At 38.0% G+C, this 81,848-nt stretch carries 70 protein-coding genes; 32 read left to right on the top strand and 38 right to left on the bottom strand.

From position 1 onward, the window contains the following. The first annotated feature begins 122 nt into the window (after nucleotides 1-122). From A7A78_RS04320 to A7A78_RS04310, 3 genes are all read left to right on the top strand, one after another. Nucleotides 123-2,330 (top strand): carboxy terminal-processing peptidase, encoded by a 2,208-nt coding sequence (locus A7A78_RS04320; RefSeq protein ID WP_068761224.1) that lies wholly within the window; start codon nucleotides 123-125, stop codon nucleotides 2,328-2,330. A 62-nt stretch (nucleotides 2,331-2,392) separates the two neighbouring features. Further along, nucleotides 2,393-3,499: an ABC transporter permease gene (locus tag A7A78_RS04315; RefSeq protein WP_068761223.1), complete on the top strand. Its 1,107-nt coding sequence runs from the start codon at nucleotides 2,393-2,395 to the stop codon at nucleotides 3,497-3,499. A gap of 10 nt (nucleotides 3,500-3,509) precedes the next feature. After that, nucleotides 3,510-4,325, top strand: a complete 816-nt coding sequence (locus A7A78_RS04310) for a DNA/RNA non-specific endonuclease (protein ID WP_068761222.1) — start codon at nucleotides 3,510-3,512, stop codon at nucleotides 4,323-4,325. Between the two features lie 82 nt (nucleotides 4,326-4,407). On the opposite strand, the gene rodA is transcribed toward A7A78_RS04310, so the two are convergent. The 6 genes from rodA to purH all read right to left on the bottom strand — a co-directional run bounded on the left by rodA (nucleotide 4,408) and on the right by purH (nucleotide 11,577). Further along, on the bottom strand, nucleotides 4,408-5,664 hold the full coding sequence (gene rodA, locus A7A78_RS04305) for a rod shape-determining protein RodA (protein ID WP_068761221.1): 1,257 nt from the start codon (nucleotides 5,662-5,664) through the stop codon (nucleotides 4,408-4,410). Next, nucleotides 5,664-7,529 (bottom strand): peptidoglycan D,D-transpeptidase FtsI family protein, encoded by a 1,866-nt coding sequence (locus tag A7A78_RS04300; protein ID WP_068761220.1) that lies wholly within the window; start codon nucleotides 7,527-7,529, stop codon nucleotides 5,664-5,666. Before A7A78_RS04300 ends, rodA begins: the two co-directional genes overlap by 1 nt. Next, the gene (locus A7A78_RS04295; RefSeq protein ID WP_341271714.1) at nucleotides 7,526-8,038 is read right to left on the bottom strand and encodes a rod shape-determining protein MreD; all 513 of its coding nucleotides are present in this window, start codon (nucleotides 8,036-8,038) and stop codon (nucleotides 7,526-7,528) included. The genes A7A78_RS04300 and A7A78_RS04295 overlap by 4 nt, the downstream gene beginning before the upstream one ends. Further along, on the bottom strand, nucleotides 8,022-8,852 hold the full coding sequence (mreC, locus tag A7A78_RS04290; protein ID WP_068761219.1) for a rod shape-determining protein MreC: 831 nt from the start codon (nucleotides 8,850-8,852) through the stop codon (nucleotides 8,022-8,024). The genes A7A78_RS04295 and mreC overlap by 17 nt, the downstream gene beginning before the upstream one ends. Nucleotides 8,853-8,951: 99 nt before the next feature. Further along, complete coding sequence (locus tag A7A78_RS04285; RefSeq protein WP_068761218.1) at nucleotides 8,952-9,980, bottom strand: rod shape-determining protein; 1,029 nt, start codon at nucleotides 9,978-9,980, stop codon at nucleotides 8,952-8,954. A gap of 64 nt (nucleotides 9,981-10,044) precedes the next feature. Beyond that, nucleotides 10,045-11,577, bottom strand: coding sequence for a bifunctional phosphoribosylaminoimidazolecarboxamide formyltransferase/IMP cyclohydrolase (gene purH, locus A7A78_RS04280; protein WP_068761217.1), 1,533 nt, complete (start codon nucleotides 11,575-11,577; stop codon nucleotides 10,045-10,047). Nucleotides 11,578-11,729: 152 nt separating this feature from the next. On the opposite strand from purH, the gene A7A78_RS04275 reads away from it, so the two are divergent. Continuing rightward, nucleotides 11,730-12,986, top strand: a complete 1,257-nt coding sequence (locus tag A7A78_RS04275; protein WP_068761216.1) for an ABC transporter permease — start codon at nucleotides 11,730-11,732, stop codon at nucleotides 12,984-12,986. A gap of 121 nt (nucleotides 12,987-13,107) precedes the next feature. On the opposite strand, the gene A7A78_RS04270 is transcribed toward A7A78_RS04275, so the two are convergent. After that, nucleotides 13,108-13,563 carry a GAF domain-containing protein gene (locus A7A78_RS04270; protein WP_068761215.1) on the bottom strand — a complete coding sequence of 152 codons (456 nt, stop codon included), beginning with the start codon at nucleotides 13,561-13,563 and terminating at the stop codon, nucleotides 13,108-13,110. Between the two features lie 97 nt (nucleotides 13,564-13,660). Between A7A78_RS04270 and xrtF the strand changes: the two genes are divergently transcribed. From xrtF to A7A78_RS04205, 13 genes are all read left to right on the top strand, one after another. After that, complete coding sequence (gene xrtF, locus A7A78_RS04265) at nucleotides 13,661-14,206, top strand: exosortase family protein XrtF (RefSeq protein WP_068761214.1); 546 nt, start codon at nucleotides 13,661-13,663, stop codon at nucleotides 14,204-14,206. Next, nucleotides 14,203-14,637 (top strand): exosortase F system-associated membrane protein, encoded by a 435-nt coding sequence (locus tag A7A78_RS04260; RefSeq protein ID WP_068761213.1) that lies wholly within the window; start codon nucleotides 14,203-14,205, stop codon nucleotides 14,635-14,637. The genes xrtF and A7A78_RS04260 overlap by 4 nt, the downstream gene beginning before the upstream one ends. Nucleotides 14,638-14,675: 38 nt before the next feature. Further along, a complete protein-coding gene (locus A7A78_RS04255) occupies nucleotides 14,676-15,218 on the top strand; it encodes a DUF3347 domain-containing protein (RefSeq protein WP_068761212.1) in 543 nt (180 codons plus the stop codon). A gap of 56 nt (nucleotides 15,219-15,274) precedes the next feature. Then, nucleotides 15,275-15,694, top strand: coding sequence for an HYC_CC_PP family protein (locus tag A7A78_RS04250; RefSeq protein WP_131811105.1), 420 nt, complete (start codon nucleotides 15,275-15,277; stop codon nucleotides 15,692-15,694). Between the two features lie 84 nt (nucleotides 15,695-15,778). Then, a complete protein-coding gene (locus tag A7A78_RS04245) occupies nucleotides 15,779-18,085 on the top strand; it encodes a multicopper oxidase domain-containing protein (protein ID WP_094746032.1) in 2,307 nt (768 codons plus the stop codon). Nucleotides 18,086-18,106: 21 nt separating this feature from the next. After that, nucleotides 18,107-18,583, top strand: a complete 477-nt coding sequence (locus A7A78_RS04240) for a DUF305 domain-containing protein (protein WP_068761209.1) — start codon at nucleotides 18,107-18,109, stop codon at nucleotides 18,581-18,583. Beyond that, nucleotides 18,580-21,087: a heavy metal translocating P-type ATPase gene (locus A7A78_RS04235; RefSeq protein WP_068761208.1), complete on the top strand. Its 2,508-nt coding sequence runs from the start codon at nucleotides 18,580-18,582 to the stop codon at nucleotides 21,085-21,087. The genes A7A78_RS04240 and A7A78_RS04235 overlap by 4 nt, the downstream gene beginning before the upstream one ends. Nucleotides 21,088-21,090: 3 nt before the next feature. After that, nucleotides 21,091-23,325 carry a TonB-dependent receptor gene (locus tag A7A78_RS04230; RefSeq protein ID WP_068761207.1) on the top strand — a complete coding sequence of 745 codons (2,235 nt, stop codon included), beginning with the start codon at nucleotides 21,091-21,093 and terminating at the stop codon, nucleotides 23,323-23,325. Nucleotides 23,326-23,354: 29 nt separating this feature from the next. Then, complete coding sequence (locus A7A78_RS04225) at nucleotides 23,355-23,714, top strand: heavy-metal-associated domain-containing protein (protein WP_068761206.1); 360 nt, start codon at nucleotides 23,355-23,357, stop codon at nucleotides 23,712-23,714. A gap of 348 nt (nucleotides 23,715-24,062) precedes the next feature. Next, entirely contained in the window at nucleotides 24,063-24,596 is a 534-nt protein-coding gene (locus A7A78_RS04220; protein ID WP_068761205.1) for a hypothetical protein, read from the top strand. 397 nt (nucleotides 24,597-24,993) lie between these two features. Then, entirely contained in the window at nucleotides 24,994-28,224 is a 3,231-nt protein-coding gene (locus tag A7A78_RS04215; protein ID WP_068761204.1) for a SusC/RagA family TonB-linked outer membrane protein, read from the top strand. 11 nt (nucleotides 28,225-28,235) lie between these two features. Next, a complete protein-coding gene (locus tag A7A78_RS04210; RefSeq protein WP_068761203.1) occupies nucleotides 28,236-29,699 on the top strand; it encodes a SusD/RagB family nutrient-binding outer membrane lipoprotein in 1,464 nt (487 codons plus the stop codon). A 145-nt stretch (nucleotides 29,700-29,844) separates the two neighbouring features. Continuing rightward, on the top strand, nucleotides 29,845-30,681 hold the full coding sequence (locus tag A7A78_RS04205; RefSeq protein ID WP_094746031.1) for a zinc-dependent peptidase: 837 nt from the start codon (nucleotides 29,845-29,847) through the stop codon (nucleotides 30,679-30,681). Here A7A78_RS04205 and A7A78_RS04200 read toward each other — a convergent pair. From A7A78_RS04200 to A7A78_RS04155, 10 genes are all read right to left on the bottom strand, one after another. Continuing rightward, entirely contained in the window at nucleotides 30,662-31,663 is a 1,002-nt protein-coding gene (locus A7A78_RS04200; protein ID WP_068761202.1) for a YpdA family putative bacillithiol disulfide reductase, read from the bottom strand. The genes A7A78_RS04205 and A7A78_RS04200 overlap by 20 nt on opposite strands. A gap of 1 nt (nucleotide 31,664) precedes the next feature. Further along, nucleotides 31,665-32,333 carry a ribulose-phosphate 3-epimerase gene (rpe, locus tag A7A78_RS04195; protein ID WP_068761201.1) on the bottom strand — a complete coding sequence of 223 codons (669 nt, stop codon included), beginning with the start codon at nucleotides 32,331-32,333 and terminating at the stop codon, nucleotides 31,665-31,667. Nucleotides 32,334-32,498: 165 nt separating this feature from the next. Next, nucleotides 32,499-33,362 carry a sigma-70 family RNA polymerase sigma factor gene (locus A7A78_RS04190; RefSeq protein ID WP_068761200.1) on the bottom strand — a complete coding sequence of 288 codons (864 nt, stop codon included), beginning with the start codon at nucleotides 33,360-33,362 and terminating at the stop codon, nucleotides 32,499-32,501. A 128-nt stretch (nucleotides 33,363-33,490) separates the two neighbouring features. Next, the gene (locus A7A78_RS04185; RefSeq protein ID WP_068761199.1) at nucleotides 33,491-34,138 is read right to left on the bottom strand and encodes a hypothetical protein; all 648 of its coding nucleotides are present in this window, start codon (nucleotides 34,136-34,138) and stop codon (nucleotides 33,491-33,493) included. A 1-nt stretch (nucleotide 34,139) separates the two neighbouring features. Further along, nucleotides 34,140-34,685, bottom strand: a complete 546-nt coding sequence (locus A7A78_RS04180; protein WP_068761198.1) for an RNA polymerase sigma factor — start codon at nucleotides 34,683-34,685, stop codon at nucleotides 34,140-34,142. 18 nt (nucleotides 34,686-34,703) lie between these two features. Further along, nucleotides 34,704-35,348 carry an Lcl C-terminal domain-containing protein gene (locus tag A7A78_RS04175; protein WP_068761197.1) on the bottom strand — a complete coding sequence of 215 codons (645 nt, stop codon included), beginning with the start codon at nucleotides 35,346-35,348 and terminating at the stop codon, nucleotides 34,704-34,706. A 3-nt stretch (nucleotides 35,349-35,351) separates the two neighbouring features. Beyond that, nucleotides 35,352-36,947, bottom strand: coding sequence for a T9SS type A sorting domain-containing protein (locus A7A78_RS04170; protein WP_068761196.1), 1,596 nt, complete (start codon nucleotides 36,945-36,947; stop codon nucleotides 35,352-35,354). Nucleotides 36,948-36,967: 20 nt separating this feature from the next. Further along, entirely contained in the window at nucleotides 36,968-38,002 is a 1,035-nt protein-coding gene (locus A7A78_RS04165) for a hypothetical protein (protein ID WP_068761195.1), read from the bottom strand. Between the two features lie 9 nt (nucleotides 38,003-38,011). After that, nucleotides 38,012-38,587 carry an Lcl C-terminal domain-containing protein gene (locus A7A78_RS04160; protein ID WP_068761194.1) on the bottom strand — a complete coding sequence of 192 codons (576 nt, stop codon included), beginning with the start codon at nucleotides 38,585-38,587 and terminating at the stop codon, nucleotides 38,012-38,014. A gap of 10 nt (nucleotides 38,588-38,597) precedes the next feature. Continuing rightward, nucleotides 38,598-39,203: an Lcl C-terminal domain-containing protein gene (locus A7A78_RS04155; RefSeq protein ID WP_068761193.1), complete on the bottom strand. Its 606-nt coding sequence runs from the start codon at nucleotides 39,201-39,203 to the stop codon at nucleotides 38,598-38,600. 257 nt (nucleotides 39,204-39,460) lie between these two features. On the opposite strand from A7A78_RS04155, the gene A7A78_RS04150 reads away from it, so the two are divergent. After that, nucleotides 39,461-39,892 carry a CBS domain-containing protein gene (locus tag A7A78_RS04150; RefSeq protein WP_131811104.1) on the top strand — a complete coding sequence of 144 codons (432 nt, stop codon included), beginning with the start codon at nucleotides 39,461-39,463 and terminating at the stop codon, nucleotides 39,890-39,892. 45 nt (nucleotides 39,893-39,937) lie between these two features. Here A7A78_RS04150 and A7A78_RS04145 read toward each other — a convergent pair whose 3' ends face one another. Beyond that, nucleotides 39,938-42,181, bottom strand: a complete 2,244-nt coding sequence (locus A7A78_RS04145; RefSeq protein ID WP_068761191.1) for a polyribonucleotide nucleotidyltransferase — start codon at nucleotides 42,179-42,181, stop codon at nucleotides 39,938-39,940. 208 nt (nucleotides 42,182-42,389) lie between these two features. Further along, nucleotides 42,390-42,659 carry a 30S ribosomal protein S15 gene (gene rpsO / locus A7A78_RS04140; protein WP_068761190.1) on the bottom strand — a complete coding sequence of 90 codons (270 nt, stop codon included), beginning with the start codon at nucleotides 42,657-42,659 and terminating at the stop codon, nucleotides 42,390-42,392. A 174-nt stretch (nucleotides 42,660-42,833) separates the two neighbouring features. On the opposite strand from rpsO, the gene A7A78_RS04135 reads away from it, so the two are divergent. Next, a complete protein-coding gene (locus A7A78_RS04135) occupies nucleotides 42,834-43,667 on the top strand; it encodes a hypothetical protein (protein ID WP_131811103.1) in 834 nt (277 codons plus the stop codon). A 49-nt stretch (nucleotides 43,668-43,716) separates the two neighbouring features. On the opposite strand, the gene accD is transcribed toward A7A78_RS04135, so the two are convergent. The 3 genes from accD to tamL are packed head-to-tail and all read right to left on the bottom strand — an operon-like array spanning nucleotide 43,717 to nucleotide 48,295. Beyond that, nucleotides 43,717-44,583: an acetyl-CoA carboxylase, carboxyltransferase subunit beta gene (gene accD / locus A7A78_RS04130; RefSeq protein ID WP_068761188.1), complete on the bottom strand. Its 867-nt coding sequence runs from the start codon at nucleotides 44,581-44,583 to the stop codon at nucleotides 43,717-43,719. Between the two features lie 42 nt (nucleotides 44,584-44,625). Beyond that, complete coding sequence (gene fbaA / locus A7A78_RS04125) at nucleotides 44,626-45,693, bottom strand: class II fructose-bisphosphate aldolase (protein WP_068761187.1); 1,068 nt, start codon at nucleotides 45,691-45,693, stop codon at nucleotides 44,626-44,628. Between the two features lie 43 nt (nucleotides 45,694-45,736). Continuing rightward, nucleotides 45,737-48,295 carry a translocation and assembly module lipoprotein TamL gene (gene tamL, locus A7A78_RS04120; protein ID WP_068761226.1) on the bottom strand — a complete coding sequence of 853 codons (2,559 nt, stop codon included), beginning with the start codon at nucleotides 48,293-48,295 and terminating at the stop codon, nucleotides 45,737-45,739. Between the two features lie 36 nt (nucleotides 48,296-48,331). Here tamL and A7A78_RS04115 point away from each other — a divergent pair, with 36 nt between their 5' ends. Then, on the top strand, nucleotides 48,332-49,060 hold the full coding sequence (locus A7A78_RS04115) for an RNA methyltransferase (protein WP_207489325.1): 729 nt from the start codon (nucleotides 48,332-48,334) through the stop codon (nucleotides 49,058-49,060). Here the strand turns inward: A7A78_RS04115 and porT are convergent. After that, nucleotides 49,047-49,757 (bottom strand): type IX secretion/gliding motility protein PorT/SprT, encoded by a 711-nt coding sequence (gene porT, locus A7A78_RS04110; RefSeq protein WP_068761186.1) that lies wholly within the window; start codon nucleotides 49,755-49,757, stop codon nucleotides 49,047-49,049. The genes A7A78_RS04115 and porT overlap by 14 nt on opposite strands. Nucleotides 49,758-49,760: 3 nt before the next feature. Further along, nucleotides 49,761-50,492, bottom strand: a complete 732-nt coding sequence (gene ubiE / locus A7A78_RS04105) for a bifunctional demethylmenaquinone methyltransferase/2-methoxy-6-polyprenyl-1,4-benzoquinol methylase UbiE (protein WP_068761185.1) — start codon at nucleotides 50,490-50,492, stop codon at nucleotides 49,761-49,763. Nucleotides 50,493-50,671: 179 nt separating this feature from the next. Here ubiE and trkA point away from each other — a divergent pair, with 179 nt between their 5' ends. Beyond that, on the top strand, nucleotides 50,672-52,021 hold the full coding sequence (trkA, locus tag A7A78_RS04100; RefSeq protein ID WP_068761184.1) for a Trk system potassium transporter TrkA: 1,350 nt from the start codon (nucleotides 50,672-50,674) through the stop codon (nucleotides 52,019-52,021). An 83-nt stretch (nucleotides 52,022-52,104) separates the two neighbouring features. Further along, the gene (locus tag A7A78_RS04095; RefSeq protein ID WP_068761183.1) at nucleotides 52,105-53,610 is read left to right on the top strand and encodes a TrkH family potassium uptake protein; all 1,506 of its coding nucleotides are present in this window, start codon (nucleotides 52,105-52,107) and stop codon (nucleotides 53,608-53,610) included. 21 nt (nucleotides 53,611-53,631) lie between these two features. Here A7A78_RS04095 and purT read toward each other — a convergent pair whose 3' ends face one another. The 4 genes from purT to A7A78_RS04075 form a co-directional block, all read right to left on the bottom strand. Beyond that, nucleotides 53,632-54,798 carry a formate-dependent phosphoribosylglycinamide formyltransferase gene (gene purT, locus A7A78_RS04090; protein ID WP_068761182.1) on the bottom strand — a complete coding sequence of 389 codons (1,167 nt, stop codon included), beginning with the start codon at nucleotides 54,796-54,798 and terminating at the stop codon, nucleotides 53,632-53,634. Between the two features lie 96 nt (nucleotides 54,799-54,894). Then, nucleotides 54,895-57,807, bottom strand: coding sequence for a GEVED domain-containing protein (locus A7A78_RS04085; protein ID WP_068761181.1), 2,913 nt, complete (start codon nucleotides 57,805-57,807; stop codon nucleotides 54,895-54,897). Nucleotides 57,808-57,926: 119 nt separating this feature from the next. Further along, complete coding sequence (locus A7A78_RS04080) at nucleotides 57,927-59,114, bottom strand: pyridoxal phosphate-dependent aminotransferase (protein ID WP_068761180.1); 1,188 nt, start codon at nucleotides 59,112-59,114, stop codon at nucleotides 57,927-57,929. A 5-nt stretch (nucleotides 59,115-59,119) separates the two neighbouring features. Then, nucleotides 59,120-60,220, bottom strand: coding sequence for a fatty acid desaturase family protein (locus A7A78_RS04075; RefSeq protein ID WP_094746030.1), 1,101 nt, complete (start codon nucleotides 60,218-60,220; stop codon nucleotides 59,120-59,122). A 126-nt stretch (nucleotides 60,221-60,346) separates the two neighbouring features. On the opposite strand from A7A78_RS04075, the gene rsmG reads away from it, so the two are divergent. Then, complete coding sequence (gene rsmG / locus A7A78_RS04070; protein ID WP_068761178.1) at nucleotides 60,347-60,979, top strand: 16S rRNA (guanine(527)-N(7))-methyltransferase RsmG; 633 nt, start codon at nucleotides 60,347-60,349, stop codon at nucleotides 60,977-60,979. A 4-nt stretch (nucleotides 60,980-60,983) separates the two neighbouring features. Here rsmG and A7A78_RS04065 read toward each other — a convergent pair whose 3' ends face one another. Together A7A78_RS04065 and A7A78_RS04060 are read right to left on the bottom strand one after the other, a co-directional pair. Further along, nucleotides 60,984-61,550 carry an NUDIX domain-containing protein gene (locus A7A78_RS04065; RefSeq protein ID WP_068761177.1) on the bottom strand — a complete coding sequence of 189 codons (567 nt, stop codon included), beginning with the start codon at nucleotides 61,548-61,550 and terminating at the stop codon, nucleotides 60,984-60,986. A gap of 82 nt (nucleotides 61,551-61,632) precedes the next feature. Continuing rightward, the gene (locus tag A7A78_RS04060; RefSeq protein WP_068761176.1) at nucleotides 61,633-63,315 is read right to left on the bottom strand and encodes a T9SS type A sorting domain-containing protein; all 1,683 of its coding nucleotides are present in this window, start codon (nucleotides 63,313-63,315) and stop codon (nucleotides 61,633-61,635) included. 380 nt (nucleotides 63,316-63,695) lie between these two features. On the opposite strand from A7A78_RS04060, the gene A7A78_RS04055 reads away from it, so the two are divergent. Then, entirely contained in the window at nucleotides 63,696-64,424 is a 729-nt protein-coding gene (locus A7A78_RS04055) for a T9SS type A sorting domain-containing protein (RefSeq protein WP_068761175.1), read from the top strand. Nucleotides 64,425-64,497: 73 nt separating this feature from the next. Here the strand turns inward: A7A78_RS04055 and A7A78_RS04050 are convergent, their stop codons facing one another. Next, on the bottom strand, nucleotides 64,498-66,159 hold the full coding sequence (locus A7A78_RS04050; RefSeq protein WP_068761174.1) for a DUF6029 family protein: 1,662 nt from the start codon (nucleotides 66,157-66,159) through the stop codon (nucleotides 64,498-64,500). 26 nt (nucleotides 66,160-66,185) lie between these two features. Next, the gene (locus A7A78_RS04045) at nucleotides 66,186-66,671 is read right to left on the bottom strand and encodes a TlpA family protein disulfide reductase (protein WP_068761173.1); all 486 of its coding nucleotides are present in this window, start codon (nucleotides 66,669-66,671) and stop codon (nucleotides 66,186-66,188) included. Nucleotides 66,672-66,830: 159 nt separating this feature from the next. Between A7A78_RS04045 and A7A78_RS04040 the strand changes: the two genes are divergently transcribed. After that, complete coding sequence (locus tag A7A78_RS04040; protein WP_068761172.1) at nucleotides 66,831-68,132, top strand: Omp28-related outer membrane protein; 1,302 nt, start codon at nucleotides 66,831-66,833, stop codon at nucleotides 68,130-68,132. Nucleotides 68,133-68,208: 76 nt separating this feature from the next. On the opposite strand, the gene pruA is transcribed toward A7A78_RS04040, so the two are convergent. Further along, nucleotides 68,209-69,834 (bottom strand): L-glutamate gamma-semialdehyde dehydrogenase, encoded by a 1,626-nt coding sequence (pruA, locus tag A7A78_RS04035; RefSeq protein ID WP_068761171.1) that lies wholly within the window; start codon nucleotides 69,832-69,834, stop codon nucleotides 68,209-68,211. Nucleotides 69,835-70,006: 172 nt separating this feature from the next. On the opposite strand from pruA, the gene A7A78_RS04030 reads away from it, so the two are divergent. After that, nucleotides 70,007-70,720, top strand: a complete 714-nt coding sequence (locus A7A78_RS04030) for an NRDE family protein (RefSeq protein ID WP_068761170.1) — start codon at nucleotides 70,007-70,009, stop codon at nucleotides 70,718-70,720. A gap of 35 nt (nucleotides 70,721-70,755) precedes the next feature. Here the strand turns inward: A7A78_RS04030 and apaG are convergent, their stop codons facing one another. The 5 genes from apaG to A7A78_RS04005 form a co-directional block, all read right to left on the bottom strand. Further along, nucleotides 70,756-71,142 (bottom strand): Co2+/Mg2+ efflux protein ApaG, encoded by a 387-nt coding sequence (gene apaG / locus A7A78_RS04025; protein ID WP_068761169.1) that lies wholly within the window; start codon nucleotides 71,140-71,142, stop codon nucleotides 70,756-70,758. Nucleotides 71,143-71,144: 2 nt separating this feature from the next. Beyond that, on the bottom strand, nucleotides 71,145-72,245 hold the full coding sequence (locus A7A78_RS04020) for a DUF3667 domain-containing protein (RefSeq protein ID WP_068761168.1): 1,101 nt from the start codon (nucleotides 72,243-72,245) through the stop codon (nucleotides 71,145-71,147). 47 nt (nucleotides 72,246-72,292) lie between these two features. Continuing rightward, entirely contained in the window at nucleotides 72,293-73,546 is a 1,254-nt protein-coding gene (locus tag A7A78_RS04015) for a type IX secretion system plug protein (protein WP_068761167.1), read from the bottom strand. Between the two features lie 249 nt (nucleotides 73,547-73,795). Further along, nucleotides 73,796-74,452, bottom strand: coding sequence for a tetratricopeptide repeat protein (locus A7A78_RS04010; protein WP_068761166.1), 657 nt, complete (start codon nucleotides 74,450-74,452; stop codon nucleotides 73,796-73,798). A gap of 20 nt (nucleotides 74,453-74,472) precedes the next feature. Further along, nucleotides 74,473-75,120: a DUF2459 domain-containing protein gene (locus A7A78_RS04005; RefSeq protein WP_068761165.1), complete on the bottom strand. Its 648-nt coding sequence runs from the start codon at nucleotides 75,118-75,120 to the stop codon at nucleotides 74,473-74,475. A gap of 368 nt (nucleotides 75,121-75,488) precedes the next feature. Between A7A78_RS04005 and A7A78_RS04000 the strand changes: the two genes are divergently transcribed. The 6 genes from A7A78_RS04000 to nqrF all read left to right on the top strand — a co-directional run bounded on the left by A7A78_RS04000 (nucleotide 75,489) and on the right by nqrF (nucleotide 81,636). Next, nucleotides 75,489-76,841: a Na(+)-translocating NADH-quinone reductase subunit A gene (locus A7A78_RS04000; RefSeq protein WP_068761164.1), complete on the top strand. Its 1,353-nt coding sequence runs from the start codon at nucleotides 75,489-75,491 to the stop codon at nucleotides 76,839-76,841. Nucleotides 76,842-76,876: 35 nt separating this feature from the next. Then, nucleotides 76,877-78,085: an NADH:ubiquinone reductase (Na(+)-transporting) subunit B gene (locus A7A78_RS03995; RefSeq protein WP_068761163.1), complete on the top strand. Its 1,209-nt coding sequence runs from the start codon at nucleotides 76,877-76,879 to the stop codon at nucleotides 78,083-78,085. A 2-nt stretch (nucleotides 78,086-78,087) separates the two neighbouring features. Further along, nucleotides 78,088-78,846, top strand: a complete 759-nt coding sequence (locus tag A7A78_RS03990; RefSeq protein ID WP_068761162.1) for a Na(+)-translocating NADH-quinone reductase subunit C — start codon at nucleotides 78,088-78,090, stop codon at nucleotides 78,844-78,846. Nucleotide 78,847: 1 nt separating this feature from the next. Next, on the top strand, nucleotides 78,848-79,492 hold the full coding sequence (locus A7A78_RS03985) for an NADH:ubiquinone reductase (Na(+)-transporting) subunit D (RefSeq protein WP_068761161.1): 645 nt from the start codon (nucleotides 78,848-78,850) through the stop codon (nucleotides 79,490-79,492). A 79-nt stretch (nucleotides 79,493-79,571) separates the two neighbouring features. Next, nucleotides 79,572-80,324, top strand: coding sequence for an NADH:ubiquinone reductase (Na(+)-transporting) subunit E (nqrE, locus tag A7A78_RS03980; protein WP_068761160.1), 753 nt, complete (start codon nucleotides 79,572-79,574; stop codon nucleotides 80,322-80,324). A gap of 1 nt (nucleotide 80,325) precedes the next feature. Next, complete coding sequence (nqrF, locus tag A7A78_RS03975) at nucleotides 80,326-81,636, top strand: NADH:ubiquinone reductase (Na(+)-transporting) subunit F (RefSeq protein ID WP_068761159.1); 1,311 nt, start codon at nucleotides 80,326-80,328, stop codon at nucleotides 81,634-81,636. Nucleotides 81,637-81,848 lie beyond the last annotated feature (212 nt).

Genomic DNA, 81,848 nt, shown 5'->3' with positions numbered 1-81,848 from the left:
AATTCAGAATTCTGAATTAAAAGAAAACTGTTTAACAAAAAATTAGTACCGCTTTGCTTTCATGGCACAGTTTTTTATATAATTTAGAGCACTCATATAATAAAATATCAATTATGCGGATAATGAAGAAGAATTTTAAAGTTTTGTTCCTTGCAGTTTTTGTAGCTGTAGCTTCTTGCAGTTTTACTACCAAGGAATTTAACGACCCAGATAAAGACAAGTTACTTTTAGACCTTATTTCCTATGTTCTCCAAAAAGGACATTACGACCCGAAGGATATTAACGATGAATTTTCTGCTGAAGTTTATGAAGATTTCATTAAAGGCTTAGACCCTTTAAAAAGATATTTCTTGGCTTCAGATATTGCTGAGTTCAGCAAATACAAAACAGAAATTGACGACCAAATAAAGAACAAGGATCTTTCCTTTTTCGATTTGGTTTACGATCGTTTCAACGAACGCATGGAGGATGTGAAAAAAATATACCCCGAAGTCTTAAGTGAACCGTTCGATTTTACAAAACAGGAAACCATTAACGTAGATTACGACAATCTTACTTACGCAACTTCCCAAAAAGAATTGAAGGCGCGCTGGAAACAGCAATTAAAATTCACTACGCTTTCAGGTTATTATGATTTGGTGGAAGATCAAAAAAATAGGGAAAAAGGAATTACTTCTTCTGCTAAAAATGATGATGAGGATAGTACAGATTTTTCCGAAGCTGAAAAACCTACAACATCTTCCAATGACGAACCTTTTGAGCCAAAATCTTTAGCCGAACTTGAAAAGAAAGCTCGCGAAACTGCCAAAAGCTCTCTTGACGAATATTTCGATTTCACCAAGGATTTACAGCGAAAAGATTATTTCGCAATCTATTTAAATACCATAGTTGAAGAATTTGATCCGCACACAAACTATTTCGCTCCACCGGACAAAGAAAGATTCGATCTTCGCATGTCTGGAAAATTGGAAGGAATTGGTGCAAGGCTTCAAAAGAAAAATGATTACATCACTATAATTGAAATAATAAGCGGCGGGCCAGCATGGCGAAGTGAAAAAGTGGAAGTGGGCGATGTTATTATGAAAGTGAAACAGGAAGACGAAAAAGATGCCGTAAGTATTGTGGGTATGCGTATTGACGATGCGGTGAAATTGATAAAAGGACCAAAAGGAACCAAAGTTACATTGACAATTAAAAATGTTGACGGAACCATTTCCGATAAAGTGATTACCCGCGATGTGGTGGAATTAGAAGAAACTTATGCCAAATCATCCTTTATTGAAAAAGACGACCGCAAATTCGGATTGATAAATCTACCGCAGTTTTATTTTGATATGGAAAACTACAAGGAAAGAAATGCGGCAACCGATGTTAAAAAAGAAATTCTCCGTTTAAAAGAACAGGGAATGGAAGGTCTTGTTTTGGATCTTCGCGACAATGGAGGAGGGTCTTTGCGCACCGCTGTAGATATTGCCGGACTTTTTATTAAAAAGGGACCAGTTGTGCAAGTGGCTTCAAATGGTAATACAGAAGTACTTGAGGATAAAGACAGCGAAGTAGTTTGGGATGGCCCATTGGTTATTTTAGTGAATGAGCTTTCCGCTTCGGCATCTGAGATTTTGGCAGCAGCAATGCAGGATTATAAACGTGCCATTATTATTGGTAGTAAACAAACCTATGGAAAAGGAACCGTTCAAAATGTGATTGACCTTAACCAATGGCTTCGTAAAAACGATCTTGGCGATATGGGTGCATTGAAGATGACTTCCCAAAAGTTTTATCGTGTAAACGGTGGCTCAACACAACTTGAAGGCGTGAAGAGCGATGTTGTGATGCCGGACCGCTACAGCTATATTGAAATTGGTGAAAGGGATTACGACAATCCATTGCCGTATGATAAAATTGACGCTGCTAAATATGATGTTTGGGACGGATATATTGATTATGACGAAACAATTCAAAAAAGCAAAGCGCGTATGGCGCAAAATGAGCAATTGAAATTGATTGATGAAGATGCCAAGTGGATAAAAGCAAGAAGAGATGAAAAAGAGGTCAACCTTAATTTTGACGCCTACAGTGCAGAAATCGAGCAGCGCAAACAAGAAACAAAGCGTTTTGATGCAATTGACGAATATGACAACCATCTAACTTTTGAGTCATTACCTTATGAAACCGCTTTAATGAAGCAAGATACTACCTTGTCTGAAAAACGTAAAAGATGGCACAAAAATTTAAGCAAGGATATGTATGTGGAAGAAGCAGTTCACGTGCTGGAAGATTTAAAGCTTAACAATATCAAAGCTGGAAAAGTAGCGGATATTAAAAACTAATTTTAGGTAAACCCAATGCTCGTTTCTAAAGGAAGCAAGTTAATTTTTACTAAATTTGAAGTGTGAAAAATTCCACTTCATTAACTAGAATTGCGCTCCAAAAGTTCAAAAAAAACTTTTGGGGCTTTTTTAGTTTGGGTTTTTTAGCGCTTTGTGTTTTGGTTGCTGTTTTTGCTTATGCTTTAGCTCCAGACAATTCGCAGAACGCAAACCAAATGCATATTTCAATACATTCCAAAAACCCAGGGTTTTCTGTAAAAATGCTTACGATCCCTGCAGTTGTTGAAACGCAAAATCCTTTGTCGGTTTTCTTCTTTGGAAAAAAGAATGCAGATACTGAAATTCCTGTTTCGAAATTTTCATTTAATGAAAACGCTATCGAAATCACGGAATACACAGCTGATGGAACGGACGGATTGCAAAAAGAATACGCGCTTTCGCTTTTTCCAAAAGCTACTTCCGTAAAAGAAATTCCAGAAAAATACATTTCAGAAAAAAAATTCCTGCTCGGGACAGATAAATACGGTCGTGATCTGTTGAGCCGAATGTTGATCGGTATTCGTATTTCACTAGCAATTGGGTTCGTCGCAGTTTTTATTTCTTTGGTAATTGGAGTTACAATGGGAGCCATTGCAGGATATTTTGGTGGAAAAGTGGATGCTGCAATTATGTGGCTCATAAATGTTACTTGGTCTATTCCAACTTTGCTTTTGGTGATAGCAATTACATTAGCCTTGGGAAAAGGTTTCTGGCAAGTTTTTATCGCTGTTGGTTTAACAATGTGGGTTGAAGTTGCCCGTGTGGTGCGCGGGCAGGTTATGGGCGTAAAACAGATGCAATACGTAACCGCGGCGCAAGCTTTGGGCTTTAATGATTTCAGAATAATAGTAAAACATATTTTGCCAAATAGCATGGCGCCTGTTATCATAATTTCCGCGGCAAATTTTGCGGGCGCGATACTTATTGAAAGTGGGCTCTCTTTTTTAGGAATTGGCGCACAGCCACCAATGCCAAGTTGGGGCGGGATTATTAAAGATCATTATGCTTATATCATTTTAGGAAAACCTTATCTTGCCCTCATTCCCGGACTTGCAATTATGAGTTTGGTTACAGCTTTTATGTTAATAGGCAATGCCCTGCGCGACGCCATGGACGTGCGGAATGCTTAATTTAAATTGAATGAACCGAAAATACATTTACCCTTTAGTAATCATAATTGTAACAGTTGTACTTTATTATGCTGACAATTTATTCGAAAAAGACAATGATTCTGTCGCTGAAACTTCAATTGTAAAGCAAGGAAATTCAAAAGAATTTGACGATTCTTACCTTCCCGCTTCCACCACGGGAGAAATTGTAAAACACAATTTTTTTACACTTTCCTATTCCGAAGAAAATGAACAGGCAGAATGGGTGGCTTATGAACTGGCTAAAAGCGATCTTTTAAAAAATGAATTTGAACGGCCCTATTTTATTGAGGATAAAAAAGTGAAAACCAAATCGGCTGATTGGCGGAATTATAAAAACTCTGGCTATGACCGCGGTCATCTCTGCCCAGCGGGCGATAGGAGGATTTCTTTTGAAGCGTATAACGAAACTTTTTTAACGAGTAACATCAGTCCGCAGAATCACGATTTTAACGCCGGAATATGGAACCGATTGGAGCAAAAAGCTCGGTATTGGGCTGAAAAATATGATGGGGTTTACATTATTACAGGCGGTGTTTTGAAAGGAAATATGAGAACCATTGGCGATGAAAATGTTTCTGTTCCGAACGAGTTTTACAAAATAGTCGTGGATGTTTCCGGTGGAAATTATAAAGCCATTGCGTTTTTAATTCCGAATAAGGCTTCGAGTGACTCTTTTTATGAATACGCTGTTTCAATAGATGAAATTGAAGCTGCAACAGGAATTGATTTTTTTCCGAAGTTGCCAGATTCCATAGAGAATAATTTGGAGTCGATGATAGACTTGCAAGCTTGGGGGAGGAGATAGTTTTTTAGTCGCAGTCGCAGTCTCAGTAGCAGTTTGCAGTAGTGATATAGATTCGATTTCTACTTTCGATTTCGATTTGGATTTAAGAGTAGTGATAATTCGCCCCGTCCAATTTCACGAAAATAAATAGCAAAATAGTAAAGCCCCAAAGCGCGGAACCTCCATAACTAAAGAAAGGAAGCGGTATTCCCACAGTTGGGAAAATACCCGTAACCATGCCAATATTCACAAAAAAGTGGAGAAATAATATTGCCGCGACGCTATAGCCATATACTCTTCCGAATTGGTTTTTTTGCTTTTCGGCTTTAAAAATGATTCGTAATATAAGTCCAACGAAAAGAAGCACAACAAGCATACTTCCCAAGAAACCCCATTCTTCGCCCACGGTACTGAAAATATAATCTGTATGTTGCTCGGGTACAAAATTACCTTTGGTTTGGGTTCCCTGTGTCCAGCCCTTTCCCAACCATCCACCGTTAGCTATTGCAATTTCGCTTTGGTGGGTGTTGTAGCCAATGCCTCTGGCATCAACTTCCTTTCCCAAAACAATATTGAAACGGTCGCGATGGCGCTGTTCAAAAACGTTATTGAAAATATAACTTACCGAGAGCGCAAAAACAATGCTCGTGGCGGCAATAAGAATATATTTTATAATATTTGGACGTTTTTTTCTATTTCGGTAAAAAATAATTCCGCCAATAATCAAGACCCCAATCGCTACCCAAAGCGCACCAAATGCAAGTGTGGAAACAAAAAGGATTGTTGCAAAAAGGCCAAATAACAAATAAACTCCGTGAAGCCCTTCGCGATAAAGAGGAAAAACGAAGGCGGCATAAATTAGGGCACTCCCGGGATCAGGTTGCGGAATAATAAAAAGTGCTGGCAATGCAAGAATTATAAAAGCACCAATTTGGTTTTTTAAATCCTTCATATCCGTTTGAATATCGCTTACATATTTTGCAAGTGCCAAAGCGGTAGCAGCTTTGGCAAATTCACTGGGCTGAAGACTAAAGCTTCCAAATGCATACCAAGAAGTTGCTCCAGAAATATTCTTTCCGAATACAAAAAGGCCTAAAAGGGATAGAAGCGAGATTATATAAAATACACTTGCAAATTTCTCGTAAAATTTTGACTCAATGGCAAGTAAAAAAATAATTAGGATTACACTAAAACAGATAAACATAAACTGCCTTGCATAAATTTGATCAAAATCCCAAAAGCCTTTTGCGGCATCATTCAGTGATGCTGAATAAATATTTATCCAACCCATCGCAACCAAGGCGATGTATATAAAAATAATCAACCAATCAAAACGTACGTAACTTTTCCCTGTTGCCATTAGTGATTTATTGAAAAAGGTTGACCACTGTATGGTTTGGCGTATTCTGCTTCCAAACTTCCCTCCAGCACATATTTTTCCATGTCTGTACGGGTTATTTCGCCTTTTAGGTATTTTTCAATCATAAGCCCCGCAATTCGTCCCGCCCAACGCGAACCCCAATAGCCGTTTTCAACAAATACGGCAATGGCTATTTTAGGGTTGTCCTTTGGTGCAAATGCCACAAAAATGGAGTGGTCTGTAAGTTGAACACGCTTGCCGTCAATTTTGGTAAAATTTTCTGCCGTACCGGTTTTTCCACAAATCTCTATCCCTGGAATTTGGATGGATGAAGCCGTTCCGCGTTGATAAACTTGATACATACCTTCCACAACTGGTTTGAAATTTTCAGGTTCAACGGTAGTGTAATGCTTTTCTTTAAATTTCTGGGGAATGGTATCAGGCCCAACTATGTTTTTAATGATGTGAGGCGTATAATAATACCCCCGGTTTGCAATAGCTGCAGTAAAATTGGCCATTTGCATGGGCGTAAGTAATACTTCTCCCTGACCAATAGCGTTTGAAATGGTTGCCAAAGAAGACCAATTATGTGCAGGAAAATCGTGTATTTTGTTATAATATTTTGAAGTAGGAATATTGCCTCTTTTCCCACTAGGTAAATCGTAACCCAAAAAATCTCCCAAACCAAAACTCATTAAGTCATTTCTCCAAGCATCGATGCCTTCCTGTGGGGTTGGATATTTATCAATGATTCTTTTATATACGTTACAAAAATAGGCATTACAGCTATTTGCAATTCCGCCCACCATTGCCAGCGGCGATGGATGATTATGGCAGCCTAACGTTCTATTTCCGTAGCGAAAACCGTGATAACAATAAAATTTATCGAGCGTATCTACTGCTTTTTCGTGAAGCCCAATTAAAGCAGTTAATGTTTTAAATGGTGAGCCGGGAGGATATTCCCCCATTAATACCCTATCATAAAGTGGTTTCCCAATAGTGTCATACCACAATTTTGTGAAATTTTTAGAGCGGTCACGACCCACCAAAAGCGAAGGGTCATAACTTGGTGCAGTAATAAGTGCCAATATTTCGCCAGTTGAAGGCTCTATTGCTACAATACCTCCTCTTTTGTGGATCATCAATTCCTCACCATACTTTTGAAGTACGGCATCAATGGTTAACTGAACATCATTTCCGCGTTCTGGAAGTGTATCAAAAATACCTTCTTTATATGGCCCAATGTCTCGGTTAAAGCGGTCTTTCTGAATATATTTCACACCTTTCACACCGCGTAAAACATCTTCATATTCCTTCTCAACACCAGCGGTACCAATGAGTTCCCCCATTTGATAATACGGATTTTTTTCAATAATGGCGTTGTTCACTTCTGCAATGTAGCCCATTACGTTTGCTGAATGATCTACTTGATATTCGCGAAGGGAGCGACGCTGAATATAAAACCCTTCATATTTATACATTTTCTCCGAAAGGGAAGCGTAGTCGGCTTTATTAAGCTGCGGAATTACTACTGAAGGTAATCTGGGAGAATAGGTTTTTGCCTTTTCAAGAATTTCTATAAACTCTTCTTTTGTTATTTTCAGCAAACTACAAAATTCCAAAGTGTCAAGCGGTTTTACATCGCGGGGAACCACCATTACATCATACGAAGGCTGATTTGAAACCAAAAGTTTCATATTCCGGTCAAACATATAACCTCTTTGCGGATAATCATACATTACCTTTATTGCGCTGTTTTGCGAAAGCGAGTCTGGAGATGCATCATAAACCTGCAAGTAGAAGAGCCGGGCCGTAAAAAGCAAGCCCGTGAACAAAACCAATGCTATAAGTACAATCTTTCTCATGTAGATTTTCTGTTGAAAAGAATCATTGTGCACACAATGACAATTATGGTAAACACTCCTGAAAACAACGTAGATTTCAACAATAAGAATATATGTTTAAAGCTGAAAATTTCCAAGGCGAACATCACAAAATGATGCATAAAAACCAATGAAGCTATATAAGTAAGCCTTTCCATTGGATCGGCTTTTTTTATTTTCACACTATTGTATTCGTAACTCACCCCAAAGGAATATTTTAAAACCACAGGCCGAATGTATGCGATAAACGCACAAGCCGCGGCGTGTACTCCGCCCGAATCCTCAAAAATATCTATGGAAAGGCCCAAAAGAAAACTAAGAAAAATCAAAAGACCTTTGTTTCCGTCCAACGGATACATCAAAATGAAAAAGATATACAAATAAGGATTTATGTAACCCAAAAGGTTAATATTGTTGAGCATCAGTACTTGAAGAAAAACAAGCACTATAAACCGGACTATATTTATAATGATATCACTGTTCTTCATCATCCACTCTTTTCTCAAGCTCTAAAATTTCAGTAGCTTCCTTGTTCTCAATCAAATAAACGTTTTCCAAAGCTGTCATATCATTGAAAAGTTGCACGTTCACGTAATAATAATTGTCATCCTTATCCAAGTGAAAATCGTTCACGGTACCAATCAAAAGTCCTTCGGGGAAAATAGTTGATCTACCTCCAGTTACAATGGTGTCGCCTTTTTCCAGCTCGGCCAGTCGGGGAATATCAACCAATTGCGCCACGTTTGGATCTTTCGTGTCCCATTTCAGCGAACCAAAATGTCCAGAATTTTTATGCTTTGCGTTAATTCTGCTCTTTGTGTTTAAAATAGATTGAACCGTGGAGTAGTTTTCAGAAACATCGCTCACAATCCCAACAATTCCTTTGGAAGAAATTACGCCTAAGTCAATTTTTATACTGTCTTTTTCGCCTTTGTCCAGCGTTAGTTGGTTTTTTGTTTTTGAGTAATTATTATTGATTACCCGCGCAGTGAAATATTTGTATTTATTCGGAAGAAAAGTGCTGTCCAATTTTTCAAAAACAACCGCTTCTTTAAACTGATCCAGTTTTTTTCGAAGTAATAAATTTTCTTCGAGCAATTGTTGGTTTTCCTTCCCAAGATTAAAATAATCGGTAATATTATTTCTGAAAGTATAAACGCCACCAGTAACGAAATTGGCCGAACTGATAAATTTATCGTTGTGGTAATTGTGGGTTTGGACGGTAAGCGCTACAGAAATTGTAAAAAGCACGGCAAACAACAGGAAATTTTTATTCCGAATGAAAAAAAATATAATCTGCTGCATTGCTTTGTGGGGTTAAAATATTCTGCTTTCTAATGGAGCAACGCCATAAATGGGCAACTATTCTCTTTAAGATTTTCAGTAAAATTTATTTCTGAAAAATTATTTAATCAACACGCTTTTGTATTTCGCGAGATTTTTCAAACAAATTCCTGTTCCACGAACTACTGCACGTAAAGGGTCTTCAGCAATATAAACCGGAAGATCGGTTTTTTGCGAAAGTCTTTTGTCCAATCCGCGAAGCATAGAGCCACCACCTGCAAGATAAATTCCGGTGTTGTAAATATCGGCGGCAAGCTCGGGAGGGGTTTGTGAAAGTGTTTCCATAACCGCATCCTCAATTCGAAGGATGGATTTATCCAACGCCTTTGCAATTTCTCTGTAGGAAGTTTGTACCTGTTTAGGCTTTCCAGTAAGCAAATCCCTACCCTGCACGTCCATTTCGTCCGGCGGAAGTTCAAGATCTTCTGTTGCAGCACCTATTTGGATTTTTATTTTTTCAGCAGTGCGCTCACCAACGTACAAGTTGTGTTGAGTGCGCATATAATAAACAATATCATTTGTGAAAACGTCACCTGCAATTTTTATGGATTTGTCGCAAACAATTCCGCCAAGTGCTATTACGGCAATTTCAGTAGTTCCACCTCCTATGTCAACAACCATATTTCCTTTTGGCTGCATAATGTCAACGCCAATACCAATTGCAGCTGCCATTGGCTCGTGGATCAAATAAACTTCTTTTCCGTTAACGCGTTCGGCACTTTCTTTTACGGCGCGCATTTCCACCTCGGTAATTCCACTTGGGATGCAGACAACCATACGCAATGATGGTTTCAGCCATTTCTTTTTCAACGCTGGAATATCGCTGATAAACATGTTTATCATCTTTTCGCTGGCATCAAAATCTGCGATTACACCATCTTTCAATGGACGGATTGTTTTAATGTTTTCGTGGGTTTTCCCTTGCATCATCGCAGCTTCGCGGCCTACGGCGATTATTTTGCCGGTAGTTCGGTCGCGCGCTACAATTGACGGGGCGTCCACAACAACTTTATCGTTGTGGATAATTAGGGTATTTGCGGTACCAAGGTCAATTGCTATTTCTTCAGTTAGGAAGTCAAAAAATCCCATAGTTTAAGTTGGTGGTATTGAAAGTTAACGTGTTAAGTTTGGTTTTAAACAAATGTAATAAAATTTAATGCTTAAAATGACGCGTTCCGGTAAATACCATCGCCATTTTATGTTTGTTGCAATAATCGATGCTCAATTGGTCTTTTATAGAGCCTCCGGGCTGGATTACAGCAGTTACTCCTGCGTTGTCCGCAATTTCCACACAATCGGGAAACGGGAAAAAAGCATCACTCGCCATCACGGCACCTTCAAGGTTAAAATTAAAGGCTTTTGCTTTTTCAATTGCTTGCCGTAACGCATCAACGCGACTGGTTTGGCCGGTTCCGCTGGCGCAAAGTTGTTTGCCCTTTGCCAAAACAATTGTGTTCGATTTTGTGTGCTTGCAAATTTTTGAAGCGAACAACAAGTCTTCTAACTCTTCGGAATTGGGTTTATTGTTTGTTGCGTGCGTTAAAATTTCAGCACTGTCGGTAATATTGTCTTTATCCTGTACCAAAACGCCGTTCAAACAAGTGCGCACTGTTGTTGAAGGTAATTCAGTTTCTTTTTGAATTAATAGAATTCGGTTCTTTTTTCCTTCTAAAATTTCCTGTGCTTTTGCTGAAAAGGATGGCGCAATTACCACTTCGCAAAAAAGGTCGTGGATTTCGTTAGCAGTTGCTTCGTCAATTTCAACATTGCTTATTAAAATTCCACCAAAAGCCGAAACGGGATCGCCGGCCAATGCAGCCATATATGCTTGCTGCACGGTCTCGCGTTGTGCAATTCCGCAGGCGTTGTTGTGTTTTAAAATTGCAAAAGTAGGCGCTTCGCCCTTAAATTCGTTCATCAAATTTATTGCTGCATCAACGTCCAAAAGGTTGTTGTAACTCAATTCCTTTCCGTGAAGTTTGGTGAACATTTCATCAAAATTTCCAAAGAAATATCCTTTTTGGTGCGGATTTTCGCCGTAGCGAAGTTCCTGTCCGTTAGTTTCGCTTATTTTGAAAGCTGGCAATTTTTCTTCATTGTTGAAATAATTAAAAATTGCAGTATCGTAGTTTGAAGAAATGTTGAAGGATTTTGCGGCAAAACGCTTGCGGTCTTTCAATGAAATTTCGCCATTTTTTTCTGAAATCAATTCCAAAAATTCAGGGTAATCTTCAACAGAGGAAACGCAAATGGTATCCTTAAAATTCTTTGCAGCAGCGCGAATCAATGAAATTCCTCCAATGTCTATTTTTTCAATAATATCTGCTTCCGAAGCGCCCGAAGCAACGGTTTTTTCAAAAGGATACAAATCCACAATCACGGCATCAATCTGTGGAATGTTATATTGTTCCATTTCGGCAACATCGCCTTCGTGGTCTTGTCTATTCAAAATTCCGCCAAAAACTTTTGGGTGAAGAGTCTTTACTCGACCGCCCAAAATAGAAGGGTAGTCTGTTATGTCTTCCACTGCAATTACCTCGATTCCAAGATCGTTAATGAATTTTTCGGTGCCTCCGGTAGAGTAGATTTTTACGTTTTGTTCGTGTAGTTTTTTAACAATCGGGGCAAGCCCATCTTTGCTAAAAACGGAAATTAAAGCAGATGTAATTTTTTTGGAATTGTTCATTATCGAAAATTAAGGTGCAAAAGTACATAATTGCATAGTAAATTTGTAACATAAGCAAAGAGAAAACGTCTTACTTTTTATAATTTTATCAACGTTTTTTAAAGTTTAAACTTAAAATTTCAAAATCATCAATCGTTAATCGAAAATCATAAATGCTAATATATCTTCGGGTTTTAAAAGAAAGTTTCAATTTCGCACTAAATGCGCTACGAAATAATAAATTGCGAACTTTTCTCTCTTTGGTGGGCGTAACGATTGGTATTTTTTCAATCATAGCAGTTTTGGCTGCGGTTGATTCTTTAAAGCGTGAAATTGAGGGCAGCATCAGTGGGCTGGACAACAGCACAATAATAGTGATGCGATTCAATTTTGGGCCAACGGATATTCCACGCTGGAAATGGCAGCAATTTCCAGATGTTACTTATGACGAATACCAGTATATTGAACGCAACACCCCAAATATTGAAGCGGCAACTTTTACGTTGAATGTCCCCAATGAAAGCATAAAATATGAAGACAGACAGGTTGATAACGTGCCTATTGGTGCGGTAACAGACAGTTATTACAACATTGAAGCCTTAAAACTTTCCGAAGGAAGGTTTTTTAATGGATCAGAATCGAACAGCGGTTCCATGGTTGTGGTTTTGGGTGATGAAATTGCCAAACAGTTGTTTGGTGATGCTGCAACGGCCATTGGAAAAGAAGTGCGTATTTACGGACGAAGGTTTAACGTGATAGGTGTTTTGGAAAAAGAAGGCGCTGGTATATTTGGAAATTCTAAAGACACTTCAGTTTGGATGTCTGTGAATGTTGTGCGGAGAATTTATGGCGATAATAATAAAAATACTTTCCCGCAGATTGTGGTGAAACCCGAAAAAGGAGTGGATGAAGCCGAATTTAAAGCAGTGCTAACGCAAAAACTTAGAACCAAGCGTGGATTGAAACCAGATGAAATAAGTAACTTCTTCGTAAACCAAATGCAGGGTTTTGCAGATTTTATTGATAACATTACCGGAACTATGAATAAAATTGGAGGAGCAATAAGTTTTTTCTCCCTACTTGTTGGCGGCTTCGGAATTGCGAATATTATGTTTGTAAGTGTGAAGGAGCGCACTAATTTAATTGGGATTCAAAAATCCTTGGGCGCAAAGAACAAATTCATACTGTTTCAATTTTTGTTTGAAGCCGTGATTCTAGCCGTAATAGGTGGATTGATTGGGTTGTTTTTGGTGTTTATTGTTTCCATAATTGCATCACAGTTTACGGGTGATTTCGAATTTGTATTATCGTTATGGAATATACTTTTTGGAACGGCTATCTCTGCTGCAATTGGGTTGATTTCAGGAATTCTTCCGGCAATTTCAGCTTCAAAACTTGATCCGGTGGAAGCGATCCGGACGGGAATGTAAAGCTGCGCAAATCCCAAAATTTTAAATTCCAAATCCCAAATGGATTTATTGTTTACTTTGGAATTTGGAGCTTGTAATTTGGAATTTAAAATGAAGATGCGCCTAAATTGTTGCCAAAAAATTATAGTATCATCGCAACTTCTTCGTTTACCCATTCCAAAAATCGTTCGTCCTCCAAAGAGAATGGATCTTCAACGTGCGAGTCAATGTCTATTTGGCCAATATTTTTCCCATCCTTAAAAAGAGGAATTACAATTTCTGATTTTACGGTAATACTGCACGCAATGTAGTTGTCTTGCGCTTTTACGTCTGGCACTACAAAATTTTTGTTGCTAACGGCAACCTGCCCGCAAATACCTTTTCCGAAGGGAATAACGGTATGGTCCGTCGGTTCGCCTGCGAATGCTTTCAAATGCAAGGTTTTCTCAGCTTCATTTGCAAAATAAAACCCCACCCAGTCATAATAGCCCACAGCAGTTTGCAATAGTTCACAAATCTCCGTTAGTCTATTGTTCGTGCTTTCTGAGCTGTTTGCTAAAATGGTTTTAACTTTAGGTTTTAAATGTGAAAAGGGCATAGATTTTTGAATGTTCGTTACTTCGGTAAAAGTATTTTAAAAGCTTTACATACACCAAAAACAAATCCTGTATTTTTGTTAAAAACATATTGGCCCTTTGAAAGAACTTTTTCAAAAATATAAAACTGTTATTCGCTTCGTTGCTTTGTTTTTAGGCACTTATTTAGTACTCAGTTTTTTTTATGCAGCTTATCTGAAGTATTTTTCAAGTGAAGCATTTTTCCCGGATTTTATTACAAATCTTGTTGCGAAACAAAGTGCTTCATTATTGGAAAGCTTTGGCGTGAATACCTTTTTAACGCCTGACAATTTAGGGCAGGGAATGCTATTGACAATTGAAAATAAATACTCGGTTAGTATTGTGGAAGGTTGCAACGCCGTGAGCGTTATTATTTTGTTTGTTTCTTTTATCATCGCTTTCGCGGAAAACTTTAAAAAAACTTTTCTGTTTCTTTTTGCGGGAGCGGTGTTGATTTATATTGTAAATATTTTGCGCATTGCAATTTTGACTGTGGCTTTTTACAAGTATCCAAACTATGAAAATATGCTTCACGGTGTAGTTTTCCCAGGAATTATTTACACTATGGTTTTTGTTTTATGGATGGTTTGGGTATGGATGCTTAAACCACAAAAAGCAGCATGAAAAGGATATTAAATATAGTGGGGGTTTTAATTTTAGTTTTGCTTTTAGTGCTTATAAGAGCATTTGAAGATGAGCTTTTTTATGACCCGCTGTTGGATTTTTTTAAAAATGATTACAGTAGTTTGCCACTCCCTGAGATGGATATTTTCGCTTTACAAGTTAGCGTTGCTCTTCGTTTTTTCATAAATACTATTATTTCTTTGTCCATACTTTGGTTGGTTTTTCGCGACAGGGAAATAATTAAACTTTCTGTTATTCTTTATGCAATTTTGTTTGCCGGTTTTTTTATAGCCTTTAATTTTATAGTCTTCACTTCAGAGGGAACCAATAGCCATTTGGCTTTGTTTTATGTGCGCAGATTTCTTATTCAGCCTTTGTTTCTGCTTATTCTGTTACCCGCTTTTTATTTTCAGAAATACAAATCACGATGATTTTTTGGTACCTTTGCATCACTAAATAGACTTTTAAAATGAAAAAAATATCTTTTATCTTCTTTGCGTTTGCAGCATTTGCAATTACTTCTTGTAAAGAAACCCCAAAACAAGCCGAACCAGAAGTTGTAACGGTTGACAATGCAGAGCCAAAAACTTATGAAATTGCTAAAGTTGAAGCAGAATTCAATGATCCAAAAGTTGAGGCAATTTTCAATCAATATTTACAGGTTGAAGCAGCTTTGGTAAACACAGATGCCACTAAAACAGCGGCCGAAGCATCAAAACTTGAATTGCTTCTTAAAGAAAAGAATGCTGATGAAACTATTCAAAATGCAATAGCAGCAATGGCAGGTTCTGAAGACATCAAAATTCAACGTGAAAATTTTGAACCATTGAGTATGGGTATTGAAAAAATGCTTCAAGGAGCTTTAGTGTCTGGGACCCTCTACAAGCAATACTGCCCAATGGCTTTTAACAACAAAGGCGCTTACTGGATAAGCAGCAGCAAAGACATCTTAAACCCTTATTTTGGCGATAAAATGCTGAAATGCGGCAGGGTTGATTCTGAAGTAAAATAATTTTAACAAAGCCTTTCAATTTTTTGGGAGGCTTTTTTTTGTATTTTTGCGAAAGCATGAAAAAAACCATTTCCATATTCCTATCTATACTGATGCTTGCCAGCAGTTCTGGAATTGCCTATGCACAGCACTTTTGCAGCGGGATGGAAATGATGGCTGAGATTACTTTGGGTGAAAAACACCTTTCCTGTGGAATGGACATGCACGCTCCAGAAACGGATTGCGGTGATGAAGCCCCAACTCCCAAAGCCCACGATTGCTGTAAAAATCACATTACCAAAATACACACAGACGATAATTTTGCAAAGGCCTCGTTTGATTTAAAACTAAACAAAACCTTTGTAGCTACTTTCGTTTCTGTGTTTGTGCTGGAGGAAGTAGAAATAACTTCCGCTGAAAAAACCTTCTTCGCGGATTACAATCCGCCACCACTCGAACAGGATTTGAATATACTGTACGAGACCTTCCTGATTTGATTACTGCCTGCGGTAGCAGGTACCTTATGATTAAAACTCCAAAATTCTACGGAGTAAATACTCATATTCAATCAAATCAAAAAAATGAAATACAAACTTATAATAACCATATTTCTGAATTTGGTTTTTCTGAATTATTCCTATTCACAGGAAGAGGAAAGACCCATTCGTGAATATACATTAACAATTGAAAAACAGGCTGTAAACTTCACAGGAAAAGAAGTGATGGGAATGACCGTAAACGGTAGTATTCCCGGACCAACCCTTGAATTTACGGAAGGAGAACAAGCCGTAATCCACGTAATCAATAAAATGGAAGTAGAAACTTCCGTCCATTGGCACGGAATATTATTGCCAAATTTCCAGGATGGAGTACCTTATTTGACCACGCCACCTATAAAACCTGGAACTACTTTTACGTATGAATTTCCAATAAAACAAAGCGGAACCTATTGGTACCATTCGCATACAATGCTTCAGGAGCAAAGTGGCGTTTTTGGGTCTATCGTAATTCAGCCAAAGGAAAAAATCTTGGATTATGATAAAGAGTTGGTCTTGATGCTTTCAGATTGGACCAATGAAAAACCAAAGGATGTGATGCGCACTTTAAAGCGTGGCAGCGAATGGTATGGAATTAAGAAAGGAACATCAACGCCGTTGAATCAAGTTATTAGTCGCGGCGCATTGGGGGCCCAAATTGATTTTTGGAGACAACGAATGGAAGGTGCCGACATTGCGGATATTTATTATTCAGCTTTTTTGGTAAATGGAAAGCAGCTTGCGGAATATCCAGATTTTAAACCCGGTGAAAAAGTTCGATTGCGCATAATTGACGGTTCGTCTTCAACCCAATTCTGGATGACATTTGGCGGTGAAACACCGTTGTTAGTTTCAGCAGACGGACTTGATGTAGAACCAGTAAAAAGAAACAAAACCTTTATTGCCATTGCTGAGACATACGATTTTATCGTAACCATTCCCCAAAGTGGAAAGTTGGAATTTAGAGCAATGGCGCAGGATGGTTCAGGTACTGCTTTGGCGTATTTGGGTTCAGGAGAAATTCTGCCAGCGCCACTTGTTGAAAAACCTGATAAGATAGCGATGATGCAGGAAATGGCTAAAATGAAGATGAAAATGGGTGCCCACGCCATAAAATTTCAGCCTAAAAAAGACGAGCGTTATGAAATGAAAGAGGAATACGGAATGAAAATGGACGGCATGGAAATGGACCACTCAAAGATGGAAATGCCAAAAGATTCGATGAAAATGGACCATTCAAAGATGGACCATTCTAAGATGAATATGCCTGAAGATTCTCCGAAAATGGATCATTCCAAAATGGATATGAATAGCGAGCCGAGGCAAATGGAAGGTATGGGGATGAATTCAGAATATACCTATGATTATCTGAAATCACCCGAAAAAACCAGTTATCCAAAAGATATTCCCGTGACCGAAATTCTATTGAATCTCACGGGAAATATGAACCGTTACATTTGGAGTTTGAACGGCGTGCCGCTTTCGGAAACGGATAACATCAAAATTAAAGGAAACGAGGTAACAAGAATTACGTTGAACAACCTCACGATGATGCACCACCCAATGCACCTTCACGGGCACTTTTTCAGGGTAATCAACAAAAACGGCGAATATTCTCCATTAAAACACACGGTAAACGTTCCGCCAATGGAAGAGGTGACCATTGAGTTTTACGGCGATGCTTATGGCGATTGGTTTTTCCATTGCCACGTGCTTTACCATATGATGGGAGGAATGGCGCGAGTGTTTAGTTATGAAACGCCGAGAGACCCAAGAATGGAGGAATATCCTGTTTCAAAAATCATGAATGAGGCCAATCATTTTTATACATGGGGAACTGCAGATGTGGCTTCGCATATGGCAGAATTGAATCTCACTTCTTCCAACTTGCGAAACCAATTCAATGTGATGGCAGAGTATGGTTGGAACCAAAACCTGGAGGTTGAGGTAACCTATGAGCGCTATTTGCACGATTACCTACGCATTTTCGGAGGCGTAAATGTAGAAAACGAAACCGAAGATAGTTTGGATGAAATTGAAACCACGGCTATTGCCGGAATTCGGTATTTAACGCCTTATTTGTTTAATTTGGATGTACGGATAGACAGTAAACTGCGGCCCCAGATTGGGCTGGAGCGGGAAATCATGATTTTTCCCCGAACCCTTGTCTTTGGAATGATTGAATACCAAGCCGATTTTGGTTTGGTGGACGATCTGCCCACAGGAATTGATTACGGCGATGAATTGACTTGGAACGCTGGTCTTGAATATTTTCTTTCAAAGAACTTTTCTTTAATGGCCAGTTATGATAACCGTTTTGGTGCTGGAGGTGGTATGTCTATTCGTTTTTAATAACCTTAAAAATTAAAAATTATGGAAAATAATAAAAACACTCACGGAAATCCTTACACAAAATTCGTTTTAATGCTGGCGGCATCTTTTGTGGCAATGTACATAACGATGTATTTAAACACTTATGAAATGGACCATGTCTATTTCAGCCTCACTCGTTTTTATATGACTTGTTTGGGCATATCGGCTATGGCTCTAATCATGTTTTTCTTTATGAGGAAAATGTACAACAACCGAAATAAAAATGTTGCTATTATGTTGGGAAGCATTCTGCTTTTTAGCGGAGCATTATTCCTAGTACGCGCTCAGAAACCTATTGGTGATGTGTTGTGGATGAAAGCGATGATTCCGCATCATTCAATTGCTATATTAACTAGTGAGCGAGCTGACATTAAGGATGCTGAAGTCAAGGAATTGGCCGAAGGAATAATCAAGACTCAAAAGAAAGAGATTAGCCAAATGCAAGAAATGATTAAACGACTAGAGAATCAACAATGATACATACATATAAAATACACGGAATGACCTGCAACGGCTGCCGAGGCCACGTGGAAAAGACTTTAAGTGAAATTGAAGGCGTTTCCAAAGCATCGGTAAACCTCGAAAAAGCCGAAGCTGTCATTGAAATGGAAAAACACATTCCGCTAAAAGTCTTTGAAAAAGCTTTAGCGGATGACGGCGGAAGCTACAGTATTTCCCTTCCCGATGATGTTGAAGCCGCTGAAAAACATCAAAAGAAAAAGGATGAGAAAAGAGCAAATCAAAGTAGCTCTGGCACTTTCTATTGCCCAATGCACTGCGAAGGTGAAAAAACCTATGACAAGCCCGGCGATTGCCCCGTATGCGGAATGGATCTGGTAGAAGAAGCAAAAACTTCAAATAGCTCGGCAACGGAATACACTTGCCCAATGCATCCTGAAATAGTTCGAGATGAACCAGGTTCGTGCCCAATCTGCGGAATGGATTTGGTGCCAAAGGAAGTAAATGAATCTGCCGAAAACAAAACCTATAAAACATTACTTAAAAAGTTTTGGATTGCAGTGGTTTTTACCGTTCCAATCTTTTTAATAGCAATGTCAGAGATGATTCCAAACAATCCATTATACGATTGGATGCCGATGAAATATTGGAATTGGGTACAATTCGGACTCTCATTGCCAGTGGTTTTTTACGCTACCTGGATGTTTTTTGAACGCGCTTATCGTTCCATTAAAACTTGGAATTTAAATATGTTTACCCTCATCGGGATTGGTGCTGGAGTAGCTTGGATTTTCAGTGTTTTCGGGATGCTTTTTCCAGATTTTTTCCCCGCGCAATTCAAAACCGAAATGGGAACCGTACACGTTTATTTTGAAGCAGCAACGGTAATACTAACCTTAGTTTTAATGGGGCAAGTTTTGGAAGCTCGTGCCCATAACCGCACCAACTCCGCAGTAAAGGAATTGTTGAAATTGGCGCCGAACAAAGCAGTTCGGATTGTTGACGGAAAGGAAGAAACCATTGCGATTGATAAAATTGAAGTTGGCGACAAGCTTCGCGTAAAACCGGGCGAGAAAATTCCTGTGGACGGAAGCATAATAGAAGGTGAAAGTTCTATTGACGAATCGATGATTACCGGTGAACCTGTTCCTGTTTCCAAAACGGAGGGAGATAAAGTAAGCTCCGGAACGATAAACGGGAAACAGACTTTTGTGATGAAAGCCGAAAAAGTGGGAAGTGACACTCTGCTTTCACAAATCATTGAAATGGTAAACAAAGCCAGTCGAAGCAGAGCTCCAATTCAAAAATTGGCCGATAAAATTTCGGGATATTTTGTACCGATAGTTGTTCTTATTTCAATAATCACATTTATTGTTTGGGCGGTTTTCGGTCCTGAGCCAAAATATGTATTTGCATTGGTTAATGCAATTGCAGTGTTGATAATTGCCTGTCCGTGCGCTTTGGGCCTTGCTACGCCAATGTCTGTAATGGTTGGAGTAGGGAAGGGCGCTCAAAACGGCGTGCTTATCAAAAATGCAGAAGCGCTCGAAACCTTGAATAAAATTGATGTTTTGATTATTGACAAAACCGGAACTATTACCGAAGGAAAACCTTCCGTTGAAAAAATGGGTTTTTCAGAAAGTTTTTCGGAAGAAGATGTGCTTCAATATATAGTTTCACTTAACCAAAACAGTGAACATCCATTGGCTGATGCTACCGTAAAATACGGAAAGGAGAAAAATTCCGAAGCAATTAATGCTACCGATTTCAATTCGGTTACGGGTAAAGGTGTAACAGGAATTATCAACGGAAAAAAAGTAGCGCTCGGGAACGAAAAGATGATGGAGGAAGCTGGCGCAAATATTTCCGAAAAACTTCAAAAAGAAATTTCCGAAGAACAGCAAAAAGGCAAAACCGTACCTATGCTTTCCGTAGATGGGAAAGTGGTGGGTTATGTTGTGATTGCTGATAAAATAAAACAAACCAGCAAAAAAGCAATTGCCGAACTTCAGGAAAAAGGAATTCAGGTTATAATGCTAACGGGCGATAATCACGATACAGCAAAAGCTGTTGCTTCGGAATTAAACCTTACAGATTTTAAAGCCGAAATGCTTCCGCAGAATAAACTGAAAGAAGTTGAAAAACTGCAAACTGAAGGCAAAAAAGTTGCAATGGCCGGCGACGGAATTAACGATGCGCCCGCTTTGGCACAAAGCGATGTGGGCATAGCAATGGGCACGGGAACTGACGTAGCTATTGAAAGCGCCGGAATAACACTGGTAAAAGGCGATTTGCACGGAATTGTGAAAGCATTTCACCTAAGCGAAAAAGTAATGGGAAACATTAAACAAAACCTGTTTTTCGCTTTGATTTACAACACACTCGGCGTGCCGATTGCCGCTGGAGTGCTCTATCCCTTTTTCGGAATATTATTATCACCAATGATTGCTGCGCTGGCTATGAGTTTCAGTTCGGTTTCAGTTATTACTAATGCGTTGCGATTGCGCGGCACAAAAATTTAAAAAATGAAAAATCTATTATTTGTACTTTTTATACTTCCATTTTGCGTTTTTTCACAGGAAAAAATAACGGGAACGATTACTGAAAATATCAATAACAAAGAAGTTCCGCTGAGTGGTGCAAACGTTTATTGGCTGAACACCCAAGTGGGTACCGTTACCAATTTTGATGGTAATTTTGAACTAAATTATAAGCCGGAATACAAAAAAATGGTCATCAGTTTTGTGGGTTATAAAACCGATACTATTTCGGTGGATTCGCCTAAAAAAATTAGGCACAGTTTGAAGTCTACAGCCAACCTGGATGAAATTACAATTACTGCGCGACAGAAAGCTAGTTCGCGGTCTTTTATCCAATCACAAAATGTAATAAACGTGAGTAGTGCCGAATTGCTAAAAGCAGCTTGTTGTAACCTTGCGGAAAGCTTTGAAACCAATCCTTCCATCGATGTGAATTTTGCCGATGCTATTTCGGGAACGCGGCAAATAAAAATGTTAGGATTGACAAGTCCGTATATTTTGATAACCACTGAAAACGTACCGAGCATCCGTGGCGCTTCGCAGGCTTATGGGTTGAGTTTTATTCCCGGAACTTGGGTTGAAAGTATTCAAATTACCAAAGGTGCGGGAAGTGTGGTTAATGGTTATGAAAGTATTGCAGGGCAAATAAACGCCGAGCTACAAAAACCAATGATGGACGATAAGCTTTTCGTGAACGCATATGGTTCTGGAAATGGACGTTTCGAGTTAAATACCCATTTAAACACGAAACTAAGTGAGCGTTGGAGCACGGGTTTATATATTCATGGAAATATGCGCGAAACGGAGTTCGATAAAAACGATGATTCCTTTTTGGATGCACCTTTAATGCAGCAAATAAACGTGATGAACCGCTGGCAATATACAGATACTGAAAACGGTTATGTTGGGTTTTTCAATGTTCGATATTTGAATGATGAAAAACAAACAGGGCAAACCATTTTCAATCCTAAAGAAGATCGCGGAACCACAAATGCTTGGGGCAGTGAAATAAAAACCCAAAGGGTTGATGTGTCTGGAAATTTTGGTTACGTAAATCCAGATGTGCCTTGGCAAACGGCTGGAGTTCAAATGGCTTTCAGTCACCATGATCAAGAATCTTATTTTGGGCTTAACAATTACAACATTCAGCACAACAGTTTGTATGTGAAATTGCTTTATAATTCAATTATCAGTGATTCTCGCCACAAAATTAAAACTGGTGTGAGCGGAACGTATGACGGTTATAATGAATTGGTTTACACTGAAAATTTTAACCGGGTTGAAAATTCCGTTGGAGCATTTTTTGAATATAATTTTGACAATTTAAATGATTTGAGTTACAGTTTTGGAATTCGCGGGGACGTACACAATACCTTGGGTGCTTTCGTAACACCGCGTTTTCATTTGCGTTACACACCTTGGAACAAATCGGCTATTCGTGTGTCAGCGGGAAGGGGAAAACGCAGCGCGAATATTTTTGCTGAAAACCAAAGTCTTTTTGCCACTTCGCGTAGCTTTAATATTTTAAACAACGGCGGAAATATTTATGGACTAGATCCTGAAATTGCTTGGAATTATGGTATTTCTTATATGCAAGGTTTCAATATCTTCAGTAGAAAGGCAGATATTACGCTCGATTTTTACAGAACAGATTTCGTAAATCAAATTGTTGTGGATTGGGAAAATCCGCAGCAAATAAATTTCTATAATTTGGAGGGCGAAAGTTTTTCGAATAATTTTCAGGCAGAATTCAATTATAATCCTTTTGAGCATTTTGATATGCGATTGGCTTACAAATACTACGATGTAGAAACCACTTATTTAAGCGGAAAAAAGCAAACGCCGTTAACTCCGAACCACCGGTTTTTTGCAAATGCTTCATATGAAACACATCAAACAGCGAAAGGAGGAAACTGGAAATTTGACGCTACTTATAATTATGTGGGCGAGCAGCGCTTTGCTTCTAACGAAAGTTATTTGAATACGATTGGTCTTTCAGAATTTTCGCCTAGCATTTCAACGCTGAATGCGCAGGTTACTAAAGTTTTTTCACCTAATTTTGAAATCTATGTTGGTGGTGAAAATATTACGAATGTAAAACAGCAAAACCCAATAGTGGGAAGTGATAACCCTTTTGGAACAACTTTTGACACAACCTATGTTTACGGGCCTATTTTTGGAAGTTCGTATTACGCAGGCTTACGATACAGAATTAATTAATTTAAACAATAAACTTTAAACTGAAATTTATGAAAAGTATAATTGCAATTTTAGGAATATTTTTGATTAGCGCTACTGGCTTTGCCCAGAATAAAAACGCAAAAGCTTCAATTGAAGTTGATGGCGTATGCGGTATGTGTAAAGAGCGCATTGAAAAAGCCTCCATTCAAGCTAAAGGTGTAAAAATGGCAACTTGGGATGTGAATACACATCAATTGAATTTAATTTACAATGAAGGTAAAACCGATTTAACAAAAATCCAACAAAGTATTGCCGACAGTGGTCACGATACACAAGATATTAAAGCTAAAGATGAGGTATATGAAAGTATAGATCCTTGCTGTAAATATCGCGACCAGCAAGTTGTCGATGATCATAAAGACGATTAATTTTTTTGAGCAAAGGCTATTGTTAAACTTTAGCCAACGAGAGAATAATTTAACAATAGCACTTTCTACCTTTATATTGTTAAATCAAAAAAAATAATTGTTATGCCACAACAACAGCAAAACAAAAAGCCGCAACCTGCAAAAGGCCCACAAGCCAAAAAGCAGGATAACAAAAAGGCTTCGCCAACTGCTCCTAAGAAGAAGTAGTTTTTGGCCGGCTTGTTAAGATAAGCCCAGAGAACCATCCAACTTTAAAATTTGGATGGTTTTTTATTTCAGAAATACCAGAGCTGTGTTTACAATGGATAAATCATTTTATTTATTTTTACTACTTAAATTAACTCTACAATGAAACAAATTTTAGGAATAGGCTCTCGGATTGACCATCCAAAACACGGAAAAGGAGTGGTAACAAATGTTACCGCAAAAATGTATTGGGTAACCTTTATTGAAAATGGACTGGAAACAATAGCCACGGATGATGCTTTTGAAATTATTGAAGCGGCCGAAGATGAGGTTGACACGGTAAGTTTTTATGAAGTTGAAAAAAGCCTTCGCGATATTCTCAAAAAATGGAACGGTTTCAGTGAGATTGTTCCTATAGCTGATAAGTGGAAAGGTGGTGTTATGGTTTTGAATCCTGCAGATAAAAATTTGGCTTCAAAAGAAATTTCTATTGATACTTTTTTCCACAAAATAGTAATGCTTCGCGATAGGCTTCGGGTGATGGAGCAAAAAATAAACGCGAGTAAGGAATTGGCTGAACAGGATAAAATAGACCTTCAACAATATATAACACGTTGCTACGGCAGCCTGACTACTTTTAATGTTCTCTTCAAAAACAATTCACAGCAATTTAAAGGAGAAAGCGCCACTAAATAGTTGTAATAAGACTTTAAATTGAAAAACGTTGATTTTTATCTATTAAATCTATTTTTCCTTAATCATTTAACACTTTAACAACTAGATTGTTCAGTCTGTTAAATTTCGTTAAAAACCATAAAAATTCGATTATTTGGCCTGTTTCTACAATTGTTCATAAAGTGTTTGAAAATAAATAATTTTTTTTTTCAACATTAAACCGATGATATGTTTTTTAGGAGTCTTCCGAAACTATAAGAAAATCAAGGGTTTGTATAAAATTAACATAAAAAAACCCCATATAGCCCGTTTTTTAATTTAACATTTGGTTAAAATTTTAATAATCTACTTTCATTAAAAGTTGGAATTGTAAGATTTTATTGGCACTTTTGATGTGCTAATTCAAACAAACAAAAAAATGAAAACAAAGTTTAGTGGAATTTTAACACTTTTATTAGTGTTGGTTGTGCAGCTCACTTTTGCACAGGAAAAAATGATTTCCGGAGCGGTAACCGATGACACGGGTTTGCCACTTCCAGGAGTTAACATAATTATACAAGGTACAAGCACTGGAACACAGTCTGATTTTGATGGTAACTATACCATTGAGGCTGCTCAAGGGCAAACACTTGTTTATAGTTATGTAGGTTTTGAAACTCAAGAGATTGCTGTTGGGGCTTCAAATAAAATTGATGTTACCTTAAAAGCTGGTTCAGTTTTGGACGAGGTGGTGGTAACTGCACTTGGTGTTTCCCGTGAAAAACAATCATTGGGTTACTCTACGCAACAAGTAGGAGGAGAGGATATCTCTACCGTTAAAGGGAACAACTTTACAAATGCCCTTTCTGGTAAGGTTTCTGGTCTTAACATTAAAAGAAACAACAACTTTGGTGGTTCTACCAACGTAGTTATTAGAGGTAATACCTCTTTAACTGGAGACAACCAAGCCTTGTTCGTTATTGATGGTGTGCCAATTAGTAACAGAAACACAAACGCTGCTGCTCAAGGCCAGGCGTCTGGTAACTATTATGACTATGGTAACGCTGCTGCTGACGTTAACCCAGATGACATTGAATCTATAAACGTATTGAAAGGTGCTGCTGCATCTGCACTTTATGGTTCACGTGCTGCAAACGGGGTTATTATCATTACAACTAAAAAAGGTAAAAAAGCAAAAGGACTTGGAGTTACTATTAACTCAAATGCCACAGTTGGTTTTATAGATAAGAGCACTTTTGCAACTTATCAAAATCAATATGGAGCAGGTTATGGCGCATATTACGGTGGTCCTGATGGATTTTGGTATGAAGAAGATATTAATGGTGATGGTAATACAGATCTTGTTGTTCCTTATACTGAAGATGCTTCTTATGGTGCTCCTTTTGATGGCCGCTTGGTTTACCAATGGGATTCATTCGATCCAGATTCTCCAAACTACAGAACAGCAACTCCTTGGGTTAATGCTAAAAATGGACCAATCACTTTCTTTGAAACTCCAATAAGCTTAACAAACTCCATATCTATTTCAAACGGTTTGGAAAAAGGTTCTTACCGTCTGTCATATACTAAACTTGATCAATCGGGATTAATGCCGAACAGTCAATTGGATAGACATAATTTTATTCTTAGTGGTACTTACGATGTTTCAGATAAATTAACTGCAAGTGGTTTTGCTAATTATATTAAAACTGACGCATTAGGTCGTAACTCTACAGGTTATAATGACAACGTTGTTGGTAATATGAAACAATGGTGGCAAACAAACGTAGATGTTCAACAACAAAGAGACATCTATTTTGCTACAAGAAGAAACGTATCTTGGAACCCAGCAACTTCAGAAGCTGGATCTCCTCCAATTTTCTGGGATAACCCATATTGGACACGTTATGAAAACTATCAAAATGACGGAAGAAGCCGTTTCATCGGTAATTTTGAATTGAATTATGAACTTGCTGGCTGGTTAAACGTAACCGGTAGAGTTTCTACTGATACTTATAATGAGCAACAAGAAGAGCGAAGAGCTGTAGGTTCTGTTGCAACTACATTTGGAGTTTCTAGAGGAAATGTTGATTCTGGTTACCTTAGAAGAGATATTACTGCTACTGAAACAAACTATGATTTGATGTTTAACTTTGATACAGATTTTTCTGAAAGCATCAGCTTTGCAGGTATTTTAGGAACAAACATCAGAAGAAATGAATTTAATTCATTAACATCTTCTACTTCAGGTGGTCTTGTTGTTGCTGGATTGTATTCACTACAAAACAGTGCGTCTCCACTTCCAAACCCAGTTGAACAAGCTGAGAAAATTGGTGTTGATGGTGTTTATGCAAGTGCATCTTTCGGATTTGGAAATGTAGTTTATTTAGATGGTACAATAAGAAGAGATCATTTCTCTACTTTACCTGAAGACAATAGCTCTTTCTACTACCCATCTGTATCTACCAGTTTTGTGTTCAGCAAATTGCTTAATGTAAATGCTATTACTTTTGGTAAATTAAGATTAAACTATGCAGAAGTTGGTAACGGTGCGCCATTCGATAGATTGGTTGATACTTATGTAATCAACGGTGATATAGGTACATCAGTTCCAAGTGTAAGAAATAACCCAGAATTGAAACCTGAGACAACAAAGAGTTATGAAGCAGGTCTTGAAATGAAATTTGCTAATAATAGACTTGGTTTTGATGTAGCTTACTACAAATCAAACTCTATTGACCAAATTGTACAAGTGCCTATTTCAGCTGCTACAGGTTATACAGGTAAGTTGTTAAACGCTGGTGAAATCGAAAACAAAGGTATCGAGGTATCTTTAAACGCTATGCCAGTTAAAAATGACAACTTTACTTGGGGATTGAACATCAACTGGTCTCAAAACAAGAGTGAAGTATTGGAACTTCCAGAAGGAATCGAAACTTTACAATTGGGTAGCTTCCAAGGTGGTGTTACTATCAACGCAGTATTGGGACAGCCTTACGGTGTGATTTACGGTACAGACTATACGTATCTTAATGGTCAAAGAGTTGTTGATCCTGCAAACGGTCAATACATTGCAACTGCTACTTCAAACAATGTAATTGGTGACACTAACCCAGATTGGTTAGCTGGTATTTCAAACACATTGACATATAAGGCACTATCCTTTAGTTTCCTTATTGATATTCAAGAAGGTGGAAGTATTTTCTCACTGGATCAATATTATGGACTTGCAACGGGTCTATATGACAACACAGCATTTACCAATGATCTTGGAAATCCTGTTAGAAATACAATTGCTGATGGTGGTGGTTTCATCAATGAAGGTGTAAACCCTGATGGTTCTGTTAACACTACACGTATCCGTGCAGATCGTTATGGAGCTTTTGGTTATGCAAGAGGTTTACCAAACTCAGCTTTTGTATATGATGCTAGTTATATTAAATTGCGTCAAGTATCCCTTACTTATACAATGCCATCGAAAATGTTAGATAACACTTTTATGACTGGACTTCAGTTTAGTGTTTCAGGTTCTAATCTTTGGATTATTGACAAGAACTTACCATATGCTGATCCTGAATCAGGTTTGAGCTCTGGTAACTTGCAAGGTTACAGTACTGGTGCATTGCCAACTACCCAAGATTATGGGTTTAACATTAAAGCACAATTTTAATACATAGAAAAATGAAGAAACTGATTTTAATTTTAACTGCGGCAGTTATGGCCGTGTCGTGTTCAGACAATCTTGAGGACCTGAACCAAAATATAAAAGACCCAACATCGGTGAGTGGTGAAAGTTTATTTTCATCAGCTCAAAAACAACTTGCCGATCAGGTAGTCACTCCTAACGTTAACCTTAATAACTTAAGGTTATGGACTCAACAGTTACAGGAAACTACCTATGCTGACGAAAGTAACTATGATCAAACTACACGTCCTATTCCGGATAACCACTGGAGAGAAATGTATCGTGATGTTTTAAGAGACTTAAACGAAGCGGCAACTATTATTTCTGCAACAAATAACCCAATCACAAATGATTTAAAGCAAAACAAACTTGCAATCATTGAGGTTCTTTCTGTATATGCATTTAGCAATTTAGTTGAAACTTATGGTGACGTTCCTTATTCTGAAGCATTGGATATTGAAAATCTTTTGCCAAAGTATGATGATGGACTTACTGTATATAAGGACTTAATTTCTCGTTTGACAGCTGCTGTTAACAGTATGAATACTGGAAATGGAAGTTTTGATTCAAACGGAACAGTTGACCTTATGTATAACGGAAACGTTGCAGGATGGAAAAAGTTTGCAAATACCTTGAAACTTAGAATGGGTATTATGCTTGCTGATGTTGATGCTGGTCTTTCACAATCAACTGTTGAATCTGCTGTATCTTCAGGAGTATTTAGTAGCAATGCTGATAATGGTAGCTACCAATACTCTGCTAATGCACCAAACAATAACCCAATGAACAACAACCTGGTGTTAAGCGGACGTAATGATTATGTTGCTGGTGCAACAATTGTTGATATCATGAACGGTTTGGAAGATCCTCGTAGAGCTTCTTACTTTACAACTATTGATGGTGAGTACTTAGGGGGAGAAATAGGAACACCTTCAACTTACTTTAACTTTTCACACGTTGCTGACCGTGTTGTAGATCCAACTGAACCTGGAGTAATTCTTTCATATGTTGAAGCTGAATTTTTGATGGCTGAAGCTGCTGCAAGAGGATATAATGTTGGTGGAAGTGCAGAAAGCCATTATGTGGCTGGTATTACTGCTTCTTTTGCTTATTGGAATGCAGGTGATCCTTCTGCTTACCTAGCTAGCTCTGGTGTTGATTACACTAGCGCATTGGCAAGCAGTACTTCTACTCCAGCTTGGAAACAAGTAATAGGAACACAAGCATATTTAGGTCTTTATAACAGAACATTTGCTTCATACCTAAGTGTTCGTCGTTTGGATTATCCAATTTTGGTTCAACCAACAGATGCTCAATCTGGTTTCCCAGTAAGATATAATTATCCAGTAGGAGAGCAAACACTAAACGGTGCAAACTATGAAGCTGCCGCTAGCGCTATCGGCGGAGACGCTCCAGAAACACAATTGTTCTGGGATAAGTTTTACACTTTTGATTTCTAAAAAAAAGAATTCAATAATACTTTAAATTACAAAAATCCTCGGCAGAAATGCCGGGGATTTTTTTTGCAACCTTTTTTTAATAAAGAAATAAAGCATTAGCTAAAACGTTATACTTAAGCCTTTATAAAACACTTTTACTTTCAATATGTATATTTATTTCCTATCTGAAGCCTATGCTCCTTGGCTTGCTCCTTATGCATACGGGATTGTTTTACTGGGCTTTACTTTTTTTCTATTTAGGATATTCGAAGGTTGGTTCGCTAAAAGTTTCAATAGACCACTTTTTAGGCATTACTTTGTTTATAAGAAATTAATACCCTCCCAAATCAAAATTCTTGAAAACGATTTTGAATTTTATAACAATCTTTCAGAAAAACATAAAAGACAGTTTCAGCATAGAATTGTAGAATTTCTATCAAAAAAGAAATTTATCGGCAGGGGAGAGTTGATCGTTACTGAACAAATCAAAGTTTTAATTGCGGCAATAGCATGTATGCTCAGTTTTGGGCGAAAAAACTATACTTACTCATTAATTGATTTTATTCTTATTTACCCGGCTGAATTTTACAGTACCGTAAATAATAATTTTCATAAGGGCGAATTCAACCCTAAAGAGAGAGCGCTGGTGCTTTCCTGGAAAGATTTTTTGGAAGGTTTTCAAATAAACAATGACAATCTGAATGTGGGAATACACGAGTTTATGCACGCTATGCAATTGGAGGCAAAAAACAGTAGCGATATTGATTCTGCACGTTTCACGAAACAATTTCAGAATATTTTAAAACAATTGACCAAACAGGAAGTAAAAGATCAATTGGACAAAACAAAATATTTTCGTGAATATGCCTTCACCAACCAATATGAATTTATGGCCGTTTTGGCTGAATATTTTTTTGAATCACCACAGGATTTTAAAACAATTTTTCCAAAACTGTATGATTATACAAAGAAGTTGCTAAACTTTAATTTCGCGGGATATTAATTTTTTTTGAAATATTCTCAGCAATAATTTTGGAATGGATTCGGGAGTTTTCAATAAACCATTTGTGTGTTTCCATCCCCCCACATATAACACCCGCCAAATAAACACCTTCAACATTTGTCTCCATAGTTTCTGGATCGTAGCTCGGAAATAATTTTCCATCAGCTGAAAATTTAATCCCCATTTTTTTAAGAAAATCAAAATCTGGCTGATACCCAGTAAGCGCAATCACAAAATTATTTTGTAAAATTTCTGTGCCTTTTGGAGTATTTATAAAAACTTCGTTTTCGGTAACTTTTTCTATTTCAGAATTAAAATATGCTTTAATACTTCCTTCTTCAATTCTATTTTCAATATCGGGTTTTACCCAATATTTTACACGTTCACCAATTTCCGGTCCGCGAACAACCATAGTTACTTCACCGCCTTTTCGCCATATTTCTAACGCAGCATCTACTGCTGAATTACTAGCGCCAACAACAACAACTTTTTGCAATATAAATGGATGGGCCTCTTTGTAGTAATGTGTCACCTTCTGTAATTCTTCCCCTGGAACGTCCAGTGTTTTTGGGATGTCATAAAAACCAGTACTTACAATTATATTTTTGGCTTGGTAATTATTTTTTTCTGAAACAATTTTAAAATATGTTCCATTTTTTTCAACGGAAAGAATTCTTTCGAATAAATTAATTTGAAGTTCATTTGAAGTTGCAACACGCCGATAATATTCCAAAGCCTCATTTCTGGTAGGTTTGGGATTATTACTAATAAAAGGAATTTCATCAATCTCCAATTTTTCCGAAGTGGAAAAAAAATTCATATTTAGCGGATAGTTATAGAGCGAATTGGTGAGTGTCCCTTTTTCAACTACAACGTAATTAAGCCTTTTCTTTTTGCATTCCAATGCACAAGCTATGCCTATTGGGCCAGCACCAACTATTAAAACATCAAATAAATTTTCAGAAGAGGAAACAGTGGGCATTTTACAGTACTATAGTACTATTTTTTTTTAAATCTTTAATTGTTTGTGTTGGATTGCTCGCCCCAAAAACATAACTGCCTGCCACCAAAACATCGGCGCCGGCATCAACCAATTGTTTAGCGTTTTTATTGGTCACACCGCCGTCTATTTCAATTTTAGTTTTTGCACCATTTGCTTCAATTATTTTTCGGAGCTGCTTTACCTTTTTATAAGTATTCTCAATAAAACTTTGTCCGCCAAAACCTGGATTTACACTCATCATGCAAACCAAATCAATATCATTGATGATATCTTCCAAAAGAGAAACGTTGGTGTGCGGATTTATAGCAACACCTGCCTGCATTCCTTCTGCCTTTATTCCTTGGAGCGTACGGTGAAGATGTGTGCAAGCCTCAAAATGAACTGAAAGTACATTTGCTCCCAAATCTGCAAACGCTTTAATATATCGGTCGGGATCAATGATCATCAAATGTACGTCTAATGGTTTTTTGGCGTGAGCAGCAATGCTTTTTATTACCGGCATGCCGAAAGATATGTTTGGAACAAAAACACCGTCCATTACATCAAGATGAAACCAATCGGCCTCACTGTTATTTACCATTTCAATATCGCGTTGTAGGTTAGCAAAATCTGCTGCAAGAATGGATGGGGCTATAATTGTGTGGCTCATTTTAAAAATGTTTTTGCAAAAATATGAATTATTGAACTGGTATTAATTTTTTATGGAATGAAAAATCCCCGGTAATCAGCCGAGGATTCATTCATCAATCAAAAAACGAACAGTATTTTTTCAGACTGGCTGAAAAACTGATACTGTAAGTTATCTTTATGGGCATTATCCCAAATAGGTCATTAATATTTTACTTCTTGAAGTGTGTTTCAATCTTCTAATTGCCTTCTCTTTAATCTGACGAACACGTTCGCGGGTAAGATCAAAGGTTTCGCCAATTTCTTCCAAAGTCATTGGATGCTGGTCACCCAAGCCGAAGTACAAACGAATAACGTCAGCTTCACGTGGCGTTAATGTTTCCAAAGCACGCTCAATTTCTGTTCTAAGCGATTCGTGCAACAAAGCGCGATCTGGGTTTGGGCTTTCGCCGCTTCGCAAAACGTCATAAAGATTACTGTCTTCGCCTTCAACAAGCGGAGCATCCATCGATACGTGACGGCCAGAGTTTTTCATGGACTCTTTTACGTCGTTGATGGTCATATCCAGCTCTTTTGCAATTTCTTCAGCGGAAGGCGGGCGCTCATTGGCTTGTTCCAAATAAGCGTACATTTTGTTGATTTTGTTGATGCTTCCAATTTTATTTAAAGGAAGTCGTACAATACGCGATTGCTCAGCCAAAGCTTGAAGAATAGACTGACGGATCCACCAAACAGCATACGAAATAAATTTAAAACCACGCGTTTCATCAAAACGTTGTGCAGCTTTAATAAGGCCAAGGTTTCCTTCATTAATAAGATCGGGAAGGGTAAGCCCTTGGTTTTGATATTGCTTTGCCACCGAAACGACGAAACGAAGGTTAGCTTTGGTCAATTTTTCCAAAGCGCGCTGGTCACCCGCTTTTATGCGTTGTGCCAATTCTACTTCTTCGTCTGCGGTGATTAAGTCAACTTTTCCAATTTCTTGAAGGTACTTGTCTAATGAAGCAGTTTCCCTGTTGGTTACCTGCTTGGTAATTTTAAGTTGTCTCATTTAAGGTTTGTCCTGTAGATTAAGGTTTAAAACTTGTGTACTTTATTATACGTAAGAAACGCAGAAAAGGTTACAAAAGTTTTAATTTTTTTAAGATTTTGCTAATTCAAGCTACAGAAAGCAGAACCTTAATCTAGAGGACCTTCATCTTTTTTAGAAACAGTTGAATCTAAAGATTTGTAGTGTTCTAAAATTAAACTATCAATTTCGTCTTTGTTTTTTGTTACAATCTGCTTTCCATCCTTGCTATTATAGTAATAGTAATTTTTGGTAACAGTAAAATTTTCATCCGTGCTTTTATGCTTAGATTTATTTTTTATTGATTTGTTTTCAGCAGCTACAGATTGCGCTGAAGCATTTTTATCTAAAGGATTTCCTGCCTCACTTGATTCTCTATTCTCTTCGGGAAGAATTATTCTCGTAAGTTTTTCTTCACCTGTATTTTTAATAGTTTGCGAATTTTCTGTTGAAATTTCTACAGTATTTTCGCCGTTTTCATTTTCAGAGATTGTGTTGGACTGTTCGTTTAAAGGAACAGTATTTTGATGTTTGGACAAACTGGAACTAAAAAACATTTCATTGCCAAACAATAGAAGCAGCCCCAGTAAAACAGAAATTCCACCGCTCACAAGCCAATATAAAAAAAGTCTTTTTTTTCTGCGTTTTTCTTCATCCAAAGAAGCGTTTATTTTCTCCCAAAGACTTGTGTTGGGAATCTTTTTTGCGTGGTTCAGCTTGTTTTCAAAAAGCTGCCCTATGTCTTTCTTTTGTCCCATTTTAGTTTGTTTTTAGGTGTTGGGGTTTTTTAAATGCTTCAATTTTATCGCGCAATATCAATTTTGCGCGGTGGTAATTAGATTTTGAGGTGCCTTCTGAAATAGTTAAAAGCACGGCAATTTCTTTGTGTGAAAATCCATCAAGTTGATACAGGTTAAAAACCAGCCTGTATTGGTCTGGCAGCTCTTGGATGAGTTTTAAAAGTTGGTCTAGCGAAAGATTTTGTTCTTCCTCAATCGTAACGTTTTCCTCCAGAATATCATTTTTTAATTCAATACTTAACGGTTTGTTGGCTTTGTATTTATCAATTGCTTTATAAATGGTTATTCGCTTCATCCATCCCTCAAAAGAGCCTTTGTTTCTATATGTTTTTATTTTTTGAAAAATGGTTATAAATGCATCGTGCAGATTATCTTCGGCATCGGCTTCGTTTCTGCAGTATTTTAAAGAGGTAAAATAAAGCGTGTCTTTGTATTGCCGGAACAGCTCGTTCTGTGCTGTCCGGTCATTTTTTATGCATTGTTTTATTAATTCTTCTATTTTCAAATAAATTCTCCTAAAATTTTAAAAGGATCTGATAGGTCTTACTTTCATTGCGTTGTCTTTTCCAGTAAAAAGTCTTCTTTCATCTGGAAAGATAGTAGTCACGGAAAATTCATACACTTGATAATTTAAATATAAAAAACCTCCGTCACCATCATTTGTTCCCCATCCTTCTGAAGAACTGGAGTAAATAATATATTCTTCATTAGGGTCATTGTTCAAATCGGGAAAGCCTCCAATTAAATCTCTATTTTCATAAATCAATTTCAATTCATCAATGGAGGGAAGATACCAATCATCATATCCATTAGCATCTAAATCATAGGCTAGTCGCGCCGCACTATCTGGTTCGTCACAAAAGTTAACAATTGCAAGCGTATTTTGTTCGCCAAATCCGATTCCGTCATTTTGGGCAATTGGAGCGGTTGGAGGTATTGGGCTTGGCTGATGGAAACATCCCCAAGGAGCATCTGCAAGGTCAGATTGGTATGCAATTAATCCGTGTTCTTCAGTATTATCCAAATAGAAAATGATCCCTCCTTGGTATTCCATGCCTATTTCCAATATTAAATTTTCTTCAGGAGTGTCATCATTTTTGTTGCAGGAATTAAACAATAATGCTACAATAAATAATAACCCCAAAAATTTTAGTTGATGCTTTTTCATGGTTTATTTTTTTACAAATTTTTTAATGGTTTTATCATTGCCACTTTTTAAAGTGATGTAATAAATTCCCGTTGCCAATCCTGAAATATCCACGGCTGCTGAATTATTATTCACCGTAAACTCATCTATAATTTTTCCTAAAGGAGAATATATGATTAGGCTATCAATAATTCTCTCTGAGTTTTTTATGTAAAGAACACTATTTGCTGGGTTTGGATATAGAGTGATTGTGTTAATAGTTGGATTTTCCTCAACCCCTAGAATAGTTGAAAAATTTACTATCCAATAATCTGAGGCACCTTTGGAGTTTTCTGTTTTATCACCTGAAATGTTTGAATATGAGTTCCCTCCAATTGTATAGCTACCATCATTATTTTGAATAATATCAAAAACCCAATCCGAACTATTTCCACCAATGGTTTTTTGCCATTCAATTTCTCCTAAATCATTTAATTTAAGAATCCAAATGTCCTGCTCACCTTTTGAATTTTCTGTTTTATCACCTGATATATTTGACCACGAGCTACCCGCAACAATATAACCTCCTTCTTCTGTTGGGAATGCTGTAGGTCGAGAATCTAAATCGCTACCGCCAATTGTATTTTCCCATTCAATTTCTCCTAAATTATTGAGTTTTATTATCCAAAAATCATTTTCGCCATTTGAATTTTCAGATTTGTCTCCCGAAATATTGGATAGAGAATCACCCGACAGAATATAACCCCCATCATTGGTTTGAAAAATTTGACTGAAATATTCAACGTCATCACCGCCAATGGTGTTTTCCCATTCTATGTTTCCCGAACTGTCAATTTTAACAATCCAATAGTCCCAAGCACCAATTGGAGCCTCCGATTTATCTCCAGAAATACCAGAAATAGACCAACCTCCCAAAATGTACCCTCCATCTGCAGTTGGTTTTAATTCTTCCAATTGATCTGCAGCATTTCCTCCAATGGTTTTTTGCCATTCAATGTTTCCGGAGCTATTAAGTTTAAGCACCCAATAATCTTCACTTCCTTTGGAGTTTTCGTTTTTATCCCCTGAAATATTGGAGTTTGAGCTGCCACCTAAAATATATCCCCCATCACTTGTATTGAAAATGCTTCCAAAAATTTCTACGTTGCTGCCGCCAATAGTATTTTGCCATTCAATTTCTCCGGAAGAATTTAATTTGATTATCCAGAAGTCAAAATCACCGTTTGAATTTTCGGTTTTATCTCCTGAAATATTGGAATTTGAGTTGCATCCTATAATATAGCCTCCGTCAGAGGTCTGTTGTATAGCGGTTCCGTGGGATTGAATTATTTCCATTGCACTGCCACCAATGGTATTTTCCCATTCTAAAGCTCCAACAGAATTTAATTTTACAATCCATAAATCATCTTCACCTTGAGAATTCTCTGTCTTATCACCAGATGCGTTGGATTCCGAAACACCTGCAATTATAATTCCGCCATCACTTGTTTGCTGAATTGTACGAGATCCTTCCCTTGCATTTCCTCCAATAGTATTTTGCCAATTAATAGTTGCTACTTGTGCATTTGTAATAACACTTGCAATTATAAATAGTGCGGAAAAAAATGTTTTTGCTTTCATATTGATACATTTAAGTAGTATTAACAAGATATTGCTTTTAAAATTATTGGCACATAAACCAGCGGATTCCCCGTATTAATATCATCAAATCTAATATAAATTATTTGTGGGTTTATGCTGTTTTCATACATTAAATTGACAATAGGGTTTGTGCCAGCAAGCATATCTTCAAATGTTTCATAATAGCTCCAGGTTACCATTGAAGGATCTGGAATGCCAGTGAAGGGGAAGAAACAATCAAAATAACTTTCCAAATCAAAAATTGCTCTTTGGGAACCCGGTTCTATTTCACATTCCTCATATAGAAATTTTCGGCAAGGTTCGTAACAATCCTTTACTAATTGATAGGTATCGGTTCCGTTGGTTATTTCCATTTGCGCTTCGTTAAAACTTACCACTTTCCAATCAAAATTCCAGTCATCGCTTATTTCTTGATTTCCTGTTAAGAAAATATTTAGATGCAATTCATCTTCTATGAAATAAGTAACCCAAGTTCCGCCAAAGGCCTCCTCTTGAAAGTAAAGTCCTGCATTGCCATAATAGCTCACTTCAAAATAGGAGCTACCATATTCCGTATTTGGCCCGTTAATATGCCTTATTTTCCAAATGCAGGTGGGCTGTGTAAGTATGTTGTTGCAGGTTGTGATTGTATCTTCCTCCAAACATTTATCAATTGCTTCTTTTAGCTCATCATTATTGTTAATCACGTAAGGCTGGCCATTATCTAAAATACTGGTTATTGGATAACTGAGACTGATGGATTTTCCTTCTTCCAAGGTTCCCAAAAATTCACTGAATTCACTATCGCTATTTATAACTTGATAGCCGAAAATATCCATATTCTCGTCATAAATAACAAGTGTAAAAGCATAATTGAAATCAATACAGGTCAATTCGTTTTCAAAATCGTTTCCTGCCGCTTTTTCAATGAGATTATAAAGCTCAGAATTTACTTGAATTACCTTTGATGGATCTGCTTTTCCCAAAGGTTCGTCTTCACAGGAATTGAAAATTGCAAGTAGAAGAATAATTGAAATATACCGAAGATTTTTCATAATAGATTTTTAAAATTTTCTAATAGCTCTTACTTTAAAAGTATTGTCCTTTTGTGAAACAACTTTTCTTGTATACGGAATTAATTGGGGGCTTCCAAAATCATACGCCCAACTTCTGTAATAAGCGGGTGCTGGCCTTGCTTCTGTAGAACTTATATATGCAGAAGTTTCTGTATTGTCAAACCCGCCGACAGCATTTCTGTTTAGATATAACATTTCCAATTCATTAATTGAGGGGAGAAACCAATCAGAATAGCCATTTAGTGATAAATCGGAACATAGTCTAGCGGCAATTCCTTCTTCTTCGCAATAATTAACGATTCCTTGGGTATTACTATCGCCTGAACCTATTTCTGAATTATCTGCTATGGGGCTGGTATTTCCTAAACAGCCATAAATTGCAAATCCGGGTTCGTCAGAAGGTGCGGCAATCAAGCCGTGTTCTCCGGTTTGGTCAATGTAGAATATAATGCCCCCTTGATATTCGTCACCAATCTTAAAGCAATCGTTCTGGGCAAATGACGAATTGGTGAAAAAAGTTAAACTTAAAAGTAAAATTGAAGTTTTTATAAAATTATTCTTCATAATGTGTTTATTAAAATTTACGGATTGCGCGAACAGCTAGGGGGGTTGTTTTATCTATAGGTTGTTGCCTATCTGCATGAACAGGATTTAAACCAAAATCAATTGAAATAACATCTTTATAAATGCCATCATTATTTTTCCCTTCGGAGGAACTCGAATAATTTGTACTTGAAAAACCTCCGACCAAATTTCTATTGTGATATAATAATTCTAGCTCATGCACGGTGGGTAAAAACCAATCATCATACCCATTCAAAATTAATTCCGAACAAATCTTAGCGGAGGTATTTACTTCAGCGCAATTATTTACAATTGCATTTGTGTTGGCATTTCCAAAGCCTATATCTCGTTGGTTTGCTATAGGGTCAGTTGTTTCCGGACATCCCCATATTGCACCACTACTTTGATCTTCCGTAGCCGCTATCAAACCGTGCTCATTGGTTGCGTCTATATAAAAAACGATTCCACCCTGAAACTCATCGCCTATTTTAAAACAATCATTTGTGTCAGCTTCCTCAATTTCTACAATATTTTCAGGGTCTTTACTGCAACTATAGCTTATTATTAATAAGCCAAAGAGGATTGATTTAATAATTGGTTTTGGAATAGATATCATTGTTTTTAAGATTTAAAAAGGATTATTGATTGTTCTTTTCCTTATAGTCTGAAAATTTTTAAAAGGTTGCGTTGTTGTGGTTTTTTTTCATCTTTGGTTATATCTATAATTTATATTTAATGTTGAAAAGGCTACTTTATTTATTTATACTTTTTAGTTTTTTTAAAGGATACTCTCAAGAAAATGAGTCAGGCACGAAGCTAGCATATCATTCATTTAGCTTTTCTCCTTCAGCAGTATACACTGACGGAAATTCGTTGGGACCATCATTTAGTGGGGACTTACGCTTTTCATACCAGAATAATATTTTTGCCGTGGGAGCTGAGGGAGGTGCAGAATACTTTGCCTTTTTCCCGGGTTCTGATGACGCCTACTATGAACTAAATCTTTATTATGGTAGGGAATTTAGAATATACAAACGGCTGTATACGGATGTTTTTGGAGGTTTGGGTTATGTGGATATTCGTACCTATGAAGAAATATATAATGGCGCAAATGGATCTTATAAAAATACGGATGTTTTTTATTCCACTATAGGAGTGCCGCTAACTATTGTGGTTAGAGGTATGTTGAAACGAGGCTTTTCAATTGGTCTGAAGTTTCACGTAAATCTAAATCCAGACAGAGTGATTTTCAGTACAGGACTTCATCTTCAATTCACTCGCAAAAGCAGAAGTCCGTATAAATAAAAAAAGCCCTCATTTCTGAAGGCTTTTTTATTTATTTAAAAAGAATTAATCTCTCTTTCTATCTCTATCGCGACTGTTGCGATCGTCACGACCACGATTGTCGCGTCCACGATTATCACGTCCACCACTACGGTTATCATCGCGGGGTGGGCGCTCTTTGTAACCTTCCGGTTTTGGCAACAATGCTTTTCTTGAAACTTTATCCTTTTTCGTTCTAGGATCGAAACCGATAAATTTCACATCAAACACATCACCCATATTTACAACATCGGTTACATTTTCCGTACGTTCCCAAGCAAGTTCGCTAACGTGAAGCAAGGTTTCGTTTCCGGGAGCGTCCAAATATTCAACTACCGCACCAAAATCAAGCATTTTTATAACCTTAACCTTATATGTGCCACCCACTTCTGGTTTGAAGGTAAGCGAATCAATTTTCGCCAATACCGCATCAATTCCTTCTTGGTTTGTTCCAAGAATTTCCACGATACCTTCTTCGGTAACAGGATCTTCGTTGATAACAATCGTGGTTTTGGTAGCTTTTTGAAGCTCTTGGATTACTTTTCCTCCTGGTCCAATCAATGCACCGATGTATTCGTTCGGAATAGTAACGGTGATCATTTTTGGAGCGTGAGGTTTCACATCTGCATTTGGTTTTGCGATGGTATCCGTCAATTTTTCAAGAATATGGAGTCTTCCGGCAGCAGCTTGTTTCAGCGCATTTACCAAAATTTCATAGGAAAGACCTTTCACTTTAATATCCATCTGGCAAGCAGTGATTCCGTCAGCCGTTCCGGTTACTTTAAAGTCCATATCGCCCAAGTGATCTTCATCACCTAAAATATCGGAAAGTACTGCATATTTTCCAGTTTCGCCATCAGAAATCAATCCCATTGCAATCCCAGAAACTGGTTTCTTCAATTGAACCCCAGCATCCATCAACGCCATTGTTCCAGAACAAACCGTTGCCATAGAAGAGGAACCGTTAGATTCCAATACTTCTGAAACTACACGAACTGTGTAAGGGCAATCTGCAGGAATCATTCCTTTCAAAGCTCTTTGCGCCAAGTTTCCGTGACCAACTTCTCTACGGGAAGTACCGCGAATTGGGCGCGCTTCACCAGTTGAGAAAGGAGGGAAGTTGTAGTGAAGGTAGAAAGTCTCTTCGCCTTCAAAAGATGGCATGTCAATTTGGTTTGCTTCGCGGGAAGTTCCCAAAGTTACGGTTGCCAAAGCTTGTGTTTCCCCACGTGTGAAAATTGCAGAACCGTGTGTGGAAGGTAAATAATCAACCTCGCACCAGATTGGGCGAATCTCGTCAGTCTTTCTTCCATCCAAACGTAAACCTTCATTTAAGGTAAGGTCACGAACGGCAGCTTTTTCTGCTTTGTAATAATATTTTGAAACTAAATCTCCAAAATCTGCCAATTCTTCTTCAGAAAATGTGGCTTTGATTTCTTCTTTAATTTCATCAAAAGAAGCACTGCGTTCATGTTTTGCAGAAGCGGATTTTGCAACGGCATACACTTTATCATAAGCCATTGTGTGAATCTTTTTCTTCAAATCTTCATCTTCGCGTTCTGCTTCGTATTCACGAACTTCTTTTTTGCCAAATGCTTCAGCCAATCTAAGTTGCGCTTCGCACTGTTTTTTAATGTGTTCGTGAGCGAATTTAATGGCTTCAACCATTTCTTCTTCGCTAATTTCCTTCATTTCGCCTTCAACCATCATCACAGAATCTGCAGAAGCACCAATCACCATATCAATGTCTGATTCTTCCAATTGCGCTCTTGAAGGGTTTATTACGAATTGACCGTTGATTCTTCCCACACGTGCTTCAGAAATAGCACATTCAAAAGGAAAATCTGAAAGCTGGATAGCCGCAGAAGCTGCCAAACCTGCCATTGCATCTGGCATAACATCATCATCGTGGCTCATCAATTGAATCATCACTTGTGTTTCAGCGTGATAATCTTTTGGGAAAAGTGGGCGCAATACACGATCCACAAGACGCATTGTTAATACTTCACCGTCGCTCGGTCTAGCTTCTCTTTTGAAGAAACCACCTGGATAACGACCCGAAGCGGCAAATTTTTCGCGATAATCTACTGTTAAGGGTAGAAAATCAACATCGCTCTGTTTGTAGTTTGAAACTACGGTACATAGCAACATACATTTTCCGGATTGTACAACAACAGAACCGTGGGCCTGTTTTGCCAATTTTCCGGTTTCGATGGAAATTTCACGTCCATCACCAAGGTCTATGACCTCTCTAAATACTTTAGGTATCATTTGTTTTTCATTTTGTCCGTAAAACGGACGGTTAAAAATGGTCAACGACTGTATATCAGTCGAGTGTTGTTGTGTTGTTGTGGTTGACCAATGAAAAACCTTTGGGTAGCTTTTCTGTGTGTTCTGAAAAAAAATATTTCAGAAAAAAATTAAAAGATTCCTGCCTGCGCAGAAATTTAAAAAGGGCTCGTAAGAGCCCTTTAAAATATTACTTACGTAATCCTAATTCTTTAACGATAGCACGGTAACGAAGAATATCTTTTTTCATAAGATAATCCAACAATGACCGTCTTTTACCTACCAACATTACCAAAGAACGCTCAGTGTTGTAGTCCTTGTGGTTTGCTTTAAGGTGTTTTGTTAAATGCTCAATGCGGTATGTGAATAACGCAATCTGTCCTTCGGCTGAACCAGTGTCAGTCTTAGACTTTCCGTGTTTTGCGAAGATTTTTTCTTTCTCTTCTTGTGATAAATACATGCAAATATTATTAAAATGATTATTATGTACTGACTACCGTTTTGATAATCAAGGGCGCAAAAATACAAAATCGGATTCGAAATAGTTGTGTTTCAAATAAAAATTTACTTTAAAATATATTGAATTTATCATTTTTGACGTTATAAATGTCTAAACCCCTAAACATCAAATTTTATGAAAATCATCCCTTTTAGATTAATTGTTGCATTTTTTACGATGGGAATCTTCCTTTTTACAAGCTGTGATAAGGAAGAAAATAATTCGTCTGAAGAAGTTAATTTTAATTCTGAAAACTCTACAAGAGCAGCAAAAATGGACAATATTGCTGAAGGAACCTTTAATATTATGGAGCAGGCCTTTGTAGAAAATGAAACTGGTGGCAGAGGTGTTACGCAATTTTCGTTATTCCCGGCCTGTACTGAAATTACTGTTGGATTTCAAGGAAATGTGTTTACCATTTTATTGGATTTTGGCGCTTCCTGTACATTGAACAACGGAAATGTGGTTTCCGGCAGCATTCTTTTGGAATATGGACCATTAGTGAATGGCACTTATACGGTAAACTATACATTCCAGGATTTTGTTTTCAATGGGAATATGGTTAGCGGCGGAGGAACAATTCTTTATGAAATTGCAAACCAAAATGGAAATCCACAATCTACCATCAATGAAAGTATTACCGTAAGTTTTCCAAATAATTCAGTTACAGGAACCCGAAACGGAACCCGTATCTCTGAATGGGTTGAAGGCGTAGGCTCCGGAACTTGGCTGGATAATGTTTATCACGTAACTGGAAACTGGCAAACTGAGTTTACAAATGGTTTTGAAAGAAGTGGTGAAGTGACTGAGACGCTTGTCTATAAAACTTCATGCCGTTGGGTAGTTGCTGGAAGGCTTGAAGTTTCACAGGATGGCTTAACCGCAGCGATTGATTTTGGTGATGGTGAATGTGATAATCAAGCCATATTTATATATAATGGCGAAGAATATCCTTTTACAATGAATTAATTGATTTGATAAAAAAAGAAAAAGCTGCCCTTTTTTTGGGCAGCTTTTTTTATGCTGTTTTCTCACGAAGTGGTCTGTTCAAAACCAAATCCAGATAAAGATTGATTTTTCTTTTTAGGTCTCTACGGTGCGTTATAAAATCAAGGAAACCGTGTTCCAAAACGAATTCGGCAGTTTGAAAACCTTCCGGAAGTTCTTTTCCTGTAGTATCGCGAACTACGCGCGGACCAGCAAAACCAATCAATGCGCCGGGCTCGCTAATGTTTATATCGCCAAGCATAGCAAAAGAAGCGGTTGTTCCTCCTGTGGTTGGATCTGTACACAAAGAAATATAGGGTATTCCAGCATCGCTCAACTGCGCAAGCTTTACACTTGTTTTTGCCAATTGCATCAATGATAGCGCAGCTTCCATCATTCTGGCACCACCACTTTTTGATATTATCAATAACGGAATTTTCTTTTTAAGTGAATAGTCTGCCGCACGGGCAATCTTTTCACCTACAACGCTTCCCATGGAACCACCAATAAAACTGAAATCCATACAGGCAATTACCAAATCAGCACCCATAGACTTTCCAACAGCACAACGAACGGCATCTTTCAGCCCAGTTTTGTCCTGAGCTTCTTTCAGTCTGTCAGTATATTTCTTTTTGTCCTCAAACTTTAAGGTATCTTGAGAAGTAAGGTTTTTGTCGAGTTCTTTGAATTTATTGTCATCAAAAAGTATTTCAAAATATTCTTTGCTTCCTATTCTAACATGGTAGCCATCTTCGGGACTTACGTAAAAATTCTTTTCAAGCTCTTCGCTGTCAACAATTTTTCCTGTGGGAGATTTGTACCAAAGTCCTTTTGGAACGTCTTTTTTCTCTTCGGTTGGGGTTTGTATCCCTTTTTTTGTTCTTTTAAACCAAGGCATAAACTATTGTTTATTAAATATTATTATTTCTTATTGAAAAGGTTACAATGTGTTTACATTGTTCAAATCTTTAAAAGCCTGTTCAAGTCTTTTTTTGAAAGTGATTTCGCCATCGCGAAGCCATTTTCTTGGGTCGTAATATTTTTTGTTTGGTAATTCTTCTCCTTCAGGGTTTCCAATTTGTGTCTTTAAATATTCCAAATTGTTAATCATATAATCTCGCACACCTTCGGTGAAAGCAAATTGCATATCGGTATCAATATTCATCTTTATAACTCCGTAACCGATCGCTTCACGGATTTCTTCCAAAGTAGAACCGCTTCCGCCGTGAAAAACAAAATCAATTGGATTTGGACCGGTGTTGAATTTTTTCTGAACATATTCCTGTGAATTTTTCAAAATAACGGGAGTCAATTTTACATTTCCAGGCTTGTAAACACCGTGAACATTACCAAAAGCAGCGGCAATGGTAAATTGGTCGCTAATTTTTGAAAGTTCTTCATAAGCATACGCTACTTCTTCGGGCTGGGTGTATAATTTTGAGGAATCTACATCTGTATTATCCACACCATCTTCTTCGCCACCAGTGATGCCCAGCTCAATTTCAAGAGTCATCCCAATTTTGCTCATGCGTTCCAAATAGCGTTTGCATATTTCAATATTTTCCTCAATAGGTTCTTCGGAAAGGTCTATCATATGTGAACTATAAAGCGGTTTTCCGGTTTCTTTATAGAATTTTTCGCCTGCATCTAGCAAACCGTCAATCCATGGAAGCAATTTTTTTGCGCAGTGGTCTGTATGAAGAATAACCGTTGCGCCATAAACTTTTGCAAGTTCGTGTACGTGTTTTGCACCAGCAACGCCCCCAGCTATTGCTGCTTTTTCGTTTTCGTTTGAAAGTCCTTTCCCGGCATTAAAATGTGCTCCTCCATTTGAAAATTGGATAATTACGGGGGAGTTTAAAGCTGCCGCAGTTTCCATAACGGCATTCACGCTATCAGAGCCCACAACATTCACGGCGGGCATTGCAAAACCTTTCTCTTTTGCGTATTGATGGATTCTTTGAATTTCTTTTCCCGAAGCTACTCCGGACTTAATTCCATGGTTCATATTCAAATGTGTTTAGCAAGCAAAAATAACAAATTTATATGGTTTAGAAGGGATAGTTGATGCCGATGTTGTAAACAGCATTGGGGAAATTATAGTCTTTAAACCAACGTTCACCCACGGGTCTTCCTGGGTTGTGGGTTTTAAAACCAACATCGAAACGCAATACAAAAAAACCGAAATCATACCGCACCCCAAATCCTGATGCAACAGCAATTTCTTTTAAATCAGCAATCCCATTAAATACGGAGGCTTCATCTTCAATATTGTCCAGCACGTTCCAGATATTGCCCGCATCAACAAACAGACCGCCTTTTAAATCTCCCAAAATTGTAAAACGATATTCCGCGTTGAAAGCGAGTTTGAAATTCGCATCGTTAAAATCAAGAATGCTTCCGCTGCTTCCGGGACCAAGATCATAGGCTCTCCAACCACGGTTATCATTGGCGCCACCTGCAAAATAACTACGAGTGAAAGGAATGCTATTACTGTTTCCATAAGGAATGGCAATACCTCCAAAAGCGCGAACGGCCACTATATTATTGCTGGTTATGTCCCAATGTTTTATATACTCCGCTTCGATTTTTGCATATTGCGAAAAAACTACTCCCAGCGTCTTGTAATTTCCCGCGTCATTTTTTTGAAAACCCGCAAGACTGGATATACCGGAGAGCAGATTACCGGCCGATTCAAGCTTTAAACGAATGCGAGAAAAATTGTTGTCATTCAGGTTTTCCCGAGTATCTCGCGTTAATGTTACATTTGATGCAAAAATCAGGTTGTTCTCACTAAGACGTTGTTGGCGTTCATAAATACTTAAGACTTCTTGATAGGTTTCATCGTCAGAATTTATTATTCTATTTCGTACATCATCAATAAACATAGCCGTTTCATCCGGAATTTCCAAACTGGGGTTTGGATCTGGATTGTTAAAATCATAATTTAATTCCTGGGCGATTTCATTCAGCCTATTATAGGAGCTTTTGTAAACGTTGAAATAGTTATCTGTGTTTAGATTTCGAACGTATTGAAGGTTCATTAAGTCTACTTGATAGGTGAGTATTTTTGAAGGCTTCCACCTGTAATTATATATAGCATTAATGGATTGCCTGTCCAAACCAATATTGTTTTGTAAACTAGCACCAAAGCTGACACTGGTTGATGGCGACATGTATTTCGGAATGATTTTTTCAGTATTTAATGGAAAAATAATCCTTGGGAAGGTTAGTTTCACATCCCCCCCAAATTCGGAAATATTGAAAAAACTACTGTCGCTTTCTGCGGCATCTTTGGAAGAACCTAAGCTTCCGCGCCCTGAAATTTCAAGAATTTCCGCGCCTCGGAAAATATTCCTAAAAATCATATTTCCGCTAAAACTGATTCCAAACTGCTGAATGGTCGAGGTGTAAGCATCAAAATCTACCCCCAATGTAAAACGATCGCGCGGACTTAACAGAATGGTAGAATTCAACAACCTTCCGGTGGAATCCTTTGCTACTTCAGCATAACTTATATTCGGGTATTTAAAAATACGCAGATCGCTAATTTGATTGTAGGTCAAGGTTCTGTCAATATCCTTGTAAATTTTTCCAGGAGTAATGGAAATAGCGTCTGTAATGGCCTTTGGACGAAATCGCATTTTGCCATAACTGTAGAGTTTATAGCCTTTATAGCTTATGGAATCCTGAAATTGTTTGTCTTTGTTTTCGTATGAAAAATCCGTAACAATCCGAACTTCATCAATACTGTGTACCTTAAAAGGAACTGTATAGGTACTGTCTCCTTGCGTAATTTTCCTGTCGGGGATAATATAAGTAATATTGGCTTTGTGGTCTGTGTTTACAGTATCTGCCTCAAAACCTACATATTCCTGCTCAAAATGGTAAAGCCCGGAATTTCTAAACTGAATAGTGAGCCGGTCGCGTTCATTTACAAAATCTGTCGCGGCATATTGTTTTCCCGGAACAATAAAAGAACTTCCTTTGGTGTCTTGAAAGAGTGAGTCAACCACGGGCGAACTAATTGTTTCAAGTATGGAATCGCCCACAAAATAGGGCTGATGCCTTTTTACGGAATAAGTGATTTGCGCTCTTTTGTTCTTTGTTTCGCTGGGCTCAATTTTATAATCTACTTCGTCATTAAAATATCCATAGCTTGCATACCATCGCTTTAACCTTTCCAAAGATTTTTCAATTTTTTTCTGATCGATAATTACAGGCGCATCCCCAGATTTTTGCAACCATTCGTTAAACCCAACATAACTACTGTCTATTTGATCCACCTGTTTTTTTGAAAGAAGACGAATAAGCCGCTCCTCGCGCTTCGGGTTTTTGTGGAGCCATTTATAATAGGTAGAATCGGGCTGTGGATCCGCAAGATTATAAATATGCAACCCAAAAGGAATGCCCACAAGCGGGATGGAAGTATTTGGTTTTTGGGCTAATTGGCTATAAACGCCAGCATCCTTGGTTTTTACACTGTCAACCAGAATCGTGTTTTCTGTGAGTAAATATTTTCCATCCGGTACACGTTTTACAGCATTACAGGAAAAAAACAAACTGATTAATACTATAAATAGTGATATTTTTGTGAGGTCGCGCTTCAAGTGTACATTTTTATTCAAATTCAAAAATACTATATTTTGGTCAGCAAAAGTCAAACAAAATTAATAACGAGTCTTCAACAAAAAAAGTACCGCGACCAAACAGGTCTTTTTGTGGGCGAAGGACCAAAAGTTATTGCCGAATTATTGCAGGAAGGTTTGAAGCTTCAATCATTATTTACAACGGATGCTTCAAAAATTTCTGCTGAAAACCATTTCCATAGTACCGAAGCCGAGCTTAAAAAAATAAGTTTTCTAAAAACCGCAAATACTTCTTTGGCAGTTTTTGAAATCCCCAAACCGAAACCGTTGCAGGATTCGGGGTTGATGGTTGCTTTGGATGCAGTTCGCGATCCCGGAAATTTAGGCACCATTATTCGTTTGTGCGATTGGTTTGGAGTGCAACAATTGCTTTGTTCAAAAGACACTACGGATTGTTTCAATCCAAAAGTGGTGCAGGCAACTATGGGTTCGTTGGCGCGGGTGCAAATTCATTATTTGTCGCTTTCGGAATATTTCGAAAAAACAGAATTGCCCATTTACGGGGGATTTATGGAAGGAAAAAATGTGTATTCCGAAAAACTCCCGAAGGATGGAATTGTTGTTATGGGCAACGAAGCCAATGGTATTTCAGAAGAAATTATTCAAAAAATCACACATAAAATAAACATTCCACGCTTCGGAAAAACCCAAAAAACCGAAAGCCTCAATGTGGCAACGGCAACGGCTATTCTTTTAAGCGAATTCAGAAGGTTTACTGAAATGTAAAATTTATGAAAACACCTCGGGAAGATAATTTTTCTATGTTCCCGGTCCATGGACTATTTGGGTCATCATCGCGAACCAATTCGTCATTAAGTGCAAAAACCCCACGAATGGAAGGCGTGAATTTGAAATAATAGAGGTAAAAATCTATCCCAAAACCAAGTTCGTAATAATTGGTGCTTTTGGTCATCCGGAATTTTCCCTGTTCGTTGTCTTCAGGATTTTTTTCGTTGCTGGAAAGATTGAGCGAAGTGGAAACCCCGCCAATTATAAATGGTTTAATATTGTTCAAACGCTTGGTTGAAACCTTTAGCAACAATGGTACGTGGATGTATGTTGATTTCACCTCCCGCAGATAATCTCTCTGTTCGGTAAAGCCCGGAAAGGTTAGATTCCGCTGTGTAAAATAAAGCCCTGGCTCCAAACGCAGGTTGAAATATTGATTTATGCGCATATCGCCAATAAGCCCAACGTTAAAACCTGTAGAACGTTCCACTTGTATGTCTGTGTTATTGTCTGCATATTGTTCGTTGTAATCAATTTTGAAATCGTAGTTGTTGAAACCCAAAAAGTAACCCCAGGAAAAGCGCTTTTTGTCAAAATTTTCCAAATTTGCAATCCGCTCCTTGTTGAAAAACCACTGCGCCTGCGCGCTGTTTGCAATGAATAAAACGGCCAATACAAAAAATAGCTTCTTCATAGATTACTTTGTAGCATTATAAATGGTTGCGACACCAAAAGTTTGCGGTTTATTTTTCACTTCATTAAACCCAATTTTGCGCAAAATATTGTTGAGTTTTTCACCGTAAGGGAAAACAGATGCACTTTCGCATAAATATTTATAGGCAACTTTATCTTTTGAAAACACTTTGCCCACAAGCGGCAAAATGGCTTTTGTATAAAAATAATACCCTTGTTTAAATGGAAATTTGGTGGGTACTGAAGTTTCCAAAATAACAAAAATGCCATCTTTTTTTAGCACGCGAAGAATTTCTGAAAGGCCTTTTTCAAGATTTTCAAAATTGCGGATGCCGAAGGAAACCGTGATAGCGTCAAAAGTATTGTCATCAAAAGGCAGGGCTTCGGAATCAGCCTGTACAAATTCAATTTTTTCTGAAATCTTTTTCCCCGAAACCTTTTTGCGGGCAACGGAAAGCATTCCTTCAGAAATATCCAACCCCACAATTCTTTCAGCGGAAGTTTTTTCGGCAAACTGAATGGCGAGATCGCCGGTTCCCGTAGCAATATCAAGGATGCTTTTCGGGTTTTTTTCGGCAACCATTTTAATCACTTTTTTTCGCCATTTAATATCCGTTCCCAACGAAATTACCCGATTCAGGCCGTCATAATTTTCAGAAATAGTGTCGAACATCTGCTCAACCTGTTTCTTTTTTCCTTCCGAGGAATTTTTGTAAGGTGTTATTTTCTTTTCCATAAAATTGCGCCTGCAAAACTACATATTTTTTAAGATTTGCAATGGTTTTCAGCTACAAATACATTGATTGCTGTTCTGTTAGGGATGCGTTAAAATTCTATATCTTTGTCAAGATTCATTTTTAAAATATCTTTTGGCTCAATCTTGAAAATTTATTTTAGGAATTTAAAAATAGTTCAATGAAAATTATTGTTGCCGGCGCCGGAGAAGTAGGTTTTCACCTTGCAAAACTGCTTTCTTTCGAATCGCAGGATATTACTCTTATCGATACAAACCGGGAATCTTTGGCAAATGCTGACACGCATTTGGATATACGGGTTGTTCGCGGCGACGCTACCTCCATTTCAGTTTTACAGGATTCCCGCGTTAGTGAAACGGATCTTGTTATAGCCGTTACTTCCAGCGAAACTACAAATATTACTGTTTGTGTGCTCGCCAAACAATTGGGCGCCAAACGTACCATTGCGCGAATTTCAAACACCGAATTTATTGACAGAAAAGATGAGGTAGGTTTCACAAAATTTGGGATTGATGAATTGATTTCGCCAGAATCCTTGGCCTCAAACGAAATTGAACTTTTGCTCAACCAAAGCGCCTTTAACGATACCTACGAATTTGAAAACGGAGCCTTGACCATGATTGGGCTTAACCTTTCCCGCACTTCGGCCTTTGTGGGTAAATCTGTAAAAGAAGTTGCAAGAATTTATCCCGATTTAAAGTACGTTCCCATTGCGTTGCAACGCTACGGAACCCAATATACTTTGATTCCGCGAGGCGACACACAATTTAAGGAAGGAGATCAGGTTTATTTTGTAACCTGTAAAAATGGGGTGGAACAAATTTTTAAACTTACGGGAAAAGTTAGACAGGAAATAAAAAATGTAATGATTCTTGGTGGAAGTAAAATTGGGTACAAAACGGCCAAAGATCTTTGCAAAAGCAGTTTTAGGGTAAAACTTATTGAAAGCAGCAAAGACAAAGCCTTTGAAATTGCCGATGATATTCCAGGCTGTTTGGTAATTAACGGCGATGGTAGAAATGTGGATCTTTTATCGGAAGAATCCATAGAGGATATGGACGCATTCATTTCAGTCACCGGAAATAGCGAAACCAATATTATGTCTTGTTTGGTTGCAAAGTCGAAAGGGGTAAAAAAAGCCATCGCATTGGTTGAAAATATGGACTATTTTCAGCTTTCGCATTCCATTGGGATTGATACACTTATCAACAAAAAACTTTTAGCGGCAAACAATATTTTCCGTTATGTTCGTAAAGGCGAGGTTGTGGCGATGACGAAGCTGAACAATATGAACGCAGAACTGCTTGAGTTTGAGGTTTCCTCGCACTCCAAAGTGTGCAATAAAAAAATAAAAGATCTCGATTTTCCGGTTTCTGCCATTATTGGCGGGGTTGTTAGAAATGGGGAAGGCATTATTGCCTTGGGTGATTTCGAAATAAAAAATGGCGATAGAGTAGTGGTTTGCTGTCTTCCGCAATCCATCGGGAAAGTGGAAAAACTTTTTATATAAAATAAATATTTCATAAAGCGGAAGATGGAATGCCTCTATTTTTCGGCTTCCTTTTAAAAAAAATGTAAAAGGCATTTCATATAATGAATTCATTATCCAAACTTAATTATAAAATCATTTCGCATTTAATGGGCCTTTTGCTGATGGTGAACGGCGGCTTTATGCTGCTTTCTTCCATTGTGAGTTGGTATTACGAGGATGGTGTGTTGAAGGAAATGCTGATGGCTGGCACCGTTGCTCTCGGTGTTGGTGGAATCATAATGTTTTTAACCAAAAACCACCGAAAGGAAATCCAAAAAAGGGAAGGATACATTATTGTTACTTTTGGATGGATTTTTATGGCGCTAATAGGGACGTTGCCCTATATTTTTACAAACGCGATTCCAAGCTTTACCGATGCTTTTTTTGAAACCATGAGCGGGTATACCACTACGGGAGCTTCTATTTTAACAGATATTGAAGCCGTGCCGCGCGGTGTTTTGTTTTGGCGAAGCATTACCCACTGGATTGGAGGGATGGGAATTATTGTTTTGGCGATAGCTATTCTACCATTGTTGGGAATTGGCGGGATGCAACTTTTTGCAGCCGAAGCGCCAGGTCCCGGCGGAGACAAACTGCATCCGCGGATAACGGATACCGCAAAAAGACTTTGGCTAATTTATGTGGGCTATACTTTGGCTGAAACTGTTTTGCTGAAAATTGCGGGAATGAATTTTTTTGATGCCATAAATCATTCACTGGCAACATTGAGTACAGGCGGATTCTCCACAAAAAATGCCAGCGTCGCATTTTGGAATGATAAACCAATGGTACAATACATCATCATTGTATTTATGTTTTTGGCGGGAAGCAATTTTGTGCTTAGTTATTTCGCTTTTAAGCGGAAATTTCAAAAAATATTCCAGGATGAGGAATTTAAACTATACACAGCTTTTGTTGTTGGGTTGAGTATTGTGGCTGCACTTCTTATTTATTTTGAAGCAGATATTACAATTTCAAGTATTGCACACCCAATGGTTTGGGGGCCTTTTGAAAGTGCCGTTCGGCATGCGCTTTTCCAAGTATTAACTATAATTACAACCACGGGTTTTGTGAGTGCCGATTATACATTGTGGACTCCCTTTTTGACGATTTTCTTTTTTGGGATGATGTTTTTGGGAGGTTGTGCAGGCTCAACCGCTGGGGGGATTAAAGTGATGCGTCATTTGATAATGATTAAAAATGGCGTACTCGAATTTAAAAGAACGCTTCATCCGCATGCTATTTTGCCAGTTCGTTATAACCGAAAAGCAGTGCCACAGCCTATTGTTTTCAACATACTTGGCTTTTTCATTCTTTATATGCTCTCTTTTATTGTGGGTACTTTGGTATTCTCTTGGCTCGGTTTAGACTTTAAAACGGCCCTTGGGGGTGCAGCATCTTCCTTGGGAAATATAGGTCCAGCGTTGGGAGATCTTGGTCCTGTAAATAATTATTCCTATTTGCCCGATGCCGCAAAATGGTGGTCCAGCTTTTTAATGCTTATTGGTAGATTGGAATTGTTTACAGTACTTATTTTATTGACCCCTTTTTTCTGGAGGAATAGATAGTTTCAGGTTTTAGGTTTTGGTTTAGTTTGAAATTACTTTTACTTCTTTGACCAACATTTTTGCCCTTTCGGTTACTTCTGAAATATTTCCGTTAAGATTGTCGTGCGTTAAAACAACGCCCATTCTTCTATACGGACGGGAAGTGGGTTTTCCAAAAATCCTGAAATCTGTTTTTGCGGCAGAAGCTATTTTTTCCAAACCTTCAAAAGTTGGATTTTCTGAATTTTCCGAAGCTAAAATTACGGCACTGGCACCCATGCGTTCCTGGGTTATTTCTGGAATGGGAAGTCCGAGGACAGCACGAAGATGCAATTCAAATTCGTTGAAATTTTGTGTTTTTGCCAATGTCACCATTCCGGTATCGTGCGGTCTTGGGGACAATTCTGAAAAGTAAACCCCATCATCAGCTATAAAAAATTCTACGCCCCAAATTCCGCAACCAGTTAGGGCAGTGGTTACTTTTTCAGCCATTTGTTGCGCTTCTTTTAAAACATCGGTTTTCATTGGTGCTGGTTGCCAGCTTTCCATATAATCGCCACGTTCCTGTCTGTGTCCAATGGGCGGACAGAAAAGTGTTTTTCCGTTGCGTTGGGTAACTGTTAGCAAGGTTATTTCATAATTAAAATTAACAAAGGCCTCCACGATCACTTCGGCTACATCACCGCGTGAACCCTCCTGCGAATATTTCCAGGCTTTTTCAATATCTGCTTCGGTTTTTATGGTGCTTTGGCCTTTTCCGCTGGAAGACATTAGCGGTTTTACTACGCAGGGCATTCCTATTTCAGAAACAGCTTTTTTCAAACTTTCAGCTGAGGTAGCGTAACGATAAGCTGCCGTTTTTAAACCTAATTCTTTAGAGGCAAGATCGCGAATGGCTTTACGGTTCATAGTAAAATTTGCCGCTTTCGCAGAAGGAATTACTGTGTAGCCCTGTTTTTCATATTCGTAAAAGCGTTCGGTGCGAATGGCTTCAATTTCGGGAACAATATAGTCTGGCTTGTATTTTTCAACGAGGGCATCCAAAGTATTTCCATCGAGCATATTTATTACTTCCGAAAAATCTGCGAGTTGAGCGGCGGGCGCATTTTTATAACTATCAACGGCAATAACCGTTTGTCCGATTCGCTTTGCAGCTATTGTGAATTCTTTTCCAAGTTCACCACTTCCCAATAATAAAATTTTTGCCATTCTTTGATTTTTTGTAAAAATACGGGAATAGATTGTATGAAAAAACCCAAAGCACAATTTGTACTTTGGGTTTTTCTGAATTAAAGAAGTGTGGGTTTATTTAACGATAATTCGTTTCACTCTTCCATTATCTTTATTTCCAACTCGAACTAAATAAACGCCTTTGGCCACATAGCTCATGTCCAATTTGTAGTTGTATCCGTTTCCGTTGTTTTCTAGTTTTTTGAACAACAATCTTTGTCCCAATGTATTGTAAACCGAAAGGTTCATTGCGCCGGAATAGTTAACGGTTTTTAAACTTACGTCAAAATTGTTGTTTTCCAATGTTAAAACGGTCAAACCATTTTCGTCAAAAATATTGTCTTGAACGCCTAAAACCCCTATTTGCGCAGTGTAGTCTTCGGTTTCACCAAAGGTTGTTTCTTCACAGGCATCATCAGGCACAGGTCCGTTCCAGTTTGTTTTAGCACGCATTAAATGTTGGCCTAAAGCAGCTCCTGGAGGGATTACCAAATCGGTTGTGATAGTGTATGTTCCACCGCCTTGACCAGCGGCAATTACTACGTTGTTAACTACCGTTTCGTCATTTGTGAAAAGGAAATCGTCATTAAAATCTATCCAAACACGAAGGAATTGATCTCCATAACCTGTAGTTACAGTAAGATCATTTGTTGAATCTGGTTCTATCACGGCTATTAAGTTTGTAAAATCTCCATAGCCCTCACAAGCAGAAGGATTATTTATATCTGTTACTTGGAAAAGAGTAAGCCCATCTCCAAAAGAACAATCGCCAACTGGCTGACAGTTTTGTTTCACAATTACCACCGAAGTAGAATCGTTTGAAGGGTCGCTATCTCCAGGCAAAGAAGTGTATGCGCTTAAATTATAACTACCCAAAGCAGAAAAATCACCAGTTTGTGCAAAGGTGTATGATGTAGAGGAATTACCTGCTAATGGCCCTACTATTACTTCGGTAACAACAGTTCCGTCCAAATCATAAGATACGTCAAAATTTGATTTTGGTTCACCACCAAAGTTGTTTACCGTAACAGTAATATTTTCAGCGCCAGTAAGGTCTGTACCAGAAACTGGTGCGGTAATGGCGCTAACGCCTAAATCGTTAGGCTCTAAATAGGTAACAGATTTAGTGCGGGCATCATTGGTAGTATCTTCGTCTCCAGCTAAATTGGTTTCAGCCGTGATAGAATATGTTTGCCCTACAGTGCCCATGTTTGCGGTTGCGGTAAATGTATATTGTGCAGTTGCGGCAGACGCGATAGTTCCTGCGAAAGTTTCTGAAATAACCGCTCCACCATCTACTTGAAAAGTAACTGGAATGTTTGAAGCGCTGTTTTGTCCGTAATTAAAGATGGTAACGGTAACGGTTTCGCTATTAGAAAGAGTTCCAGTTACGGGTGCGTCAATGCTAACAACTCCAACATCGTTATTAAAGTTTGGAGCTATTTGGAAAACACCAACAACATCTTTTCTTCCACTATTCATATATTCATTAATGAACCAGAATTCCTTATCGTTAGATGGGTCTAGGTCAATTTTACTATAATCCCCATAACGAAGGCCAGGAATATTTTGGTTTCCTGCTGCAATTAATTCTTCGCCAATTGTCATTGTATTTAAAGGGTCATTTGCATAACGTCCGGTATAGTATGAACTTACTCTTTTGGTTGTAGGGTCTGGGGTTGTTGGGCCTGCCATTGAGGTATAACCCATACCTATATTTCCTTGTACGTCCATCATCATACTTGCATGCCAAGCGTGTTTTCCGTCGGGAGCGGTATAAGTTCCTTCCTGGTAAATGGTCCAAGGCTGTCCGTCACTAGGTTGACGAAGTTCAAACCAACGTATTCCAGCAAGTTCACCACTGCTAGCATCTGTGTCAACAACAAAATTGAAAAGTGCAGAGTTGTGATCCCCAAATTTTCTGAATTGAGCCTGATTCATTATTGTAGCTTGTAGCGCATCAATATCAGCGCCCCCGCCCGGTTGTGCCAAGTTTGAAAAACTTCCTCCGTCAAATACTGAAATAAAAGGAGTGGTTATCAATTCTACTGGAGCCGAAATGGTAGAACTACCAGGAGTAACCCAATTTACATCAACTGTCCAAAGCTTTACGTGATCTTGGGAAACCCCGGACCAAGCGTCATCTTGTAAATAAATAATTGGCAAACCACCAGCAGCCGGCAGGTTATCGTTAGTAACATTCAATGCCTGTGGGCTATAAAAGCCACTTGTTACAATTCCAGGAAGTGGGAACCCTATTACTTGTGCAGATGGATCACCAACAAGCATTTTGTCTCTTTCCATTGCATAAATTTTATTAGTATCCCCTGAATTTTGAGTAATATAATATCCATCACTCCAAACAGAAAGTTTTTGATAGTCATCTATCTGTGGAATTGTATAAACGTACCAACCATCATTTACAGGGTCAGGTCCGTCAGAAACGGCTATTTGTGCTCCAGATCCCAAAAATGTCATTATGAATCTATCGGCAGCGTTGTCATAAGAAATGGTAAGGTCGCAGCAACCTCCATTCGGAAAAATGGTTGGGTTTGGGTTAACCTGTCCTGTTAACGGGTTTCCACTTTTATCGAATATTCTGAAACCAGTATTGAAAACAACTACAGCGTGGTTGGGGCCAACGCCAATAGATGGATCTGTAGGTTGTGAACTAGACTGGGCAGCATCAAAAACCAGCGAAGGAACTCTTCCGCTAAGCAGTTGTTCCATTTTGTCTGGATTTCGAACGAAATAATCGTCTTCAATTTGTGGGTCTTTTCCAGGAACAATCAAGTTTTTTGAAGCTCTACCATCTTGCATAACTTGTTCTTTTGTAGTTGCTGGGGGTAAATCGGTCCGTGAAGATATCGATGGCACATGTATCATCGATCCAACCTTTCCAACGTAGGTAGCATTAGTTTTTTCCTGCGCATGCACTTGAAAAAGGAAGACGAAGAAAAGTAGAAATAAGGTAATCTTAGTTTTCATTAGAAGATTTGTTTTGAGTTAATTTTTACAATTGCCTAAATTACAGATAAATTATAATACAGAAATAGGATTGATCAATTTTAACCAATCCTATTTCCATATTTTTAAGGTAAAGGTTTTTAATTAAGAGCTTCTTTTATTCTTTTCATCGACTCTTTAATGTCTGATTCAGAAGCCGCATAAGAAATACGGATGCAGTTTGGGTCTCCAAATGCTTCGCCGGTAACGGTTGCAACTTTTGCTTCTTCCAATAAATAAAGAGAAAAATCTGAAGCAGTATTTATATTTTTTCCGCGCAGTGTTTTTCCGAAGAAATAGGAAATGTCTGGGAAAACATAAAAAGCACCTTCTGGTTTATTGGTTTTAAAACCTTCAATTTCTGAAAGTAAATCCAATATTAAAGTTCTTCTTTCTTTGAAGGCATCCACCATAAATTTTATTTTGCTCGGTGGATTTTCAAGTGCTGTTATTGTGGCTCTTTGCGCAATACAGTTTGCACCACTGGTAACCTGCCCCTGCATTTTGTCGCAAGCGCGGGCAATCCATTCGGGACCGCCAATGTATCCAATACGCCAACCGGTCATTGAAAAAGCTTTGGAAACACCGTTTACCACTACCGTTCTGTCATACATATCATCAAATTCAGCCATGGAAGCGTGTTCGCCTATGAAGTTGATATGCTCATAAATTTCATCACTGATAACAATAATGTTTGGATATTTCACCAAAACATCTGCCAATGCCCGTAACTCTTTTTTGCTGTAAACCGAACCACTCGGGTTGCAGGGCGAGCTGTAAATGATCATTTTTGTTTTTGGCGTAATTGCAGCTTCCAATGCTTCAGCGGTTACTTTGAAATCTGTTTCAATGGAAGTTGGTATTTCTTTTGGAACGCCTCCGGCAACCTTGCATTGGTCTGCATAGCTTACCCAATATGGAGCTGGCAATAAAACTTCATCGCCGTCATCCAAAAGCACCATGGTCAAGTTTGCCAAGGATTGTTTTGCACCTGTGGAAACTACTATTTGGGAAGGTTTATACGTTAAGTTGTTGTCCCGTTTGAATTTGGTGATAATAGCTTTCTTCAAATCGCCATAACCATCTACGGGAGTGTAGGAATGATAATTGTCCTTAACTGCTTGAATGGCGGCTTCCTTCACAAATTCTGGAATCGGGAAATCAGGCTCTCCGAGACTCAAGCCAATAATGTCAATTCCTTGTTCTTTTAATTCTCTAGTTTTGGCAGCCATTGCCAAGGTGGCCGAGGTTGCCATCTCGTTCACTCGTTTTGAAAGTCTTTGGTCCATAAGTATTATGCAGATACAACCGGCTTAAGCCCCATTTCCTTTAAGTGTCGGAAATGTGCAATAATTGCCCGGCGGGTGGTTTTATATTCTTTATAGGGTAGATTAAATTCTTTTGTTGTGCTTTTTACGATTTTTGAAATATTCTTGTAATGGATATGGCTTATATTCGGAAAAATATGGTGTTCTACTTGATGGTTCAGGCCTCCGGTGTACCAATTCACAATTCTGTTGTTGGTTGAAAAATTCACGGTAGTGAACAATTGATGGATTGCCCAAGTGTTTTTCATAGTCCCGCTTTCATCCGGAAGCATAATATCAGTATCCTCAACAACGTGTGCAAGTTGAAAAACCACACTCAAAATAAGGCCTGCAACATAGTGCATGATAAAGAATCCGATTAAAATTTTCCACCAAACAATGTTGAAAAACAGAATGGGAATCAATATCCAAAGCGCTAAATAGATCATTTTTGTAATAACCAAAATACTCCATTGTGTAACCGGTTTTGGCAATTTTCCGTAGGAAAGTTTTCGTGCCAAGTATCGTTTTGTCTGAAAAAAATCTGTGGTCAGCACCCAGTTAAAGGTTAAAAGGCCATAAAAGAAAAGACTGTAAAGATGTTGAAATTTATGAAGCCTATGCCATTTTGAATGTTTTGAAAACCGAAGAATACGTCCAGCTTCCAAATCTTCGTCATGACCGTGGATGTTTGTGTAAGTGTGGTGAAGCACGTTGTGCTGTACTTGCCAGTTATACACATTCCCGGCAAGAATGTACATACTGCCGCCCATTATTTTATTTACCCACTTTTTTGATGAATAGGAGCCGTGATTTGCATCGTGCATCACATTCATCCCCACACCGGCCATGCCAACGCCCATCACTATTGTAAAAAGCAACTGTACCCAATCTGGCAGGTCAAGAGTTAACATTAAAAAGTAAGGGGTCAAGTAAAGTGAAAACATCACCACAGTTTTAAGATGCAGTTTCCAGTTTCCGGTTCGGGCTATTTTATTGTCCTTAAAATATTCGTTAACACGTGTATTCAGGGTTCTGAAGAATTTAGCACTGTCTACTCGTGAGAAATTTAAATTTGTATATGTCAAAATGAATTGTTTAACTGGGGATTTTTACTGTGGAAACCACAAAAATAATCATCTTTTGGTTAAAAGTAGGGTTTCAAAACCATTAATTTATGAAAGATGCTATACTTTTGCCGTTGAAATTAAAATATGGAACTGATACTTAAATATTTTCCGCAATTAACTGATATTCAGAAAAGTCAATTTGAAAAGCTACAGGAGCTTTACGAGGACTGGAATTTGAAAATAAACGTAGTTTCCCGAAAGGATATTGATGAACTTTATCTGCGCCATGTGCTCCATTCGCTGGGTATAGCCAAAATTCAAACTTTTCTGCCGGGCTCCAAAATTTTGGACGTGGGTACAGGCGGTGGTTTTCCAGGCATTCCCTTGGCTATTCTTTTTCCGGAAGTACATTTTCATCTTGTGGACAGTATCGGAAAAAAAATAAAAGTAGTAGATGAAGTTGTGGACGGTTTGCAACTTCAAAACGTAAAAGCTACCAACGCCCGCGTGGAAACTGTTTCGGGAAAATATGATTTTATTGTGAGCAGGGCAGTGGCACAAATGGATACATTTGTACATTGGGTTGATGGAAAAATTGCCAAAAAGAGTATTCACGAAAGAAAGAACGGGATTCTTTATTTGAAAGGCGGGGATTTATCCGAAGAACTTAAATATTATCCAAAAGCGACCGTTTTTCCTTTAAGTGATTTTTTTTCCGAAGAATTCTTTGAAACCAAAAGCGTGGTGCATTTACCCTTAAAATTTAAAGGGAAATAAAAAATTACTTATTCATTATATTTAATGGAAACCATTGCAGAGCGAGTATTGTCTTTGCATCCTTCAGCTCCAAAATTTTTGAAGTTATTTGCGAAACCGGAATCTTTACCAATTGTATATCTTCGTTTTCGTGTTCGTTTCCGCCGCCTTTTTCAATCTTGTCATTTTTTGAAACTTCGCAATAAAATAAAAATATCCGTTCTGTTGAAGCACCGGGCGAAGTGTAGAAGGTTGAAAGCAATTTTGGCATCTTAATTTTATAACCCAATTCCTCCATTACTTCCCTTTTTATGCAGTCCTGCGGTTTTTCATTTTCTTCCAAGGATCCCGCTGGAATTTCCAAAAGCCAGCCATCGGCATTTTTACAAGTTGGGTAACGAAATTGATTTGTTAAAAGGATAGAATGGGAATCTTTCTCCAACAGTAGTATCGCTACGGAATCTCCTCTTTCAAAAGCGAGACGGGTGGTGCTTATATGGTTTCCTTCAAAAGTATCATAAGTTACCTTTGCTTTGACCATTTTGTAATGGTCGTCGAAAACAACTTTTTCTTCACTAATGGAATATTTCATTTTAAGAAATTTATATACCAATTTAAAGTAATAAAAAACCCCCGAACAATTCGAGGGTTTTAAAATATTTAAGGAAACTGGTTTATTTTGAAATTAGGAATCTCTTTGTAGCTACAAGGTTGTCCTTAGAAATTTTCATAAAGTAAGTTCCTGTTTGAAGGTTTGCAACATTAATTTGCTCATCCATAGAAATGTTTTCTTGTGAAAAAATCATTTTTCCAAGAACGTCATAAACTTGAATGGTTGCATTTTCAGCATTTTTAAGATTTAATACTGTGCTTGCAGGGTTTGGATACAAGCTAATTGCGTCAAGTTCAGATTGGCTTACGCCCAAAACTCCGTTGCTTGAAAATTGCTCTGTTTTTCCAGAACCGTATTGACCATTTGTGTAGAATACAACAGTTCCTTCAGCATCTGTAAGCGTTACTGAACCACCACCGTCACCAAAGGTATCAATGATGCTAAACGCATAACAGTTTGCAGGTAATGTAAATCTTTGCTCTATTGTTTGATTGTTTCCGTAAGGCCCACCACTATATAATGTGTTACCATCAGCATCTTTTAGGTTCCATCTAACTTCACTTCCGTATCCGTCAGTATGTAAAACCATATCAACAGTACCAGTACCAGCAACAGCTTCATCAAAAGATACTGTAGCGTCATTGTTGCCGTTGTCATCGTCATTTGGAACACTTACTTCAAGCGTATTGGATGCTTGTATGGTATAAGCAACCTCAGGAAGATCAATAGTTTCATTGTGAAGCGCAGTAATGTTTCCAGTCCAGTTATAGGTATGTACATCACCATTGATTGTATATTCTATAGCTAAAGAAGTTAATGGATCTTGACCCAAGTTTTGAATGTTTACTTGAGGGGCAAGCATGTCATTACAAGTATTTGGAACATCCACGATATATCTTACATAAGCGTCATTGTTGTTTGTAATTCCTGTAAATTCTGGGTATACTCCAGAACCACTTGGCAATTCTTGGTGCGTATTTGTGATAAAAGCAACAACCTCCATATCTGCAATTTCTACAGGAACGTTATTGTACATTGCTGGGATTGTATAAGTAAAAGTTCTATCCACAAAAGTTCCTGTAGTTGTAGTGTTTATTACTTCGCCCCATTGGCCAGTAATCATTTCTACAAGTCTGTGCATGTGCACATAGTTATTTCCTTGTCCACCACCAGTTTGAGGTCCTTTAGTATTGTTTTGTAGTAAAGCAACATTCAATAAGTTAGTAGATTCTGGGCTATTAGAAGTATAGTAAGCCTCTACATGAACGGTCAGTATATTTGTTTGTACATCTATTTCAGCTTCAACACCAACGTTAACATTAGATCCTTCACCTAAAGTAATTGTTGAGGCCGAAGTCCAGTTATTTCTGTTCATTGCAGTTGTGCCTGGAGCACCTTGTTCTTTTCCTGGGAAATTATGACGGTTTACAGTGGCTGCAGGATATCCTACAAGACCGGTCTGTCCGGCAATTGCTGCTCCATATGGAGTTCTGAAATCTGGCTCACCACCACTTGGATTGGCAAAACTTCCAGTGTGGATATTGATCAAGAATGCATTTCCAGGATTGTTGTCTTGGATTGCCTGTGCAATAGCGTGACCTTGAGGGCAGTATACGCAATGTATTCCGGTAAATTCTTCAAGGACTACTTTTTTGTTAGCTGGGGATGTCGATACGATTGTTTGGCCAAAAGAAGCGAAGGCAAACAATGCAAAAACAATGCTTAGGGGTAATTTTTTAAACATGATTTTTAGATTTATTTTGTTGTGAAAATTAGTATAGCCACAAATGTACTTTTTTATAATTTATTTTTATGGCTTGAAATGCATTTTTTTGGACTATTTATGTTAAAATGTTGTATTTACATTTCCATAATGCATGTTAGATTCATTGAAATTGATTTTTTAATAATGTTTTTTAAAATTCACAATAGAATGATGAAATAGAAAATAATTTTAAAGAAAGCAATTCTTTAAAAATACCGTTTTAATCAAGCTTTGGCCTTAAAATGTTAAATATCTGTAATAGAATGAATAAAGAAGTGAAGTTTTTTAATAATTATCTTTACTTTTGTGATACCTATATAATTAAACTTTAATATTGATTAATCCTAAAAACAAAAAAAATGAAACTTAAATTACTCCTTTTAAGTGTTATGGGCGCGGTTTCAATCGCAAATGCTCAATACACAGTTGCAGACCGAGCAGGAAATGTGCTTAACGATGGTGATGTTATTGAATACGGTACTACCACTTACCCCGATGCTTCTTACGAATTTTATGTTACCAATAATAACCCTTCCAATGAAATTTATACCAGAATTGAGTTTGTAAGTTCATCTTCAGGAAATGGTGATGGTTTTGAACTTTGCTATGGACAGTGCTATACAGGCATCACTGTGGGACAGACAGTGCCACCAGCACCAGAAGTACTTCCCATTGGCGTGGGCGAAACTACTCTTGAAGGCAACCATTTTTACAATGGTGACCCAGGAAATGGTACTGATAATTTAGACTTTGTTTTTGCCTTTCATCAATATGAGGCAGATGGTGTTACCGAAATTGGAACACCACTAACCTTCACTTATCGTTATAACCCTACTTTGGGTGTAAACGAAAATAGCGTGGTTAATTTGAAAATTCAATCAACCGTTGTTTCCAATCAATTGGTGCTGGATGTAAATGAGCCAGTAAGTATGATGGTATATGACTTAAGAGGGCGTATTGTAAAGCAAGATCGTTTTGAAACAGGGCGTCAAGAAGTTAATATGTCTGACTTAAGTGCACAAACATATATAGTTCAATTCAAAAATGAAAAAGGAGCTATGCAAACAACTAAAATTGTTGTTCAGTAATTCCAAACGAATTAAATAAAAAAAGGCTCCGAATAATTTCGGAGCCTTTTTTATTTATAAGGTTTTTAAATTCTTAGAAAGTAACAACAAGATTTGCAGTAACACCAGTGTTTTCTGGAACATATCTACAAACACCGCCCACACATATCAATCCACCGCGCTGACGGCCGTAGTTTAAAGCGAAACGGGCAGGGCCTTTGGTATAACTTCCGCCAAAGCTGTAATAGTGTAGCTTTCCTTCGCCTTCATAATTCCAGGCATCAGCAGCGTAAAGGGTAAGAGCGGTATTAAAATTGTATTCCAATACTCCTGCAGCCCAGTTTTTTCTATCTACGTTTTTTCTGCTTTTATCAATCCATAGATGTTGCAATTCCATGCGTAGTGCTTTTCCGCCTTCAAATTTGCGAGTTCCTTCAATTACTGCAATTTGCGCTCTAATATCTCCTTGTTGGCCCAGTGGTCCACCTTCAGCAACTCCCTTATCAATAATAACATCTTGAAAGGTAGCAATAGAGCTCCATTTTGAAGACCAGCGGTTTTTCACCTCAATATTAAGGTCACGGAAATAACGGTCACCATCACCTATAAATTTTGCGTCATACGTTTGCTCGGCATCGTTATAGGTTGCCTCCAAGCCTGCCCAATAAGAGAAGTTTCCGGCTATTTTAGTTCCAAGTTTTCCAAGTGTAGATTCTTTGTCAAATGAATAATAAACATCTACTTGCGCACCCACTTCCCCAGCTCTTTTTTCAGTATCATTGAAAAGCAAGCGCGGCTGTGCGCTGTAGACATATATATTTGAAAGTAAATAATCGTGTTGCTTGGTAAGGCCCGGCACATAATTTACAATTTGTTCATTGTAAACGTTTCCTTCGGCATAACGATCTGCATAAAAACTGAAATTTTCCAATCTTCTGAAAGTAGAATTGATGCCCAATCCTTTCTGTGCATATCCCAAATTTACTTGAAGTGCGGTACCGTCAAAAAGCTGCGGAGAGCTAACGGATCCTTCATTTACAATTACGTCTGGATCTTTTGTTATTGCTTCAACCCCTCCGTAAAAATTATTCGCTACAAAATCCAACCTTCCGCCGTAAGCGTTAACGTTTGAAGGAATAGAATCATTAGACCCGTTTGATTGGTATCTGCCAACATAGCTTGCGCCAAGCTTTAGGTCTACAGCGTCAACTTTCATAAGGCTAGTAAGGTCTAAATTGGCATCAACGCCTTGCATAACACCTTCAGAAACATCAAAACCGTTTCTTATTTGTCCATATACTCCAGTAATATCAAGATCTGCTGTTGGGGTAAATTTTACACGAAGTCCTTTTAAGGCATTGTTGATTCCCAATTGGCGGTCTTCCCAAGTTCTTAAAATCAATCCACTACCAAATTGCTCATAAAAATAACCTCCGGTAATATCCAAGGTTTCGTTTTTAAAATTAAGATAGTAGGTGCCTATTCCATTTTGGTTCTCCCAAGTTGGCGAATACCCCAATAAAACTGTAGGCAAATATGCTTCGTATTGTACTCCGGCGGTAAATTTTCCTAAAGTATAATTAAGCTGTAAATAATTGTTTGATCTAAATTGGTCTTCTGGTGCGGTAAAACCGAAATCTTCATCGTCCAATAACCATTGTGAGTTGGATTCCAGCCCCCCGAAAAAGTAGCCATTGTCCTGTGAAAATCCGATTGCGCCCATAAACATACAGGCTCCAAGAATAAGTTTTTTCATTTTGTAAGTTTGGTTGGTAAAAAAAGTTAGTTGGCTGAGAATTCCTTTATTTTCTCATAAAGTTCCATCTCTGCTCCTGGGCTGTAACCTGAGTGTCTGTAAACAATTTCGTTGTTTTTCACTAATAAGGTAAGTGGCACTGTTGCTGCTCCAAGGGCGCGTTTAAAATCATTGTTGGTGTCTAAAAGAATGGTGTAATCCCAGCCTTTCCCGTTAACCAAAGGCTTTACGCGTTTTACGCCACGGCTGTCGTCAATGGAAACTGCATAGAGTTTTACATTGGTTTCTTCCTGCCAGTCTTGATACATTTCACTAATAGCATCCAGCTCTTTTATGCACGGTACGCACCAAGTAGCCCATAATGAAACAACAACAACACTGTTGTCTGTAGAAAGTTCTTGTGAGTTGATAGGGTTTCCGTCTAGCGTGGTCATATCCACTTTTGGCAATTCATTTTGTGAAATGGCGCAAAAAGATACCATTACAAGAAAAAGGGGAAGTAATTTTTTCATCGAATAAAGTTTATACAATTAATTAAAGAGTAGCAATATTAAGTTATTTTTAATAAAAACTTAATTTGTTTTTTTGAAATTTATGGATTTAACATTCCAAAACCGTGCCTTTTTTTATAAATAGATTATATTAGCGCACTTCATTTTTAATAATTTATCATGAAAACCTATCCCTATTTTAAATTTATGATTCTCTTTGTTTTTGTGGCAATTGCTGCCTGTAGCAAAAAAGAAGATCCAATTGGAACCCCAGCCCAGAGCCTTTCTATTGCCCTTAAAAGCGACGCGGGTGATGGCGAACTTGAGGTATTGTCAACTGGTGAAATGGTTACTTTCACTATAACCGGAAGTGACGGCGAAGATTATACTTCTTCTTCAAAAATATATGTAAATGATGCTGAAATCCAAGAACCGTCATATACTTTTAACACCACAGGAACATATACAGTGAAAGCTGTTTATGAAAATATCAATAGTAATATTCTTAACTTTGAAGTACTTGCGCCTACTGAAAGAGCTTTGACTGTTGATGTTTCAAGAGCAATGAAAAACCAGACCGTTACTTTTGGTCTCTTTGACTCAAACGGTAACAACACGGCTTCTGATGCAACCTTTTATGTAAATGGAAATGCAATTTCTGGGTTTACGTTTTCTTCCGCAAGTGAAGGAAATTTTGAGGTTTATGCAGAATATATGGTTAACAATGAAACCTTTACAACTCCAGTAAAAGATTTTTCGGTTTACATTCCAAAAAGAAATGTAGTTATTGAGGATTATACCGGAACTTGGTGTGGCTATTGCCTAGATGCATTGGTTGCTATTGATCATGCAAAAGAGCTTACTCCTTATATTTCAGTAGTTGCCATTCATAAAACAGCGATAAGCATTCCTGACCCAATGGATTTTGCGCAGATTGAAGATCTTCAAGATGAATTTAATGTGCCGGACAGTTTTCCACAAACCCAATTAAATAGAACGGAAGCTTGGAATGATCCTTATGATTTTACGGCAGTAACCAATCTTGCAGGTGCAGAAACAGATTTATCCGTAGCAATTAACTCACAGATAAACGGTTCAAATCTTTCCGTAGATGTTAAAGTGGTATATGCAAATGGTTCAGAACCGGGCGATAAACTGGTGGTTTATTTAATAGAAAGTGGCGTTGTGGCTCCGCAGGCCAATTATTTCAACACAGTGGAGGGCCATCCATATTACGGACAAGGTAATCCAATTCCAGATTTTGTGCACAATGATGCTTTAAGAAATTCCCTATCAAACTTGTTTGGGGATGCTATTCCTGAAACTTCTGCTTATCAGGTTTACTCAAAGAACTATACATTTACGGTACCCGCAGAATACAATGCAGACAATTTAAGTTTTGTGGTAATGGTAGTGAAAGCTGACAATAGCGCAAAAAATTCGCAACACGCTGAGCTGGGTGAAAATAAAATTTTCCAGTAAAATAAAACTTTAATAAAATTTAAAAGCCCGTCTTGAAATAATCAAAACGGGCTTTTTTAATACTTCAATTTGAATACTATCCTAAGAAAGGATATCTGTAATCTGTTGGCGAAACAAAAGTCTCCTTCACCATTCTTGGTGAAATCCAGCGATACAGATTTTGCTTACTTCCAGCTTTGTCGTTGGTTCCGCTAGCGCGTGCACCACCAAATGGCTGTTGACCAACTACGGCTCCCGTAGGCTTGTCGTTGATGTAGAAATTACCCGCAGCGTTTTCAAGAATTTTCACAGCTTCTTCCAAAGCATATCTATCTTCACTGAAAACAGCACCTGTTAAGGCATATTCACTGGTTTCATCAACCAAATGCAAGGTTTCTTCCCATTTATTATCGTCATAAACATACACGGTAAGCACAGGCCCAAAAAGTTCAGTACACATGGTAGTGTATTTTGGATCTTTTGTTACAATTACAGTAGGTTCAATAAAGTAGCCTTTGCTTTTGTCATAATTCCCGCCAGCAATTATTTCAACATTTTTATCCTTTTTGGCTTGGTCTATATAGCTTGCAAGTTTGTCAAAAGAGCTTTCGTGAATAACAGCGTTTATGAAGTTGCCCATATCTTCCGGAGTTCCCATTTTGAAGGAGCGGATATCATCAACCAAATATTCTTTGACGTCTTTCCAAATGCTTTTTGGAATATAGCAACGGCTAGCGGCGCTACATTTTTGACCTTGATATTCAAAGGCACCGCGGGCCATTGCGGTTGCAACTTGCTTAGGGTTTGATGTTTTGTGCGCAACAATGAAATCTTTTCCGCCAGTTTCCCCAACGATACGTGGATAGGTTTTGTAATTTTTTATGTTATCACCAATATTTTTCCAAATTCCCTGAAAAACACCAGTAGAGCCTGTAAAGTGAACCCCGCTGAAATCTGGACTTGCCATTAGCGTGTCCGAAATCATTGCAGGATCTCCCATAACCATATTGATTACACCTGCGGGAACACCAGCCTCACGGAATACATCCATAATCACTTTTGCGGAATATATTTGGGCATTACTCGGTTTCCATACAACAACATTCCCCATCAAAGCGGCGCTTGCGGGAAGGTTTCCGGCAATAGCTGTAAAGTTGAAAGGAGTGATTGCATAAATAAAACCTTCCAATGGACGGTATTCAATTCGGTTCCAGGCTGCGGAAGTAGATTCTGGTTGCTCGGCATAAATCTCGGTCATATACTGAACGTTGAATCTTAAAAAGTCAATAAGCTCACATGCCGAATCAATTTCTGCCTGATAAATATTTTTGGACTGGGCGAGCATGGTAGCTGCGTTTATTTTAGCTCTGTAGGGTCCGGCAAGCAATTCGGCAGCGCGAAGAAAGATTCCCGCACGTTGTTCCCACGGCATAACGGCCCATTTTTTTCTGGCTTCCAAAGCAGTTTCAATTGCTTCTTCCACATTTTTTTTGGTTGCTTTATAATAGGTTCCAAGCACGTGCTTATGGTCGTGCGGCGGAGACATAGTAGCAGTTTCTTTGGTTTTAACCTCTTTTCCGTTGATAAATAAAGGCACGTCTATTTTTGCCTTATACATTTCTTTGTAAGTTTTAAGTACTTCCTCACGTTCCGGTGAACCTGGCGCATAGCTTTTTACAGGTTCGTTTACGGCGATTGGCACTTCAAAAAATCCATTTCCCATAACTTTTTTATTTTTCTATTTATGAAGAGTGCAAAGGTACAAAAATGGAAACACCAAACCTTGAAATCCCCAATTACAAATTGGTTTCTCTTTTTTTTTGGAATTTGGCACTTGTTGTTTGGAATTTTATTTGGAATTTGGTGTTTGTTATTTGGAATTTCAAATTTAACGTATGTGCACAATAACTTTTATCCCAAAAACCAACAACGATTTTATCCTAACTTCCAATCGTGATGAAGCTCCGGGACGTGAAACTTTTCCGCCAGGAATTTATGAAGAAGATAATGTAAAATTGCTTTACCCAAAAGACGCCGTGGCCGGAGGAACGTGGATTGGTGCAAGTGATAAAAAACGAATTGTCTGTTTGATGAACGGTGGGTTTGTGGCTCACAAACGGGAAGCTTTTTACAGAAAAAGTAGGGGATTGGTCGTAAAAGATTTATTGAAATCAGACAATTTAAAAAAGGAAATTGAAAGCTATGATTTTAGCGGAATAGAACCGTTTACGGCAGTTTTGATTGAATGGGAAGCTGAAGTCCAATTGTTTCAATTGGTTTGGGATGGCGAAACGTATCATTTTTCCGAAGAACCTTTGGCGCCACAAATTTGGTCTTCTTCGCCATTATATCCTGAAAATTTGAAGAAAAAGCGTGAACAGTGGTTTTCAGCATTTTTGTTTGAAACCATAAAACCTTCGGAAGAGGAACTGCTTCAATTCCACAAAACAGCGGGTGAGGGGGATTTAAACAGCAATCTTATTATGGATCGCGGTTTTATAAAAACGAAAAGCATTACCCAGATTTCCAAAAAGGAAGATGTTATAGAAATGCGTTATGAAGATTTGCAAACAGGTAAGATCGGTGATTCAGTAATCAATACGCAGTAACCAGAGTTTCGTTTCCTTCTTTGGAGGTTAGGGGTCTAATTCATAGAAAAAGGAGCACTCAAATTGAAAAGAGGGATGGAAACCCTAAACTTTCGGGTGGTCGCGAAGTTCACCATATTATAGTGCCCTTTCATAGATCCGAAGGGGGAATAGAGCAGACATCCACTGGTGTAAGCGTGTTTTTCGCCGGGTTGCAAAATAGGTTTTTGGCCTATAACGCCTTCGCCTTCCACAATTTCAGTGTTGTTAAGGGAATCCTTGATTTTCCACGAGCGGGCGGTGAGCTGGACTGTATCCTTACTTTGGTTTTCAATGGTAACGGTATAGGCAAAGGCATACTGCATTTTACGGTTTTTGTAAAACGTGCCGTCAAATTCGGTTTTTACCGAAATTTTAATTCCTTGTGTTACTTGTTGCACCATTTTTAATAGATTGCTGCGCTTGCGGCCACAAAAATCATCGCGGCAAAAGTCAATCCTATTACAAACACAGTGTTTAAAAATACAAATTTTATTAAAGTTATCACTCTTCCCTGCCCGTAAAAATTACGCAAAGCCTTGTAGAAATAAATTGGCCCAATAAAAACGAAGAGGCAGCCAACAAAAAACTTGGTGCCAATTATAAAATCGGGAAGTATAAAAAGGAGCATCGCCAAAAAGATAAAACTGAATATATGGAAGATGAAAATCATGTGTTCCATATAGGTGTACTTTTTCTTTGAATAAACCAGCCAGAAAAAGAAGGCGAAAAATGGGGTAAAGAAAAAGAGGAAAAAGGGTATTTTGGAAATGACGTATTTAATAAAAGCGGAAGGGTTTTCCTTAATTTTATCTACTGTGATATTTTTTGAATAGATCCATCTATTAAACGAAGTATTTTTGTGGTGCAGGCTGTCCAGAGCTATCTCGGCGTTTTTTATTTTGTATTTTTCGTAAAAATCATTGTAGAGGGAGAACCTTTCGGTATAACTTTTCATTAAAGACATTGTATCCAGTTCTTTATCTGAAATGTACTTTAGTTCTTTTGGGGATTGCATTTTTTTAATGGAATCTGCTATGTTGATAGCGTTTGAAGTTGTTGCCGCAATGTTTTGGCTCAATGAATCTACAAAGGAACGATCGGCCAGCTTGGAGTTGAAGTTTACTGCATTATTATCATCCACCCCAGGATTTATCACATCCAGCAGGCCATTCACCAAAAAATAGATTATGGAAACGCTCAAAAAGAAGCGGAACGGATTGGCGTATTTTAAACGTTGTCCCTTGGCATAATTGCGGGTAATGACTCCCGGACGAAACAACAAATCTTTGAGGGTATTGCGCAGTCGCGAGTCGTAAACCAGAATACTGCTTAAAAATTCCAGAAAAAAATCTTTTATGGAAAGCTTTTTGTGGCTGTTCAACTGGGAACAATAGGGACAATAAACGTCGCTTATATCAAGGGGTTGTTCGCAGTTTAAGCATTTATTGCCGCGATATTGCAACGATTTTCTCCCGCTGGAATTTTCTTTTTTTTTGCGTTTCATTGCTATTTAAAAAAAGGAATCGTCACTTCAACTTCTATTTTAATAAATCAATTGTTATTGATGTTTGTGGAATTGGCATATCCCGCACCAATGATGCGATCATATCTAGCGCCCAAATCACGGAAATAGACTATAACGGTATAATCGTTTTCGGTTTGCCAAAAATCGCCGCTCACTGCGCCCTCGTCTATGCTTCCGTCGCGGTTTACAACAACGTATTTATAGTTGTAATACCCTTGTTTAAATAATCTTTCGTTTCTGTAAGTGTCACTCGTTGGGTCATATTTCATATAGGTACTGCCGTCTATAGTCCAGTTATTGAAATTGCCGTAAAGGTGCAATTCCTTATCGCCCAAATCGTCATAATACTGCAGATTAAAATGCATACGCACGTATTCCGCTTCAATGTCCTGATTTTGGGCATCTACGTTTCTGACCACAAAGTTTCCGTTAATGTCTGGATTGTAGGTGTAGGGTCTGTCATACCGTGGAATGTTTGTGTAAAGGTAATTTTCATACACATCGGTAACCTCAATGGAGCGCACGCCGTTAGTTGCAGAGCGTTCGTCCTTATTGTCAAAAGCAAGAAACTCATTGCCACCGCCAAAGGATGCTTCCTTGTCGTATCTATATATCAGTTCATTCCCCATAGTGTATTGGGGAACCAAATTTGTGATTGCAGTGTTAAGGTTGCTGTTTTGAAGCACTAGTGTTTTAACGGTCTGCTTTGGATTTATCAATAACAAGTTTGGCGAATTGATGGTAAATTGAACTACTTGTTTTTCATTAATCACTTTTAAATCGCGGGCGCGTTTTATTTCTACTGCTACCGTGGCAATGTTTTCAATCACCATGAATTTTCTAGTGAATACTAGGTCGCCATCACCATTAAAGATGCTGAGCAAATAATTACCGCTCTTTTGGATAGCCCGGGTATCGCGATTGGGGATTGTGAGTTCGTAGTGCGAAAATATTTGAAGTGTATTTAATGAATTTTGGTATGTCTGAATACGAACATCATCAAAACCATCTAGGTATTCGCTTTTGGAAAGATCACTGGGCGACCAGTCAAAATTATAATGCGAGAGGGTGTAGTAATAATCCTCTTCATCGCCATTAAGGGCGTCAAATGATAGATTGACCTGTTCGCCAAGACGGATAATCGGCAACTGGCTGAGGTCTGTAGCACCGCGAAACTGTATTGTACTGATGTATGAAGGTTCCACTTTCTCAACAATTTGGGCGAAAGTAGGGAAGACGGTTAGTAATAAAAGGAAGGTGGTGGAAAGTGTTTTTAGCATGATACTGGTTTATAGCGCTAAGATAAACAAATTTTGTGCCTCTTCGAATAGTGGGTTGGTGATGGTAATTATTGTTTGTGAATTTATTTGTTTTGATATGTCTTGGACGAAAACTTTTTGTAGGAATAATCTTCATATACCTTAAGTAAACCTTAATTAAACCTTAGGTTACCTTTAAGTATCCCTTAAGTTGCCTTTATAGGTAATGAACCAATAATTAAGAACCAAGAATAGTTCTGAATAGATGCTTTATTGTTTTGTTATTTCCAATTCGGTGATTTTCTTTTTTAGATCCCTGATGTCTTCCCAATAACGGAGGTTTAGATTATTGGCCTCAAGGCTGGAAAGGAAAAGTTTGTAGTATCTGATTGCTTCTTCGGTATCTCCTTTTAGTTCGTAGTTTTCTGCAATGTACAGTTCATTTTCGTAGCCACTGGATATACTTGAGGCTTTTTCAAATTGAACAATTGCTTCGTCATATTTTTTTAGGTCGGAGAGTGCGAAGCCAATGTATTGCAAGGCTTGGGGATATTCGCCGCCATTTATATCCATGGCTTTTTGATAAGAGGCGATTGCTTTTTCAAGGGAATCAATTCTATGATAGGCAATGCCTTGCCTAAATGCCATATCATATTCTGAGGGATATCTTATTAAAACACTGTCTATATAGGCTGCTGCAATTCTTGGGTTTGCGTCAAGCAGGCTGTCCACAAGCGGGTTGTAGTAATTGCGGAGCATCTCTTGTTTTTGGTATTCTTTGTATTCTTCTTCAGAAAAGTCGGAGCTGTTGTTTGATTCAAAAATATTGGAAAGCCCCCAAATGTTTAACCCTATTCCACTTATTATGCTTATAACAAACGAGCCTATAAAAATGATGGCTATGTATTTTACTGTTTTTTGTTTCAAAGGATTATTGAAATATTTTTTTATTTGTATTTATTCATCAACCCGAAATCGAAAGGTGTCCAATAACAAGATTTCAAACCACTTTTTTTGAAACCAGAATTAACCCATGAATTGCAAGTATTGAAACAGGTATAGCTTCCGTTTGCTTTGTAAAAATCATCTGTTGCTGTGTAGCCTTTGTCTTTGAGTAAAATTTTCTCACCATTTTCATTTGTGAAAAATGTTTCATTTAAATACTGGTTTATTTTTTTTAATTCCTTGTCGGTTACTTTTATTTCAATCCAATCACTTTTTTTATTTTGGTAACGGGTTATATGAACCAATGTTGGACTTTTTAAAAACATAGCCCCAAAAGCGTTTTTAAAGGTTAAATCTCCCCAGGTTGGCGTGTTTAAATAGAAGTTTTCGTCTCCCCAACCGAATGCTAAATAGTTTTCGGATGCCTTGTGGTTTATTCCGGATAATACTATTGGGTCTATGTTTTTTATGGGGATGATAATATCTAAATGAACTCCGTTTGTGGTCAAGAATATGGACTTATTTGAATCGGTTTCAGTAGCCTTTCTGTCCACTGTAATTGCCGTCAACAGTAGCGAAATCAATAAATAAGTGATTGGGATTAATAAAATATATAAAATCCATTTTGCAGCTTTCTTTACTATTTTCATGTCATATATGTTGGAATGTTTGCTGCTTTAAGTAGGATAGTTAGATTTTAGGGTTCATTATGCTATTCACTTCGCCATTTTTTTTTATTTTGAATAAGGATGTCTTCTTTTTCAAATCATAAAAGCATACAGCTCATATCAATATTACCACTTTCCTGCAAATTCCCAAAAAGGATTTTTCTTCTTAAACCCTTCTGCTAATTTATAAACATTATAAAATAACAACCCATCCCTTTTTAACACAGAAAATTATAGCCTTTTATTGTGCAATGGTATATTTAATTTATAAATTTGCACGCCCTTATTTCCCCCGCTTTCGTTTTGAGGGAAAATAGGGTATTAAAAAGGCATTATTAATATCCATATTTATGTCCAAAGACATTAAGATTAAAAAAGGTCTTACCATTAAATTAAAGGGTGAAGCAGAAAAAACACTTTCCAGCGCCCCGCGATCCAGAACCTTCGCACTAAGACCTTCTGACTTCCATCTTATAACCCCAAAAATGGTGGTTCGTGAAGGTGGAAAAGTTCAAGCTGGCGACACTATTTTCTACTCTAAAAGCAATGAGCTTGTAAAGTTTGTTTCGCCCGTTAGTGGAACTCTAACCAAAATTGAACGCGGCGCGAAACGCGTAATCACAGAAATCATCATTGAAGCAGATCCGCAGGATACTTTTAAGGATTTTGGCATTTTGAGCCCGGATTCCTCAAGTGCTGAGGCTATTAAAAGCCGTTTGCTGGAGTCTGGTTGCTGGCCGTTTATTATGCAGCGCCCCTATGCGGTGATTGCTGATACGGAGCAGGAGCCAAGAGATATTTTTATTTCTGCTGTTAGTACTGCGCCATTGGCAAACGACGTTGATTTCTCTTTAAATGGAAAAGAAAAGGAGTTACAGGCTGCCGTTACTGCTTTGAGCAAACTTACCAAAGGGCAAGTACACGTTGGGGTTGGCAAAAGCGGAAGCTCGCCTTTTAAAGGTTTGAAAGATATTTCGCTTCACAACGTTTCTGGACCGCATCCGGCAGGAAACGTGGGAACACAGATAAACAAAATAAGCCCCGTTAATAAAAACGAGATTGTTTGGACCATCGCGCCACAGGATCTTGTGATTATTGGCGAATTGTTGCTTACAGGGAAATTCAATCCAGACCGCATCATCGCGCTTTCTGGTTCTGAAGTAAAAACTCCAAAATATTATAGAACGAGAATCGGTTCAGAAGCTGCAACGTTTTTGTATGATTCTGGACTGAAAGATGAAAACGTTCGCGTAATTAGCGGTGATGTGCTTACCGGGAAAAAGATTTCCCCGAAAGGACACTTGGGCTATTACAGCAATACGGTAACCGTGATTCCGGAAGGGGACGATTATGAATTGTTTGGATGGAACAAACCGGTTTTTGACAAAATTTCAACTTCAAGAGCGCTTACCTTTTCTTGGTTAACGCCAAATAAAAAATACGATCTTGATACCAATACTAACGGAGAGCACCGCGCTTTTGTGGTAACGGGTAATTACGAAGAGGTTTTTCCATTGGATATGTTCCCTATGCAAATGCTAAAGGCCTGTATGGTGAAAGATCTGGACCAAATGGAAGCTTTGGGAATGTATGAAGTGGCTCCGGAAGATTTTTCGCTTACCGAATTTGTTTGCGTGAGCAAGCAGCCGCATCAACAAATCATCAGGAACGGTCTTGATTTAATGTATAAAGAAATTGGATAATTATTCATTTTGAAAAAATGAAAAATAAGTAGTATATGGGATTGAAACAGAATTTACATAAGCTAAAGGAAAAATACAAGGGCACCAAAATGGCCCCTGCGTTCAATGCACTGCATACCTTTTTATATACACCGAACGAAACTACGCATTCCGGAGCGCACGTTCGTGTTGTGGATGATTTGAAGCGTACCATGAACACAGTGATAATGGCACTTGTTCCGTGTTTGATTTTTGGTATTTTCAATGCGGGGTATCAGCATTACGCAGCTATTGACAACACATTGCGGTTAGATCCATTGGGCAATTTCTTCACTTGGGATAACTTTATTCTTGGTGCTTGGACGGTTTTACCGTTAGTAATTGTTTCCTATGTTGTAGGTCTTGGAGTAGAATTTATTTTCGCCATCATTAAAAAACACGAAGTAGAGGAAGGATATTTGGTAACGGGAATGCTTGTGCCACTTATTGTTCCCATCGATATTCCACTTTGGATGCTTGCCGTTGCGGTAATATTCGGAGTTGTTATTGGGAAAGAAGTCTTTGGTGGAACAGGAATGAACATTTTGAACCCCGCACTAACAATCCGTGCCTTTTTGTTCTTCGCCTATCCAACTTGGATGAGTGGTGATAAAGTTTGGGTACACGGAGCGCAAGCAATGGCGGGACAGCCAGATGCAATTTCTGGGGAAACCATTTTGGGAACTTTGGCCGCAAACAGCCATCCCGTTTATAGTCTCTGGGATATGTTCTGGGGCTTTATACCGGGATCAGTTGGCGAAACTTCAACATTCCTTATTATTATAGGAGGTCTTTTCTTGATTTTCACAAAAATAGGAAGCTGGCGTATTATGCTTTCTGCTGTAATTGGCGCCATTGCAATGGGCTTGATATTCAATGGTGTTGTTGCTCAAGGATGGATTCAGGAAGGAAGCAAGTTTTATGGATTAATGAACGAGCCGTTTTGGCATCACTTGATTATTGGTGGTTTGGCCTTTGGTATTGTTTATATGGCTACAGACCCAGTTACGGCATCACAGACCAACAAAGGAAAATGGATTTACGGTTTCTTTATAGGGTTTATGTCTATAATGATTCGGGTCTTCAACCCAGCCTATCCAGAAGGCGTGATGCTCGCAATATTATTGATGAACGTATTCGCTCCAACTATAGACCACTATGTTGTTAAAGGGAATATTAATAAGAGAATGAAACGAGCAAAACATTTAAAAGCTAAAACAGCGTAATCATGGCAAAGTTTACTGATAAAAATTCATATACAATACTGTTTGCAGTTATAATGGTATTGGTGGTTGGAAGTCTTTTGGCCGGGGTTGCACAGGGATTACGTGGAAAGATTTCTGAAAACGAACGTTTTGAGAAACAACAGAACATCCTTTATGCGATGGGCGTTGACGATAACGAAGGAACGGGAAGCGTAACCTTTATTCCTACCAAGGAAGTTGAGGCAACTTTTCATAAATACATAAAAAAGCAATTGGTAATCCAGGGCAATGAAGCTACTGAAGACGAAAATGCTTATTTGATTGATATTAAAAAGGAAGAGGCGCACGCAAGTGATGATCCCAATTACAAAAGAAAGCTTCCTTTGTTTATTGGCGAAAAAGATGGAATGACCTATTATATAATCCCGATGCGCGGAAAAGGACTTTGGGATGCTATTTGGGGCTATGTTTCGCTTGACAAGGATTTTGTAGTGGAAGGTGTGTTTTTTGACCACAAAGGAGAAACACCGGGACTTGGAGCAAACATAAAGGAACGTTTTTTTATGGATGACTTTAAAGGCGAACAGATTATGAACGGAGATGCCTTTGAGGGAATTACCGTAGCAAAAGGAAACAATGACCCGCTAAACGAAAGAAAAGACGATCAAAAAGTGGATGCCCTTGCGGGCGCTACAATTACAGGGAACGGTGTAACGGCAATGATCAAAAAAGATGTTGCGCAATACATTCCTTATTTGGAAAAATTAAAAAACGAGCAATAGTATGGGACTTCTATCAAAAAAAGACAGCAGGTTAATTCTTGACCCATTAGCAGACAATAACCCTATCACCATTCAGGTATTGGGTATATGTTCAGCATTGGCAATTACAGCACAGCTAAAGGCTTCTATAGTAATGGCAGTTTCAGTAATGGTTGTACTGGGCGTTGGGAACGTAGTTATTTCACTTTTGCGAAATGTTATCCCTGGGAAAATCAGAATTATAGCACAGCTTATAATAGTGGCTGCATTGGTAATTATTGTTGACCAAGTGTTAAAAGCTTTCGCTTATGAATTGAGCAAGCAGCTTTCGGTTTTCATTGGGCTTATTATTACCAACTGTATTATTATGGGGCGTTTTGAAGCATTTGCTTTGGCGAACAAACCTTGGCGCTCTTTCCTTGATGGAATAGGTAATGCCGCTGGATATGGTTTAATATTAATAATCGTAGGTTTCTTCCGTGAGCTTTTAGGCTCTGGAACACTTTTGGGCTTCAAAGTTTTGGGAGACCCAATCGCAAAAACCGGATTGTACGCATTAGGTTACGAAAACAATGGATTTATGTTGCTTTCGCCTATGGCTTTGATAGTTATTGGTATCATTATTTGGGTACAGCGTTCAAGGAATAAAGAACTTATAGAAGAATAAAAAATAGTCGCAGTTAGCAGTCCCAGTAGGCAATCAGCACTACTGAAAACTGCCACTGCTTACTGAATACTTTAAGAAAATGGAACACATAGAGTTATTTTTTAAATCGATCTTTATAGACAATATGATATTTGCCACTTTCCTTGGAATGTGCTCTTATCTTGCTGTTTCCAAAAAAGTTTCTACCGCTGTGGGTCTTGGAGCTGCCGTAATATTTGTACTTGCGGTAACAGTACCCATTAACTGGCTTTTGGATCAATACCTATTGAAAGATGGCGCATTGGTTTGGCTTGGCGAAGAATATGCCGATTATAATTTAGGATTTCTTTCATTTATTCTATTTATTGCAACAATCGCAACGATGGTGCAATTGGTAGAAATTGTAGTTGAAAAATTTTCACCTTCATTATATAACTCCCTTGGAATCTTTTTGCCACTTATTGCGGTAAACTGTGCAATTTTGGGAGGATCATTATTTATGCAATCAAGAGATATCCCAACATTGGGCTTGGCCTTGAATTACGGTGTAAGTTCAGGAATTGGATGGTTTTTGGCAATTTTGGCCATTGCTGCCATTCGTGAAAAAATACGTTACTCTAATGTTCCTGCTCCATTAAGAGGATTGGGAATTACCTTTATCATTACTGGTTTAATGGCGATAGGGTTTATGAGTTTTGGTGGAATGTTGACAGGCGGCGATGAAAAGAAACCATCGTTGGATTCAGATCCAAGCAACATTGGAGTGAAAACCGAACAAATTCAAAATGAAAATACAGAGGAAACTGCTCCGGCGGTTTCAGTGTCAGAAGTTTCAACACTAACGAAGCAATAATATGTTTTTAGAAATAAGCACACTTGGAGTTATAACAGTAACCGTCATTGCCCTTTTAATATTGACGTTGCTATTGGTAGCCTTATTGTTATTTACCAAGGAAAAATTAGCACCATCAGGGCCAGTGAAAATTACAATCAACGATGAAAAAGTAATCGAAGTGCCTTCGGGGGGTTCATTGCTTTCAACTTTGGGTGCCGAAAAAATATTTTTACCTTCCGCTTGCGGAGGAGGTGGAACTTGTATTCAATGTGAGTGCCACGTACTTTCAGGTGGTGGTGAAGCCTTGCCTACGGAAACTCCACACTTTACCCGTAAAGAATTAAAAGAAGGAGCACGTCTTTCCTGCCAAGTAAAAGTGAAGCAGGATATGAACATTCACATTCCTGAAGAAGTTTTCGGAATTAAGAAATGGGATGCTGTTGTAAAGAGAAACTATAACGTTGCCTCTTTCATTAAAGAATTTGTAGTTGAAATCCCAGAGGATATGAACTACAAGGCTGGAGGTTATATTCAGATTGAAATTCCACCTTGCGAAGTGAAGTTTTCTGATATGGACATCACTGCTCACCCAGAGGAACATGAAAGACCGGATAAATTCCAAGAAGAGTGGGATAAGTTCAAACTATGGCCTTTAGTAATGAAGAACACCGAAACGGTTGAAAGAGCATATTCCATGGCTTCATATCCTGCGGAAGGACGTGAAATTATGTTGAACGTTCGTATTGCAACACCACCATTTGACCGTGCAAAAGGCGGATGGATGGATGTTAATCCAGGAATTGCTTCATCTTATATTTTTAATTGTAAAGAAGGCGATAAAGTTGTTATTTCTGGACCTTATGGCGAATTCTTTATCAATCCTTCCGAGGCTGAAATGCTTTATGTTGGTGGGGGAGCTGGAATGGCGCCAATGCGCTCACATTTATACCACCTTTTCAAAACTTTAAAAACTGGTAGAAAAGTAACTTATTGGTACGGTGGACGTTCCAAAAGAGAGCTTTTCTATTTAGACCACTTTAAAGAGTTGGAAAATGAATTTCCAAATTTCAAATTCTATTTGGCACTTTCAGAACCAATGGAAGAAGACAACTGGAAAGTGAAAAAAGACATACACGATGAGGCTGGTGATGGTTTTGTTGGCTTTATTCACCAAGTAGTAATTGACAACTATTTAAACCTTCACGATACGCCTGAAGACATAGAACTTTATTTCTGTGGACCACCATTGATGAACCAAGCCGTTCAAAAGATGGGGGAGGATTTTGGAATCCCAGACGAGAATATCCGTTTTGATGATTTTGGAGGATAATTAAAGAATTAATGCAATTTTCAAGAAACCGTTTCAATTTATTTTGAAACGGTTTTTTTTATGTTATTAAATTTCTTAAAGAGTTGTTAAATATATATTATGTGTTATTTTTGAAACAATAAAATAAATTATTAAGCCCCAGAACATGAAAAATTTTACACTTTCGCTAGTATTCTTATTGACTCTAAATTTAGGATATGGCCAGTCTAATC

The organism is Aequorivita soesokkakensis (genome assembly GCF_001641085.1).
In the GTDB taxonomy this organism is placed as follows: Bacteria; Bacteroidota; Bacteroidia; order Flavobacteriales; family Flavobacteriaceae; genus Aequorivita; species Aequorivita soesokkakensis.
The sequence above is the reverse complement of the archived record's forward strand: the minus strand, read 5'-3'. Positions and strand labels throughout refer to the sequence as shown.

Coding starts and splice junctions, on each gene's coding strand:
- A7A78_RS04320 (WP_068761224.1), top strand. CDS start 123: ATGAAGAAGAATTTTAAAGTTTTGTTCCTTGCAGTTTTTGTAGCTGTA.
- A7A78_RS04310 (WP_068761222.1), top strand. CDS start 3,510: ATGAACCGAAAATACATTTACCCTTTAGTAATCATAATTGTAACAGTT.
- rodA (WP_068761221.1), bottom strand. CDS start 5,664: ATGGCAACAGGGAAAAGTTACGTACGTTTTGATTGGTTGATTATTTTT.
- A7A78_RS04300 (WP_068761220.1), bottom strand. CDS start 7,529: ATGAGAAAGATTGTACTTATAGCATTGGTTTTGTTCACGGGCTTGCTT.
- A7A78_RS04295 (WP_341271714.1), bottom strand. CDS start 8,038: ATGATGAAGAACAGTGATATCATTATAAATATAGTCCGGTTTATAGTG.
- mreC (WP_068761219.1), bottom strand. CDS start 8,852: ATGCAGCAGATTATATTTTTTTTCATTCGGAATAAAAATTTCCTGTTG.
- A7A78_RS04285 (WP_068761218.1), bottom strand. CDS start 9,980: ATGGGATTTTTTGACTTCCTAACTGAAGAAATAGCAATTGACCTTGGT.
- purH (WP_068761217.1), bottom strand. CDS start 11,577: ATGAACAATTCCAAAAAAATTACATCTGCTTTAATTTCCGTTTTTAGC.
- A7A78_RS04275 (WP_068761216.1), top strand. CDS start 11,730: ATGCTAATATATCTTCGGGTTTTAAAAGAAAGTTTCAATTTCGCACTA.
- A7A78_RS04270 (WP_068761215.1), bottom strand. CDS start 13,563: ATGCCCTTTTCACATTTAAAACCTAAAGTTAAAACCATTTTAGCAAAC.
- A7A78_RS04260 (WP_068761213.1), top strand. CDS start 14,203: ATGAAAAGGATATTAAATATAGTGGGGGTTTTAATTTTAGTTTTGCTT.
- A7A78_RS04255 (WP_068761212.1), top strand. CDS start 14,676: ATGAAAAAAATATCTTTTATCTTCTTTGCGTTTGCAGCATTTGCAATT.
- A7A78_RS04250 (WP_131811105.1), top strand. CDS start 15,275: ATGAAAAAAACCATTTCCATATTCCTATCTATACTGATGCTTGCCAGC.
- A7A78_RS04245 (WP_094746032.1), top strand. CDS start 15,779: ATGAAATACAAACTTATAATAACCATATTTCTGAATTTGGTTTTTCTG.
- A7A78_RS04240 (WP_068761209.1), top strand. CDS start 18,107: ATGGAAAATAATAAAAACACTCACGGAAATCCTTACACAAAATTCGTT.
- A7A78_RS04235 (WP_068761208.1), top strand. CDS start 18,580: ATGATACATACATATAAAATACACGGAATGACCTGCAACGGCTGCCGA.
- A7A78_RS04230 (WP_068761207.1), top strand. CDS start 21,091: ATGAAAAATCTATTATTTGTACTTTTTATACTTCCATTTTGCGTTTTT.
- A7A78_RS04225 (WP_068761206.1), top strand. CDS start 23,355: ATGAAAAGTATAATTGCAATTTTAGGAATATTTTTGATTAGCGCTACT.
- A7A78_RS04220 (WP_068761205.1), top strand. CDS start 24,063: ATGAAACAAATTTTAGGAATAGGCTCTCGGATTGACCATCCAAAACAC.
- A7A78_RS04215 (WP_068761204.1), top strand. CDS start 24,994: ATGAAAACAAAGTTTAGTGGAATTTTAACACTTTTATTAGTGTTGGTT.
- A7A78_RS04210 (WP_068761203.1), top strand. CDS start 28,236: ATGAAGAAACTGATTTTAATTTTAACTGCGGCAGTTATGGCCGTGTCG.
- A7A78_RS04205 (WP_094746031.1), top strand. CDS start 29,845: ATGTATATTTATTTCCTATCTGAAGCCTATGCTCCTTGGCTTGCTCCT.
- A7A78_RS04200 (WP_068761202.1), bottom strand. CDS start 31,663: ATGCCCACTGTTTCCTCTTCTGAAAATTTATTTGATGTTTTAATAGTT.
- rpe (WP_068761201.1), bottom strand. CDS start 32,333: ATGAGCCACACAATTATAGCCCCATCCATTCTTGCAGCAGATTTTGCT.
- A7A78_RS04190 (WP_068761200.1), bottom strand. CDS start 33,362: ATGAGACAACTTAAAATTACCAAGCAGGTAACCAACAGGGAAACTGCT.
- A7A78_RS04185 (WP_068761199.1), bottom strand. CDS start 34,138: ATGGGACAAAAGAAAGACATAGGGCAGCTTTTTGAAAACAAGCTGAAC.
- A7A78_RS04175 (WP_068761197.1), bottom strand. CDS start 35,348: ATGAAAAAGCATCAACTAAAATTTTTGGGGTTATTATTTATTGTAGCA.
- A7A78_RS04170 (WP_068761196.1), bottom strand. CDS start 36,947: ATGAAAGCAAAAACATTTTTTTCCGCACTATTTATAATTGCAAGTGTT.
- A7A78_RS04165 (WP_068761195.1), bottom strand. CDS start 38,002: ATGAAAAATCTTCGGTATATTTCAATTATTCTTCTACTTGCAATTTTC.
- A7A78_RS04160 (WP_068761194.1), bottom strand. CDS start 38,587: ATGAAGAATAATTTTATAAAAACTTCAATTTTACTTTTAAGTTTAACT.
- A7A78_RS04155 (WP_068761193.1), bottom strand. CDS start 39,203: ATGATATCTATTCCAAAACCAATTATTAAATCAATCCTCTTTGGCTTA.
- A7A78_RS04145 (WP_068761191.1), bottom strand. CDS start 42,181: ATGATACCTAAAGTATTTAGAGAGGTCATAGACCTTGGTGATGGACGT.
- rpsO (WP_068761190.1), bottom strand. CDS start 42,659: ATGTATTTATCACAAGAAGAGAAAGAAAAAATCTTCGCAAAACACGGA.
- A7A78_RS04135 (WP_131811103.1), top strand. CDS start 42,834: ATGAAAATCATCCCTTTTAGATTAATTGTTGCATTTTTTACGATGGGA.
- accD (WP_068761188.1), bottom strand. CDS start 44,583: ATGCCTTGGTTTAAAAGAACAAAAAAAGGGATACAAACCCCAACCGAA.
- fbaA (WP_068761187.1), bottom strand. CDS start 45,693: ATGAACCATGGAATTAAGTCCGGAGTAGCTTCGGGAAAAGAAATTCAA.
- porT (WP_068761186.1), bottom strand. CDS start 49,757: ATGAAGAAGCTATTTTTTGTATTGGCCGTTTTATTCATTGCAAACAGC.
- ubiE (WP_068761185.1), bottom strand. CDS start 50,492: ATGGAAAAGAAAATAACACCTTACAAAAATTCCTCGGAAGGAAAAAAG.
- trkA (WP_068761184.1), top strand. CDS start 50,672: ATGAAAATTATTGTTGCCGGCGCCGGAGAAGTAGGTTTTCACCTTGCA.
- A7A78_RS04095 (WP_068761183.1), top strand. CDS start 52,105: ATGAATTCATTATCCAAACTTAATTATAAAATCATTTCGCATTTAATG.
- purT (WP_068761182.1), bottom strand. CDS start 54,798: ATGGCAAAAATTTTATTATTGGGAAGTGGTGAACTTGGAAAAGAATTC.
- A7A78_RS04085 (WP_068761181.1), bottom strand. CDS start 57,807: ATGAAAACTAAGATTACCTTATTTCTACTTTTCTTCGTCTTCCTTTTT.
- A7A78_RS04080 (WP_068761180.1), bottom strand. CDS start 59,114: ATGGACCAAAGACTTTCAAAACGAGTGAACGAGATGGCAACCTCGGCC.
- rsmG (WP_068761178.1), top strand. CDS start 60,347: ATGGAACTGATACTTAAATATTTTCCGCAATTAACTGATATTCAGAAA.
- A7A78_RS04065 (WP_068761177.1), bottom strand. CDS start 61,550: ATGAAATATTCCATTAGTGAAGAAAAAGTTGTTTTCGACGACCATTAC.
- A7A78_RS04060 (WP_068761176.1), bottom strand. CDS start 63,315: ATGTTTAAAAAATTACCCCTAAGCATTGTTTTTGCATTGTTTGCCTTC.
- A7A78_RS04055 (WP_068761175.1), top strand. CDS start 63,696: ATGAAACTTAAATTACTCCTTTTAAGTGTTATGGGCGCGGTTTCAATC.
- A7A78_RS04050 (WP_068761174.1), bottom strand. CDS start 66,159: ATGAAAAAACTTATTCTTGGAGCCTGTATGTTTATGGGCGCAATCGGA.
- A7A78_RS04045 (WP_068761173.1), bottom strand. CDS start 66,671: ATGAAAAAATTACTTCCCCTTTTTCTTGTAATGGTATCTTTTTGCGCC.
- A7A78_RS04040 (WP_068761172.1), top strand. CDS start 66,831: ATGAAAACCTATCCCTATTTTAAATTTATGATTCTCTTTGTTTTTGTG.
- pruA (WP_068761171.1), bottom strand. CDS start 69,834: ATGGGAAATGGATTTTTTGAAGTGCCAATCGCCGTAAACGAACCTGTA.
- A7A78_RS04030 (WP_068761170.1), top strand. CDS start 70,007: ATGTGCACAATAACTTTTATCCCAAAAACCAACAACGATTTTATCCTA.
- apaG (WP_068761169.1), bottom strand. CDS start 71,142: ATGGTGCAACAAGTAACACAAGGAATTAAAATTTCGGTAAAAACCGAA.
- A7A78_RS04020 (WP_068761168.1), bottom strand. CDS start 72,245: ATGAAACGCAAAAAAAAAGAAAATTCCAGCGGGAGAAAATCGTTGCAA.
- A7A78_RS04015 (WP_068761167.1), bottom strand. CDS start 73,546: ATGCTAAAAACACTTTCCACCACCTTCCTTTTATTACTAACCGTCTTC.
- A7A78_RS04005 (WP_068761165.1), bottom strand. CDS start 75,120: ATGAAAATAGTAAAGAAAGCTGCAAAATGGATTTTATATATTTTATTA.
- A7A78_RS04000 (WP_068761164.1), top strand. CDS start 75,489: ATGTCCAAAGACATTAAGATTAAAAAAGGTCTTACCATTAAATTAAAG.
- A7A78_RS03995 (WP_068761163.1), top strand. CDS start 76,877: ATGGGATTGAAACAGAATTTACATAAGCTAAAGGAAAAATACAAGGGC.
- A7A78_RS03990 (WP_068761162.1), top strand. CDS start 78,088: ATGGCAAAGTTTACTGATAAAAATTCATATACAATACTGTTTGCAGTT.
- A7A78_RS03985 (WP_068761161.1), top strand. CDS start 78,848: ATGGGACTTCTATCAAAAAAAGACAGCAGGTTAATTCTTGACCCATTA.
- nqrE (WP_068761160.1), top strand. CDS start 79,572: ATGGAACACATAGAGTTATTTTTTAAATCGATCTTTATAGACAATATG.
- nqrF (WP_068761159.1), top strand. CDS start 80,326: ATGTTTTTAGAAATAAGCACACTTGGAGTTATAACAGTAACCGTCATT.